Origin of the sequence: Zunongwangia pacifica (genome assembly GCF_023499215.1) — a bacterium.
Lineage (GTDB): Bacteria > Bacteroidota > Bacteroidia > Flavobacteriales > Flavobacteriaceae > Zunongwangia > Zunongwangia pacifica.
Genome location: NZ_JAKHSK010000013.1, coordinates 1 through 115,343, shown reverse-complemented (window position 1 = coordinate 115,343; position 115,343 = coordinate 1). Strand labels below are relative to the sequence as shown.

General features: G+C 37.0%; 99 protein-coding genes, 1 tRNA gene and 2 pseudogenes (1 of these 102 running past the window's edge). 53 read left to right on the top strand and 49 right to left on the bottom strand.

The annotated features are described in order from the left end of the window. A protein-coding gene (locus L1967_RS10880) for a beta-lactamase family protein (RefSeq protein WP_249601653.1) crosses the window boundary here: on the bottom strand, nucleotides 1-974 show its 5' portion. The gene continues 460 nt to the left of window position 1, outside the view; 974 of the gene's 1,434 nt are visible here — the first part of the coding sequence; it begins with the start codon at nucleotides 972-974; its stop codon lies beyond the left edge, outside the window. Nucleotides 975-1,029: 55 nt separating this feature from the next. On the opposite strand from L1967_RS10880, the gene L1967_RS10875 reads away from it, so the two are divergent. After that, nucleotides 1,030-1,512, top strand: a complete 483-nt coding sequence (locus L1967_RS10875; RefSeq protein WP_249601652.1) for a regulatory protein RecX — start codon at nucleotides 1,030-1,032, stop codon at nucleotides 1,510-1,512. Here L1967_RS10875 and L1967_RS10870 read toward each other — a convergent pair. The 15 genes from L1967_RS10870 to L1967_RS10800 all read right to left on the bottom strand — a co-directional run bounded on the left by L1967_RS10870 (nucleotide 1,496) and on the right by L1967_RS10800 (nucleotide 15,372). Next, nucleotides 1,496-1,927: an FUSC family protein gene (locus L1967_RS10870; RefSeq protein ID WP_249601651.1), complete on the bottom strand. Its 432-nt coding sequence runs from the start codon at nucleotides 1,925-1,927 to the stop codon at nucleotides 1,496-1,498. The genes L1967_RS10875 and L1967_RS10870 overlap by 17 nt on opposite strands. Nucleotides 1,928-2,101: 174 nt before the next feature. Beyond that, nucleotides 2,102-2,971 carry a cupin-like domain-containing protein gene (locus tag L1967_RS10865; protein WP_249601650.1) on the bottom strand — a complete coding sequence of 290 codons (870 nt, stop codon included), beginning with the start codon at nucleotides 2,969-2,971 and terminating at the stop codon, nucleotides 2,102-2,104. Then, nucleotides 2,968-3,840, bottom strand: coding sequence for a cupin-like domain-containing protein (locus L1967_RS10860; protein ID WP_249601649.1), 873 nt, complete (start codon nucleotides 3,838-3,840; stop codon nucleotides 2,968-2,970). Before L1967_RS10860 ends, L1967_RS10865 begins: the two co-directional genes overlap by 4 nt. A gap of 7 nt (nucleotides 3,841-3,847) precedes the next feature. Next, nucleotides 3,848-4,945 carry a biotin synthase BioB gene (gene bioB, locus L1967_RS10855; protein ID WP_249601648.1) on the bottom strand — a complete coding sequence of 366 codons (1,098 nt, stop codon included), beginning with the start codon at nucleotides 4,943-4,945 and terminating at the stop codon, nucleotides 3,848-3,850. A 158-nt stretch (nucleotides 4,946-5,103) separates the two neighbouring features. Next, entirely contained in the window at nucleotides 5,104-6,303 is a 1,200-nt protein-coding gene (locus tag L1967_RS10850) for a beta-ketoacyl synthase N-terminal-like domain-containing protein (protein ID WP_249601647.1), read from the bottom strand. Nucleotides 6,304-6,449: 146 nt separating this feature from the next. Beyond that, a complete protein-coding gene (gene bioA / locus L1967_RS10845; RefSeq protein WP_249601673.1) occupies nucleotides 6,450-7,727 on the bottom strand; it encodes an adenosylmethionine--8-amino-7-oxononanoate transaminase in 1,278 nt (425 codons plus the stop codon). Next, complete coding sequence (gene bioD, locus L1967_RS10840) at nucleotides 7,727-8,350, bottom strand: dethiobiotin synthase (protein WP_249601646.1); 624 nt, start codon at nucleotides 8,348-8,350, stop codon at nucleotides 7,727-7,729. The genes bioA and bioD overlap by 1 nt, the downstream gene beginning before the upstream one ends. Nucleotides 8,351-8,356: 6 nt before the next feature. After that, nucleotides 8,357-9,508 (bottom strand): aminotransferase class I/II-fold pyridoxal phosphate-dependent enzyme, encoded by a 1,152-nt coding sequence (locus tag L1967_RS10835; protein ID WP_249601645.1) that lies wholly within the window; start codon nucleotides 9,506-9,508, stop codon nucleotides 8,357-8,359. 111 nt (nucleotides 9,509-9,619) lie between these two features. Further along, nucleotides 9,620-10,012: a monovalent cation/H(+) antiporter subunit G gene (gene mnhG / locus L1967_RS10830; protein WP_249601644.1), complete on the bottom strand. Its 393-nt coding sequence runs from the start codon at nucleotides 10,010-10,012 to the stop codon at nucleotides 9,620-9,622. Then, entirely contained in the window at nucleotides 10,009-10,284 is a 276-nt protein-coding gene (locus L1967_RS10825; protein ID WP_249601643.1) for a cation:proton antiporter, read from the bottom strand. Before L1967_RS10825 ends, mnhG begins: the two co-directional genes overlap by 4 nt. Further along, nucleotides 10,284-10,760, bottom strand: a complete 477-nt coding sequence (locus tag L1967_RS10820) for a Na+/H+ antiporter subunit E (RefSeq protein WP_249601642.1) — start codon at nucleotides 10,758-10,760, stop codon at nucleotides 10,284-10,286. The genes L1967_RS10825 and L1967_RS10820 overlap by 1 nt, the downstream gene beginning before the upstream one ends. An 11-nt stretch (nucleotides 10,761-10,771) precedes the next feature. Continuing rightward, nucleotides 10,772-12,283, bottom strand: coding sequence for a proton-conducting transporter transmembrane domain-containing protein (locus tag L1967_RS10815; RefSeq protein WP_249601641.1), 1,512 nt, complete (start codon nucleotides 12,281-12,283; stop codon nucleotides 10,772-10,774). Then, nucleotides 12,280-12,633 carry a Na+/H+ antiporter subunit C gene (locus L1967_RS10810; RefSeq protein ID WP_084841169.1) on the bottom strand — a complete coding sequence of 118 codons (354 nt, stop codon included), beginning with the start codon at nucleotides 12,631-12,633 and terminating at the stop codon, nucleotides 12,280-12,282. Before L1967_RS10810 ends, L1967_RS10815 begins: the two co-directional genes overlap by 4 nt. Nucleotides 12,634-12,635: 2 nt before the next feature. Continuing rightward, a complete protein-coding gene (locus L1967_RS10805; protein WP_249601640.1) occupies nucleotides 12,636-13,049 on the bottom strand; it encodes a Na+/H+ antiporter subunit B in 414 nt (137 codons plus the stop codon). Between the two features lie 10 nt (nucleotides 13,050-13,059). Then, the gene (locus L1967_RS10800) at nucleotides 13,060-15,372 is read right to left on the bottom strand and encodes a putative monovalent cation/H+ antiporter subunit A (RefSeq protein WP_249601639.1); all 2,313 of its coding nucleotides are present in this window, start codon (nucleotides 15,370-15,372) and stop codon (nucleotides 13,060-13,062) included. Nucleotides 15,373-15,704: 332 nt separating this feature from the next. On the opposite strand from L1967_RS10800, the pseudogene L1967_RS10795 reads away from it, so the two are divergent. Both L1967_RS10795 and L1967_RS10790 read left to right on the top strand, forming a co-directional pair. Continuing rightward, nucleotides 15,705-15,915 (top strand): annotated as a pseudogene (locus L1967_RS10795) (helix-turn-helix domain-containing protein). Nucleotides 15,916-15,945: 30 nt separating this feature from the next. Continuing rightward, nucleotides 15,946-17,718: a M61 family metallopeptidase gene (locus tag L1967_RS10790; protein ID WP_249601638.1), complete on the top strand. Its 1,773-nt coding sequence runs from the start codon at nucleotides 15,946-15,948 to the stop codon at nucleotides 17,716-17,718. Nucleotides 17,719-18,110: 392 nt separating this feature from the next. Here the strand turns inward: L1967_RS10790 and L1967_RS10785 are convergent, their stop codons facing one another. From L1967_RS10785 to L1967_RS10765, 5 genes are all read right to left on the bottom strand, one after another. Then, nucleotides 18,111-18,395: a F0F1 ATP synthase subunit delta/epsilon gene (locus L1967_RS10785; RefSeq protein WP_249601637.1), complete on the bottom strand. Its 285-nt coding sequence runs from the start codon at nucleotides 18,393-18,395 to the stop codon at nucleotides 18,111-18,113. 74 nt (nucleotides 18,396-18,469) lie between these two features. Next, the gene (gene atpD, locus L1967_RS10780; RefSeq protein WP_249601636.1) at nucleotides 18,470-19,978 is read right to left on the bottom strand and encodes a F0F1 ATP synthase subunit beta; all 1,509 of its coding nucleotides are present in this window, start codon (nucleotides 19,976-19,978) and stop codon (nucleotides 18,470-18,472) included. Between the two features lie 228 nt (nucleotides 19,979-20,206). Further along, a complete protein-coding gene (gene glmS / locus L1967_RS10775) occupies nucleotides 20,207-22,054 on the bottom strand; it encodes a glutamine--fructose-6-phosphate transaminase (isomerizing) (protein ID WP_249601635.1) in 1,848 nt (615 codons plus the stop codon). Between the two features lie 13 nt (nucleotides 22,055-22,067). Next, nucleotides 22,068-23,648: a BamH family beta-barrel-assembly machinery protein gene (locus L1967_RS10770; protein WP_249601634.1), complete on the bottom strand. Its 1,581-nt coding sequence runs from the start codon at nucleotides 23,646-23,648 to the stop codon at nucleotides 22,068-22,070. Nucleotides 23,649-23,662: 14 nt separating this feature from the next. Continuing rightward, complete coding sequence (locus tag L1967_RS10765; protein ID WP_249601633.1) at nucleotides 23,663-24,475, bottom strand: glycogen/starch synthase; 813 nt, start codon at nucleotides 24,473-24,475, stop codon at nucleotides 23,663-23,665. Nucleotides 24,476-24,585: 110 nt separating this feature from the next. Between L1967_RS10765 and panC the strand changes: the two genes are divergently transcribed. From panC to L1967_RS10735, 6 genes are read left to right on the top strand one after another with little or no spacing between them, the layout of a single operon-like run. Further along, the gene (gene panC / locus L1967_RS10760) at nucleotides 24,586-25,437 is read left to right on the top strand and encodes a pantoate--beta-alanine ligase (protein WP_249601632.1); all 852 of its coding nucleotides are present in this window, start codon (nucleotides 24,586-24,588) and stop codon (nucleotides 25,435-25,437) included. Nucleotides 25,438-25,441: 4 nt separating this feature from the next. Further along, entirely contained in the window at nucleotides 25,442-25,792 is a 351-nt protein-coding gene (panD, locus tag L1967_RS10755) for an aspartate 1-decarboxylase (RefSeq protein WP_013073881.1), read from the top strand. Between the two features lie 11 nt (nucleotides 25,793-25,803). Beyond that, complete coding sequence (locus L1967_RS10750) at nucleotides 25,804-26,769, top strand: lysylphosphatidylglycerol synthase transmembrane domain-containing protein (protein WP_249601631.1); 966 nt, start codon at nucleotides 25,804-25,806, stop codon at nucleotides 26,767-26,769. 33 nt (nucleotides 26,770-26,802) lie between these two features. Continuing rightward, nucleotides 26,803-27,951, top strand: coding sequence for an alpha/beta hydrolase (locus L1967_RS10745; RefSeq protein ID WP_249601630.1), 1,149 nt, complete (start codon nucleotides 26,803-26,805; stop codon nucleotides 27,949-27,951). A gap of 14 nt (nucleotides 27,952-27,965) precedes the next feature. Continuing rightward, the gene (gene radA / locus L1967_RS10740; RefSeq protein ID WP_249601629.1) at nucleotides 27,966-29,330 is read left to right on the top strand and encodes a DNA repair protein RadA; all 1,365 of its coding nucleotides are present in this window, start codon (nucleotides 27,966-27,968) and stop codon (nucleotides 29,328-29,330) included. A gap of 47 nt (nucleotides 29,331-29,377) precedes the next feature. Continuing rightward, nucleotides 29,378-30,502 carry a M23 family metallopeptidase gene (locus L1967_RS10735; protein ID WP_249601628.1) on the top strand — a complete coding sequence of 375 codons (1,125 nt, stop codon included), beginning with the start codon at nucleotides 29,378-29,380 and terminating at the stop codon, nucleotides 30,500-30,502. Between the two features lie 184 nt (nucleotides 30,503-30,686). Here L1967_RS10735 and L1967_RS10730 read toward each other — a convergent pair whose 3' ends face one another. The 6 genes from L1967_RS10730 to L1967_RS10705 form a co-directional block, all read right to left on the bottom strand. Further along, complete coding sequence (locus L1967_RS10730) at nucleotides 30,687-31,724, bottom strand: NADP(H)-dependent aldo-keto reductase (RefSeq protein ID WP_249601627.1); 1,038 nt, start codon at nucleotides 31,722-31,724, stop codon at nucleotides 30,687-30,689. 141 nt (nucleotides 31,725-31,865) lie between these two features. Further along, nucleotides 31,866-32,816, bottom strand: coding sequence for an OmpA/MotB family protein (locus tag L1967_RS10725; RefSeq protein WP_249601626.1), 951 nt, complete (start codon nucleotides 32,814-32,816; stop codon nucleotides 31,866-31,868). A 14-nt stretch (nucleotides 32,817-32,830) separates the two neighbouring features. Then, nucleotides 32,831-33,595, bottom strand: a complete 765-nt coding sequence (locus L1967_RS10720; RefSeq protein ID WP_249601625.1) for an exodeoxyribonuclease III — start codon at nucleotides 33,593-33,595, stop codon at nucleotides 32,831-32,833. A gap of 33 nt (nucleotides 33,596-33,628) precedes the next feature. Next, nucleotides 33,629-34,768, bottom strand: coding sequence for a TlpA family protein disulfide reductase (locus L1967_RS10715; protein WP_249601624.1), 1,140 nt, complete (start codon nucleotides 34,766-34,768; stop codon nucleotides 33,629-33,631). A gap of 10 nt (nucleotides 34,769-34,778) precedes the next feature. Beyond that, complete coding sequence (locus L1967_RS10710; protein ID WP_249601623.1) at nucleotides 34,779-37,742, bottom strand: GEVED domain-containing protein; 2,964 nt, start codon at nucleotides 37,740-37,742, stop codon at nucleotides 34,779-34,781. Between the two features lie 150 nt (nucleotides 37,743-37,892). Further along, complete coding sequence (locus L1967_RS10705) at nucleotides 37,893-38,582, bottom strand: zinc metallopeptidase (protein WP_249601622.1); 690 nt, start codon at nucleotides 38,580-38,582, stop codon at nucleotides 37,893-37,895. Between the two features lie 185 nt (nucleotides 38,583-38,767). Between L1967_RS10705 and pyrH the strand changes: the two genes are divergently transcribed. From pyrH to L1967_RS10665, 8 genes are all read left to right on the top strand, one after another. Further along, nucleotides 38,768-39,475 carry a UMP kinase gene (pyrH, locus tag L1967_RS10700; RefSeq protein WP_249601621.1) on the top strand — a complete coding sequence of 236 codons (708 nt, stop codon included), beginning with the start codon at nucleotides 38,768-38,770 and terminating at the stop codon, nucleotides 39,473-39,475. A 30-nt stretch (nucleotides 39,476-39,505) separates the two neighbouring features. Next, nucleotides 39,506-40,060, top strand: a complete 555-nt coding sequence (gene frr / locus L1967_RS10695) for a ribosome recycling factor (RefSeq protein WP_249601620.1) — start codon at nucleotides 39,506-39,508, stop codon at nucleotides 40,058-40,060. Nucleotides 40,061-40,179: 119 nt separating this feature from the next. After that, entirely contained in the window at nucleotides 40,180-42,639 is a 2,460-nt protein-coding gene (locus L1967_RS10690; RefSeq protein WP_249601619.1) for a DUF5686 family protein, read from the top strand. A 77-nt stretch (nucleotides 42,640-42,716) separates the two neighbouring features. Continuing rightward, nucleotides 42,717-45,143, top strand: a complete 2,427-nt coding sequence (locus tag L1967_RS10685; RefSeq protein ID WP_249601618.1) for an efflux RND transporter permease subunit — start codon at nucleotides 42,717-42,719, stop codon at nucleotides 45,141-45,143. Nucleotides 45,144-45,306: 163 nt separating this feature from the next. Beyond that, entirely contained in the window at nucleotides 45,307-46,749 is a 1,443-nt protein-coding gene (gene asnS / locus L1967_RS10680; protein ID WP_249601617.1) for an asparagine--tRNA ligase, read from the top strand. A 212-nt stretch (nucleotides 46,750-46,961) separates the two neighbouring features. Beyond that, nucleotides 46,962-47,819: an RluA family pseudouridine synthase gene (locus L1967_RS10675; RefSeq protein WP_249601616.1), complete on the top strand. Its 858-nt coding sequence runs from the start codon at nucleotides 46,962-46,964 to the stop codon at nucleotides 47,817-47,819. Nucleotides 47,820-47,913: 94 nt separating this feature from the next. Continuing rightward, the gene (rpoN, locus tag L1967_RS10670; protein WP_249601615.1) at nucleotides 47,914-49,386 is read left to right on the top strand and encodes an RNA polymerase factor sigma-54; all 1,473 of its coding nucleotides are present in this window, start codon (nucleotides 47,914-47,916) and stop codon (nucleotides 49,384-49,386) included. Then, on the top strand, nucleotides 49,386-49,991 hold the full coding sequence (locus L1967_RS10665) for a hypothetical protein (RefSeq protein WP_249601614.1): 606 nt from the start codon (nucleotides 49,386-49,388) through the stop codon (nucleotides 49,989-49,991). The genes rpoN and L1967_RS10665 overlap by 1 nt, the downstream gene beginning before the upstream one ends. On the opposite strand, the gene L1967_RS10660 is transcribed toward L1967_RS10665, so the two are convergent. The 9 genes from L1967_RS10660 to L1967_RS10620 form a co-directional block, all read right to left on the bottom strand. Then, the gene (locus L1967_RS10660) at nucleotides 49,986-50,699 is read right to left on the bottom strand and encodes a porin family protein (RefSeq protein ID WP_249601613.1); all 714 of its coding nucleotides are present in this window, start codon (nucleotides 50,697-50,699) and stop codon (nucleotides 49,986-49,988) included. The two genes, L1967_RS10665 and L1967_RS10660, sit on opposite strands and share 6 nt — an antisense overlap. A 202-nt stretch (nucleotides 50,700-50,901) precedes the next feature. Then, complete coding sequence (locus tag L1967_RS10655) at nucleotides 50,902-51,381, bottom strand: ExbD/TolR family protein (protein ID WP_249601612.1); 480 nt, start codon at nucleotides 51,379-51,381, stop codon at nucleotides 50,902-50,904. Nucleotides 51,382-51,416: 35 nt separating this feature from the next. Continuing rightward, nucleotides 51,417-52,028 carry an ExbD/TolR family protein gene (locus L1967_RS10650; RefSeq protein ID WP_249601611.1) on the bottom strand — a complete coding sequence of 204 codons (612 nt, stop codon included), beginning with the start codon at nucleotides 52,026-52,028 and terminating at the stop codon, nucleotides 51,417-51,419. 6 nt (nucleotides 52,029-52,034) lie between these two features. Continuing rightward, nucleotides 52,035-52,472, bottom strand: a complete 438-nt coding sequence (locus L1967_RS10645) for an alkaline shock response membrane anchor protein AmaP (RefSeq protein WP_249601610.1) — start codon at nucleotides 52,470-52,472, stop codon at nucleotides 52,035-52,037. Nucleotides 52,473-52,493: 21 nt separating this feature from the next. Further along, nucleotides 52,494-53,297, bottom strand: coding sequence for a MotA/TolQ/ExbB proton channel family protein (locus L1967_RS10640; protein WP_249601609.1), 804 nt, complete (start codon nucleotides 53,295-53,297; stop codon nucleotides 52,494-52,496). Between the two features lie 70 nt (nucleotides 53,298-53,367). After that, nucleotides 53,368-53,455: transfer RNA gene (locus tag L1967_RS10635), tRNA-Ser, on the bottom strand. Nucleotides 53,456-53,525: 70 nt separating this feature from the next. After that, nucleotides 53,526-54,554, bottom strand: coding sequence for an asparaginase (locus tag L1967_RS10630; RefSeq protein ID WP_249601608.1), 1,029 nt, complete (start codon nucleotides 54,552-54,554; stop codon nucleotides 53,526-53,528). Next, on the bottom strand, nucleotides 54,538-55,680 hold the full coding sequence (locus L1967_RS10625) for a lysophospholipid acyltransferase family protein (RefSeq protein ID WP_249601607.1): 1,143 nt from the start codon (nucleotides 55,678-55,680) through the stop codon (nucleotides 54,538-54,540). Before L1967_RS10625 ends, L1967_RS10630 begins: the two co-directional genes overlap by 17 nt. Before the next feature lie 48 nt (nucleotides 55,681-55,728). After that, a complete protein-coding gene (locus tag L1967_RS10620; protein WP_249601606.1) occupies nucleotides 55,729-56,496 on the bottom strand; it encodes a TatD family hydrolase in 768 nt (255 codons plus the stop codon). A gap of 54 nt (nucleotides 56,497-56,550) precedes the next feature. Here L1967_RS10620 and L1967_RS10615 point away from each other — a divergent pair, with 54 nt between their 5' ends. Both L1967_RS10615 and L1967_RS10610 read left to right on the top strand, forming a co-directional pair. Further along, entirely contained in the window at nucleotides 56,551-56,988 is a 438-nt protein-coding gene (locus L1967_RS10615) for a retropepsin-like aspartic protease (RefSeq protein WP_249601605.1), read from the top strand. Between the two features lie 273 nt (nucleotides 56,989-57,261). Then, on the top strand, nucleotides 57,262-58,794 hold the full coding sequence (locus L1967_RS10610) for an IS1182 family transposase (protein ID WP_249601604.1): 1,533 nt from the start codon (nucleotides 57,262-57,264) through the stop codon (nucleotides 58,792-58,794). A 146-nt stretch (nucleotides 58,795-58,940) separates the two neighbouring features. Here the strand turns inward: L1967_RS10610 and odhB are convergent, their stop codons facing one another. The 3 genes from odhB to L1967_RS10595 form a co-directional block, all read right to left on the bottom strand. Continuing rightward, nucleotides 58,941-60,206: a 2-oxoglutarate dehydrogenase complex dihydrolipoyllysine-residue succinyltransferase gene (gene odhB, locus L1967_RS10605; protein ID WP_249601603.1), complete on the bottom strand. Its 1,266-nt coding sequence runs from the start codon at nucleotides 60,204-60,206 to the stop codon at nucleotides 58,941-58,943. Between the two features lie 55 nt (nucleotides 60,207-60,261). After that, complete coding sequence (locus L1967_RS10600) at nucleotides 60,262-63,033, bottom strand: 2-oxoglutarate dehydrogenase E1 component (RefSeq protein WP_249601602.1); 2,772 nt, start codon at nucleotides 63,031-63,033, stop codon at nucleotides 60,262-60,264. A 299-nt stretch (nucleotides 63,034-63,332) separates the two neighbouring features. Continuing rightward, nucleotides 63,333-64,307 (bottom strand): polyprenyl synthetase family protein, encoded by a 975-nt coding sequence (locus tag L1967_RS10595; RefSeq protein WP_249601601.1) that lies wholly within the window; start codon nucleotides 64,305-64,307, stop codon nucleotides 63,333-63,335. A 136-nt stretch (nucleotides 64,308-64,443) separates the two neighbouring features. On the opposite strand from L1967_RS10595, the gene L1967_RS10590 reads away from it, so the two are divergent. Genes L1967_RS10590 through L1967_RS10575 form a run of 4 tightly spaced genes read left to right on the top strand, consistent with a single transcriptional unit; the run spans nucleotide 64,444 to nucleotide 71,072 of the window. Then, nucleotides 64,444-65,058 carry a TetR/AcrR family transcriptional regulator gene (locus tag L1967_RS10590; RefSeq protein ID WP_249601600.1) on the top strand — a complete coding sequence of 205 codons (615 nt, stop codon included), beginning with the start codon at nucleotides 64,444-64,446 and terminating at the stop codon, nucleotides 65,056-65,058. A 10-nt stretch (nucleotides 65,059-65,068) separates the two neighbouring features. After that, nucleotides 65,069-66,418, top strand: a complete 1,350-nt coding sequence (locus tag L1967_RS10585) for a TolC family protein (RefSeq protein ID WP_249601599.1) — start codon at nucleotides 65,069-65,071, stop codon at nucleotides 66,416-66,418. A 13-nt stretch (nucleotides 66,419-66,431) separates the two neighbouring features. Beyond that, nucleotides 66,432-67,598 carry an efflux RND transporter periplasmic adaptor subunit gene (locus tag L1967_RS10580; protein WP_249601598.1) on the top strand — a complete coding sequence of 389 codons (1,167 nt, stop codon included), beginning with the start codon at nucleotides 66,432-66,434 and terminating at the stop codon, nucleotides 67,596-67,598. 3 nt (nucleotides 67,599-67,601) lie between these two features. Then, nucleotides 67,602-71,072 carry an efflux RND transporter permease subunit gene (locus tag L1967_RS10575; RefSeq protein ID WP_249601597.1) on the top strand — a complete coding sequence of 1,157 codons (3,471 nt, stop codon included), beginning with the start codon at nucleotides 67,602-67,604 and terminating at the stop codon, nucleotides 71,070-71,072. A gap of 108 nt (nucleotides 71,073-71,180) precedes the next feature. On the opposite strand, the gene L1967_RS10570 is transcribed toward L1967_RS10575, so the two are convergent. Continuing rightward, complete coding sequence (locus L1967_RS10570) at nucleotides 71,181-71,549, bottom strand: toxin-antitoxin system YwqK family antitoxin (protein WP_249601596.1); 369 nt, start codon at nucleotides 71,547-71,549, stop codon at nucleotides 71,181-71,183. A gap of 229 nt (nucleotides 71,550-71,778) precedes the next feature. On the opposite strand from L1967_RS10570, the gene aspS reads away from it, so the two are divergent. The 4 genes from aspS to L1967_RS10550 all read left to right on the top strand — a co-directional run bounded on the left by aspS (nucleotide 71,779) and on the right by L1967_RS10550 (nucleotide 75,942). Next, nucleotides 71,779-73,530, top strand: coding sequence for an aspartate--tRNA ligase (aspS, locus tag L1967_RS10565; protein ID WP_249601595.1), 1,752 nt, complete (start codon nucleotides 71,779-71,781; stop codon nucleotides 73,528-73,530). A 63-nt stretch (nucleotides 73,531-73,593) separates the two neighbouring features. Continuing rightward, nucleotides 73,594-75,384: a chloride channel protein gene (locus L1967_RS10560; RefSeq protein ID WP_249601594.1), complete on the top strand. Its 1,791-nt coding sequence runs from the start codon at nucleotides 73,594-73,596 to the stop codon at nucleotides 75,382-75,384. A 15-nt stretch (nucleotides 75,385-75,399) separates the two neighbouring features. After that, a complete protein-coding gene (locus tag L1967_RS10555) occupies nucleotides 75,400-75,642 on the top strand; it encodes a hypothetical protein (RefSeq protein WP_249601593.1) in 243 nt (80 codons plus the stop codon). Between the two features lie 105 nt (nucleotides 75,643-75,747). After that, entirely contained in the window at nucleotides 75,748-75,942 is a 195-nt protein-coding gene (locus L1967_RS10550; protein ID WP_013073924.1) for a cold-shock protein, read from the top strand. Nucleotides 75,943-76,030: 88 nt separating this feature from the next. Here the strand turns inward: L1967_RS10550 and L1967_RS10545 are convergent, their stop codons facing one another. Next, a complete protein-coding gene (locus tag L1967_RS10545; protein ID WP_249601592.1) occupies nucleotides 76,031-76,984 on the bottom strand; it encodes an NAD-dependent epimerase/dehydratase family protein in 954 nt (317 codons plus the stop codon). A gap of 155 nt (nucleotides 76,985-77,139) precedes the next feature. On the opposite strand from L1967_RS10545, the gene L1967_RS10540 reads away from it, so the two are divergent. The 4 genes from L1967_RS10540 (at nucleotide 77,140) to L1967_RS10525 (ending at nucleotide 80,966) form a co-directional block, all read left to right on the top strand. After that, complete coding sequence (locus L1967_RS10540; RefSeq protein ID WP_249601591.1) at nucleotides 77,140-77,718, top strand: hypothetical protein; 579 nt, start codon at nucleotides 77,140-77,142, stop codon at nucleotides 77,716-77,718. Nucleotides 77,719-77,758: 40 nt separating this feature from the next. Continuing rightward, on the top strand, nucleotides 77,759-78,283 hold the full coding sequence (locus L1967_RS10535; RefSeq protein ID WP_249601590.1) for a nuclear transport factor 2 family protein: 525 nt from the start codon (nucleotides 77,759-77,761) through the stop codon (nucleotides 78,281-78,283). An 84-nt stretch (nucleotides 78,284-78,367) separates the two neighbouring features. After that, on the top strand, nucleotides 78,368-80,434 hold the full coding sequence (locus L1967_RS10530; RefSeq protein ID WP_249601589.1) for a M13 family metallopeptidase: 2,067 nt from the start codon (nucleotides 78,368-78,370) through the stop codon (nucleotides 80,432-80,434). Between the two features lie 91 nt (nucleotides 80,435-80,525). Next, entirely contained in the window at nucleotides 80,526-80,966 is a 441-nt protein-coding gene (locus L1967_RS10525) for a hypothetical protein (RefSeq protein WP_249601588.1), read from the top strand. 6 nt (nucleotides 80,967-80,972) lie between these two features. Here L1967_RS10525 and L1967_RS10520 read toward each other — a convergent pair whose 3' ends face one another. From L1967_RS10520 to L1967_RS10510, 3 genes are read right to left on the bottom strand one after another with little or no spacing between them, the layout of a single operon-like run. Further along, nucleotides 80,973-81,497 (bottom strand): GNAT family N-acetyltransferase, encoded by a 525-nt coding sequence (locus L1967_RS10520; RefSeq protein WP_249601587.1) that lies wholly within the window; start codon nucleotides 81,495-81,497, stop codon nucleotides 80,973-80,975. Nucleotides 81,498-81,505: 8 nt separating this feature from the next. Continuing rightward, a complete protein-coding gene (locus tag L1967_RS10515) occupies nucleotides 81,506-81,865 on the bottom strand; it encodes a YraN family protein (protein ID WP_249601586.1) in 360 nt (119 codons plus the stop codon). A gap of 23 nt (nucleotides 81,866-81,888) precedes the next feature. Continuing rightward, nucleotides 81,889-82,458 carry a hypothetical protein gene (locus tag L1967_RS10510; protein ID WP_249601585.1) on the bottom strand — a complete coding sequence of 190 codons (570 nt, stop codon included), beginning with the start codon at nucleotides 82,456-82,458 and terminating at the stop codon, nucleotides 81,889-81,891. Nucleotides 82,459-82,879: 421 nt separating this feature from the next. Between L1967_RS10510 and metG the strand changes: the two genes are divergently transcribed. The 4 genes from metG (at nucleotide 82,880) to L1967_RS10490 (ending at nucleotide 89,093) form a co-directional block, all read left to right on the top strand. Beyond that, nucleotides 82,880-84,967 carry a methionine--tRNA ligase gene (gene metG / locus L1967_RS10505; RefSeq protein WP_249601584.1) on the top strand — a complete coding sequence of 696 codons (2,088 nt, stop codon included), beginning with the start codon at nucleotides 82,880-82,882 and terminating at the stop codon, nucleotides 84,965-84,967. A gap of 42 nt (nucleotides 84,968-85,009) precedes the next feature. Further along, a complete protein-coding gene (gene clcA / locus L1967_RS10500; RefSeq protein ID WP_249601583.1) occupies nucleotides 85,010-86,362 on the top strand; it encodes a H(+)/Cl(-) exchange transporter ClcA in 1,353 nt (450 codons plus the stop codon). A gap of 213 nt (nucleotides 86,363-86,575) precedes the next feature. Then, entirely contained in the window at nucleotides 86,576-88,030 is a 1,455-nt protein-coding gene (locus tag L1967_RS10495) for a hypothetical protein (protein WP_249601582.1), read from the top strand. 160 nt (nucleotides 88,031-88,190) lie between these two features. Continuing rightward, entirely contained in the window at nucleotides 88,191-89,093 is a 903-nt protein-coding gene (locus tag L1967_RS10490) for a histone deacetylase family protein (protein WP_249601581.1), read from the top strand. Here L1967_RS10490 and L1967_RS10485 read toward each other — a convergent pair. Beyond that, on the bottom strand, nucleotides 89,090-89,380 hold the full coding sequence (locus L1967_RS10485) for a DUF3861 domain-containing protein (protein ID WP_249601580.1): 291 nt from the start codon (nucleotides 89,378-89,380) through the stop codon (nucleotides 89,090-89,092). The genes L1967_RS10490 and L1967_RS10485 overlap by 4 nt on opposite strands. 213 nt (nucleotides 89,381-89,593) lie before the next feature. On the opposite strand from L1967_RS10485, the gene L1967_RS10480 reads away from it, so the two are divergent. Together L1967_RS10480 and L1967_RS10475 are read left to right on the top strand one after the other, a co-directional pair. Beyond that, a complete protein-coding gene (locus tag L1967_RS10480) occupies nucleotides 89,594-89,848 on the top strand; it encodes a DUF4212 domain-containing protein (RefSeq protein WP_249601672.1) in 255 nt (84 codons plus the stop codon). A 46-nt stretch (nucleotides 89,849-89,894) separates the two neighbouring features. After that, nucleotides 89,895-91,667 (top strand): sodium:solute symporter family protein, encoded by a 1,773-nt coding sequence (locus L1967_RS10475; RefSeq protein WP_249601579.1) that lies wholly within the window; start codon nucleotides 89,895-89,897, stop codon nucleotides 91,665-91,667. 80 nt (nucleotides 91,668-91,747) lie between these two features. On the opposite strand, the gene L1967_RS10470 is transcribed toward L1967_RS10475, so the two are convergent. Beyond that, entirely contained in the window at nucleotides 91,748-92,080 is a 333-nt protein-coding gene (locus tag L1967_RS10470; protein ID WP_249601578.1) for a single-stranded DNA-binding protein, read from the bottom strand. Nucleotides 92,081-92,408: 328 nt separating this feature from the next. On the opposite strand from L1967_RS10470, the gene L1967_RS10465 reads away from it, so the two are divergent. The 9 genes from L1967_RS10465 (at nucleotide 92,409) to L1967_RS10425 (ending at nucleotide 100,760) form a co-directional block, all read left to right on the top strand. Next, nucleotides 92,409-93,209 (top strand): hypothetical protein, encoded by an 801-nt coding sequence (locus tag L1967_RS10465; RefSeq protein WP_249601577.1) that lies wholly within the window; start codon nucleotides 92,409-92,411, stop codon nucleotides 93,207-93,209. A 53-nt stretch (nucleotides 93,210-93,262) separates the two neighbouring features. Beyond that, nucleotides 93,263-93,967: a carboxypeptidase-like regulatory domain-containing protein gene (locus tag L1967_RS10460; protein ID WP_249601576.1), complete on the top strand. Its 705-nt coding sequence runs from the start codon at nucleotides 93,263-93,265 to the stop codon at nucleotides 93,965-93,967. Nucleotides 93,968-93,985: 18 nt separating this feature from the next. Further along, a complete protein-coding gene (locus L1967_RS10455; RefSeq protein WP_249601575.1) occupies nucleotides 93,986-94,480 on the top strand; it encodes a DUF7000 family protein in 495 nt (164 codons plus the stop codon). 14 nt (nucleotides 94,481-94,494) lie between these two features. Then, a complete protein-coding gene (locus L1967_RS10450; protein WP_249601574.1) occupies nucleotides 94,495-95,172 on the top strand; it encodes a TlpA family protein disulfide reductase in 678 nt (225 codons plus the stop codon). Nucleotides 95,173-95,185: 13 nt separating this feature from the next. Continuing rightward, on the top strand, nucleotides 95,186-95,398 hold the full coding sequence (locus L1967_RS10445) for a hypothetical protein (protein WP_249601573.1): 213 nt from the start codon (nucleotides 95,186-95,188) through the stop codon (nucleotides 95,396-95,398). Between the two features lie 145 nt (nucleotides 95,399-95,543). After that, nucleotides 95,544-97,187, top strand: a complete 1,644-nt coding sequence (locus L1967_RS10440; protein WP_249601572.1) for a MutS-related protein — start codon at nucleotides 95,544-95,546, stop codon at nucleotides 97,185-97,187. A 258-nt stretch (nucleotides 97,188-97,445) separates the two neighbouring features. Beyond that, complete coding sequence (locus L1967_RS10435) at nucleotides 97,446-99,617, top strand: S9 family peptidase (protein WP_249601571.1); 2,172 nt, start codon at nucleotides 97,446-97,448, stop codon at nucleotides 99,615-99,617. A gap of 175 nt (nucleotides 99,618-99,792) precedes the next feature. Next, the gene (locus tag L1967_RS10430) at nucleotides 99,793-100,257 is read left to right on the top strand and encodes an OsmC family protein (protein ID WP_249601570.1); all 465 of its coding nucleotides are present in this window, start codon (nucleotides 99,793-99,795) and stop codon (nucleotides 100,255-100,257) included. A gap of 2 nt (nucleotides 100,258-100,259) precedes the next feature. Next, nucleotides 100,260-100,760: a hypothetical protein gene (locus tag L1967_RS10425; protein WP_249601569.1), complete on the top strand. Its 501-nt coding sequence runs from the start codon at nucleotides 100,260-100,262 to the stop codon at nucleotides 100,758-100,760. A gap of 44 nt (nucleotides 100,761-100,804) precedes the next feature. On the opposite strand, the gene L1967_RS10420 is transcribed toward L1967_RS10425, so the two are convergent. Next, complete coding sequence (locus L1967_RS10420; RefSeq protein WP_249601568.1) at nucleotides 100,805-101,746, bottom strand: C1 family peptidase; 942 nt, start codon at nucleotides 101,744-101,746, stop codon at nucleotides 100,805-100,807. Nucleotides 101,747-101,935: 189 nt separating this feature from the next. Here L1967_RS10420 and L1967_RS10415 point away from each other — a divergent pair, with 189 nt between their 5' ends. Next, entirely contained in the window at nucleotides 101,936-102,361 is a 426-nt protein-coding gene (locus L1967_RS10415; protein WP_249601567.1) for a DUF4174 domain-containing protein, read from the top strand. A gap of 742 nt (nucleotides 102,362-103,103) precedes the next feature. Next, complete coding sequence (locus L1967_RS10410) at nucleotides 103,104-103,454, top strand: hypothetical protein (protein WP_249601566.1); 351 nt, start codon at nucleotides 103,104-103,106, stop codon at nucleotides 103,452-103,454. Here the strand turns inward: L1967_RS10410 and L1967_RS10405 are convergent. Then, a complete protein-coding gene (locus L1967_RS10405) occupies nucleotides 103,451-103,918 on the bottom strand; it encodes a CBS domain-containing protein (protein ID WP_249601565.1) in 468 nt (155 codons plus the stop codon). The genes L1967_RS10410 and L1967_RS10405 overlap by 4 nt on opposite strands. 130 nt (nucleotides 103,919-104,048) lie before the next feature. Between L1967_RS10405 and L1967_RS22470 the strand changes: the two are divergent. Both L1967_RS22470 and L1967_RS10395 read left to right on the top strand, forming a co-directional pair. Further along, nucleotides 104,049-104,909 (top strand): annotated as a pseudogene (locus L1967_RS22470) (M20/M25/M40 family metallo-hydrolase); the annotation flags it as partial. Between the two features lie 1,939 nt (nucleotides 104,910-106,848). Next, nucleotides 106,849-107,649 carry an NAD(P)H-binding protein gene (locus L1967_RS10395; RefSeq protein WP_249601563.1) on the top strand — a complete coding sequence of 267 codons (801 nt, stop codon included), beginning with the start codon at nucleotides 106,849-106,851 and terminating at the stop codon, nucleotides 107,647-107,649. A gap of 182 nt (nucleotides 107,650-107,831) precedes the next feature. On the opposite strand, the gene mfd is transcribed toward L1967_RS10395, so the two are convergent. After that, nucleotides 107,832-111,212 (bottom strand): transcription-repair coupling factor, encoded by a 3,381-nt coding sequence (gene mfd, locus L1967_RS10390; protein ID WP_249601562.1) that lies wholly within the window; start codon nucleotides 111,210-111,212, stop codon nucleotides 107,832-107,834. Between the two features lie 430 nt (nucleotides 111,213-111,642). Between mfd and L1967_RS10385 the strand changes: the two genes are divergently transcribed. From L1967_RS10385 to L1967_RS10375, 3 genes are all read left to right on the top strand, one after another. Next, on the top strand, nucleotides 111,643-112,038 hold the full coding sequence (locus L1967_RS10385) for a DoxX family protein (RefSeq protein ID WP_249601561.1): 396 nt from the start codon (nucleotides 111,643-111,645) through the stop codon (nucleotides 112,036-112,038). A 226-nt stretch (nucleotides 112,039-112,264) separates the two neighbouring features. Beyond that, nucleotides 112,265-113,044, top strand: coding sequence for an SDR family NAD(P)-dependent oxidoreductase (locus tag L1967_RS10380; RefSeq protein ID WP_249601560.1), 780 nt, complete (start codon nucleotides 112,265-112,267; stop codon nucleotides 113,042-113,044). A gap of 226 nt (nucleotides 113,045-113,270) precedes the next feature. Continuing rightward, complete coding sequence (locus tag L1967_RS10375) at nucleotides 113,271-114,629, top strand: dihydrolipoyl dehydrogenase family protein (protein ID WP_249601559.1); 1,359 nt, start codon at nucleotides 113,271-113,273, stop codon at nucleotides 114,627-114,629. Nucleotides 114,630-115,343 lie beyond the last annotated feature (714 nt).

The window sequence follows — 115,343 nt, the reverse complement described above, 5'->3', positions numbered from 1 at the left end:
CCATCTGGCCCTTTGTAAACCGAAAAACCTAAGCCCCACATCGTATCAAAATCTGGATCCACCCATTGCACATTCTGCATATATTTTAAGGTAGAAGACTTTAATACTTCGTAGCCGGCATCTTCATTTAATAACCTAAATTGCCAGGAAGCAAATTTCGCAAGATCTAAAACATTTGAAGAAAAACCCGCCGCAGGAGTGATCGCATTAGCTTCAAAAAAATTGATAATATCACGATTTCCATCACGTTTTAAAGCTCCATAACCAATAGCCATTTTATTTCCGTAAAGCTCTTTAGGCAAAAAAGTTCTAGTATCCTCTAAGCCTAAAGGCACAAGAATATTTCCTTTAACATAAGCATCATAATCCTGTCCAGAAATTTCTTCAATCACTTTACCCAACAGCGCTAAACCTAAATTACTATACTGAAAATAAGTGGAAGAAGGGTATAAAGTTTCTAATTCCGCAAGACCTTCTTCAAAATCTTCAGCTTCAGGAAATTCATAATCCGGAGCACTCCAATAAGACGCATTGGCCTCTCTTGGCAAACCTGAAGAATGGGTTAAAATAGACCGAATTGTAATAGGTCCACTTCCTTCATACTTTTGTTTTAAATCGAACCAGGGTAAAATATCCTGAATTTCGGCATCCAAACTTAATTTCCCTTCCTCATACAGCTTCATTACAGCAATTGAGGTAAACAATTTTGATATTGAACAAATACTACAAATAGTAGAAGGATCCATCGAAACTTCTTTAGCTATATTAGCTTCACCAAATGCTCCTTCCCATATAACTTCCTGATCGTTTACTGCTACAGCACTTATCCCGGGGAGATAATCAAAATCTTTTTGAGCATCTAACCAAACCTCTACAATCTTTAAAGCATTTGTATAATCTTTCTTATCCTCATCTTGAGCATTTAGAGCAAAAGCAAAAAATAGCAGCGGAAATAGAGCGTAAATTTTATTCATAAGTTTAATTAATTTTGTCCCTAAAATATAGAATTTTAGCTTAGTTTGCCCTATTATGGATACCAAGAAGTCTTACACCGTCAAAGAAGCTACCATAAAACTAATGCAATTTTGTACATACCGCGACAGGACGCATAAAGAAGTTGAAGACAAGCTTAAAAGCATGAATATGATCCCTGAAGCACAGCAACAAATTATTATGCAGTTAATGCAGGAAAATTTTCTTAATGAAGAGCGCTTCGCTAAAAGCTTTGCGCGCGGAAAATTCAGGATTAAAAAATGGGGCAAAAAGAGAATTATAAACGAATTGAAATTACGCGGAATTTCCCCCCGAAATATTCAAACCGGACTCAAAGAAATTTCAGAAAACGATTATCTCTCCACTTTTCATGAGATTTCAGAAAAAAAATGGGAATCGATCAGGGAAACTTCAGTAATTAAAAAGAAAAAAAAGTTAGCTGATTATTTACAATATCGCGGCTGGGAAAGTCATTTAATCTTTGAAAAAGCCAATGATCTTGCTACGCAACACGATTAAAGAATGCCTTATAAAGTCGGTTAAAAAACATTGAAATAAATAGCGCAATTAAGCATCCCAAAAGTACACAACCGGCACGGTATAAACTTACCACCCACGCGGTATCCGCTTTATCTTCATTGATGATTACAATAATCACTGCGGCGAGTGCAGATCTTATAGTGGGCTCTATTTTTAATAAAATACCTAATAAAATTGTAAACGCCACCCCAAAACAAAACATTACTAGATGAGGAATTGGCAAAAAATAAACCGCTAAACCTACAAAACTCCCCAAAAAGTTTGCTCTAATCCTGTTTAAAGCTAATTGGCGGTCATTCTCCTGAGAAAAAACCAGCAAACAGGAAATAATACTCCAATAAAACGGATATTCTGGGTAAGAAGTGTATAACGCATAACAGGTTATAGTTCCCAAAACACATTTTATAAGATAAATAATTTCTGAGACTGAAATTCGGTGATTAAAAGGCATTTTCAAAACAGTAGTTTTCTATCTAAATTAAAAAAGCAAAGGCCTAGAATATAAATTGACTTTAAATGAATAGCCCATAAAAATTCATTCCAGAATTCCCCAATATAGACCAAAAGTCTACATATATTTTTGTGTATTCGCCATAGCCTGCTCATTCTTGTAGTCTATCCATTTTTGGCCTTTCCACTTGCGCATATAGTTATCGAAATTGCGCATAATTACAAGATTATAAACGGCCTTTGATAAATTTAAAAAAGTACGAGGTGTGGCTCTTAAACTCATAGAAAAACCAGGCGTAAGATAAGTCATTTGGTGCCAGTAACCTTCAGGCATATACAGGGTTTCCCCATGATTTAGTTCAGCTACATAACCTTTAGCTTTTGCCAAAGCAGGAAATTTTTCTAAATCTGGTTTCCTAAAATCGATATCCTCTCTGGAAATTAATGAATGCGGCACTTTATAAAGATATTTACTTTCTGAAGGCGGATAAATAATACATTGCTTTTTACCGTTAAAATGAAAATGCAAAATATTCGCAAAATCAATATCGTAATGCATAAACACTTTTGAATTCTCCCCTCCAAAAAACAACATAGGCAATTGTTTAATAATACGCAAACCAATTTTTGGGAATTTAAAATCCTTTTGTAGCGCAGGAACCTCTTTCATTAAATGATAAAGGAAAATCCTGTAATCGGTAGGCTTCGATTTCAGGAGATCGATATAATCTGCCATCTTCATTTTGGCGTGTGGCTCGTTAAACTTATATTCTGAAGTTATAGGGCGATCGTCATACAACGGCACCACTTTTTCACCAGCAATTTCTTTTATATAATCCAGGTTCCATTTCTCAAAAGCCGGCCAGTCTTCAATCAAATTCTCTATAACAACTGGCTTTTGTGGCTGCACGTAATTCTTTACAAAATCTTCTTTAGAAATTCTTTTTACCCTTGGAATTTCTGCCAACTGCAAACCTCCGTACTTCATTCTTCAATATTAGCCCATTTATGGGTATTTTTTATAGCTTTTTTATTCTTGTAATCTATCCAATCCTGCCCCTTTATTTTACGCATTAAGTTGTCATAATTACGCATAAACAAAAGATTGTTCAAAACCTCTAAAACCTTACCTGGCGATCTTGGGAACGATCTTAAGGTTAGCGACAAACTTGGCGTTTCATATTTTATAAAATGCCACCATTTACTTGGCATAAATAAACCTTCCCCATGCCCAAGTTGAGCTTCTAAACCCTTAGCTTTTGCCAAAGCAGGATACATAGCAAAATCGGGGTTATCCATATTAATTATTTCCATACTCACGATCGAGTGCGGAACTTTATAAAGATATTTGGTTTGATCTGGCGCGTAAAGGAGTACTCGCTTTTTACCGGCAAAATTAAAATGGAAGTTATTGGCCAGATCCATATCGTAATGCATCACCACACTGGATCCTTCACCGCCAACAAATAAAACCGGCAGTTTTTTAAAGAATTTCACTCCAAGATCTGGATAGTCTATATCGTTTAAAAGCTCAGGGCAATTTTGCAGAAGATTAAAAAAGAACATTCTTAAATCTGAAGGCCCTTTTTCCAGAATATCAAAATATTCTTTAATAGGTAACTTCATTGCAGCACCATGGGAATTTTGCCTCCCTTTTGCCGGAGTGCTATCGTAAAGTGGCACTACAATATCACCGGCTTTTTCCCTAAAGTAATCGAAACTCCAGTTTTGATAAGCCGGCCAGTTTTTAGCCAGATCTTCAAAAATTACCGGTCGCTGCGGAATAAAATATTCCTGTTGAAATTCCTCTTTAGAAATTCCTTTTACTCTTGGTACTTCCTGAAGATCGAGTTTCATATTAAAATTAAGCTTTTGCTTTTGCCTTTTGTTTTTCTTCGGTTACTTTATTTCTTTCGATGGTATGCCCCGGTCTGGACCATTTTGGCTTTTCTCCAAGCGAATTATATTTAGAATCTGTCGCTTCTACAGTTTCTGGTTTCGATTTTTTAGTGAATGGCTTTTGTGGGTTTAAGCCTAATGCTTTAAACATCTGCATATCTTCACTCACATCTGGGTTTGGCGTAGTTAACAGTTTATCCCCGGCAAAAATCGAATTTGCCCCGGCAAAAAAGCACATGGCCTGCCCTTCCCTACTCATTTGCGTACGTCCTGCAGATAATCGAACCTGAGTTTCTGGCATTACGATTCTGGTTGTGGCCACCATTCTTACCATTTCCCAGATAGAAACCGGTGCCTGCTCTTCCATTGGTGTCCCTTCTACAGGAACAAGTGCGTTAATTGGCACAGATTCTGGTTGCGGATTTAAAGTTGAAAGCGACACTAACATCCCGGCACGGTCTTCTTCTTTTTCCCCCATCCCAATAATACCACCACTACACACGGTGACATTGGTCTTCCGGACATTATCGATCGTTTCTAAACGATCCTCAAAACCACGGGTAGAGATGACTTCCTTATAATACTCCTCAGAGGTATCTAAATTATGATTGTAAGCGTATAAACCAGCTTCCGCTAATCGTTGCGCCTGGTTTTCGGTAAGCATTCCAAGCGTACAACAAACCTCCATATCCAGCTTATTAATCGTACGCACCATTTCTAAAACATTATCAAACTCTGGCCCGTCCTTTACATTTCTCCAGGCTGCTCCCATACAAACACGGGAACTCCCGGCAGATTTGGCACGTAAAGCCTGCGCTTTTACATGATTTACGCTCATTAGGTCGTTCCCCTCAATATCGGTATGATAACGCGCTGCCTGAGGGCAGTAGCCACAATCTTCTGGACAACCGCCCGTTTTTATAGAAAGTAAGGTAGAAACCTGTACCGTATTAGGATCATGATGTTCTCTATGAATCGTTGCTGCTTCGTAAAGCAGTTCCATTAAAGGTTTATTGTAAATCTCTAAAATTTCTTCTTTGGTCCAGTTATGTCTTGTCGCCATGAAAATAGATTTATTCAAAAATAATCAAAACTTCGCTATCAAAATAGCGAGAATCCCAAGCCCTTTCGAGCCTTTACTCTTTTAAATTTTACTCGATAATCGAAGTTAAATACTCCGAAATAAAAACAATATTATAATAAATGTCCCATGGGCTTGCCCTAAGGTAGTTTACTTATTAAAACAGAAACGGCGTTACCGCCAAAACCTACCGCATTTACAAGTATATGCTGTAATCGCGCCGGTTTTTCACTAATATCGGAAAAAGGAACCGAAATAAACTCCTGATCCCTCAGCATTAACATTGCTAATTCCAGATTCAGTATTCCCGAGGTTGCAAACGTATGCCCAATTTTCCATTTATTAGAAGTCATTGCCGGTAAATTTTCACCAAAAACGGCTTTTATCGCGTTTACTTCGCCTAAATCCCCTTTTATGGTACCCGGCGCATGCATCACCACCGCATCAACTTCAGCAGGATCTAAATCTCCTATGGCCATTTTCATTGCTTTTTGCATGCATTTTCCGTCTTCAGAAATAGAAACACTATGCTTTAATTTTTCTGCGGAATAGCCTATTCCGGTAATTTGAGCCAATGCTTTTGCTGAAGCTGAATTTTCCAGACACAACAATCCGGCACCTTCACCCAAAACCATCGAATTGCGTGTTTTATGAAGATTCAATGCCTGGCAGGGATAGGCCAGATCTTCTGAAGCATACGTTTTAAGCGCCTTCATTTGTGCGATTGTAAACGATGTTAATGCCGCTTCACTTCCTCCCGCCATAAATTTATCGGCCAAACCAGCTTGCAGCCAGGCCACGGCATTTAAAACCGAATGCAAACCAGTAGAACAGGTTACGCTATGTGAAAAATGAACGCCATTGTTTTCCAGGTCCTGCCCTACCCAGGAAGAAATATTCCCCAGTGTTGTTGCCGGTGAAGCTTGGGTAGATGCTACCCGATTTTCGATAAATTCAGCATGAAATTTTTCAAATAATCCAGTTGCTCCACGAGAGCTCCCGATATTGATTCCAATATTTTTTTCATTTTCCCAACCGGCGCGTTTTATCGCCTGTCTCGACGTATAAATCGCAAATAACACCGAAAGATCGAGCTTACGATAATGTGCAGATTCGGTCCTTAAATTATCGATTTCTGAACGTAATTTTTCCGGCAGAAAAGCCGCAAAAGCTTCTTCGCCTTCAAAATCATGCTTTTGTATAAAATGATGATTGCTTTTATAAGCCTCCCAAATTTCCTTATGATCTTCCCCTAAGGGAGAAATAGAAGCTGTGGAAGCGATATAAATTGGATTTTTTATCCCCCTAGCCCCCGAAGGGGGAACATTGTTAGTTGACATAGTTGTTAGTTAACTTAACAGTTTACGAAAAATAAAATCAAAATTGAAAAAACTTATTTTCTGAAATTCTAAAAATGACTTTCGAAATACATGGTATTAGCAAATCTTCAAACCATCACATTAGCACATTTTCAAATTATTCGATTTTAAAATCTATCAAATACTCCTTCAATAACCTCATAGATTTTCTGCATTTCTTTCTCTGAAGTGATAAAAGGCGCGGTGATATAAATAGTGTTGCCAAGCGGACGAAGATAAACGCCATTTTCCATAAAATATTGAAAAAGCTGATTTCGTAAATTCCCGTAGCGCTCCATTTTCACATTAAGATCGAATGCAAAAATGATCCCCAAATGCCTAATATTGGTCACTTTTGGATGATCTTTTATTTTATCTGAAAAAGCCTTATGAAGCTTTTCGATTCGCTTAATGTTGCTTTGCATTTCTTTAGACCTCAGCAATTCCACTCCGGCTAAAGCAGCAGCACAAGCCAAAGGATTCGCACTGTACGTATGCCCATGAAACAATCCTTTTGCAATATCCTCAGAATAAAAAGCATCATAGATTTTTTGCGTACAACTGGTTAATCCCATGGGTAACAAACCCGCCGTAAGCGCTTTAGACATGCATACAATGTCTGGTTTGGTTTCGATATAATCTGAAGCAAAATACCTTCCCGTCTTCCCAAAGCCCGTCATAACCTCGTCTGCCACACAAACGATATCATTTTCTTTACAAAGCTTCAGGATTTCATTTAATCCTTCAGCATCATGCATTTTCATCGCTGCCGCTCCCTGCACCAAAGGTTCATAAATAAATCCTGCGATATTATTTTCTTTGATAAGCTGTTTTAGCTGCTCTAAAACTTCTTTATTATTTTCTCCTTTGGGCACTGCAATGCGTTTTACTGCAATAAAATGATCCTGGAAAGCACCGTTATAAACCGATAAACCGGAAACCGACATCGCTCCAAAAGTATCACCGTGGAATCCTTCTTCAAAAGCTAACATCACCTTGCGATCATTCCCAAGGTTATGATGATATTGCAAGGCCATTTTTATACCAATCTCGGTCGCAGTAGAACCATTGTCATTAAAGAACATTTTTTGCTGCCCCTCGGGTAAAATTGTTATCAAAGCTTCAGAAAGTTCGACCGCTGGTTTATGCGTAAATCCGCTAAACACCACCTGATCCAGATTCTTCATTTGCGCAGTTACACGAGCTATGATAAAGGTATTGCAATGACCGTAAACACAGGTGTACCAGGATGAAATTCCGTCGATATATTCATTTCCGTTTTCATCAAATAACCACACTCCTTTTGCTTTGGCAATCGCTAAAGCATCACTAGCAATTTTATGTTGCGTAAGCGGATGCCAAAGGTGTTTTTTATCTCTTTCAACTAAATTTAAATTCTCTTGCATCATTTATTTATCAGGTTCTCACGAAATTTATCGGCGTATTTTTTAATAATTTCAGCCGTAAATTCTTCCTCTTCTTCTACCCGGCCAATTACCGGGACTCCACTCATTTTGGTGATAATATCTTCAGTAGTTTTAGTCTCGTTTCCGCTGTAAATAATTCCGAAGCAATTTAAACCACGACGAAACAAAGCCTCTAAACTTAACAGTGTATGATTAATACTTCCCAAATAATGTCGCGACACCAAAATCACTTTATCGGCAGGTTGCATTAAGTCGGCTATCGTCTGGGTTTCATTGATGGGCACCAGTAAACCGCCGGCACCTTCTATCACCAGATTATTTTCGGTTTGGGGACGAAGTATATTTTCAGAAGTCATTGCCACCCCATCAATTTCTGCCGCGGCATGCGGACTCATGGGTGTTTTAAGGGCAAAAGCATTAAGATGGAATTTGGTTTTTTTATTACTGATTAAATTCTGAATTTTATGGGTATCAGAATATTCTAAATCACCTGCCTGAATGGGTTTCCAGTAATCGGCTTCCAAAGCTTGAGTCACTATTGCTGAAATCATGGTTTTCCCTACTTCAGTTCCAATACCGGTAATAAAATAAGATTGTTTCATTTTAAATTAGTTTTTTAGGGCATTCATCAAAATAACAACGAGTGATGTTATTTCTTCTTCGGAATTAAAACTATGCAGGCAAAAACGTAGTCTTTCTTTTCCTTTTGGAACGGTTGGCGAAAGAATAGGCTTTACCAGATAGCCATTTTCCTGAAATTTGAAAGCTATTTTTTTTACGTTCTCATTCCCCGGAATAATCGCGCATTGAATAGCCGATTCACTTTCGATAAAATAGTGGTCGATTTTAGCTTTTTCTAATTCGCTTTTAAAATAGCGAATATTGGTTTTTAGTTCGTTAAAAGCCGAATTTCCTTGCTCTAATTCCTGAAAAACGGCCAAAACTGTAGCGACGGCATGTGGCGGTAGTCCCGTAGTGTAAATAAAACTACGAGCAAAGTTTAAAAGATAAGTGATAAGACCCCTACTTCCCAAAATTGCAGCACCATGAGCACCAATGGCCTTTCCAAAAGTGTGAATCCGGGCAAAAACCTTATCCTGAAGTCCCATTTCGCAAACCAAGCCACGCCCATGGTCTCCAAAAACGCCTGTACTATGTGCTTCGTCGACGATGAGAAAAAAATTATTTTCTTCGGAAAAATTGGCCAATTTAAGTAAAGGGGCCAGATCTCCGTCCATCGAGAAAACCGATTCGGTTACGATATACACCGAAGTATTTTCAGTAATCTGCTGTCTCGAAATTTTATGCTGTAAATCCCCAATATCGTTATGCTGAAATTTATAGGCTTTGGCATTGCTCATTAACATCCCATCACGAATACTAGCGTGAATTAATTCGTCATAAAAAATGAGATCGCCTTTTTGCGGCACTGAAGAAAAAAGACCAATATTAGCATCATAGCCAGAATTAAACATCAAAGCGGCTTCTGCCCCATGAAACTCGGCTAAAAAACCTTCCGTGACTTGATATAATTGGTGATTCCCGGAAATAAGTCGGCTACCGGTAGCTCCGTTTTGCTTCAGCTTATACGTTTCGCAAAGTTTATAGGCTTCAGCAAAAACAGCTTCAGAATGAGCAAATCCCAGATAATCATTGGAGTAAAAATCGATACCTTCCGTAACGGTTTTTAATTCTCTAAGTGAATTATCCTGCGCTCTTTTTTGGATACTTTTAGTAAGCTTGGAAGGGAATTTATTCATGTAGGCAAAATTACGAGTTTACCTGAATTTGCCCTTACAGATTGGCGAAAATTGAGTTTTAAAGAAAAGAGCTGTAACTATCTAAAAGTTACCAAACGCTATATAAAACACTTACATTTTGGTGTGATCGATATTATCCTCTGGTGTATCATCGATCTCACTTTTTAAAACATGCGAATTTCTTTGATATTTACCCCGTAGATCATCCATTTTTGATTGATCCCAAAGTTTATTACCGATAAAATAAGATGCCCGCCCAATTAAATGGGCACCCACAGGAGCCGTTAGAAATAAGAATAGCACAATTACAAAAGTTCTGGAAGTGGTACTGAGATCGTAAAAATAAAAAGCCACACCACCCAATAATAAACCAACGCCAAGCGTAGCTGCTTTGGTATTTACAGATATTCGTAAATACGTATCTGGCATTCGTATTAGACCTACTGCCGCCAATAAAACGAATAACGTTCCTAATGTAATTACTATGCCTATAAAAATGTTCATTTCTTCTTGCTTCTTCGTTCTAAATAATAACTAAGGGCTACGGTACTTAAAAATGCAATAAGTGCCAAAATCATCCCGGTATCCAATAATGTAGAGCTACCTGAAGTGATAGTGTACACACCAATAATCCCAATTCCGGTAGTAATCAAAAGATCCAGGGCGACAATCCTATCTGCAATGCTGGGCCCTTTAAAGAATCTTACTAAAATAAGAATTACTGAAAAAGCCAGGATTGGCAGGATTACGATTCTACAATATTCAGCTAAAGTCATTATTTTAAAATCTCTAAAATTCGTTTTTCAAAACCGTTTTTTATACCGGCAATGAATTTCTCTTTATCTTTTATGTACATGGCATGCACATAAAGCACCTTCTTATCATTAGAAACATCTAAACTTAACGTTCCGGGAGTTAAGGTAATTAAATTTGCTAATAGGGTTATCCCTACATCGCTTTGTACGGTTAGCGGAACTTTTACAATTCCCGGTGTCATATTAAGTTTTGGTGTCATTACTTCCCAGGCCACCTCTAAATTTGCTTTTACCAGTTCTTTTACAAAAAACAGGACAAAAAATATAAGCTTCGGGACGATGGTAAAATATTTAGCTTTTCTGGACCCCTTGGTGATGACCATTAAGATCACATAACTCAATATAAAACCAAACAAATAGTTAGCAAACTGAAAATCCCCTGTGAGCACTACCCACACAAAGGTTAGAAGAATATTAGATACAAACCTGTTTTTCATTGTTTCTCCTGTTAACTATTGTTTAAAACCGTATCAATATACTGCTGACTATTCATTAATTCGTTTGCTATTCTGGAGGATAACAATTGAATATGTTCTGCTCCAAAACCTATATATAAGGATATTAAACTTAAAAAAACTATAGGAAGGATAAATTGTGTCTTCCTTGCTTTACTAATATCACTAAAATATTCGAATTTTGGTTTCTCTGGAATCTCTTTTGGATCTTTCCAGAAAACTTCTGCCCATAATTTTGCAATAATGATCAAGGTGATAAAACTCGCAAAAATAATCGCTGCAACTGTCCAGTAGTTTTCTGTTTTAAAACCTTCACCTATTAAGGATATTTTTGGCCAGAAACCAGATAGTGGCGGGATTCCTACCAAAGAAAATAACGGGATAAAAATCAACAAACTCAGCTTAGGATAATTGGCATAAAAACCACCTAGAGCCCTCATACTGTTCGAGGATTTTATCTTAAAGATAAGTCCGCTAACCATAAATAAATTGGTCTTTACCATAATATCATGAATCAGATAAAAAATAACCCCTGTTATGGCAATTTCAGTAAACATCCCTAAACCTGCAATCATATAACCAATATGACAAATAATTAAATATGAAAATACCTTACGTACATTATTTTGCACCAGTGCTCCCACACCACCACTAAAGATGGTTAGTATCGCGAGTACCAATAAGATCTCCCCAAGAAAAACATCACCTACAAAAATCAATGTAAACACCCGTATTAATGCATAAACTCCAAGTTTGGTTAAAAGCCCACCAAATATTGCTGAAACGGCCGCGGGCGGTGTATGATACGATGCAGGTAACCAAAAATAGAGTGGGAAAATTGATGCTTTGGTACCAAAACCTATTAAAAATAGAATAGCTGCAACTTCAACTAGGCCTCTATTTTCTACCGCTGCTACCTTACCGGCAAGATCGGCCATATTTAAAGAGCCGGTTAAACCATAAAGAACTGCGATAGCGGTTAAAAAAATAGTAGAAGCTAAAATATTAAGTGTAAAATATTTTACAGCCCCTTCCAACTGGGCTTTTTCACCACCTATAGTAATTAATACGAAAGAACTGATAATAATAATTTCGAACCAAACATACAGGTTAAATAAATCTCCCGTTAAAAAAGCTCCGGTTAAACCGAGTAATAAAAAGTGGAATATTGGAAAATACCCAAATCGCAAACGATCTTTTATCACTGAAGCTGCTGAAAATATAGAAACTGCCAACCCTGAAAGTGATGTTAAAAGCACCAACGTCACCGAAAGAGTATCTGCCACAAACACAATCCCAAAAGGCGCATCCCAATTACCAGCATTTACTTTTTGCATTCCGTTTTCCCAAACATAATAAAAAACATATGCTGAAAGGATTACGGCAATAGCGCTTCCGGTAATGCTTATTACTTTTTGAGCACTTATCTTATTCCAAAAAAACATCAAAACAATGCTCAGGAATAATTGAAATAATAATGGATATATGATTAATTGTTGCATCATGAATCTTCGTCGGTTGCGTTCATTTCGTCCAGATCGTCTGTTCTCACCACCTTATGCGCTCTTTTTACAAGAATGATGGCAAAAGACTGCAATCCAAAACTAATTACAATAGCAGTTAATATTAGTGCCTGCGGAACAGGATCTGCGTAAGCTTCCAGAAAAACTTTCGAATTTTCAGGAATAATAGGCGGTAAGCCTTTAGTAATTCTTCCTAGCAGGAAAATTAAAAGGTTTGCACCGTTTCCTAATAATATAATTCCGATAATAAGTTTTACCAAACTACGTCGTAAGATCATATAGATCCCAGAAGCATAAAGTAAACCTACTAAAATAGCTAATAATATCTCCATAATTAAGGCGCTTCAGAAATTGTAAAAATGATCGTTAGCGTCACCCCTACTACAACAAGATAAACACCCATATCAAAAAACATTGCAGAGCCAATACTCCCTAATACCGGAACATGGCCGTGATACCAAAGACCGGTCATAAATGGATCGCCAGCAAAAATCATAGGTGAAAGACCACTAAAGAAAGATAAAGCCAACCCTGTAGGCATTAAAAACCCAGGGTGAAATCTTAATAGTGATTTTGTGTTTTTTAATCCGTTCGCAAAAGAATGCAATACAAAGGCAATGGCGGCTATTAAGCCTCCAACAAACCCACCTCCTGGCAGGTAATGTCCTCTTAAAAGAATAAAAATGGAGAACAGTAATAATACCGGCAAAAGGTAATTAGATGCTGTTCTTAATATGATGGTTTTCATAAATTCTTAATTACTGAACTCTATCTGTTCTTTTTAATCTTAATTTCAATAATCCAAATACCCCAATGGCCGCTATGGTTAATACTGAAATCTCTATCATCGTATCTGCGCCCCTGAAATCTACTAAAATAACATTCACTACGTTTTTCCCATGAGCCATGATATAGGAATTTTTAGCATAAAAATCACCAATTTCAGTATTTACAGGTTCAGAGAGCACTTTTAAAGCTAGCGCGGCAATCATCCCTCCAAAAAGCAAGGATAATATACCATCACGAATACGCATTTTATGATCCTGAATTTTAAGATATCGTGGTAAACGATAAAGTACCAAGACAAATAAAATTACCGTTAGGGTATCTATAGAAAACTGCGTCATTGCCAAATCTGGCGCGCTATAAAATACAAAAACAAGACAAATAGTTAATCCTACCACACCCATTGCAACTACTGCCGATAAACGACTTCCTGTAAATACAGTAAACAATATTGCAATACACATAATGATAAAAACTACCAGCTCGTAAAAGCTAACATTAGATAACTCTGAAGTATCTATATTAAATTCGGTATTGCCAAGCATGGAATATCCTACCATCCCTATCAGGAAAAAGATGATAATAAAGACATAATTCCTTAAATATCCATTCTGAAATACTCTTGTCCAAAAAGAAGAAACATAGGTAAATCCGGTGTTGAATTTTTCCATCAGGCTTTTAGGGCTTGCAAACTCTAATTTCCCTACAGCAGTTTCTAACTTCGCTGAAGGCTTTAGTACAAAATATAGGATCGTACCTATTGTAATAGTTACTAAACTTAAAATAAAAACCGTATTAAAGCCATGCCATAACGCTAAGTGTATTTCTCCCGATTCTCCCCCTAAAGTGGCAACTACCGGTTTAATTAAAGAACCTTCAATTATAAAAGGCATTATCCCAAAAACCAAACTCAAAACAGCCAATATAACCGGTGGCACCCACATCAACGGGCCAGGCATTTTAGTATCTTTTAGACTATCGGGCAAATTCCCCTGAAAAGGTTTTATACCCGCTACAAATCCTGCCCAAAGCAATAGCATTTTTGTGATCACAATCCCCACCAGTAGCACCGTTGCGATAATAGGCGCATGCATTGTGGCTTCATAAGTAAGTTCTTTCCCCAGAAAACCAACGGTAGGCGGAATTCCTGCACTGGATATCGCAGCGATAATTGCAGCGATCCCCACCGGCATCAACACTTTACGTAAACCAGAAAGCACGGTTACATCCCGGGTCCCGGTTTGATGATCTATAATTCCTGTAGTTAGGAAAAGTGTTGCTTTATACAAGGCATGAACTATAATAAATACCGCAGCTGCCGTAAAAGATTCAGTAGTGCCCATACCAATTAGGAACATCAAAATTCCTAAGGCCGATATTGTGGAATATGCGAGCACTCCCTTTAGATCGGTTCTGAACAGCGAATGGACAGCAGAATATAACATGGTTACCGCACCAACAACAATCAATGTCGTATTCCAAATTTCCTCGCCACCAAGTATTGGGGTAAAACGCATCACCAGATAAATACCTGCTTTTACCATTGTTGCAGAGTGCAAATAGGTAGAAACTGGTGTTGGTGCCTTCATGGCACCGGGTAACCAAAAATGAAATGGGAATTGTGCCGACTTTGTAAAAGCTGCACCAAACAGCATGATCACTGCAAGAGTATAATACTCATTTCCTTTTATTAATTCAGGAGACATATTTAGCATTTCGGCGATGCTAAAAGTCCCTGTAATATTTCCTAAAACGACAACTCCCGCCAATAAAAACATTCCGCCTAAACCTGTAATTCCAAGCGCGGTTAAAGCCGATTTTCTTGAAGCTTCCTGAGTGTTATTAAAACCAATTAAAAAGAACGAACTAATACTGGTAAGTTCCCAAAAGGTAAATAAGCTAATCACATTGTCAGACAATACCAAACCTAGCATTGCTGCCATAAATACGCTTAAATACCCATAAAAACGATCCAGGTATTTATGATGATGTAAATAAGCTGAGGTATAAGCAAAAACCAGGAAACCAATCCCGGTAATCATTAGGCAGAATAACAATGAAAGTCCGTCTAAAGTAAAACCAAGATTAACGCCAAAAGAAGGCACCCAGTTATAACTCTCCTTCACTACCTTCCCTTCCATAATTTCAGGAATAAACTGAAGGAAATACAAAAACAGTCCTAAAGGAATTAGTGAAGATAAAACAGCAAACTTCCCTTTAAAAAACTTTCCTGCGAAAACTAAAAGTAAAGCAAATAAAAATCCTAAAAGTATTGCTGATATCATAATTAATTAAAATCCTGTTCCTCGCAAATATAATAGTTATTATTTAAGTTTTATGCGAATTATAAGCGTTAAATATAAGGAGTTCTGCCGACTTTGCAATTTCTTAATCTTTCGAAATAAAGAATAATCACCTATAGGATTTTTTGATAATAAATAGAAAATCATAAACAACTTCAATTTCCGAAATTTGATTTCATATTGGTTTAGGAATGGAATTTTCTTTTAGCTGATTTTGGATCATTCTGGCCTTCGGTATTTTCCACATCTTCCTAAGTAAAGTTTTTCAAAAAGCAAGGCAGTTTCAACAAGATAACAAACTTACGATCTAGACAATGGCCATAATCATAAATTTAGATAAGATTCTGGAGCGTGAAGGCATGAAGAGCAACGAACTCTCCGAAAAAAAATGGTATTACCACCGCCAATCTTTCCATTTTAAAAACCGGAAAAGCAAAAACCATAAGATTCTCTACTTTAGAAGCGATTTGCAAAATTTTGAATTGCCAGCCAGGCGATATTCTTGAATATCGAAGTGAAAAATAAATAATTAACTTTAGCACTAAAATATACCTCATGCGATTACTCCTCATTTTTCTTTTCGTTAGCACGATAAGTATTGCTCAGCAAAATAAATACAGAGTTTCATTCGAAAATGCTATTCATCACGAAGCTAAGATCAACATTGAATTTCCAGAAATAACAACCGATACGTTTACCGTAAGAATGAGTAGATCTTCACCCGGTCGCTATGCAATTCACGAATTTGCTAAAAATATATATGGTTTTAAAGCTACCGATAGTAACGGTAAAAAACTGAAAGTTACCCGCACCAATCCGTACTCCTGGGCAATTACGGGTCACGACGGAACTATAAATATTGAATACATTTTATTTGCGAATCGTGGGGACGGAACGTATTCTCAGGTAGATCCTACCCATGCCCATTTAAATATGCCCGCTACTTTTATGTTTGCTGAAGATCTACAAGATAGACCAATAGCGATCACTTACCATACTAAAGCTCAACCCGAATGGAAAGTAGCTACGCAGTTAAAGCATATGGAAGGGAATACCTTTACCGCTCCAAACCTTCAATATTTTATGGATAGCCCAACCGAGATTAGTGATTTTAGAATGAAAAGTTTTGAAATTAATGGTAAGAATATACGTTTTGTTTTACACGATCCCAGTAAACAGGAATTATTTGACGAGTATTTTGAGAACGTAAAAAAGATCGTAGCTCAGGAAAGGAAAGTGTATGGTGAATTACCCGATTTTGATTATGGCGAGTACACTTTTATAGCCTGCTACCTGCCAAATGTTTCAGGTGATGGCATGGAACATCGCAACAGCACCATTCTTACCGATGTCGAAACACTGGCTAATGGCGGAATGAAAGGCAATATTGGAACTGTTTCCCATGAATTTTTTCATGCCTGGAATGTAGAACGCATTAGACCACAATCTTTAGAACCTTTCGATTTTACAGAAGCAAATATGAGTGGTGCTCTTTGGTTTGCTGAGGGGTTTACAAGTTATTATACGAATTTAATTTTATGCCGAGCCGGAATCATCTCTGAAGAAGAATATATCAATGGTTTAAATGGCAGCTTCAACTATGTATGGACCTCTCCGGCGCTTCAATATTTTAATCCGGTTGAAATGAGTTACCAGGCCCCATTCGTAGATGCCGCGACTTCACTGGATCCCGTAAATCGCGAAAACACGTTTATTTCTTATTATTCCTACGGAAGTGTTTTAGGATTGGCGCTAGACCTGTCATTACGTGATAACGACCTTAGTTTGGATGATTTCATGAAACTGGTTTGGAAAACGTATGGAAAAACTGAAAAACCCTACAAAGTTGAAGATCTCGAAAACTTATTAAAACAATATGCCGGGGCAGCATTTGGAGAAAACTTCTTCAACAATTATATCTACAATAGCAAAATGCCAGATTACGAGCCGCTTTTTGCCAAAATGGGAGTACATATTTCAAGGAAAACGAACCAGGCATTTTTGGATATTTCAGTAGAAGATTCTAAAAAAGGATTGGTGATGACCAATAATCCTAAAATAGGCACTTCAGCATATAAAGCTGGTCTGGATAAAGGTGCCTACATCATTTCAATTAATGATACACCAGTGAAAAGTGTAGAAGAATTCGATACCATCACTTCAGCATTAAAACCTGAGGAAAAAATCAGTCTAAAATTCAGTAATTATGGTGAAGAAAAAACCGCAGAAGTAGCTGTAGGGAAAAATCCTTCTTACGAAATAAAAATCGATCCTAAAGCGAAGAAAAAAGCTCTTAAAAATCGCGAAAACTGGCTTTCAGGTAAGTAAAATTTAAGATTGACAGCATGTAGCTATTAGCTTTCAGCCGTCTAATTTTTAAAAATGAAGTAATAATTTTAAATTTTCTACTCGCCAGTATACTTGATCCAGAATTTAAGTAAATTAAAAAAGCACTTTTCTATCAATTTAATCTCTAAAATGATTAGTTGTAGGTATTAAATGATGAAAAATAAACATAATGTGTCGTCCTACTGAATCTACCTCGCCCGCTGGCGGGCTTGATTTTAGCTGTAGTCCTTAGTTTTTTTATCAGGACAGTATGAGATTCCAAATCAGGTCTGGAGTAACCGATAAGACATTTTATAACTAAGTTGAAAGAACCCAAAAAGAAAAGCCTGTTGCAAAAACAACAGGCTTTTTTATATAATTTCAGAATTATGTTAGTCGGCTAAAATGATCGCTTTATTATCTTTCATTTCAAGCACACCTCCCTTAATGGGGTAAAACAATTCTTTTCCTTCTTGTCTAAAATCTGAAGATAACTGTGACGTTACCTCTGAACTTGAAGCAGCAAGATTAATCTTTACCGTACCATCTGTTAACGTAGACACGATTGGTGCGTGATTGTTAAGCATCTGAAACTCACCTTCGATCCCAGGAACCTTTACCGCTTCAATCTCGGCTTGAAAAACAACTGCTTCTGGAGTTACAATTTCTAAATACATAGTTCTTAGTATTGAGTATTGAGTAGTTAGTAGTTAGCTTTAAATCACTAACCGCTAAATAGCTCTATACTATTTTATGATTCAGCTAGCATTTTCTCTCCAGCTTCGATAGCTTCTTCTATAGTTCCTTTAAGGTTAAAAGCTGCTTCTGGAAGATGATCTAACTCACCATCCATAATCATATTAAATCCTTTAATAGTATCTTTAATATCTACTAACACCCCTTTAAGACCGGTAAACTGCTCTGCTACGTGGAATGGCTGAGACAAGAAACGTTGCACACGTCTTGCACGTGATACCGCAAGTTTATCATCTTCAGAAAGTTCTTCCATACCAAGGATGGCAATAATATCCTGTAGTTCTTTGTAACGTTGTAAAAGCTCTTTTACTCGTTGTGCACAATTGTAATGATCTTTTCCTAAGATCTCTGGAGTAAGAATTCTTGAAGTAGAATCCAGAGGATCTACCGCAGGATAAATACCAAGCTCAGCAATCTTACGTGAAAGTACGGTTGTTGCATCTAAGTGAGCGAAAGTTGTCGCTGGCGCAGGGTCGGTAAGGTCATCTGCAGGTACATAAACCGCCTGTACAGAGGTAATCGAACCATTTTTGGTTGAAGTAATTCTTTCCTGCATCGCACCCATCTCTGTTGCTAAAGTTGGCTGATAACCTACCGCTGATGGCATACGACCAAGAAGTGCAGACACCTCTGAACCAGCCTGAGTAAAACGGAAAATGTTATCTACGAAGAAAAGAACGTCTTTACCTTGTCCTTCTCCTGCTCCATCACGGAAGTATTCTGCAATGGTAAGTCCAGATAATGCCACACGAGCACGTGCTCCTGGTGGTTCGTTCATCTGTCCAAATACGAAAGTAGCTTTAGATTCTCTCATTACATCTTTATCTACTTTTTGAAGATCCCATCCACCATCTTCCATAGAGTGCATAAAATCGTCACCGTATTTGATAATACCAGATTCAAGCATCTCTCTAAGAAGGTCGTTACCTTCACGAGTACGCTCACCTACACCAGCAAATACAGAAAGACCACCGTGGCCTTTTGCAATATTGTTAATTAATTCCTGAATAAGTACTGTTTTACCTACACCAGCACCACCAAATAATCCAATCTTACCACCTTTTGCGTAAGGCTCGATAAGGTCGATTACTTTAATACCAGTAAATAAAACTTCAGTAGAAACAGATAAGTCCTCAAATTTTGGAGCTTCACGGTGAATTGGCAATCCTGCTTCACCAGCTTTTGGTAGATTTCCTAATCCATCGATAGCATCTCCAACTACGTTGAATAAACGCCCGTAAATATCACTTCCAATTGGCATCTGGATAGGAGCTCCGGTAGCTATAACTTCTACTCCACGGCTTAAACCATCTGTAGAATCCATAGAAATAGCTCTAACAGTATCTTCACCAATATGTGTTTGCACCTCTAAAACTAAAATAGAACCATCTTGTCTGGTGATTTCCAAAGAATCGTAAATCTTTGGTAATTCATTTTCCGAATCGAAGGAAACATCGACTACAGGGCCAATAACCTGGGCAACCTTACCTGTTACTTTAGACATTATTAATTTCTTTAATGTTTTTTATTTAAATCTACCCGCAACCTACCTAGCTGATTTATAAATCTATAAATAAAAATAGGCCACAAATTTGGCTGCAAAGATAGTTTTTTCTTTATAATTTCATACTTCCAAAGAAATAACTTTTTTTATAGCCTAAAAAGTTAGCTCTTAAAGCCTAAGATTATTAAAAAAATACCATATTATTATCCTGCACTTACCTTTTCTACCTTATTCTACCGTTACCGATTTTGCCAGGTTTCTTGGCTGATCTACATTTTTTCCTAGCATCACTGCGATATGATAAGAAAGCAACTGCAAAGGTATTGTGGTTAATAAAGGTGTAAGAGACTCGATCGTTTCGGGAATTTCGATGACGTGATCAGCCAGTTCCTTTACCTCAACATCTCCTTCGGTTACCAAACTAATGATCTTTCCTTTTCTGGATTTTATCTCCTGAATATTGCTTACTACTTTTTCGTAATGTCCTTTTCGAACAGCAATGACCACAACCGGCATTTCTTCGTCAATCAATGCAATTGGACCATGCTTCATTTCTGCAGCAGGATAACCTTCAGCATGGATATATGAAATTTCTTTCAGTTTTAATGCCCCTTCTAAAGCTACCGGGAAGTTGTAACCTCTTCCTAAATAAATACAATTTCTGGTATCTTTATAGGTAGCTGCGATCTCTTTAATCACTTTATCTGATTGCAATAATTTTTCTACTTTCTGCGGAATGGCTTCCAGAGCCTGTAAAAGCAACCTGAAGTCTGAACCTGAAATTGTTCCTTTGTACTTACCAAGCTTCAATGCCATTAAGGTTAGTACCGTAATTTGGGTAGTAAAAGCTTTGGTGGAGGCCACACCAATCTCTGGACCGGCATGGGTATAAGCACCCGCCATGGTTTCGCGGGAAATTGAAGATCCCACCACATTACAAACCCCAAAAACAAAAGCACCTTTTTCTTTAGCCAATTTAATAGCCGCCATGGTATCTGCCGTTTCCCCACTTTGAGAAATAGCAATCACCACATCATTTTCTGTAATTACGGGATTTCGATATCTAAACTCTGAAGCGTACTCTACCTCTACAGGGATACGCGCCATATCTTCAAAAATATATTCTGCTACCAAACCGGCATGCCAGGAAGTACCACAACCAACGATAAGAATACGTTTGGCTTTAGCGATTCTTTCTATATTATCATCTACGCCTGCCATTTTCACGATTCCCTCGTCTGCCAACAGTCGCCCACGATAAGTATCACGAATGGCGTTTGGCTGTTCGTAAATTTCCTTAAGCATAAAGTGGTCGTAACCACCTTTCTCTATCTGCTCTAAATTGAGTTGTAATTCATGAACGTAAGCATCTACTTCAGAATCATTGTGTATTTTGCGAACTTTCACCTCCTTGCCCTGTCGTACTACAGCCATTTCACCATCTTCAAGATAAATGGCATTATTAGTATATGCAATAAACGGAGAAGCATCTGAGGCAATAAAATATTCATTATCACCAATACCTATAGCAAGGGGACTACCTAATCTGGCTACCACAATTTCATCTGGCTTTCTCTTATCAAAAACAGCAATAGCATACGCTCCTACCGTTTGATTTAAAGCAATCTGAACAGCCTTCCCAAGTTTAACGCCCTCGTTTTTAATTACATCTTCTATAAGATTCACCAAAACCTCGGTATCGGTATCACTTTGGAAAGTATAGCCTCGTTTTTTTAATTCCTTTCGAAGGGCATCGTAATTTTCGATGATTCCATTATGAATGATCGCCAGATTACCAGAATTTGATAAATGAGGGTGTGAATTTGTATCATTTGGCTGCCCGTGCGTTGCCCAACGGGTATGCCCAATTCCTATAGAACCATTAGAGGTTATGGATTGTTGCACTTTCTTTTCCAGGTCAACAACCTTTCCTTTGGTTTTACACACTTTTAAAGTTTCTCCGTCATAAAGCGCAATCCCTGCACTATCATAACCTCGATATTCCAACCGCTTTAAACCATTAATAACGACATCATAAGCATCTCTATGCCCAATGTATCCTACTATTCCGCACATATTAAGATTTGGGTTACAGGTCTGTCGATGTATAATACACTCTTAGCTTAAGCCGCGTATCCTCATTTGAAGCATTAGTTCCATAAAACACTGCACCTTCAGGAGTAATAATAGCACTGGCAGGAACCATTTCTAACTTATCATCTCCAGGAATTTCAGGTGTACTCTCTCCTACCCCTACATTAGCAATCTGCTCTATGTTTGAAGTTACTGCAACACCTAACCTAACATTAGTAGCATCACTATTTTCTATAAGATTAATAACATGCTGCGTTAACCTTAAAGTGTATTTAGTTTCTCCCGTCTCCTCATTCGTCACAGGTAAAGAAGAAAATATAGTTCTGGAATTAAAAGGATTATTTTGGTTTCTACTAAGATCTGTACTATAATCAATCAAGACCGAATTATTATTAAGATCATAAAGATAAAGACGTTTTGGAGCATTAGCGCCATTCATCAAATCATTATTTACATATAATTCGAGATTCGCTTCATTAATAATTAGATTTTCAGATTTTAAACCTTCTAAATCATCATCATTAAAAATTTCAATAACTCCAATGGTGCCTTCACCGCCTTCAAGATAAAGATTTTCTGAAGCACCTGCAATATTTTCTCTTAATTGATCAGGATATTCTCCTTCAAAAGTATTCACAATATTAGCCCCAAAACGTAATCCCAGGCTATCAATCACTTTTTTATTTACCGTCTCACCCTCATCATTCTTTGTTTCTTTATCATAAGAGTAATAAAGGTTAATCCCTGAACTGGTATTGGCAAAATCGAATAATATCATACTCCCCTCGTTCGATAAAGGTTCAGCTTTAAATAACAAGCCCCTAAAATAATCGGTAAAATTACTTGCACTGGAAAGTTCTGCGCTTCCTTCTTTATCCACTATTTTTTGCTGAAAATAGTCTTTATTTAAATTCACTCTCAAGGCAGGCGCAGTATAAGTAGTATCTGCCTCGCCTTCATCATTCTTACCAATAAAGCGAATTCTATCTGCTGAAGGAACAAAATTTTCATTCACATAGATGTTATCATCAGTTAGAAACTGTTCGAAAAGTGGCTGCTGATCTGAATAATATTTTTGAGGTTTCTCAAAATCTTCTGAAGGATCCAGATCATTTAAAAAATATCTTGATTCTCTAATGCTCAATTTAAAGCCCCCTTCCCCGTAAATAGAATCTAATTGATATTTGGATTCTTCATCATCAAATGTTTTTGTGCTAAAGTAAGGCAAATTCAATACCACACTATCTAAAACCGCTCCTTCCGGAAACTCTGGTGAGGTTTTCCCTAAACGCACCTGTGATAAAACACTTGCTGTTTTCTCTCCAAAAACCGGATGGTTATAAACCCCCAAAAGTTTTGTGTTTTGAATTCTTTGTCCGGCACTAAAACTTATATTGGTTTGCACAGATTTTAAATCTACTGTATATGCATTCACATCGTATTCCCGTAATTGCACACCGGCAGGATTCTCTATGATCTCTCCTCCAATATTACTAAAATCATCATCACAAGATGCTAAAAGAAAAATAACAACAAAAACTGTTGTTATTTTTAAAATCCCTTTGTATAAATTCATGTAAATAAGAATTACTATTCCGCTAATATTTTTGTAGTATAAAAATCCTGATAAGCCTGTGAGAATTCTTCTCTTGTTTTATACGGAAGTAATGGTTTATTAATTTTCTTTAAATAATCCAGCAGGTTTTCTGGCAGATCGTCACTACCAATAATCACAGCATCCGAATTATCTGCGGCCGTTTTGGCCAAATTCACAAAACTAGGCTCCTTAAGGTGTTTAAGATCCCTTTTCTCCATTCCGTCAAACAAGATTTTATCCCTCATCTCTTCATTTAACGTACCATCAAAGTTTTCATTGTAAATAGAAGTCACAATTTTTGCATCTTTGAATAATGGCTCATTCCCATAATAATTCCTTAAGTACAATGGTAACATATACGCTAGCCAGCCATGTACGTGAATTATATCTGGAGACCAGTTTAATTTCTTTACTGTTTCGATAACACCTTTCGCAAAAAAGATGGCGCGCTCGTCATTATCATCAAAAAGGTTACCATCCTCATCAGATAAAGTTGCCTTTCTTTTAAAGTAATCCTCATTATCAATAAAATAAACCTGCATTCTTTCTTTTGGGATCGAAGCTACTTTTATGATTAATGGCATATCTAAATCATTAATCACCATATTCATCCCAGAAAGCCTAATAACCTCATGTAGTTGGTGGCGTCGTTCGTTAATATTACCAAATCTTGGCATAAAAATTCGAATTTGCCCTCCAATGTTATTCACCATTCTTGCGGCTTCAAAAGATGTGGATGATATTTCGGTTTCAGGTAAGTAAGGTATAACTTCAGACGAGACGTACAATATCCTCTTATCTTTCATATATTTTTTCTTTAAAGTGCGGTTGCGAACAAAAAACACGCAAAATTACAAAATTTTATGCAGATTGCCAGAGATATATTAAGTTTGCACGCTATTAATTTTAAATTACAATGCAGGTTTTTAAAGAAAAAGAACTTTTAAAGCAAAGCTTGGCTACAAAAAAGCGCGCTGGTAAAACTATTGGTTTAGTACCAACCATGGGGGCTTTGCACGAAGGGCATCTATACCTCGTAAAAGAAGCACTTAAATCCTGCGATCAGGTTGTAGTAAGCATATTTGTAAACCCCACACAATTTGATAATCCCGACGATCTGGAAAAATACCCCAGAAATCTGGAAAAAGATATTAATTTACTTCAAGAAATTTCTGAAGAAATTTTTGTCTTTACCCCAAATGCCAATGAATTATATGGCGATTTAGTCATTTCTGAGCATTTTGACTTTGACGGACTGGATATTGTAATGGAAGGAAAACACAGAACCGGACATTTTGACGGAGTAGGAACCGTGGTAAAATTGCTTTTTAAAACCGTAGAACCCGATAAGGCTTTCTTTGGGGAAAAAGATTACCAGCAATTACAAATTATTAGAAAACTTACCGAAATAGAAGCGATTCCCGTAGAAATCGTTGGCTGCCCCATCCTAAGAGAAGAATCTGGCCTTGCAAGGAGTAGCCGTAATGAACGACTAAATGATTTGCAACGCGAAAAAGCAGCCTTTATCTTTGAAACCCTAAAAGAAACGAAAACGCTTTTTGGCACAAAAAGTGCAAATTATATAAATGAATGGGTAGAGCAACAGTTTAGAAATTATCCGTTTTTAGAACTGGAATATTTCGAAATTTCTGATGCCAAAACTTTAAAAAAATTAACTGAAAAAAGAGAGGGAGAAACCTATCGTGCCTTTATTGCTGCTTACGCAGGCGATATTAGGCTAATCGACAACCTAGCTCTTAACAATTAAAATCATGCAAGTTCACGTAGTAAAATCTAAAATTCATCGTGTAAAAGTAACTGGTGCCGATCTAAATTATATTGGCAGCATCACCATCGACGAAGATTTGATGGACGCAGCCAATATTATTGAAGGTGAAAAAGTACAAATCGTTAACAATAACAATGGTGAGCGCTTAGAAACTTACGCCATACCAGGCCCAAGAAATTCTGGAGAGATCACTTTAAACGGGGCAGCTGCCAGGAAGGTGGCCAAAGGCGATGTACTTATCCTTATTTGTTACGCCATTATGGATTTTGAAGAAGCTAAGAGTTTTAAACCTGCGATTGTTTTCCCTAACGAAGAAAATAATCTGCTTAACTAAAATTTGACTGGTTGAACGCTAAGCTTAAAAAAATACTTAAAACTATTATTCCCCTTTTATTGGGGATTTTTTTAATATGGTATAGTTACAACAGCTCAACACCTGCCGAGAGGGCAGAACTTATTAAAAATATTAAAAAGGCCGATCCTTTTTGGGTAGGTCTTTCTTTGGTTTTAGGGACTCTTTCTCATCTTTCACGCGCCTATAGATGGAAGTTTATGCTAGAACCCTTAGGTTACAAACCTAGATTTCGAAATAGTTTTATGGCGGTGATGGCCGGATATCTGGCTAATTTAGGAATTCCGCGATCTGGGGAATTTCTTAGGGCCGCAACCTTAAAAACCTACGAAGATATTCCCGTTGAAAAAGGGTTTGGTACCATAATTTCAGAGCGCCTTGCCGATTTAGTGATCCTATTAAGTATTATCTCGTTTGCAGTAATTCTTCAAACCGATAATGTACTCACCTATTTTGCTAAAAATAATATCAATCCCATTTTTACTATAGGAGCATTTGTCGTCCTTGTAATTATGGGAACCCTTAGCTTAATCCTTATCAAAAAATCAAAACTTCCGTTACTTCGTAAAATTAAAAACTTTGCAAAAGGCTTGCTTGAAGGGATGCGAAGCATTTTAAAAATGCGACAAAAATGGGCTTTTATCTTTCACACCCTGTTTATCTGGACTATGTATGTGATGATGTTTTATGTGGTCACTTTTGCAATTCCCGAAACGAGCGATGCCGGTTTTGGGGCGATTTTAGCCGCATTCGTAGTAGGCTCTTTTGCCATATCTGTAACCAACGGTGGTATTGGTGTTTATCCTATCGCAATTGGTAGTATTTTAACACTTTTTAGTATTTACAGGCAGGGCGGCGAAGCTTTTGGCTGGGTCGTTTGGGCTTCACAAACGCTGTTAAACCTTGTGCTTGGCGGACTTTCATTTATTTTTCTTCCAATCCTTAACAGAAGGAAATAATTATTTATATTGATCGTCGCTAAATAAACACCTATGATTAAAAAACTACTTTTAATGGTGGTAATTATCTGCCCATGGATAATTTCTGCCCAAACCTCCTATGAGACGATCTCTTCAGAAAAGCTTGGCACTAAAAGGGAAATTAAAATTCAGCTTCCAAGAAATTATGAAGAAAACAAGGAAAAACTATATCCTGTAATGCTGGTATTAGATGGAGATTATCTTTTTGAACCCGTTGCAGGAATGGTAGATTATTACTCCTATTGGGAAGATGCTCCAGAAATGATCGTGGTTGGCGTAAACCAGGGTCGTAGCCGTGAAGCCGACTCGTACTATGATGAAAGCCGTTATTTGCCCAGCGAAGAAGGTGCTGCTTTTTTTGAATTCTTGGGCATGGAGTTAATGCAGCATATCGCCAGCAAGTATCGCGTGGCGCCTTTCCACGTCATCGTGGGCCATGATCTCACCGCCAACTTTATGAATTTTTATCTTTTAAAAGACCACCCCATTTTTGATGCTTACATCAACCTAAGTCCAGATTACGCACCAAAAATGAATGTAAGACTGGGCGAAATTTTTGAAAAAACCGATAAAAAAATATGGTATTACCTGGCAACAGGATCAGATGACATTCCTCAACTTCAGGAATCAATAAACGCTTTCGACAGTCAGCTTAAAGATATAAACAACACACTTTTAAACTATAAGTTTGATAATTTTGATGGGGCTACTCATTACTCTCTGGTAGGAAAAGCAATCCCCTCAGCTATCGATAATATTTTTGAGATTTATCGCCCAATTTCACAAAAAGAGTATCAAACAACGTTACTTCAAACCAGTATAAGCCTTTCAGAATATTTACAGGACAAATACAATACCATTAACGAGCTATTTGGTCTTCAAAAACAAATTCGATTAAATGATTTTCTGGCCATCAATCAGGCAATTGAAAAAACAAAACGCTGGGAAGATTTTAAAGAACTTAGTAAAATGGCGGCAGAACATTATCCAAATACCATGCTGGCCACCTATTTTGAAGCCCGATGGGAAGAAGAAACCGGTAATCCGCAACGTGCCATCAAAACCTATCAAAAAGCCTATAGCCAAGAACCCATCTCTTTCTTAACAACCGATTTTATGTTGGAAAGAGCTAATGAAATTAAAAAAGCCAATGGCTATTAATTATCTTTGCTGTTATGGCGAAGGTAAAAACAGCATATTATTGCCAAAATTGTGGCGCACAGTATTCTAAATGGCAAGGCCGTTGTAATGCTTGTGGAGAGTGGAATACGATAGTTGAAGAAATTGTTGAAAAACCAGCTAAAAAAGACTGGACGTCTTCAGCAAAAACCGAAACTAAAAGAGCGGCAAAACCTTTACGACTTAATGAAATTGAAACCGCACCACAATATCGCTGGAAGACAGGAAATAACGAATTAGATCGTGTTTTGGGGGGCGGACTTGTACCCGGCTCCCTAACACTTCTTGGTGGTGAACCGGGAATAGGGAAAAGTACGCTTTTACTTCAAATTTCGTTAAGCTTCCCTTATAAAGTTTTATACGTTTCGGGAGAGGAAAGTCAGCAACAAATAAAAATGCGTGCTGAGCGCATCGATCCAAATTCGACAAACTGTTATATTCTCACTGAAACAAAAACACAAAATATCTTTAGGCAAATTGAAGAGGTTTCTCCTGAAGTAGTCATTATAGATTCAATCCAAACACTGCATAGCGATTATATTGAAAGTGCTCCCGGAAGCATCTCCCAAATTCGCGAAACAACTTCTGAATTAATAAAGTTCGCTAAAGAAAGTAATGTGCCTGTTATTTTAATTGGTCATATCACCAAAGAAGGAAGCATAGCAGGGCCAAAAGTTTTAGAACACATGGTCGATACCGTGCTTCAGTTTGAAGGGGATCGCAATCATGTATACCGAATTCTGCGTTCCCACAAAAACCGATTTGGAAGCACTCATGAACTGGGAATTTATGAAATGCAGGGTAGCGGTTTGCGAGAAGTAAACAATCCTTCAGAAATATTAATCAGCAAAAACGATGAAGATTTAAGCGGCACCGCCATTGCCAGCACTTTAGAAGGAATGCGACCGCTAATGATCGAAATTCAGGCTCTGGTAAGTACCGCCGTATATGGGACTCCACAGCGATCTACTACCGGTTATAATGCCAAGCGATTAAATATGCTTTTGGCCGTTTTAGAGAAAAGAGCGGGCTTTAAATTGGGCGCAAAAGACGTTTTTCTAAATATCACTGGAGGAATTAGCGTAGACGACCCTGCGATCGATCTTGCCGTTGTGGCCGCTATTTTATCCTCTAACGAAGATATTTCGATAGAAAAAGATAGTTGCTTTGCGGCTGAAGTGGGTCTGGCTGGAGAGATTAGACCGGTTACCCGCGTAGACCAGCGAATTTTAGAAGCCGAAAAACTGGGTTTTGCAAAGATCATGATCTCTAAACAAAGTAAATTACCCAAAACTTCATATACTATCGAAGTCATTAAAGTCTCAAAAATCGAAGATGTTGTAAGTCAGCTTTTCGCATAATTATGGCATAATTACTGCGTCTATTCAACTGAAAAAAATTGAAAGACTTGAAGCAGTGCTTATTTTATATATTTCTTGCCCTAATTTTTGGATCCTGTTCCCGTTTAAATAAAGCGACCGATTTTATTACAAATCCAACGGCAAAAGAGGTTTATAAGCGGGATTATAATATTTCAGACCAATTATTTTCGCTTTGGGAGCAACAGCATAACATTGGTTTACAGGATAGTTTAAAAATTGAATTGCCTTATGCTGAAAATGGGCAATTTACACCCAGATCTTTCCCTATTTATTCGTATGAAATGAATTTAAATACCGGTGAGGTTTTTAATTTTGAAATCTTCACCGATTCTATAAACGATCTTGTTTTTATTGATTTTTACCGAATTACCAAAGATAGCATTCAACGTTTTGAAAACATTGAAAGTACCGAAATTGATCAGAAAATATTTAAATATGAAATTAAGGAATCTGGTAGGTATAAAATTGTGATTCAGCCTGCGATAGAAACACAGTCTGACTTTGTGCTGAAATTCGATAAAAAACCAGCTTATATTTTTCCGGTTGCAGAAGGTGAAAATAGTAACATCCAGAGCTATTGGGGAGCTGATCGGGATGGTGGCGCTCGCCGTCATGAGGGCATCGATATTTTTGCTAAACGAGGCACTCCTGTGCTCGCGGCAACAAATGGCCGCATTGGATTTACCGGAGAAAAAGGTCTTGGCGGAAAGCAGGTTTGGTTACGAGATACCAAAAGAGGCCAGTCTTTATATTACGCGCATTTAGATAGTATTGTCAAAATTTCTGGAAGTGTAAAAAAAGGCGACACTTTAGGTTTTGTGGGAAATACCGGAAATGCCAGGACTACTCCGCCTCATCTGCATTTCGGGATTTATAAATACGGCGCTATAAATCCGCTTCACTTTGTACAACAGTCAGAAGATTTTAAACCAGAAATCTCCAAATTCGATAAAAATTCAACCAATTTAATCACCAAAAGTAGTATGGCCAACCTTCGGGATAGCCCTACCACTTCAAACTCCCGAATTTTAGGACAGGCAAAAAAACAAGATACGCTTCAGCTCTTAGGAAAAACCGGTGATTGGTACCATGTTCGACCTAAAAACAAAAGCGCATCGTTTATTCATGAGAGTTTAGTGGCCCCGTTGTGATTGAGCTTGCAGCTCTTAGCTATCAGAATTCAGCATATAAATTGTTCATAAACTAAAAACCCATCATTTCGAGAGGGACAAGATTCGAGAAATATCTTTTAAAAAATAGTTTAGAACTATCGAATTTTAGTGACTATTTCGTCTTGATTCTTGTTTCCTGAAGCGAAGCGATCTTATATCTAATTTAAGGAGCCGGATTTGGGTATTTTTCATGTACTTTTTCGATATCCGCTAAAACCTCATCTGAAAGTTCTAGATCGATACTTGCGATATTTTCTTTAAGCTGCTCTAACTTTGTAGCTCCGATAATATTACTGGTCACAAATGGCTGCTGATTCACAAAAGCCAATGCCATTTGCGTCATAGAAAGTCCGTGCTTTACCGCAACTTCCTTATAGGCTTTGGTGGCTTCAACAGCTACTTCACCGGAATATCTTTTATACTGCGGAAATAAACTTAAGCGCGTATTTTCTACAATACCGTTTAAGTGCTTTCCTGAAAGGGTTCCCATTCCCAATGGAGAATATGGCAATAATCCTACATTTTGACGATGAAGCACCTCAGTTAGGCCTATTTCATCCTTTCTGTTTAACAAACTATAGGGATTTTGGACGGTAATCATTTTCGGTAAATCATGAAGCCGGCTTTCTTCTAAAAACCGACTTAACCCATAAGCGGTTTCATTTGACACACCTATATGGCGAATTTTACCTGCTTTTACCAATTGCTGAAGATTTTCCAGCACTTCCTTAAAATTATCCTCCCATTCTTCATCTTCCCGATGCTTATAACCAAGTTTTCCGAAAAAATTAGTATTTCGCTCTGGCCAGTGCAACTGATATAGATCCAAATAATCGGTATGCAATCGCTTAAGACTTTTATCAATTGCATCGTTAATCGCTTCTTTACTAAACCCCATATTTTCCCGAATATGAGAAACCATATCGGCAGGGCCGGCAATTTTAGATGCCAACACGATCTCCTGCCTGCGTCCTGTTTTCTTTAGCCAGCTACCAATTATTTTTTCGGTACTTCCCTGCGTTTCTGGTTTTGCAGGCACCGAATACATTTCAGCAGTATCTAAAAAGTTTATCCCCTTATCGAGCGCATACTCAATTTGTTCGTGGCCTTCGGCTTCAGTATTCTGTTCTCCCCAGGTCATGGTACCCAGACAGATTTTACTCACTTTAATATCGGTATTTGGTAACGTAGTGTATTTCATAGCTTTTATTTCAGAAAAAATGATCGCCAAAAACGACGAATTTCGAACAAAGATTAAAAAAGAAATGCCCTTCTGAAAACTTCAAAAGGACATTTCAATATTATTAACTTTCTACGGAAGATTCATTTCCGCCAGGAAGGATTAATCTACTTCGTTTAAAAGCTTGGTAACCTCATCTAATTTTGGTGTTAAGATCACCTCGATTCTTCGGTTTTTGGCTTTGCCTTCCGCAGTATCATTAGTCGCTACGGGAGCATATTCACCACGGCCGGCAGCCGTTAGGTTTTGTGGATCGATATTACTATTTTCTCTTAAAATTTGTACGATAGCCGTTGCCCTTTTTGTAGAAAGATCCCAGTTATCTTTTAACGGACCGTTACCACCATAAGGCACATTATCGGTATGCCCTTCAATTAATACGCTAATATCAGGATTTTGGGCCAATACATTCCCTAACTGGTTTACCGCCTGGCGACCATCGGCATTTACAGCCCAGCTACCTGAATTGAAAAGTAATTTATTTTCCATAGAAACATATACTTTCCCATCGCGTTGCTCTACGGTAAGTCCTTTTCCTTCAAAATCGGTTAAAGCTTTAGAAATGGCATCTTTTAAGGCATTCATTTTAGCATCTTTAGCCGCGATTAAGCCTTCCAGCTCGTCGATACGCTGTGAACGCGCCGCTAAATCTTTCTGTAATTTTTCTAATCTGGCCTGCTCGGCTGCCAGTGTTTTCTCTTTTTCTTCAAGCTGTGCCAATAACTCGCGATTTTGGCGAGAATTTTCTGCAATTGCTGCGGAAGAATTTTTCTCTAATGCATCATAAGAACTTTTTAAATTCTCGTAATTAGATTGCAAACTGGTCAGCTCATTTTTAAGTTTATCCCTTTCAGCCGTTAAGCTTTCATGCTCCGCTTTTAGTTCCGCAAGCTCTTCATCTACACCTTTTAGTCGATCTAATTCGCTTTTTAGTTCGCGGTTATCCCGTTTTAGATCGGCATGACGACTTTCCAGATCTTTATACACTTTTGAAGAAACACAGGAAGTAAGCATTAAAACACTTCCTGAAATGGCCAAAATGGTCTTTTTCATTATTTCGTATTTTTTTATGATTCCAGCTCTACCAAAATAGGACAATGGTCACTATGATGAGCTTCTGGTAATATAACGGCACGTTTTAATTTTTCTTGTAAAGGTGATGCTACTAAATTATAATCAATTCTCCAACCTTTATTATTGGCCCGTGCATTGGCTCGATAACTCCACCAGGAATAGTGATCGGGTTCATCATTAAAATACCTAAAACTGTCTATAAACCCACTTTTCATAAAATTATCGATCCATTCTCGCTCTACCGGTAAAAATCCTGAAACGTTTTTAAGCCGAACGGGATCGTGAATATCGATTGCCTCGTGACAGATATTATAATCCCCGCAAATAACCAGGTTAGGGAGTTGTTGTTTTAAATGATCGATATACTGCTGAAAATCGTCCATATATTGAAGCTTATGCTCCAAACGATTGATATTAGTTCCCGAAGGCAGATACAAACTCATTACCGATAAACCACCAAAATCGGCTCTTATATTTCGACCTTCATCATCCATATAATCGATTCCCGTACCATATTCTACGTGATTAGGTTCGGTTTTACTTAAAATCGCTACGCCGCTATATCCTTTCTTTTTTGCAGGATACCAATATTGATAAGGATAACCGGCATCGGTAAAATCTTCTAAATTTAATTGTTCTGGCTGGGCTTTTATTTCCTGCAGGCACACTACATCTGGATTCGCCTGCTGTATCCAATCTAAAAAGCCTTTTCGTATTGCTGCTCGTATTCCGTTTACGTTATAGGAAATTATTCTCATTTTATCGATTTTGGGCAAAAATAAGGCCTTTAATTAGTTTTTAAGAATATCATAAACTATCATTTTTCCGGAAGCTTGTTCCATTTCGATACCATAGGTTATTTTTAATTCTGAAATTAAGGCTTCCCAATTATGTATGGGTAAAGTAAAATTGTAGCGTGTATTATCTTCAGTTTTCAACTCTACTAATTTGTTATAATAATTTTCGATAAAATTCTTTATATCATTTAATTTTGCTCCTCTTGCTTTCCAATACTCATTACGGTAAATTCCTTCCCCAAAAAATTTATCGTCAGATTTCACCAATTTTGAATTATCTAAGATTATTAAATTGTAATAATTATCTTCTACATCCCGCCCCTGCAAATGAATATCTAATTCTTTTAAAAGGTTGTATTTTAAAAGCGTTAAACTATTCTTACCATCGACCTCAGGCTTGCTCATATTTAATTTAACATCATACGCCTGTTCTATATTTAAATCACTAGAATGGATTCTTGCGGAAGTTATCCCAAAATACCTAAATAAAATATCCTTTAGGTTTTTATTCAATAAAATTGCTTCGGTACCTGTTAAATTAGTAGATGATGAAGCGCCCATACCAATATCATGAGGTTTTAAAGAAAAACTATAAGATTCTTGATTAGATTGCCTTAAGATGTTATTAGTTTGATCTTGAAATTCTTTTGGAATTAACTTATTTTGATTTTTTAAAATTTTTTCTAATTTTTTCTGAATACCTACTGGGTATCCTTCCCAGACTATCCTTCCTTCTTCGTTAATGATGAAGGTTGTTGGATAGCCATGAACCCCAAATGCTGAGATAATTTTTCTTTCTGAATCTATTCCCACCGGGTAGGTTAAAGCTACTTTTTTGGAGAATTCTTCAACTTTTTCTTTATCATCAAATGTGATAGAAATAACTTTTATAAAAGGATATTTAGCCTTTATTTGATTAAAATCTGGAATCGTTGCCACACAAGGGGCACAATGCGTAAACCAGAAATCTACTATGGTTAAGGTTGGTTTTGAAATATTTTCAAAGTAATCTTCAGTATAAAACCACTCTTCGGGGTTAATCTCTGGAGCTTTATCACCAAACTTCAAATCTTGCCCAAAAGAAAAGAAAAAGGTAGAAGTAAATACGAGTAAAAGGAACCATTTTTTAAACATAAGCGTATATTTATTTCACGATAAACCGTTTCACTTTTCCTACTTTCCGGGTGCCTACTCTTACCAGATAAACGCCACGTGCAGCATAAGACATATCTAAATCGTAAACATAGCCATCACCAGTGTTTTCAACTTTATTTTCCAGCATCTTCTGCCCTAGCACATTATGAACTGTAATACGTAACGGCTCTGCAAAACTGGTTTCCAAAACAACGCGATAATGCCCGTTATATTCATCTAACACCATAAGTTCGGCATCGTTTAGGATAAAATCTTTGATATCTAAATTACTATCTGTAATATTTACTGAATAATCATGAGTAGTTCCATACGTCATCACATCACAGGGACTATTTAAATCGCCATCATATCTGGTATCACCTGCTCTAATCCTTAATAAATGTTGGCCCAAAGGTGCATTATCCGGAAGACTAAAATCGAAAGCAAAAGATGTATTTGGCTGGGTTAAGGCTTTTGAAGTAATTAAGCGCTCGTCATCATCAAATTCGCCATTATCATCTAAATCTATCCACATAGAAAATTTTTCTTCATCGGCTTCTGCCTGAAAATAAGTTTCTAAGGTTACTGTAAAAGTCTGCAGAGAACGGTCTAAATTGGTTGAAGAACTTACAAAATCACCATAACCATTATTACAGGGAATTCTTTCATTTAGAATATCGCCCAACTGAAAATAAGAAATCCCATCACCAAAATCACAATCTGATCCCTCTGGAATACAATTAAGGTTAGCTATTGAAGCTTCTTCTACATCATTTGAAGGATCAAAATCCTCCTGAAGGTTGGTTCCTGAACTTAACCTGTAACGACCATTTACAGAAAGATCTGCGGTTTGCTGAAAATTATAGACCTCGTTTTCGCCAACATTAATAGTCCCCGGGAAGGTTTCCTCTACCCTATTATTATTTCCTATTTGATACCAAACAGGAATATTGCTTTGTGTTTCGCCCCCAAAATTTTCGATGATTATGGATACTTCTTCATTTGTGCCCAGATTTTCTGAAGTGATAGGAGCATTAATAGCAGTTACCCCAACATCGCGAGGCGGAAGGTTTCTAACTACCCTTGAAATTGTATCGTTCACTGTATTTTGATCTCCATCCAAATTTGTTTGTACTTCAATTTCATAAGATCGTCCTACTTCAGAAAGGTCTGCGGTTTTGGAAAAAGTAAAATCTACAGAAGAAGAACCTTCAATACTTTCTGGATAAACTTCTGTGACGGTCTGGCCATTCAAACGGTAACTTACAGGAATCTCAGATTGTGCTCTTACTCCAAAGTTCCTTATCTTCACTGTTATCTTTTCATTTGCTCCCAATGTCGCATCGTTAGGTGATACAATTTCAGTAACTCCCACATCTCTTATTAATTCTGAAGCCAATCTAAAAACACCAATATGGTTAATCCTGTCTTGTCCCTTAAAATATTCAGCATTATGCCAAAAAGTAATTCCATCTGCTGGGTCTACCGTTAAGTGCGCATAATCACCATACCTAGAACTAGGATTAGGACTTTGGCCTTCTACCAAACTTTGTTCTTCTAGCGTCATTACGCCCAATTCGTCATTGGCATATCTACCCGTATATCTTATAGAAGGATAAATAGGATTGCCGGGACTATCATCCAAAACAGTAAAACCTAAACCTATATTTCCCTGATCGTCCATACCGATGCTTCCGCTAAAGCGGTCACTCTTATCGGGTGCATAAGTCCCCTCCTGATAAACACTCCATTTACCGCCATCACTATTTTGGCGCAACTCGTACCAGCGAATCCCGGCATGCTCGGCCAAAGTAGGATCTACATCTACCACAAAATTCATGACTACCGAATTGTGATCTGCAAATCTTCGATATTGCGTCATATACATCATCGTAGCTTGTAAAGCATCAATCTCTGGGGTATCTCCCGGTTGCGATAGATTGCTAAAAGCACCACCATCAAAAGTTGCGGTAAAAGGGGAAACTCCGCTCGCCGAACCTAATTCCTGAGACTCCTCTATAGTTGAATTCTCTAAATTTTCCCAGTCTACATTTACCAGCCATATCTTTAAATGATCTTCTGGAACTCCGGCCCAGGCATCGTCCTGAAGATAAATAATTGGGGCATTTCCTCTGGGCGGCATCGTACTGCCCATGGCATTAAAACCAGCCGGACTGTAAAAACCATTGGTTTCTATTCCCGGTAACGGAAAAGAAACAAACTGAGCGGTTTCGCCCTGTAGCATCCGGTCACGCTCCATCACGTAAATTACCTGACTTTCATCTGCCGTATTCGAATTCTTATTTGTAGTAATATAATACCCATCACTCCACACCGAAATTTTAGGATAATCTGGCAATACATTATTTGTAGAAAAACGATACGTGTACCAACCATCGTTCACCGGATCTGGCCCACGCGAAACGGCAATTAAAAAACTCTCCGGCGTATCGCTAAACTGGCTTACTAAATAGCGATCTGCAAATTGATCGTAAACCACAATAGGATCTCCTAAAGTTTCATTTTCAAACTCCCCGCCAATACTCGCTAGTGAAACGGGAGGCATTAATAAATTCCCCTCTTTATCGTAAATTGAAAACGCCGAATTCCAGGCATTTAAATAATGGTTTAAACCAGCGACTCCCGTAGGGTCTGAAGGTGTAGAACGGGTAGTTACCGCATCGAAATTTAAAATTGGTGCCCTGGATGGTATCTCTCCTTTTTTGCTTTGCAAAGCGGCATCAACGCCCTTAGGATATCCTTTTCCTGGTACCACTTTATTTATTCCACGATTTCTGGGATTATATATTTTATGTTCATCTTTTGGAGGAACCAATCGACTTTCGGTAATAGGCCCCGAAAAAAAGGCTTGAGCTGAATCTCGAAAAACAGGTCTAGCAATATCCTTTTGGGCGTAAAAGTTCAGTTTAAAAAAACAAAATAGCAGCAGTAAAAAAAACAGTTTATTGTTCATTAGAGCATTTTAGATCATCGCACATTATTCAAAATTAAATAATAATGAAGTATAACACCTAAAATAATTCAGCAATTACCATTGATTATAAAAATAAAAAGCAGACGAGGTCTTCGTCTGCTTTCTAAATTCCACTATTTAAAAAAAGATCTAATCGCGAGATCCCATAAATATTCCAATAAAATATAATAAGGTTGCTAAAGACCCTAAAGCTGCAACTACATAAGTCCTGGCTGCCCATTTAAGCGAGTCTTTCGCGGCATCATGTTCCTGTCTTGTAAGCATATTTTCGGTTTCCAACCAGGCCAAAGCTCGATTACTCGCATCGTACTCTACCGGTAATGTAATAAAACTAAACAAGGTCCCTAATCCAAAAAGCACAATCCCTATAAAGAAAATCGTTTGGCCTAAAGTACTGGTATAAAGCAATACCAAACCGGCTAATATTACCCATTGTGATAAATTAGAAGCTACACTTACCACAGGCACCAGCGCGCTTCGCATTTTTAACCAACCGTAAGATTTTGCATGTTGCACGGCATGACCGCATTCGTGAGCAGCAACCGCAGCTGCCGCAGCATTTCTTTGAGAATACACCCCTTCACTTAAATTCACTGTTTTTTTACTGGGGTTATAGTGATCTGAAAGCATTCCGGGAGTAGAAATTACTTTTACATCATAAATACCGTTATCCCGTAACATTTTCTCGGCAATCTCTTTACCGCTCATTCCGTTTTGCAAGTGCATTTTGGAATAACTCTTAAACTTACTCTTAAGTTTATTGCTTACGTACAGGCTCACGATAAACATGATCCCTGCTATCAAATAATATCCGATCATTTTTTATTTCTTTTTCAATTTTTATAAAACTGAAAATAACAAAAATCCAGCCATTTTAAATACTTAAGACACTTTGACAAGCTTTTTAAATACTAAAATATTCTTAAGATTTAGAATTTTAATTGATAAGATTTTTCAAATTAAGATATTAGCTATATTTGCAGCACTCATCTTTAAAACTAGCCATGCAATACAAAAGAGTTCTTTTAAAATTATCTGGAGAAGCACTAATGGGAAACCGCCAATACGGTATTGATCCCGAGAGACTGGCAGAATATGCCGAGGAAGTTAAATCTGTAACCGAGCAGGGAGTAGAAGTAGCGATTGTAATTGGTGGTGGTAACATTTTTAGAGGAGTTGCCGGTGCTAGTCGCGGTATGGATCGTGTACAAGGTGACCACATGGGAATGCTTGCCACGGTAATTAACGGTCTGGCATTACAAAGTGCACTAGAAGACGCCGGTATCCAGACAAGATTACAATCTGCGATTAAGATTAATGAAGTCGCAGAACCTTTTATACGAAGAAAAGCCATTAGGCATTTAGAAAAAGGACGCGTTGTAATTTTTGGAGGGGGAACAGGAAATCCCTATTTTACAACAGATTCTGCTGCTGTACTTAGAGCGATTGAAATAAAAGCCGACGTGATTTTAAAAGGAACACGTGTGGACGGCATTTACACCGCAGATCCTGAGAAAGACAAAAAGGCAACAAAATTTGATTTTATATCGTTTGACGATGTGATTAGAAAAGGCCTTAAGGTAATGGACACAACCGCCTTTACACTTAGCCAGGAAAACGAATTGCCAATCATTGTTTTCGACATGAATACCCCGGGAAACCTAATGAAGGTAGTTACCGGAGAGAATGTAGGAACAAAAGTAAATTTATAAAACCAGAAGATACAGTTTAAATAACACACCATGGACGAGGAAATTGAATTAATTATAGATTCTGCTGAAGAAGGAATGCAAAAAGCAATCTCTCACCTTAACAAGCAATTACTAAATATTAGAGCCGGTAAAGCCAGCCCAAGTATGCTAGGAAGTGTAATGGTAGAATACTACGGTTCTTTAACCCCTTTAAATCAGGTTGCCAACGTAAATGCTCCAGATGCCAGAACAATTTCTGTTCAGCCTTTTGAGAAAGGAAGTATTCCCAATATCGAAAAAGGGATTTTACAGGCCAACCTGGGTTTTAACCCAATGAACAACGGTGAAAGCGTAATTATTAGCGTACCACCGTTAACAGAAGAGCGTCGTAAACAACTGGTAAAACAAGCTAAATCTGAAGCTGAAGATGCCAAAGTTGGTGTAAGAAACGATCGTAAAACCGCCAATAACGAATTAAAGAAAACCGATGTTTCTGAAGATCTTCAAAAAAATGCAGAAGCAGATATTCAGGAGCTTACTGATAAATATATCGCTAAAATAGACAGCATTTTAGAAGCTAAAGAAAAGGAAATTATGACCATATAACTATGGAAGTAATTTTATTATATACAGTCAAATTGGGGTTGCTTTTTACTGTTTGTAAGCAAGCCTAATTTGGCTTTTTTTGTGCATACTTGTTACAAACCCATCACCAGGAATAATATATGCGATTAGTTTTTACCTTTCTTTTTATTATTGCCGGTTTTCTTGCCAATGCACAACAAATCCCGGGAAAAGTAATTAGTGCCATTACCGGCGAACCTCTGGGATATGCTAAAATAACCCTGCCACAAAACACTCCAATTTTATCGAAAATTGATGGTAGCTTTCAGCTTAATCTTAATGGCAAGGAATCCTTAAAAATTTCGGTTTCCTATTTAGGCTTTTATACCCGTGAATTTACCATTTCTGAAGAAAATAAAACCGTCCTGCTTCAACTCTACCCAGATTATGAAAAATTAAACACCGTTTATATTTCTTCTCCCCGAAATCCTGCAAACAGACTTGTCGAAAAAGCTATTAAAAACCGCGAAATAAATGATCCACGAAAGGCTTTAGGCGGATTTGAATACTACTCCTACTCTAAATTTCTTATCGACAACGACAAAAACCCGGTTAAGCTTGCTACTGATAGTACAAACAGTGAAATCGCAACCATTGTAAACGTTGCCAGGGCATATCTCTCAGAAAAAGTCACAAAACATAACTACAGCCAAAAACAAGGTGGTAAAGACGAAGTGATAGGTTTAAAAACTGCCGGCTTTAAAAAGCCTATTTACGATGTACTAAGCCTGGATATTTATCCCACCTCGTTTTATGAAGATGAGTATTCTATTTTCCAAACGGAATACGCCGGCCCTCTTGCAAAAAATGCTTTCAGAAATTACGAATATCGCATTTTAGACACTATAAATACAAAGCGACCTTCCTATCTGGTATACTTTAAGCCGAAACGCGAAAAAGTTGTTGCCGGTCTCGAAGGGGTCATTTATTTAGACACCTTAAATTACGGTATCCAAAAAACCGAAGCCCGATTAATTGGGGAAATCGATCTTGAAATCCATGAAGATTACGAGTTTAATACTTCAGAAAAAGTTTGGCTACTTCAAAAAAGAGATATCAAAATAAGACCCGGAAGCGGCGGAAAAGACATTTCGGTATTTGGCGGCAATATTTCTTTAGGCACTATTCAGCGTAGATTATCTATTTCAAGTATCTTCAATAAAGATCCCATCGATACCAATCTTTATCTTGATGCCACTACGGCAAACTATGATTATCAACTGAACACCAGACCACAAAGAGAAGAAACTTCAGCAAAAATAGTAGTCGATCAAAAGGCCAATGATCGAGATCCTTCCTTTTGGAACTCCAACCGAAAAGAGCCTTACACGAGTAAAGATGAAGCCACTGCCATTTATGTAGATAGCATTATCAAAACCCGTAATATTGAACGTAAGATCGAGGTTAAAAAAGCAATGGCCAATGGTTATTATCCCATCGCTTTTTGGGATCTACAGCTCAGCAAAATTTTTAAGTATAATAATTTTGAAGGGATCCGACTGGGTATTGGAGGAAAAACCAATGATCATCTTTCTAATAAATTTAATATTGGTGGTTATTTTGTATACGGTTTTGGAGACCAGAAAATCAAATATAACATTAACACCAGCATTTATTTAAATAAGCTAACAGGCACAAATCTAAAATTTGGCTATACCAAAGATATCAAAGAAGTAGCTAGTTTTGACTATTTAAAAGCGCCACCAAAGTTTTATTTAATTGAGCCCAGATTTGTAAATATTAATTTCTTTTACAATTTTAAACAATATTATGCTGGATTAGAACATCGCATAACCCCACAATTATCATCTGAAATCCGTTTTAGCCAAACCAAGGTTTTTGATGCCAGGGACTATGAATTTTTATATAATGGTGAACTTTACCAAGAATATACCATAAGTACCGCAGGAATCTCTTTTAGCTGGGAGCCATTTAGTGAATATCTAAAAACACCAGAGAGTTCTATTTTGATCGAGCGTCGTTTCCCAAGGATCACGGCACAAATCGATAAAGGCTTTGCCGATGTTGCCGATGGCGATTTTAATTTTCTAAGAACAGGATTAAAATTAGAATACACGATTAAAAGATTAGACCTTTCCAGAACCGAATTTATTTTAGAAGGAAATTATGCCACCGGCACTTTGCCACTTACCCATACGTTTTACGCCTATCCAAACTCGTCGAGACAGGAAGCGATTTTAAAACGATTTTCGGTAGCAGGAAAAACCAGTTTCGAAACCATGTATTATAATGAATTTTATAGTGATCGTCTTGCCATGCTGCACATGAGGCATCAATTAAGACCTATAAAATTCTCCAATTTCTTTCAACCAGAAATTGTATTAATAAGTCGCCATGCCATTGGTGATATTGGGCACATGGATCGTCACCAAAACATCGATTTTAAAAGCCTGGATCAGGCCTACTCTGAAGTTGGATTGGAAATCAACAAAATCATCTCTGGTTTTGGGCTTTCTACCGCTTATCGTTATGGTGCTTATCATCTTCCCGGTTTTAGCCAAAATTTAGCTTTTAAATTCACCTTAAACATCAAGTTTTAAATTAGCCGAGTTTAATTTCCAAAAACCTGATTTTTAGGTTGTCTTTTGTTACCTTTGCGCGCGCTTAAAAGTTACGCATGTCTAAGATTTTTACGTTCGGCTTTTGGAATTCTGTTGCCCGCCTTATTTTACGTAACAGGATTGTCATTATTTTACTCATTTTGGCCACTACTGCATTTTTTGCCTCGCAGTGGAAATATATGAGGTTTTCCTTTACAGAAGCCAACTTACTACCCGACGATCACGAAGTAAATCAGGAATATAACGCCTTTTTAGAAAAATTTGGCGAAGAAGGAAACCTGATCGTGATGGGAATAAAAGATTCTTCCCTTTTTACTGAAAAAAATTATCGTGCCTGGAAAGCCCTAAACGATAGTCTTCAAAAATTCCCAGAAGTAGATTATGCTATTTCAATAGGAAACTTAAAAAAGCTCGAAAAGTTTGAAAATCCCAAGCGATTCGAGATGGTGCCATTTATTAATGAGGCCAATCCAGACAGCCTCCAACTGGCAACCTACGAAGACGAACTTTTCACCAAGCTTCCGTTTTATGAAAACCTGGTATATAGTGCACATTCCAATACCATTCAGTCAGCTCTATATCTTAATAAAGAGATTGTAAATTCTAAAGCAAGAAAAGATTTTGTGATCGATAACCTTGATCCTATGATCAAAAACTTTGAATCGCAAACCGGTATCGACGTTCGTGTTTCTGGAATGCCTTACATTCGTACACTGAATTCCCAAAACATCATTGACGAAATTGGGTTATTTATCGTTGCTGCCTTGGGGGTGACCTCCCTTATCTTTTTCTTCTTTTTTAGATCGATAAGAGCCACAGTAATATCGATGGTTACCGTGTGTATTGGGGTTATGTGGGCGTTTGGAACCATTGGTTTACTACATTACGAAATCACCGTTCTAACCGCACTTATCCCTCCACTAATTATTGTTATTGGTATTCCTAACTGTATTTTCCTAATTAATAAATACCAACAGGAAATACAAAAACATGGCAACCAGGCAAAATCTTTACAGCGCGTTATTGCTAAAGTGGGTAATGCCACGTTAATGACAAATATCACCACAGCTTCAGGATTTGCAACTTTTATTTTAACCGAAAGTAAGTTACTTAAAGAATTTGGTATTGTTGCGTCGATAAATATTGTGGCCATCTTTATCCTTTCGTTGTTAATCATTCCAGTGATTTACAGCTATATGAAAGTTCCCAAGTCGAAACACCTAAAACACCTTAACAGACAGTGGATAGGCAGTTTTGTTGGATGGATGGAAAAAACGGTACGAAATCATCGAATAGCGGTATATTTTACCGCTGTTGGTCTTTTAGCTATTAGCATTATTGGGATTTATAATATTCGGATTTCAGGAAGCCTTTTGGAAGATATGCCCCAGCAGGCCGATTTCTTTAAAGATGTAAAGTTCTTTGAAGAGGAATTCGACGGAATTATGCCTTTAGAGATTGTAGTAGACACCAAAAGGCCACGTGGCGTATTAAAATCTTCTACCTTAAAAAGACTAGAAGAACTTGAAGGTCTAATTGCCGAAGAACCTGAATTATCAAAGCCACTTTCCATTACCCGACTGGTAAAATACAGCAAACAGGCTTATTATAACGGTAATCCAAAATATTACCAATTACCGTCTTCGCAAGAACAGAACTTCATTTTACCGTATACCAAAAACATGAAAGGTAACGATGATCTGGTAAATACCTATGTTGATTCTACCGGACAGTTTGCCAGGATCACGACGTTTATGAAAGATATTGGTACCGATAAAATGGAAAAAATCGAAGATAACCTTTGGCCAAAAATCCATAAGATTTTTCCAGAAGACCGATACGAGGTAAGCATGACAGGTAAGGCACTGGTTTTCCAAAAAGGAACCACTTATTTAGTACACAATCTTGTGCTTTCCCTATCGTTAGCCATTGTACTTATTGCTTTATTGATGGCCTGGATGTTTAGATCGTTTAGGATGATTTTAATTTCTTTAGTGCCTAACCTCCTTCCATTACTAATTACGGCAGGACTTATGGGATTCTTAGGCGTGCCTATTAAACCCTCTACTATTTTGGTATTTAGCATCGCTTTTGGAATATCTGTAGATGACACTATTCACTTTTTAGCCAAATACCGGCAAGAACTTAAAGCAAACGACTGGAAAATTAAACGCTCGGTTTATGCAGCACTTCGGGAAACCGGGGTAAGTATGTTTTATACATCGATCGTTTTATTCTTTGGATTTTCAGTATTTATGATTAGTAGCTTTGGAGGAACCGTAGCCCTGGGAGGTCTGGTTTCAGCAACCTTGCTTTTTGCTATGCTTTCTAACTTACTGTTACTACCTTCTTTATTGCTTTCGCTAGAAAGGAGCATCGCCAATAAAGAGACCCTAAAGGAACCGGCAATGCGAATTATCGCTACTCCAGAGGATGAAGAAGAAATCTCTAAAGACGACGAAGAGCATAATAAAAAGCACTAAATAAAAGGCAAATTACCCAGAAGCATAACCGCAAGGTATTTTAAAGAAAAAAATGTAATGATTTTAAGGTAAGACTCGGAATATTTAAGTCTCGATTATCGAGTAAAGCTTAGCGGCTTAAAGGGAAATTTTTATCTTTGCTTCTTTTCTAAATCTAAAATAAATGATACAGGCTAAAGTTGCTGAAATATTAGAAAGCGACCAGTTTTTACAGGAATTTAAAGTTAGCGGATGGGTACGTTCGTTTAGAAGTAATCGCTTTGTTGCGTTAAATGACGGATCGACCATTAATAACATTCAGTGTGTTATAGATTTTGAAAAATTTAATCCTGAAACCTTAAAAAGAATTACCGTTGGTGCAGCCATTAGCGTAAAAGGTATTCTTAAGGAAAGTGAAGGAAAGCAACAACGCGTAGAGATTGATGCTAAAGAAGTAACTATTCTTGGAGATGCAAATCCTGAAGAGGTGAAACTTACCATTCTTTCCCCAAAGCGTCATAGTCTGGAAAAACTGCGTGAGCAGGCACATCTAAGAGTACGCACCAATACTTTTGGCGCGATTATGCGAGTACGTTCTAAACTGTCTTTTGCGGTACATAGCTATTTTCAGCAAAATAATTTCTACTACGTTAATACCCCAATTATTACGGGGAGTGATGCTGAAGGTGCTGGCGAAATGTTTAAAGTAACCAACTTTGACCTTAAAAATCCGCCTAAAAACGAGGACGGAAGCATTGATTATAAAAAAGATTTCTTCGGAAAAGAGACCAATCTTACGGTTTCCGGGCAGTTAGAAGGAGAAACTTACGCACTTGGTTTAGGCCAGATCTATACATTTGGCCCTACTTTTAGAGCTGAAAATTCAAATACTTCTCGCCACCTTGCAGAGTTTTGGATGATCGAGCCAGAGATTGCTTTTTGTGATCTTGATGGCAACATGGATCTTGCTGAAGACTTTATAAAGTATGTGGTTAAATATGTACTTGAAAATTGCAAAGACGATCTTGAATTTTTAGAGCAACGTCTTGCTAACGAAGACAAAGCAAAACCGGCTGCAGAACGCAGTGAAATGGGGCTTATCGAGAAACTGAAGTTTGTTTTAGAAAACAACTTTAAACGTGTAAGCTATACTGAAGCTATCGATATTCTTAAAGATTCTAAACCAAATAAAAAGAAGAAATTCAAATATATTATTGAAGAATGGGGTGCAGATCTGCAAAGTGAGCACGAGCGTTATTTGGTAGAGAAGCATTTTAAATGCCCGGTGATCTTATTCGATTATCCTGCTAAAATCAAGGCATTTTATATGCGTTTAAATGAAGATGGCAAAACCGTTAGAGCGATGGATATCCTATTCCCTGGAATTGGAGAAATCGTAGGTGGTTCTCAAAGAGAAGAGCGTTTAGACGTTCTTAAAGAAAAGATGGCTGAACTTGGTATCGAAGAAAAAGAGCTTTGGTGGTATTTAGATACCCGAAGATTTGGAACCTGTGTACATAGTGGTTTTGGACTTGGTTTTGAACGCTTGGTACAATTCGTTACCGGAATGGGCAATATCAGAGATGTAATCCCTTTCCCAAGAACACCACAAAGCGCCGAATTTTAAAAAGTTTGCTTTTCATAAAATTTCAAACCTCACAGGTCTTAGAGACCTGTGAGGTTTTTTGTTTAAATTCTATTTTAAAAACATTATAAAATCTAAATCGTTCTTCAAAAGATGAAAAAGGGTTTAATTTTATACAAATATTAGGTTTGGCAACACCAGTATCTGTATTGATATTTTGGAATGAACAGACAAATCTATTGCACCCAAATTGAATGAAAATTAAAGAAACCCATATTGTTCCAAAGCTTTCTGAGGAAATTAGATTGCAGGAATATGCTGCGACAATTTTCGAATCGATCACTACCCGAAGTGCAGTGAAAAAAGCTATTAAAAAACAACAAATTTTAATTGATGGCGAAATTGGGCAAACTGGGAATTGGATTTTAGAAGGTCAAAAAATTGAATTGCTCAAAACCGAAAATCAGCAAAAAGTCTTCAAATTAAAACTTGAAGTTCTTTACGAAGACGATCATATTGCTGTTATCGATAAACCTGCGGGATATCCCACCAGTGGCAATTACTTTAAAACCATAAAGAATGCGTTACCATTCAATTTAAAGACTTCAACAGCGATAGATAAATTAGCAGCCCCTCAACCGGCACACCGATTGGACAATCCTACAAGCGGAATTCTGCTCTGCGCAAAAACAAATAAAGCTTTAATCGAATTAAACAGGCAATTTCAGGAGAAAGAAATTCAGAAAACGTATACAGTTATTGTAGAGGGATGCTTTCCGGATAAACATGAAACCTTTAACGATGAGATTGAAGAAAAATCGGCCACAACTTCAGTCAACCTTTTAAAAAAGCTGACGTATAAAAACACAAATCTTAGCCTTTTAGAAGCTGTTCCTTTAACCGGAAGAACACATCAAATAAGGATTCATCTGGCTAAAAATGGATTTCCAATTTTAGGAGAAAAACTTTATGGCTCACCGATCTGCAATTTTGGGAAAGGCTTATTTCTAGCTTCAACTGCCGTTCGTTTTAAGCATCCGACAGAGGCGACAGAAAAGTATTTTGAGATTGATTTTCCGAAGAAATTCAAGAAAATTACAGAAAATCTTTAGTATCCTTAACAAAATTTTACCACAATCATCTACTGTGCCAAACTGCAATGAGCGAACATTTCCGTATTTTTGTGAGTAGAAGAAATCATTTTATATGCTAAAACAGCAATTAAATTTTAAATTATCACAAAAGCTATCACCACAACAAATCCAGTTGATGAAGCTTATTCAATTACCTACACAGGCATTTGAACAGCGCATTAAACAGGAAATTGAGGAAAATCCAGCATTGGAAACCGGGAAAGATGAGCAGCGCGATGAATACGACTATGAGGATGAATATGATAACAGAGATTCTGAAGCCGAATTTGATGATAGTAACGAGATCGATGCTGAAGATATTAATGTTGACGAATATTTAAGTGACGACGAAATCCCAAGTTATCGCCTCCAAGCCAATAATTATAGCGCAGATGACGAGGAGAAACATGTTCCTTATGCTGCCGGAACATCGTTTACTCAGCACCTTAGAAATCAATTAAACACTTTTAGGTTTACGGACACCGAGTTTGAGATTGCTGAATTTTTGGTAGGAAGTATTGATGAAAGTGGGTATATACGAAGAAACATTCAGGATATTGTAGATGATCTTGCCTTCACGCAAAACGTTTATACCGACGAAGAAACTGTGGAGAAAGTTCTTAAAAAGGTACAGGAATTAGATCCCGCAGGGGTTGGAGCACGTTCACTTAAAGAATGTTTATTCATTCAGTTAAAAAGAAAAGACGCCACCAGAGCTGTGACCTTGGCTTCAGAGATCATAGAAGATTCTTTCGATCAATTCAGCAAAAAACATTATACCAAATTACTTTCGAAGCACGATATTTCTGAAGATGAACTTAGGGATGCTATAGAAGTGATAAGCCACTTAAACCCAAAACCGGGCGGAGCCTATTCTGGCAACACCAGAATGGTAGAGCATGTAATTCCAGATTTCACCATCAAAATTGTGGATGGCGATCTGGAACTTAGCTTAAACGGAAGAAACGCTCCAGAGATGCATGTTTCCCGTGATTATAGTAACATGCTTAAAGGCTATAAGGAAAGCAAGAAAAAAACCAAGGAGCAGAAAGATGCGGTAATGTTTATTAAACAAAAACTAGATGCCGCAAAATGGTTTATTGAGGCTATAAAACAACGCCAGCAAACCCTGATGGTTACCATGAGTGCCATTATGCATTATCAAAAAGAATATTTCTTAACGGGTGACGAGCGTAATTTAAGGCCAATGATCCTAAAAGATATTGCTGATGAGATTGAAATGGATGTTTCGACAGTATCGAGGGTAGCTAATAGTAAGTATGTTGATACGCCATACGGAACAAAATTGATAAAAGAATTCTTCTCTGAATCGATGAAAAACGATCAGGGCGAAGATGTCTCTACCAGGGAAATAAAGAAAATCCTCGAAATGTCGATTGAGGAGGAAGACAAGAGAAGGCCATTAACCGATGAAAAACTCGCCAAAGTATTAAAAGACAAAGGTTATCCTATCGCAAGAAGGACAGTGGCAAAATATAGAGAGCAATTAGATATTCCTGTAGCACGTTTACGTAAAGAAATTTAATGAAAGGAATTCTAAAGCTTGCCTCCTACCTCTTTCACCCCATTTGGATGCCATTTGCCGGGAGTTTGTTGTATTTTAAACTTACTCCACGTTTTTTCCCTGAAGAGGTCATAAAGGCTAAATTATTAGCGATTTCAATCATTACCGTCTTTATACCAATTGTTTTCTTTTTTTTACTAAAAAATCTGGGAAAAGTTACCAGTATGAACCTTAGTGAAGTGAAGGAACGAAAATGGCCGCTTTTCTTTTTTGCGATACTCACACTAATGGTGCTGAATCAAATCTTAGATCGCTACAATTATCCTGAAATTTACTTCTATTTTCTTGGCATCCTGGGATCTACCGTAATCGCATATATACTCACGCTATTTAGGATAAAAATAAGTTTACACATGATGGGACTGGCTGGTTTTACGATGTTTTTAATCGCATTTAGCCGATATTTTCATATGAATTTAATCCCAGCCACTTCAGGACTGTTAATTGCCTTAGGATTAACCGCAAGTTCACGACTATATTTTAAGGCTCACACCAATATAGAGTTGATCTCGGGCATTTTAGCAGGCATTTTACCGCAATTGCTATTTTTCTATTACTGGCTATAGAATATAAAACATTAATCCAACGCGAAGTGTAGAAACGCCGAAAGTTTCATCCTCTACAGAAGCATTATCAAAAAATGGATTTAAGCTATAATAAATCTGGAAATTAAAGGTACTATATCCAAAAGTAAAACTGGTGCCTAACCTAAAGCGCTCCAGCTCTGGCACATCACTTTGCTTAACAACATTTCCTTCCTGCTTAAAAACCGATCTAAAATGATAAATGTAGCCTAATCTAAGCCCTGCGTAGATCCGCCAAAATTTGTAAGAAGAAAAAGTGGAGGTTCTCCACCGAAACTCAATGGGAGCTTCTACCAAAAAAGTATTAAAACGGTTGGTATCATAATCGATATTATCTTTATTAAGATTCCTGAAAATAGTTTTACCACTCTCATCCTCTCCAATAAAAAGATTCTGTCCAAAACTATCGAAAGCTAATCCCAGCCCAACACCTATACCTACATTTCTATTTTTGTTAAAAGGAATATCACGAATAAATCCACCGCTTAACCCCGCAGAAAAACCATTTTGATCCATAAATGACGGTCGATCTGTAATGAAATTAAAGGTTAACCCAAAATAAAACTGGTCTTCTCGATAAGTACTATCGATAACGGTAGGAATACTATCTGCAAAAGCAGGATTGGTTTCTTGTGCTATGGCATTACCGCCAAAAACAGCTATCAAAACTATAAGATCCCAATATTTCATGATAAGGATAATTTCATGTAAAAATAAACGGCCTCCAGGCAAGCCCATGAAGCATTTGTTCGAAAATCATTTTTATTCAGATAAATCCCAATCCCGATAAGACTGGAGCATCTAATCTCGATTATTGAGTAAATATAAAAAAACATCCCATCCTAATTTAAGGATGGGATGTTTTTAAATAATAATTAAACTATACTACTACTTATTTATTTGCAGTAGGATCACCTTGCACGGTGGTATAGTTTATTTTAAGTGCTTCAGCTTTTCTTAGTTCCTGTTTAATATCAGAAACAAGCCCCATATTGGTCTCTTTATCCACCTTCAAAGCTGTTGTCAAATATGGAATAAGCTCTTCTCTTTTGCTATCTCTTTCAGCATAAATAAAAGATTGCACTTCACTAACATCAGCAAACTTATCATTTAACTGAATTCTAGCTTCTGTACCATATTTTTGTTGATATCTCTGGCTTGGTTTACCTGCATATATATACATTACCAAATCTTTCTTATCAAGTTTTTCAACCTGATCTGCTGTAGGCAATGAATTTTGAACCATTAACGTTGTTTCACGCATCGTTGTCGCTACCATAAAGAAAAACAGTAACATAAATACAATATCAGGTAACGACGCCGTACTAATGGCAGGCAAATCTCCAGACTTTTTCTTTGTAAATTTAGACATAATAAATGTTCTATTAATTTAGTTTAAAAAGGCTGTTAGCCTTTAGGCTCGGCTTCAGAAAGCTTTTGAGGAATCATATCTTTAATTGCTTCGATTTTTTCCTTTAAAGATTCCTTTCTACCTTCACCTGTTTTAGGATCGTTATACTCAGTCTCAAGTTCAACAAAAGTCGAACCATACAGACGTTTAGCTTCACGGTTTCTCAATTCATTATAAGCAGCCACCAATTCATTTTGCACTGCAATATAAGTACCATATTCTGTACCACGGTTATTCACCAAAGAAATCACCGCTTTCTGAGGATTTACAGATAAATTTGGATCTGCAGAACCCTGACAGAAGCTACAAGCCTCGCTTCCGCTTCCTCCTCCATTATCAAGGAAGTCGAATGCAGCCTTTCTTAGATCCTTCAGTTCCATTTCTTCTCCTTCCACCAACAAATCGTTGTTAGCATTAACAACTACTTCAAACACATTCCGCATTTTAAGCGTAGGTGGGTCCACATCTTCAGGCTGCCATGGCGGAAGCTTTCTACTAATCCCCTTATCTGTCTCGATGGTAGTGGTTACCAGGAAGAAGATAAGAAGCAAGAAAGCGATGTCTGCCATAGATCCCGCATTTACTTCTGGTGATGCTCTTCTAGCCATAGGTTCTTAACTTATTAATTTTTTAACTCCGGAAAATACCATTGCTAATATTGCCAATGCCGCAAGAATATAGAAACAAACTAAACCAGCTCCTACCCAATGTACAGCACTTGCAGATAAAATATCTCCGTCGTTTGTAGTTATCTGTGTACCACTAGTCAACAAATATGATACCAAAACAACTACTGCAAAGGATACTATACCAATTATTGTATTTTTAATGTTACCACGGAACAATCCTGCAATAACAAAGATCGCGACAAGAGCAATAACAACTGCCAGTACCAGATATGAGATCCACATCATAGGTTCCAGTACGCTGTTTTGCACATCTGCCGATGCCTCAATCGCATCGTCACCAGCAGCAAGAACTCTTCCTAAGAAGATAAGTCCTAGCACACCTATAACTAATGCAACATATTTTAAAATTTTATGTAAAGTCATAACTTTATTAGTCAGGTCTTATTATACTCTTTTTTTGTTTTTGTAATCTACAAGCATATCAATTAATAAGATAGAAGCATCTTCCATATCATTTACGATACTATCGATCTTAGCGATAATGTAGTTGTAGAAAATCTGAAGGATAATTGCAACAATAAGTCCAAATACCGTAGTAAGAAGTGCTACTTTAATACCTCCAGCAACAAGAGATGGTTGCATATCACCAGCAGCCTCGATTTTATCGAAAGCTTCGATCATACCAATTACCGTCCCCATGAAACCAAGCATAGGAGCAAGCGCGATAAATAAAGACACCCAAGAAACATTCTTTTCTAATTGTCCCATTTGAACACCACCATAAGCAACCACAGCTTTCTCTGCAGATTCAATGCTTTCGTCAGCTCGATCAAGACCTTGGTAATAAATAGAAGCTACAGGTCCTCTTGTATTTCTACACACTTCTTTAGCAGCTTCAATACCTCCGCTGTTTAAAGCTTCTTCTACATTACGCGCTAATTTTTTTGTGTTTGTAGTGGCAAGGTTTAAATAGATAATTCTCTCTATGGCAATTGCCAAACCAAGAATAAGACATAAAAGTACAATACCCATGAATCCGGCACCACCTTCAATAAAACGTTTTTTTAATTGCTGATGAAAGCTAACTTTTTCGTCTGCATCAGCCGTTGCCGTAGTAGCATCTTCATCTTCCTGAACGAAAGTTGCTATCGTACCTGGCAATGTGTTAACCATGTTTGCCGCCTTAAGATTACCGGCACCTAACACCATAATCGCAGCGATTACCAAAATAGAAAATAATCTTTTCATTACTGTTTGTCTTAATTTAATTAGTTAAAGGGTTAAAGATATAAAAATAATTTTTTAATAAAAACACAAGCAGAGAGGAAGGGATTCGAACCCTCGATACGCTTTTGGCGTATACACACTTTCCAGGCGTGCGCCTTCGACCACTCGGCCACCTCTCTAGTTTAATGTTTAAAACGGTGCGCCAAATAACAAAAAAAAATGATCTCGGTCAAGTATGATTCGTTAATTTTACGACATTTCCCCTCTTAACGAGGTTTCATATATAGTTTTAAAGACTTTATGTGTTAATTTTTTATCTAATAAATACATTAATTTAGCTATCGCCGCTTCAGTAGTGATGTCTTTTCCCGAGACTACTCCTATCTTTTTCAGGGCGACACTAGTTTCATAATTTCCCATAGCCACACTTCCGCCAGCACATTGGGTAACATTTACCACCCTAAGTCCGGCATTTATTTTTTCTTCCAACAATGCTAAAAACCAAGGCTGTGTTGGCGCATTCCCACTTCCGTAGGTTTCTAAAACTACCCCTTTTAAATCTTTAAGACTTAAAATATGAGTCACCACCTCTTTTGTTATCCCCGGAAACATTTTTAAGATCACAACATCTGTATTAAAACGAGGATGTAGTTTTAACTGCTGTTTTCTGCTTTGTTTCCAAAGACTTTTAGAACTTACAGACAAATGTACGCCAGATTCTGCTAACGGCGGATAATTAAGCGAGGCAAATGCCTGAAAATGTTCTGCATTTATTTTAGTGGTTCTATTAGCGCGGTATAACTTATACTCAAAATACAAACCTACCTCGGCAATAACAGGTTTTCCGTTTTTCTGTAAACCTGCAATTTGTATGCTGGTTATCAAATTTTCCTTGGCATCTGTCCTAAGATCTCCTATAGGTAGCTGGGAACCTGTAAAAATAACCGGCTTACTTAAGTTCTCGAACATAAAACTTAGTGCAGATGCCGTATAGGACATGGTATCACTTCCATGCAACACTACAAAACCATCATAGGTTTCATAACGTTCATAAATAATCGAAGCAATTTTTCGCCACTCTTCAGGGTTCATATCTGAAGAATCTATAGGATGCTCAAAACTCAGCGTTTCGATCTCATGTTCCAGAATATTTAATTCTGGAATATTTTGCAGAAGATCGTCAAAATTAAAGGGCTTTAAAGCTCCTGTTTCATAATCTTTTATCATACCAATGGTACCACCAGTATATAATAAAAGAATCTTAGTTTTCTTCGCCATACAATCCTTCTCTATTAATTACAGGATTTGCATACATCAAAAGGTAACTATTTAACTCGAGAGAATTTTTAAAATCCACACGGCGTTTAAGTCGCCTTTCGAAACGTCTTTTCTCTTTAAAAGTGTATTTAGACGAATAATGATCTGTATTATTTAGTAAATCATGCGCGATATAATTTGATGGCCAGAGTTTATAATTTTTATGAATCTCGCTATCTACCTTACTGGCAATCTCTTTAAGCTGCTCGTTAACCGATCCAAAATCATGACCAATTTCTGAAAATAAACTGGTATCCATTAAATCTCCGGCACTCACATGAATCCTCCCTTTAATACCTAAAATCCCCTGAATAATCGATTTAAAATCCTCATCGGGAGCTTTTACGTATTTTTCTTTCATTCTTTTTGAAAGAATTTCTGGCATTTTCAAAACATCGGTAGGATCAAATTCATACGATATCGAAATAGGAACAATCTTAAGTTTTCCAAAATATTCGGTAAGACTAAGATCTCCTTTTCCCATACCTATCATTTTTAAAACACCCTGCTGGGTGTAATCGCTTCCATCCTTCGTTCTTCCTTCGCGCTGCGCCATCCAAACCGATCGTTTATCTTCAAGAAGCATCTTTCTTATAAAAGTAGACAACTCTATTGAACTCTTCAGCATTTCACGCGGACTCAGCTTTCTACGTACCAGGAAATTTCTATTCAGCTTCGATAAAGCCATCAGAAAAGTCTTCTGCACCAGGTTATCACCAATAGCTGAAGCCGTCATTACCAAATTATGATTGTACAAGGTATAATTTAGCAAAGAAGTATCCAGAATAATATCACGGTGTGTAGATAAAAAGAAATAGGATTCACCGGGCTTCAGTTTTTCAAATCCGCTATCCGTCACTCCGTCGGTACTTTTTTCTATAATTTTCCCTACAGAATGGTAGATGATTTTGGTTTGAAAATCACGAATACTTTTACAGCTAAGCACGATATCCTTTATTTCTCCTGAAGTTTTCTCCGGAAATGTAAAATGAAGGAGTGCCTTCATCATCGGATGCTTAATGTAATGCTCAAGAGATTCTTGAACCTCCTTTTCGTTATAAAATCTTATCTCTTCAAAGTCTTGCACGTGTCTGGCTTATTATAGCAAATGAACAAAAAATTAACTAATTTCAGTTTAAATACCGAATATATCTTTTGAATTCTGCGTTGTGATTTTAGCAATTTCCTTTATAGGCTCGTCATAAATTTCCGCTAATTTTTCAGCAACATTAACAATATAAGAAGATTCATTTCTCTTTCCTCTAAACGGCGTTGGTGCAAGATAAGGTGCATCGGTCTCTAAAACGATATGTTTTAAAGGGATATCTCCTAAAAACTGATCGATCTTGCCATTTTTAAATGTCACAACGCCACCAATCCCCAGTTTTAGATTATAAGAAATCGCTCTTTTGGCATCTTTTAAAGTACCGGTAAAGCAGTGAAAAATACCGAAGAGATCTTCTCCCTTTTCCTCTTCCAAAATCTCAAAAACCTCTTCAAAAGCTTCGCGGCAATGAATTACAATAGGTAATCTATATTTTTTAGCCAGCTTAATTTGATATCTAAAAGCTTCTTGCTGCATTTGAAGTGTACTCTTATCCCAATATAAATCGATACCAATTTCTCCTACGGCAATAAAATCTCTTTGCTGAAATTGATTTTCGACAAATTGAAGCTCTTCTTTATAATTCTCCTTTACATGTGTAGGATGCAATCCCATCATTAAATGCACGTGATCTGGAAATGACTTTTCGAGATTGTACATTCTTTCGGCATAAGTAGAATCGATTGCAGGGATGAAAAATCGTTCCACCTTAGCCTGTATCGCTCTTTGTATCATCTCATCACGATCTTCATCAAAAGATTCGCTGTATAAATGTGTATGTGTATCTGTTATTACCATATCTGCAAAAATAATTTATTTTGAAAACCTATCTTTGCTCTAAAACGGAAAAGAATGGCGAGTTTCAAGAAAATCCTAAAAGAAAAAGGATATAAAAGCATCAAATTTAAGTTTACCAAAACCAATCATCTAGAAGTTAAGGCAAAAATCAACAATATTGAAGGCAATTTTATTTTAGATACTGGGGCTTCCAGCACCTGTGTAGGAATAGATAGCATAGAACATTTTGATCTTTTACCAGAAGATAGCGATGTAAAAGCTGCGGGGGCAGGCGCCTCTAATATGCTTACCCAGATTTCGCAAAAAAACAAAATGGAAATTAGCGGCTGGAAAAAGAAAAAAACAGATCTGGTTCTATTTGATCTTCGCCACGTTAACGAGGCTCTTTTGCAGCACGATGCAGAGAAAGTTCACGGTATTATTGGTGCAGATATCCTAAAAAAAGGAAAAGCAATTATAGATTATAAATCTAAAAATTTATTCCTTAAATAGGGGGTTTCTCCCCTTTTGCATCTATGTATTTAAACCTACATTTGGGACAAACAATGTTAGATTTATGTTTTTCCAAAAGAAGGATCAATTAAAACCTCACCCTGCATCGTATATTCTTATAGTTGCTGTTGTAGGCATCATATTTTTAAACATCCTAAATTTGGTTTATTCTTAACTTAATTTTTTTATCCAACCAACCAAAACTTAAAAGAGGCTGTCTGAAAAGGCAGCTTTTTTGTTGGATTATTTTAAGTTCTTTATTATTTTGATGTAGTGAAAGCTAAAGTTGTATTTAAGACCTATGACCAGTCGCAGTTAATTCTTTTACCTCCCAGTTATGATGATTTGGTTCCTTTAAATCATCCTGTTAGAACCGTTAATACGATTATTGATCAAATCGACATCGCCGAGCTTGAGCGAAGTTACAAAGGAGGAGGTACTTCCAGTTACCATCCCCGTATGCTGCTCAAGGTGACCATCTATGCTTACCTGCGCAATATGTATTCCTCGCGTAGAATAGAACAGGCCCTTTTGGAGAACGTTCATTTTATGTGGCTCAGTGGTCAAAGCAAGCCCGATCATAATACCATTAATGATTTTAGGGGCAAACGTTTAAAAGGGAAGTTCAAAAATATTTTCAACCAAGTGGTGCTTTTATTAGCTGATCAGGGCATATTATCCTTAAAAGAACTATTTGTGGACGGTACCAAGATCGAGGCCAATGCCAACCGCTACACCTTCGTGTGGGGCAAATCCATCAAGGCCGGTAAGGAGCGAATCAAAAAACAGCTCAAGGAACTCTGGTCTTACGTGGAGAAGGTTTATGCTGAAGAGCAAATGCTTCCCAACCAGCCCTATTTTGGAGAGATTGATCCAGAAAAAGTAGCCCAGACCATCGATACCATCAATGAAGCATTGAAAGACAAGAAGATTGATAAGAAGGTTAAACAAAAGCTGGATTATGCCAAAAAGAACTGGCCAAAGAACCTACAGAAGTACAATGAGCAGGAAGCTATTCTGGGCAAACGTAACAGCTATAGCAAGACTGACCCCGATGCCACATTTATGCGGATGAAAGATGATGCTATGCAAAACGGGCAGCTAAAACCCGGGTATAACCTTCAGGCTTCTACAAACAATCAATTTATCACCAACTACACCCTGGCTCAAACTACTGCTGATACTACCACTTTAAAAGACCACCTTAAGGATCACATTGAATCCTATGATCAAACTCCTCAAACCCTTACAGCTGATGCCGGATATGGCAGCGAAGAAAATTACACAGATTTAGAAGAGAAGAATATTACTGCTTTTGTAAAATATAACTACTTCCATAAAGAACAACGCGATAAAAAACACCGGGAAAACCCATTCCACCCGGACAATCTGTTTTATAATAAGGAGACCGATACGTATTATTGCCCCATGGGCCAGGCGATGAAGAAAGTAGGAAGTTATCACAGTGAAACCACTACTGGCTTTAAGCAGCAGATCCATCGTTACCAGGCCACCAACTGCAAGGGATGCCCTTTGCGGGGCAGCTGTCATAAAGCCAAAGGGAACAGGGCCATCGAACGTAATCACCATCTGGTTCGCCTCAAGGAAAAAGCCAGGACCCTACTACTAAGTGAAGAGGGAATAGCACATCGCAAAAGAAGATGCTGGGATGTAGAAGCCGTCTTTGGGAACATCAAGCAGAACATGGGCTTTAAACGGTTTATGTTACGGGGAATGGATAAAGTAACTACTGAAATAGGATTAATAGCTATGGCGCACAACTTAAGAAAATTTAGTATTGTATAAGAAGGGGCTCTTTGCCTTTTTTCATCAGAAAGAAGATTTACAAAAAGAAGAAGCGATTCCTTCTCACAAAACATCTATAATTAAAAAAAGACCATCTAAATACTTTTTAGACAGCCTCTTTTTATTTGAACATGGAAGAGAGATCTTTAAAGCTCTAAAGCTCTCTTAACATCGTTATCCATAAGTAATTCTTCTGGGTTCTCTATAGCTTCTTTTACAGCTACCAAGAAACCAACAGACTCCCTACCATCAACAATCCTGTGATCGTAAGAAAGCGCAACATACATCATTGGTCTAATTTCAACATGACCATCGATCGCTACAGGACGATCTACGATATTGTGCATTCCTAAAATACCACTTTGCGGAGGATTAATAATTGGCGTAGACATCATCGATCCAAAAACACCACCATTGGTAATCGTAAACGTACCACCAGTCATTTCATCTACCGTAATTTTACCATCACGAGCTTTAAGCGCCAGGCGTTTTACTTCTTCCTCTACCCCTCTAAAGCTTAAGTTTTCAGCATTTCTAACCACTGGCACCATTAAACCTTTTGGTCCGGAAACCGCAATACTAATATCTTTATAATCGTATTTTACCTGAAAATCTCCATCAATCATAGAGTTCACATCAGGATACATCTCTAAAGCTCTAACCACAGCCAGTGTAAAGAAGGACATAAATCCTAAACTCACCCCGTGCTTATCTTTAAACTCTTCTTTGTATTTTTTTCTTAATGCATAAATCGCAGACATGTCTACTTCGTTAAAAGTAGTAAGCATAGCGGTCTCGCTTTTTGCGGCAACTAAACGCTCTGCAACTTTGCGTCGAAGCATCGACATTTTCTTACGAGATTCTCCACGTTTTCCTGGTCCCGGAGTTCCCATAGACGCTTTTGCCTGAACTGCATCTTCTTTTGTTATTCTTCCATCCTTACCACTACCGCTTACAGATTTAGGATCGATTCCTTTTTCGTCCAAAATCTTTTTAGCCGCTGGGGAAGGACTTCCTGTTGCATAAGTACCATCATCCTGCTTTTGTGAAGGTGTTGAAGATTTTGAAGGCTCTTCAGTTTTTGCAGGTGCTTTGTCGCTATCTTCCTTAGATTCTTTCTTTTCCTGTTGTTCCTTCACCTCTTCTTCGGCAGATTCACCACCTCCAGGTTTTTCTGCTTCAGTATCGATTAGGCATACTACTTCCCCTACTGCAACGGTATCACCCTCTTCTGCTTTAAGCGTGATAATTCCGCTTGCTTCAGCAGGTAATTCTAAGGTAGCTTTATCACTATCGACTTCGGCAATTGCCTGATCTTTTTCAACGTAGTCCCCATCTTCTACCAACCATTCTGCGATTTCTACTTCGGTTATAGATTCACCGGGGGATGGAACTTTCATTTCTAAGGCCATGTTCTTCTTTTTTATTTTGTATTCTGGTTATCCCAGAAAATTTATTCAAATTTAATTATTCTTCAGTTAATGATTTATCAAAAACACTATCGATCACTCGTTGATGTCTTTTCTTGAAACGTACCGAGCTACCGGCGGCAGGAGATCCGTAGAATTTACGGCTACAACATCTAAACTGCTTTGCCTCGTGGATATGCATTAGCATATGCCCGTACGCCCCCATATTTTTAGGTTCTTCCTGAGCCCATACCACATCATCTGCGTTTTTATATTTGCTCATGATCTCTTTCATCTTCTCTACCGGAAGCGGGAATAATTGTTCCACTCTTACCAAGGCCACATCTTCACGATCATTTTCCTCTTTATACTCTAAAAGATCGTAATAGAACTTACCAGTACAGAACACTAAAGTCTTAACTTTATCTACATTAGCTTCTGGATCATCAATTACCATTTGGAAGGATCCTTCTGCTAAGTCTTCTTTAGTAGAAATCACTTTAGCATGTCTCAATAAACTCTTGGGAGTAAATATAATAAGTGGTTTCCTGAAACCAAACTTCATTTGTCTTCTTAGCAAATGAAACATGTTGGCCGGAGTCGTAACATCGGCAACGAACATATTATCCTTAGCACAAAGCTGAAGGAAACGCTCCATTCTTGCTGAAGAATGCTCTGCTCCCTGCCCTTCGTAACCATGCGGAAGGAACATTACCAGCCCGTTTTGTAATTTCCACTTATCTTCTGCTGCCGAGATATATTGATCGATCATAATCTGTGCGCCATTCACAAAATCCCCAAATTGCGCTTCCCAGATGGTTAACGTATTTGGGCTTGCCATCGCATAACCATAATCAAATCCTACAACCCCATATTCAGATAATGGAGAATTATATACAAAGAAATCTCCTTCCCTTCCTTCAATATTATTATGAAGAATAATTTCTTCTTCGCTATCTTCAACTTTTAATACGGCGTGACGGTGTGAGAATGTTCCCCTTTCGCTATCCTGACCGCTAATTCTTATATTATAACCTTCGGCCATAAGAGTTCCATAAGCTAAATGCTCTCCCATAGACCAATCTAGCTTATTATCTTCAAAGTACATTTGCTCCCGTAAGTTGATTATTTTTTCAATCTTACGTAAAAACTTCTTGCCTTCTGGTAACTTAGAAATGGCCTTTGCCACACGGTCTAGCTCTTCAATTTTCACAGTAGTATCAACAGCTTCCATCATGCGATCTTCCTGAACATTTTCGTAGCCACCCCATTCATCTTCCATAAAAGGAGTGATTCGGGTTGTATCCTCTTTTCGGGAGTCTTCTAAATCTTCTTCAAGCTTTTTCTTATAATCATCTTCAAGCTTTTCGATATAAGATTCTTCAATCACCCCGGCTTTTATCAATTTTTCAGCATAAATATCTCTGGCATTTTTATGCTTTGCTATTGCTTTATAAAGCTTAGGCTGCGTAAATCTTGGCTCATCACCCTCGTTGTGACCGTATTTTCTATAGCCTAATAGGTCTATAAATACATCTCGTTTAAATTCCATTCTAAAATCTAAAGCAAAAAGCACAGCATGCACAACAGCTTCTGCATCATCTGCATTTACATGAAGTACCGGCGATAACGTGACTTTAGCCACATCTGTACAATAGGTAGACGATCTGGCATCTAAATAATTAGTAGTAAAACCTATCTGGTTATTTACTACAATATGAATAGTACCAGCGTTTTCGTAACCATCTAGCTTAGCCATTTGCACCACCTCGTAAACTACGCCTTGCGCAGCAACGGCAGCATCACCATGCACCAGGATTGGCAACACTTTAGATGGATCTCCGCTATATCTTCGATCTCTTTTGGCCCTGGCAATACCTTCTACAACCGGCCCTACCGTTTCTAAATGTGAAGGGTTTGGTGCAATATTGATATTAATTTCCTTACCGCTTTGTGTATGGCGGCAAGACGTCCAACCTAAATGATATTTTACATCACCATCAAAAATATCCTGCTCATAGTCTTTACCATCAAATTCGCTAAAGATATCTTTGGCAGATTTACCAAAGATATTTGTAAGTGTATTTAAACGACCACGGTGAGCCATTCCCATTACAAAATCTTTAACTCCTTTTTCTGCGGCTCCTTCAATCAAAGCATCTAATGCAGGGATTAAAGTTTCTCCTCCTTCTAAAGAGAATCGCTTTTGCCCAACATATTTTCTATGTAAAAATCCTTCAAAAGAAACAGCTTCGTTAAGCTTTCTAAGAATTTGCTTTTTCCTATCTGAATCAAAATCAGGATGATTTTCGTTGACATTCAGCTTTTTCTGAATCCAATCGATTTCTTCAGGTTTACGAATAAACATATACTCTACCCCAATGGCATCACAGTATATATTTTCCAGGTGCTGAATAATCTCTTTTAGCTTTTTAGGACCAATGCCTAAAATATCCCCCGCACCAAAAGTGGTGTCTAAATCGTCCTTACTTAAACCAAAACTCTCTATATTAAGCGTTGGTTCGTAATGTCTTCTTTCCCTAACCGGGTTTGTTTTTGTGAATAAATGCCCGCGAGTACGGTATCCATCAATAAGCCTTACAACCTGAAACTCTTTGTACACATGCTCGGGCATTTCGCCCTCCTCAATCGATACAGGAGCTTCTCTTAAAGTTTCTGATGAAACACCATTTTGCTCCATCCCAAAATCAAAACCCTGAAAAAAAGCCCTCCAACTGGGCTCTACGCTATCTGGGTATTGTAAATATTGATCGTATAATTCGGCAAAATATGCAGTATGCGCGGCATTTAGAAATGAAAATCTGTCCATAAGTGGAAACTAATGTTTCTATAAAGTGTAAAACATTGCAAAACTACGATTTTTACAAAAAACTGCTTGTAGCATTCAATAGTTTTATTTTATACATTAAAAAAATTTTAACATAGCGACAAAGCATCTTGCGTACCAAATCGCACTATCTATTACGAATATGATAATTTAAATTGAAAAGAAAATTAGAAAGAGATTAAAATTTAAATAAAACCGGATAATATAAGATGGTTTTAACTTTACAGGCTTTTTATTTTTAAATTCCTCTAAAAACCTGAAAACTAAAAATTTTCTAAAACTTAAACCGTACGGTTCATGAGCATATTTCCGAAATCACGCAATGGTTTTTTCTTTTCTTCAGCAATAGAAGTATTTTCTAAAACTTCAAAAGCCATGATCGTATATTTTTCGATCTCCTCTTTCGTTAATTGTGCAGCACCGCTTTTTTGAAAAATAGATTTCACGGTCTCAATTTTCGCAGAATTATCCCCGGGACTTATAGAATATAGGTATTCTAATTGCTTTGCGTCATCTTCAGTAGCAACTTCCAGTGATTTTAGATATAAAAATGTCTTCTTATTTTCTATAATATCGCCTCCTACCTGCTTACCAAACGTTTTTGGATCGCCAAAGGCATCCAAATAATCATCCTGTAGCTGAAAAGCAATCCCTAAAAGTCTTCCAAATTGATAAATAGCTTTTTTACAATCTTCATCTACCCCCGCTACAATAGCTCCCATTTGTAAAGAGGCTCCTACCAGCACAGCGGTTTTATATTCGATCATCTTAAGATAATCTTCTATACTTACATCGTCCCTGGTTTCAAAGTCGATATCATATTGCTGTCCTTCACAAACTTCTATCGCTGTTTTGGTAAAAAGTTGCGCCAATTCTTTAAAAGTATTGCCTTCGTAATTTTCAAAAAGCTGGTAAGCATTTATAAGCATGGCATCACCAGAAAGAATCCCGGTATTAACATCCCATTTTTCGTGAACGGTTTGCTTCCCTCTTCGCAAAGGAGCATCGTCCATGATATCATCGTGAACCAAGGAAAAATTATGGAAAATTTCGATCGCCAGGGAAGCATCTAAAGCCTCTCTATAATCTTTATCAAAAATTTCTGTAGCCATTAACACCAATACAGGTCGCAACCTTTTCCCTCCTAAACCAAGGATATAAACCATTGGTTCATAAAGATTAGCAGGTTCTTTAATTGTTATTTTTTCTTCAAGATATTTTAAAAAAACCTCCCTATACTCTGTAATAGCTAACATTAAAATAATTTTTCCGCTAAAATACCATAATTGGAATAATTTCAAATTTAATGCGATTATTAAATAATCATAAACTAAGGAAACTTTATTTGTTTTAAAAGTTTCCTTAGCATACTTTTGTCGAAATTTTTTAAGCTTGAAAGAGACTATTTTAAATATGGCGACCGAGATGTTTTTGGAGTATGGCTTTAAAAGTGTCACCATGGACGATATTGCTGAAAAACTAGGTATTTCTAAAAAAACCATTTATGCTAACTACGCTACAAAAACACTTTTAGTGCAGGATGTGGCATTTAATATTTTAGAAACCATTCAAAAAAATATTGTCAAAATCAAGGAAAAGCAGCTTAATGCTATCGAAGAATTATTTGAGGCAAAAAAACAGATAAGTCTCTTTTTAAAAGATGAAAAAACATCGCCACAGTTTCAGCTAGAGAAATATTACCCCAAAATTTTTGCTAACGTAACGCGTAAAAAATCAGATCTCGTTGCCTGTAGTATAGAAGAAAATGTAACAAGAGGGATAAATGAAGGACTATTCCGAAAGGAAATTGATGTGAAATTTATTTCTACACTCTACCACGAAGGCAGCAACGTAATTAGGAACAGTCGTATTTTCCCGGCAGAGCATTATAGTAAATCAAATTTATTTCAGTTATACATCGAATATCACGTAAGAGGAATTGCCACTAAAAAAGGATTAAAAATTTTAGAAGACCTATTAAATACCAATGAAAAACCTACCAATTAAAAGTTTACTTATGCTTATAGGCTTTATAAGCCTTTCATCGTACGCACAAGAGACTAATGAAACCCCAAAATCGTATTCTTTCTCCTTAGAAGAAGCTATTCGATACGGGTTAGCACATAACGTCGAAGCTTTAAATGCGCAAAGAGACATTACCATTTCCTTAAAACAAAAATGGGAAATCATCGCGCAGGGACTTCCGCAGGTAAGCGGTGCCGTAGATTACCAAAATTACATTAAACAGCCGGTACAATTATTACCTGCTGAAATTACCGGAGGTGAACCCGGAACATTTATCCCGGTAACTTTTGGTACGCAGCAGAGTATGAATGCTACAGCTACGTGGAACCAGATTATCTTTGATGGTTCTTATCTGGTGGGTATACAATCGGCAAAAACGCTACTTCAAATTACCGAAAATGCAAAAACAAAAACCGATCTGGAAGTAAAAAAAGGAATTATCAATGCCTACGGAAATGTGCTTTTAGCCGAAGAAAACGCTGCCATACTTAAAAAGAATGTGGAAAACGTACAGCAAACTTATGACGAAACAAAACTGACTTTTGAAAATGGCCTTGCAGAAGAAGAAGATGTAGAACAATTAGAAATCACGCTGCTAACCCTAAAAAACAACCTAAACCGAAGTGAACGCATGTCCCGTATCGCTTACGAAATGCTAAACATTACTTTAGGGCTTCCGGTTGAAACAGACCTTACACTAACTGAAGAGCTTGAAGAACTGGCTATACAATATTTCGATCTTTCGATCTTACAAGAAAACATTCCTGTAGAGGAGAATATCGATTTTAGAATTGCCAAAAACACGGCAGAATCTGCAGAAATTGAGGTGAAACTGGAAAAAGCTAAAGCGCTACCTTCTCTTACCGGATTTGTAAACTACGGATATCAGGGATATAGTGAAGAGTTTACTTTTTTAAATGACAACCAAGATTATTTCGATCAGTCTATTTTAGGGATCAGCTTAAAAATCCCCATTTTTAGTAGCGGCATGCGTACCGCAAGAACTCAACAAAAGAAAATCGCCTTAGAACAGGCTCTTGCAGATTTAGAATACACCAAAAACGAGGTAAAACAACAAATAAATTCCGCTAAAACAGAATATGAATATAGCCTGGACAATTATGAAGTTCAGAAAAAAAATCTTGCTTTAGCTGAACGTATTGAAAATAAAAACAAAATAAAGTTTGAAGAAGGGATTGCCAGCAGTTTCGAATTAAATGAAGCACAAAGGCAGTTATACACCGCACAACAGGATTACCTGCAATCGATGCTTAACGTGATTACCAAAAAAGTTGAGCTAGAGAATTTATTAGACACCACTAAATATAAAGAAAAAGAATAATTACCACCGTCGTATGAAAAAATTAGCAGCAATTTTAAGCATCTCTCTTTTATTAGGCGCCTGCGGAAACGAAAATAAAAAATCTGTAGACGACCTTATCGAAGAAGGTAACCTTACCGAAATAAGAGCTAGAAAATCTGAATTAAGTAAAGAGCAAAGCGCAATAACTTCAGATATCAACAAACTCGATGAAGCAATTAACAAACTGGATAAAAACAAAAACCTCAATCTTGTCACTGTACAAACTTTAAAAGACAGCACATTTAAACATTTTGCTGAAGTACAGGGAGATGTCGCTACCGATGAGAATATTATTATTTATCCAGAATACTCCGGCATTCTTAAAAAGGTATATGTTAGTGAAGGAGACCGTGTAAATAAAGGGCAAATTTTGGCCAAAATTGATGATGGTGGATTGTCCAGCCAGGTAGCACAGACGCAGGCACAGGCAACTTTAGCAAAAACAACCTATGAGCGCCAGAAAAGACTATGGGAACAGAATATAGGATCTGAAATTCAGTTTTTAGAAGCTAAAACCAATTTTGAGGCTACCCAAAAAGCAGCCGAGCAATTAAACGCTCAACTTGCTAAAACTACGGTTACCGCTCCTTTTAGCGGTGTTATCGATAATGTAATTAGCAATCAGGGAGAAGTGGTAAGCCCGGGACAAAGTCAGCTTTTCAGAATTGTAAACCTTAACAACATGTATGTTGAGGCCGCAGTTCCTGAAAATTACCTCCCAAAAATTGAAAAAGGAACTTTTGTAAAGGTGATGATTAGCTCGGTAAACAAAGAATATGACGGTAAGGTTACTGATGTTGGTAGCAACATTAACGCAAATAACAGGACTTTTAGGGTAAGAATAGCCATCCCAAACCCCGATAAACTTATACGTCCTAACCAGATTGCCACCATCCTTCTTAACGACTATACCGCAGCATCTGCAATCACCATTCCCGAGAGCACCATCCAGAAAAATGCAATGGGCGAAAGTGTGGTATACACCTTAGAAACCAAAACAGATAGTACTGGTATCGCTAAGAAAAATGTTATCGAAACCGGATACATTTACGATAATATGATAGAAGTAACTAAAGGTTTAGCACAAGGTGAAACTCTTATTGTTGAAGGAAGCAAAAGCTTAAGAGACGGACAGGAAGTAAAAATTAGCAAAAAGTAACACATGATCAATTTAGATAAAGAATTTAAACTCTCCTCCTGGGCGATCGATAACAAAATGACGGTTTACGTCATTATTGTGATCATTATGCTGGGTGGTTTGCTTTCTTACTACGGGATGCCCCGGGAAGCATTTCCTGAAATTATAGAAACTAAAATCTACGTAAGTTCTGTAAACCCGGGAAACTCGGCTGAAGATGTCGAGAAATTTATCACTGAACCTTTAGAAGAAGAGTTTAATGATATTGCAGGAGTTAAAGAAATCACCTCAACTACTCTTCAGGATTACTCGATTGTTATTGTAGAGTTTGAAGAAGACGTTAGTGTAGACGCCGCCAAAACAAAAGTAAAAGATAAGGTAGATTTGGTAAAAGCTGAAACTACCTGGCCAACTTTAGATAATGGGGCAAAAGTAGAACCTAATGTTTTTGATCTTAATATTTCAGAAGAACAACCCATCCTGAATATTAACCTAACCGGTGACTACCCGGTTCAGGAATTAAAAACCTATGCTGAATATCTTCAGGAGAAAATCGAATTACTTCCGCAGATAAAAGAAGCCAGTATTCGTGGTGCCGAAGATATGGAGGTTGAAATTGCCGTAGATGTTTACAAGATGTCTGCCTCGCAGGTAAGCTTCGACAACATCATAAATGCGGTAAGCATGGAAAACAAAACTATTTCTGCCGGAAATATCATTACCAGTGGCATTGAAAAGAACATTAGGATAGTAGGAGAAATCCAGGACCCCAAAGAATTAGAAAACGTCATTGTAAAACGTGAAGGAGGAAATATTTTCCTTAAAGATATCGCTAAAATAAATTTTAGAGAAAAAGATCCCACCACATTTGCAAGAGAATATGGAGAGCCTGTAGTTATGTTGGATATCAAGAAACGTGGGGGAAAAAACATGATCCAGGCGGTAGAAGATATTAAAGGGATTATCGCCGCAGAACAGGAAGATTACCTACCAGAAAACCTTCATATTACATACTCTAACGATCAGTCCACTCAAACGCAAACGCAGGTAGACGACCTTGTAAATAACATCATCTTTGGGGTGATATTGGTAGTTTTAGTACTCATGTTTTTCTTAGGTTTTAGAAATGCACTTTTTGTTGGTTTGGCCATCCCACTTTCAATGTTCTTATCTTACATCGTACTTTCAAGCCTTGGCTACACCCTAAATACAATGGTTCTTTTTGCCCTGGTTATGGGGCTGGGAATGTTGGTAGATAACGGTATCGTGGTTGTAGAAAACGTATACACTTTAATGGACGAAGGGATGCCCCGAAAACAAGCGGCCAAACAAGGGCTTGGAGAAATTGCATGGCCTATTATTGCCTCTACGGCAACCACTTTAGCGGCATTTTTCCCATTAGGCCTATGGCCAGGCACCATTGGTAAATTTATGGTGATCTTCCCCATTACCTTATCGATAGTCCTAGGCTCTTCCCTGTTTGTAGCATTGATCATCAACTCCATGCTTACCTCTGAATTTATGAAGACCGAAGAGGAAGAGATGACCAAAAAGAAACTTATTAGATTATCCATAATATTTGGTGCTTTAGGGATCGTTCTTTTATTAGGTGGATTTTTATTGGATTCAGGTGCTTTTAGAGGAATTGGAAATATTTTACTGCTTTTAGTTATTCTATTATGGGTTTATAAATATGTATTAACAAAAGCTATTTCTTATTTTCAGTTTAATGCTCTAAAAAAATTAGAAAACAGTTATGAAAGCACATTAAAATATGCCTTAAGTGGTAAAAGAGCCTATGCATTTTTCTTCGGAACCGTGATTATGCTTATCCTTTCATTTATCCTTATTGGTGCAATACAGCCTAATGTATTGTTTTTCCCGGAAAATGAACCAAACCAGATTATCACCTATATCGAGTATCCCGAAGGAACCGATATCGAGAAAACCGACCAGTTAACGAAACAAGTTGAAAAAAGAATCTACGATGCCATTGAAAAATATAATGACAACGGCTATAATTATATGGTCGAGTCGGCTGTTTCTCAGGTAGGTGAAGGTGCGGGAAATCCCCAGACCGATGGCGGGCAGCAAAATGAAATGCCGCATAAGGGAAAAATCACCTTATCCATGCGAAAATTTAATGAGCGTAGAGGAGTAAAAAGTAGCGATGTGATGGAAGAAATCCGTGAAGCCGTTCATGGCTTCCCCGGTGTATCCATTATCGTTGAAAAAGATGCCGCAGGCCCTCCTTCGGGTTACCCAATTAATATTGAAATTAAAGGTGAGGACTACGAAGAAATGTTAGCTGAAGCCGAAAATATGCGTTCTTATATTCAGGCCTTGAGTATAGAAGGAATAGAGGAATTAAAAATAGATGTAAACAAATCTAAATCTGAACTTGAAGTAACTGTAGACCGAAGAAAAGCAGGGCAACTAGGTGTTTCTACCGTTGCTGTTGGGCAAACTTTGCGTAGGGCAATTTATGGAGAAGAAGTTTCTACTTATAAAGAAGGTGATGACGATTATGAAGTAAATGTTCGCTTTAACGATAAATTTAGATATGATGAAAATGTTTTATTCAATCAGCCCATTACCTTTAGAGATCAAAATAATGGGCAGTTGGTTCAGGTTCCAATTTCAGCACTAGTACATACTAAAGTTGAATCATCTTTCAGCTCGATTAAAAGAAAAGACCTTAAACGGGTTATTACCATTTACTCTAACGTATTGGGCGATTATAATGCCAATGAAATTGTTCAGCAATTGAAAACCGAGCTTCAGAATTACGAATTACCAGATGAAATGAATTTTGCCTTTACCGGTGAGCAGGAAGAACAGGCAGATAATATGGCTTTCTTATTAAAAGCCTTACTAATTGCCATTGGCGGAATTCTATTGATTTTGGTAGCCCAATTTAATTCGATCTCTAAACCATTGATTATTATTAGTGCGGTAGTACTAAGTTTAGTGGGGGTATTCTTCGGATTAATTATTTTCCAGATGGATTTTGTGATTATTATGACAATGATGGGAATTATATCGCTGGCTGGTATTGTGGTGAATAATGCTATTGTACTTATCGACTATACTCAAATACTCATAGATCGCAAGAAAAATGAACTTGATTTAGAGGAAGATGACCTGCTTACCAGAGCACAATATTTTGATTGTATTGTACGAGGCGGTAAATCCAGGTTAAGACCTGTATTACTAACCGCTATTACCACTGTACTTGGATTGATCCCATTAGCGGTAGGCCTTAATATTGATTTCTTTGGGTTAATGATCGATTACGATCCTGGTATTTATATTGGAGGGGATAATGTTATATTCTGGGGTCCGTTAGCCTGGACGGTAATTTTTGGATTGGTTTTCGCCACCTTCTTAACATTGATTGTGGTCCCTGTAATGTTTTACCTGGTGAATCGCGCAAAGGTTAAAACCAGAGATAAAAAAATAGCCAGAAAACAACGAAAACTGGCAAACAACTAAATAAATAATATCCCGGGAAAGTGCTGGGATATTATCTAGACTTAAACATAAAAAATCCCCGAACTTGAGTAAGTTCGGGGATTTTTTTCTTTAAACTAAAATCAATCTCTATTCTTCGTTTATTGCTAAAGAAGATTTAGATGACATATTATCTACAGATACAATCTGATTCGATTTATATTCTACCTGCTTAACCTTATCACCTTCCCAAAAAAGCCATCTACCAGTTTTCTCACCATTGGTATATTCTGCGGATGCTGTCTTTTCACCATTCTCGTCGTAAGAAATCCATTTTCCGTGGAGTTCCCCGTTCTTGTACGTACCTTCCTGCCTAATACTTCCGTCTTCATAATAATATGTTCCTTTTATTAAATCTCCCTGTTTTTCGAACACAGGTTTTTTAATTCTGTTCTGTGCGATAGCTGCTCCTCCTATCATCATCAGCGCAGCCATCATTGTTATTTTTATCGTCTTCATAATGCTATCTATTAATCTTGTGCTAACAAATATAACACAAAGTTTACATTAAAACAATATTTACGTAACATTAAATTAACATTAAACACTTAATTACCTGATTTTAAGCAATATAAATATTTAAATTTCATAACATTAAGTTTACATGGTGATTAATTTTAGTCTGTTTATTTACTCAAACCACATTTACTTATTACTTTTGCCCCACTAAAATTTTACGAAAACAATTATGTACAGAAGTCATACTTGCGGTGAGCTTAATTCTTCCAATATCGGGAACGACGTAACGCTTTCAGGATGGGTGCAAAAAATTAGGAATAAAGGTTTTATGATCTGGGTAGATCTTCGTGATCGCTACGGAATTACTCAGCTTATTTTTGATGAAGAAAGATCTTCTGAAGATCTGATGAAGAAAGCTGCAACCTTGGGCCGCGAGTTTGTAATTCAGGTAAAAGGTGAAGTGATAGAAAGGGAATCCAAAAACCCCAATATCGCCACCGGTGAGATTGAAGTTTTAGTAAAAGAGTTTGCTATTTTAAACGCTTCTTTAACGCCACCTTTTACTATCGAAGATGAAACCGATGGCGGTGAAGATTTAAGAATGAAGTACCGCTATCTTGATATTCGAAGAAATCCAGTTAAAAATAAACTGATTTTTAGACATAAAGTGGGGATGCAGGTTAGAAACTATTTATCTAATCAGGGATTTATTGAAGTAGAAACCCCATATCTTATTAAATCCACTCCAGAAGGGGCCCGTGATTTTGTGGTACCAAGTAGAATGAACGAAGGGCAGTTTTATGCATTGCCACAATCGCCACAAACTTTTAAGCAATTGCTTATGGTTGGTGGTATGGATAAGTATTTCCAGATCGTAAAATGTTTTAGAGATGAAGATTTAAGAGCCGATCGCCAGCCAGAATTTACCCAGATCGACTGCGAAATGGCTTTTGTAGAACAGGAGGAGATTCTAAATATTTTTGAAGGCTTAACACGCCATCTTCTTAAGGAGATCAACAATGTAAAAGTTGATACGTTCCCAAGAATGACTTATGATGAAGCGATGCGTAAATACGGCAACGATAAACCTGATATTCGTTTTGGGATGGAGTTTGCCGAGTTAGATGATATTGCCAAAAATAAAGGTTTTAATGTTTTCGATCAGCAAGAATTAGTTGTTGGTATTGCCGTTCCTGGCGCAGCTTCTTATACCCGAAAGCAAATTGATGCCTTGATTAACTGGGTAAAACGCCCGCAAATTGGTGCAAACGGGCTTGTTTGGGCTAAATATAATGAAGACGGAAGTTTAAAATCTTCTGTAGATAAATTCTATACTGAAGAAGACCTTAAAGAATGGGCACAGGAAACAGGTGCAAAACCGGGTGATCTGATTTTGGTGATGGCTGGTGAGGCCAACAAAACGAGATCACAATTAAGTGCATTACGTATGCATCTTGGCAACGAAATTGGCCTGAGAAAATCGAATGAATTTGCGCCACTTTGGGTAATCGACTTCCCATTATTAGAATGGGATGAAGAAACAGAACGCTATCATGCCATGCACCACCCCTTCACGTCTCCTAAAATTGAAGATATTCCTCTCTTAGCGACAGATCCGGGTAAAGTAAGAGCCAATGCTTATGACCTCGTATTAAACGGGAACGAAATTGGCGGAGGTTCTATAAGAATTCATGATAAAGAAACACAATCTAAAATGTTCTCTCATTTAGGCTTTACTGAAGATGAAGCCAAAGAACAATTTGGGTTTTTAATGAATGCTTTTCAATACGGTGCGCCACCACATGGCGGGATCGCTTTTGGTTTTGATAGATTAACAGCCATTCTTGGTGGCCAGGAAACTATTCGGGACTTTATCGCTTTTCCAAAAAACAATGCTGGTCGCGATGTAATGATCGATGCTCCATCAAAATTAGATGAAGAGCAACTAAAAGAATTAAGCTTAAAACTGAATATTGAATAAAAAACAAAATCCTGCTTTAGAGCAGGATTTTTTCGTCATATCCTAAAATTGGAGGTTTAGCAGATGTTTTTAAAAGCAATCCCTGGATTACAAAAGTTTTTGCTGTGGAAGACAAAGCATCTTTCGCAGCAACAGTTTATTTTAATTCTTAGTGCCATTATTGGTTTTGCAGCAGGTTTTGGCGCGGTTATAATTAAAAATATAACCCATTTTATTCAAGACCTATTAGAGGGAAATTTAATAGCCAATTATCACCATGCTTTCTATTTTATTTTTCCAATTATTGGGTTAGCCTTAACGGTTTTCATTATAAAAAAAGTATTACGAAAACCGGTAGGACATGGGATACCCTCAACGCTTTATGCGATCTCAAAAAGAAAAGGACTTATGCGCTCCTTCCAGATGTATGGTTCGATCCTAACAGCACCGTTAACTGTTGGTTTTGGTGGATCTGTAGGATTAGAAGGGCCTACCGTTGCAACAGGGGCTTCTTTAGGTTCTAACATCTCTCGTTTATTTAGAATGAACCAGAGTGCACGTACACTCCTTATAGGTTGTGCGGCTGCCGGAGCGATGTCTTCGATCTTTAAAGCACCTATTGCTGCCATTATTTTTGCTATAGAAGTTTTTAGTTTAGACCTTACCCTGGTAAGCATGTTACCTTTACTCACTGCTTCGGTTTCAGCGATTCTAACTTCTTATTTTTTCTTCGGCTCAGATACTATTCTTCCTTTTGAGCTTATGGACGATTTTACCATTTCAGAAGTGCCGTTTTATATGATTTTGGGGTGTATTTGTGCATTAGGCTCCATGTATTTTACCATTATATACTTTAAAATACATACGATCTTCGGCAAAATCGATAATAAATTTGTCAGGCTATTATTAGCGGGAAGCGGCCTGGGAATCATTATTTATTTTATCCCTCCGCTATATGGTGAAGGTTATGGTGTTATCAACAATCTTTTAGCTGAAAATTATATTCAGGCCCTGGGGACTAACTTTTTAAATGATTTCCTAGATAACATCTGGGTGGTCATTTTATTACTTGCAGGATTGGTGGTCTTCAAAATTGTTGCAACCTCGCTTACTTTTGCTGCAGGTGGTGTAGGCGGAATTTTTGCACCGGTACTTTTTATGGGAAGCGCTTTAGGACATTGTTTCGCTTTAGTGGTTAACCATTTAGGCATTACCGATAAACCTATTTCTACCAGTAGTTTCACAATGGTAGGTATGGCAGGCCTAATGGCCGGGGTTTTACATGCGCCCTTAACCGCTATTTTCCTTATTGCCGAATTAACCGGAGGCTACGAGCTTTTTGTCCCGCTAATGATCACTGCCCTAATCTCGTATATGATCACCAATACCGTGCAACCACATTCAGTTTACACCTTAGAATTGGCTCAACGTGGCGAACTTTTAACGCACGACAAAGATCAGACGGTATTAACCCTGCTGAATATTAATCAAATTATCGAGAAAAATTTTATTCCTTTAAATGTGAATATGAATTTAGGCGATGTGATCCATGAAGGCGTAATTAAGTCTTCCCGAAACATTTTCCCGGTAATCGACAAAGATGAAAATTTTATGGGCATCATTCTTTTAGATGATATACGACCAATAATGTTTAAGCAACATCTTTACAGCGAAATTATGGTAAGTGATATAATGCAAAGGGCACCAGACATTATCGACGTGCAAAACGACAGTATGAAAACGATCATGAATAAATTTCAGCATAGCGCCGCATGGAATCTCCCTGTAGTTAAAGACGACAAGTATGTTGGGTTTATTTCGAAATCAAAAATGCTCACTGCATATCGCCAGAAATTAATCGAAGTTACCGTTTAATGAAAAGATGAAATTATGAAGATTGTGATGAAAATTTTAGGTATAGCGATTTTAATTGCCATAGCGGTAGGATTCTATTTTAGAATTGCAGAAGAAGATATTGTAACAGGCGATAGGATTATAGGTATTGCCGTACTCACCTCATCATTCGTATTAATGCCTATATTTTTGGCGGTTCGTTGGAGAGGCAAAAAGCTTGAAGACTACACCTTAAGTCCTAAGAATATGAAAAAAATGCGAGATAAGGGTATTGACTAATAACCCCCAAAACCTTGAAAAAAATTCAGAATCTTTACATATTATTCAAGCATTGTCTATAATATTATATTATGTTTGTACTTTATTAATTATTATTTTATTACAATGGAAGGTACAGTTAAATTTTTTAATGAATCCAAAGGTTACGGATTCATAACCAACGACGACACAGGAAGAGACATCTTCGTTCACGTAACAGGGATTGACGGTGAAACTCTAAATGAAGGAGACAAAGTGGAGTATGTTGAGAAAGAAGGACGAAAAGGTCTTAATGCAGATCAGGTTCGTGTTATTGGATAGTGCATATAGATTAGATTATATATAGTATTCAAATGTCAAAGCCGCTCAGTGAGCGGCTTTTTTATATTCATATTATTCTGAATTAACCTTATTTAACCAATTGCGATTGTACCCCGCTTAGCATAGCTTCAGTTAAAGCTGAAATATCAAAATCATGTGACCATCCCCAATCTTCCCGGGCGGCACTATCATCAATTTTAGAAGGCCAGCTATCGGCAATATCCTGTCTAAAATCTGGATCATAAGAAATTTGAAAAGCTGGAATATGCTTTTTAATTTCTTCAGCTAAAATTGCCGGAGTAAAGCTCATCGCTGCTAAATTATAAGATGACCTTACTTTAATAGCTTCAAAAGGAGCTTTCATAATCTCCACCGTTGCTTTTATGGCATCCTCCATAAACATCATAGGTAAAGATGTTGAAGCATTAAGAAATGAAGTATATTTCCCTTCTTTAACCGCCTCATGAAAAATCTCGACGGCATAATCTGTTGTTCCGCCTCCTGGTAAAGTCTTATAACTAATTATACCAGGATAACGAATACTACGCACATCTACGCCATATTTTTTATGGTAATAATTACACCAACGCTCCCCGGTTTGTTTACTTATACCATAAACGGTAGTGGGTTCCATAATCGTAGTTTGTGGTGTATTCTCTTTTGGAGTCGAAGGACCAAATACGGCAATACTGGAAGGCCAAAATACTTTTTTGATCTTTTTGTCTTTGGCAAGATTGAGTACATGAAACAATGAATCCATATTTAAAGCCCAGGCTTTCATTGGTGCTTTCTCTCCTGTTGCACTTAACATGGCCGCCATTAAATATACCTCTTCGATCTGATGTTTTTCTATCAAACCGGCAATTTGCCCGTAATCCATCGCATTAGCAATCTCAAACGGTCCGCTAGCCATAAGCTCTTCGCTCCCCTCCCTGATATCACTGGCAATAATGTTATTATTTCCATGAATTTCACGGAGTTTTAAGGTAAGTTCAGTTCCTATCTGGCCACTGGCACCAATAATTAAGGTTTTTGCAGGCATACGCTTAAAAATTTTGTGCAAATATATTTATTTATTGCGAATATATTTTGCTAAAACGTTTAACTCAATTGAATAATTATGCTATTTTTAAGAATGAAGAAAATATATGGCTTTAGTATTTTAATCGTTTACATTTGTACAATCAAAATTTGATAATGAAGCGAGCAATTTTCGGAATACTATTGATGATTTTGGCGTCCTGCGTTCAGGATTCGGAAAAAGAAAAACCTGAAATTAAGCCAAGGGAAACAGAAGCTTTCACCAAAGAATTTGCTATTGAAACCGCTATTTTGCCCTTAGAAACCCCGGCAAAAAAGTATGCCTCAAAGTGGGCCGCCTATATTGTATTAAATGAGGAAGTGAAGCAGCTTAAGAATACATCGGTAAATTATTTAATCGATAATTCTTCAGCACTGGCTCAGCTTATGGAAACTTTGCAGGCTACCCTACCCGATTCTTTAGACTCTAAACCAGTAAAATCCAGGTTAAGAGTCCTTACTACAAAAGCAAAAATCCTGGAACAAAAATCCCATTTGCAAATCATAAACCCAGAAGAAGTAAAAGAAATAGGGATAGAAATCCCTATGGATTTTAATAATCTTAATATTCAGCTAAACGAACTTTTTATAGAAAGTATTGAAGATTTTGAAGCCGAATTGGATCGGTTAGTGGAAGAAAACCGCCTAAGACAGCAACAACAAAAAGATAGTCTGGAAACTGCAACCCAAAATTAAATAATAGAGATTTATCGTATATTCAGCGAAAATAAATCTCATGAAAAAACAGCTCATCGCTCTTATCTTATGCCTTATTGGCTTCACCGGTTTTTCGCAAACAATGCCCTACCAATCGAATGCTAAACAAGCAAAGTCTGAAATTTCTGCCGTCATCGATAACTGGCACAAAGCTGCCGCGGAAGCGAATTTTGAAAATTACTTCAATTATATGACTAAAGATGCCGTTTTTATTGGCACCGATGCTACAGAAAACTGGCAATTAGACGAATTTAAAGCCTATTCTAAACCTCATTTCGACAAAGGCAGGGCTTGGGATTTCACTTCAGTAGAAAGAAATATTTACCTGGCCGATAAAAAAGGAATTGCCTGGTTTGACGAATTATTGGATACCCACATGGGAATTTGCCGAGGTTCTGGCGTAATGCAATATATCAATGGTGACTGGAAGATTGCCCACTATGTCCTTTCTATCGAAATACCAAATGATGACATTACGCAAATCACCAACATCAAAAAAGATTTTGATACCAAAATGTTGCAGACTTTAAAATCTAAGAACTAAACCCTTCTCATTTTGTAACAAAAAATAAAAGAATGCGACTGTTTTATTACATTAGCAACGATTTTACAAACTCACAAACATTAAATGAAAAAAATAACTAATGCAGTATGCTTGTCACTATTAGGTGCAGCCATAATTGGTTGTAAAGACGGTGAAAAGACTACAGAAAAGGAAACAGAGGAAATTCATGGTATCAATGTAGCCTATATGGATACTACAACAACACCTAAAAATAATTTCTTCCGTTATGTGAATGGTACATGGCTGGATACTACAGAAATTCCCAGTGATCAGACCACCTGGGGAAGTTTTATGGAACTTCGTGAAAATACAGATAATGATGCACTGGCATTATTAAATGAGGCTTCTACAGATGAAAACCTGGATGCCAATAGCGATCAGGCCAAAGCAGTAAACCTTTATAAAACCATAATGGATACCGTTGCCCGTAACGAGCAGGGTGTCACTCCTGTATTACCTTATTTAGAAAAAGTAGATAAAATTTCTAACAAAGAAGATTTACAAGCTTACTTAACTGAAATATCTAAGTATGGCGGTGGCGGTTTCTTCTCTTTTGGTGTTAGCGCAGATGCTAAGAACAGTAACCAGAATGCAGCTTACCTTTATCCTGGCAGCCTGGGATTACCAGATCGTGATTATTATGTAGCAGAAGATTCAGATTCTAAAGAGAAAAAAGCAAAATACGAAGAGCATATCGCGCGTATGATGCAATTTTTAGATTACTCTGAAGAAGATGCGAAGGAATTTGCTAAAACTGTAGTGGAATTCGAAACAAAACTTGCAGAGCCCAGATTGGATAAAGTAGAACGCCGTGATGCCCGTAAAACTTACAATCCAATGAGCGTTGCAGAACTTCAAAAAATGGTACCGGCAATAGACTGGAATAGGTATTTCGAAGAAATTGGCGCAGGTAAATTAGATACCATCATCGTTTCTCAGCCAAAATATATGAAGGCCATGCAGGACCTTCTAGCAAAAAAAGACGTTGATACCTGGAAAAAATATCTAAAATGGACCGCATTTGATGCCGCAGCAGGAATGCTTTCTACAGATATCGAAACAGCAAACTGGGATTTTTATAGCAAAACCTTAAGAGGTGCTAAAGAGCAACGTCCAAGAGACGAAAGAGCTTTAAGTACTGTGAACAGTATGGTTGGAGAAGCTTTAGGAAAATTATACGTTGAAAAACACTTCCCGCCAGAAGCAAAAGAAAAAGCGCAGGAAATGATCGCCAACGTTATTAAAGCATACGAAAAGCGTATTAACAACCTTAGCTGGATGAGCGAAGACACCAAGAAAAAAGCGATTGAAAAACTAAGCACTACCACTATTAAAGTTGGATATCCAGACGAATGGGAAGATTATGGTGATTTAGAAATCGAAGGTTCTAAAGATGGTTCTTATTTTCAAAACGTAATGAACGCCCGTAAATGGAGTACTGCTAAAAACATTGCAAAACTAGGCGAACCTGTAGATAAATCTGAATGGTTTATGTCTCCGCAAACCGTTAACGCATACTACAATCCAAGCTACAACGAGATTGTATTCCCTGCGGCTATATTACAACCACCTTTCTACGACTACAAAGCCGATGCTGCTGTAAATTATGGCGGAATTGGTGCCGTAATTGGCCATGAAATTTCTCACGGATTTGATGATAGCGGGGCTCGTTTTGATGCTGAAGGAAATCTTAACAACTGGTGGACAGATGAAGATCTTTCGCAATTTGAAGGTCTTGGAAAAGATCTTGCCGACCAGTACAGTGCTATTGAAGTTTTAGACAGTACTTTTATTAATGGAGAGTTTACATTAGGTGAAAACATTGGTGATCTTGGGGGTGTTAACGCCGCTTACGATGGTTTACAAATGCACCTAGCAGAACATGGTGATCCGGGAAAGATTGACGGATTTACTCCAGAGCAACGTTTCTTCCTTTCTTGGGCAACTGTTTGGCGTACTAAAATGCGAGAGGAAGCTTTAAAAAGCAGAATTAAAACAGACCCTCACTCTCCTGGAATGTACAGAGCGTACGTGCCTTTACAAAATATCGATGCGTTTTACGAAGCTTTCGATATTAAAGAAGGAGATTCGATGTATGTTGCACCAGAAGATCGTGTAAAAATCTGGTAATGACTTTATAATTTATATTCAAAAGCCTGGAGATATCTTCAGGCTTTTTCTATTTAAATTTTTAATTTCACAATCTAATATATAAAACCCTATGAAACGTTTCTTTTTAGTTATTTGTAGTCTGCTATTTTTATTTTCCTGTACTAAAGATGAAGAAGATTTTGATTGGCTTGTAGGTGAATGGAAACGCGTAAATGCCGAAAAGGAATTCGAAACCTTCGAAATATGGCAGAAAGACAAAAAATACTATTCAGGATTAGGCTATACCATGTTAGAAGGCGATACTATTTTTAAAGAAGACCTAAAACTCTTTAAAGAAAATGATGAATGGACGCTACAAGTAACCGGAGTTAACGAAGCACCAACCCCCTTTGTCCTTTCAGAATTAAAACCTGAATATTTTATTGCTGAAAATGACACAAATGAATTTCCGAAGAAAATCATTTACAAACTCGAAAATGATACTTTAAAAGCCAATGTTTCTACCTCCGAATTTGATGTGGATTTTGAATTTGTAAAAATTCAGGATTAACGAATTCTAATGATTTATATCTGTAGAAAGGATCGCATATTCAAAACTATCAGACCAGCCATCTTTAAGAGGTAAAATTTGTCTTTTTCTTCCTTCTCTTTTCATCCCTGCTTTTTCCAATACTCGAATACTACCAAAATTATTAACGGCACAGCCCGCTTCAATTCGGTGGAATCCTAATTCTTTAAAGCCATAATTCAATATGGCTTCCAAAGCTTCTGTGCCGTAACCCTTATTCCAAAAATCAGGAGATAATTTATACCACACTTCCGCTTTTTTAAATTTTGGATTTCCTGGTTTTAATGCGATAAGGCCAACAAAAGATTTGTCCTTTTTTAATTCAATTTTAAAAACAAGATCATTACTTTTTAACCAAATTGCTAACGTCTCTTCTGTTTCTACAAGGCTTTCTGGTATTCCAAGGGTATTAAATCTATCCACTTGCGGCAGGGAATGTAATTTATGAATATCCTGAAGGTCAATATCTGATATTGATCTAAGTACTAATCTTTCAGAAGTTATTGTTTTCATCTTCAAATTCAGAAATAATAAAAAGCGTCCTCGATAAGCTCGATCCTGGTGCCTGAAGCATTTTTGATAATTGCTACGATATCAAATCGAATTTCAGCATCCAGATCCTTAACCTCGGCATAATGATTCATGGCTAATACCAATCGCTGAATTTGCCCAGTTTTCACGAAATCCTGAGGATTTCCAAAATGTGCCGTGCTTCTGGTTTTTACCTCAACCCCTATTAGAATTTCATCTTTAAACGCAATAATATCAACTTCAGCTTTCTGAAATCTATAATTTTTCTCCAGGATTTTGTAACCGTTCTCTTTTAAAAAAGCAATAGCCAGCCCTTCCCCCTTTTTCCCAAGTTCGTTATGACCAGCCATAGTTTTTTATTTTAAAATGTTACCTAATCGCGGTACATAATGGTAGAAACTTTTAGATTTAAGGCTTCGATTTCTTCAGGAGTGGCATTAATAATTCGGTCTCCATAAAACTTATCCGCTATTTCTCCTTCCGGGTTTAAAAACACGCGGATATTCGAATCTTCCAGTTTTCCGCCATTCCAATCTACGGCACCGCTATAATCCCAGCCGAATCCGTAGAATTTCACCTCTTTTCCGTTAATTTTAGTCAGCTCATCATACGTTGTCCCAATTTTAATTCCTGTCGCCGAGCTCCATTTTCCATCTTCAGAATAATTAATATCAAAAATCGATGTTTTCGGGGCATCTTTCCAGGTAATTAAAATTTCGTTCTTGCTACCAGGATATAAAACAGTGTAAGGTCGCTCTTTAGTCCCTTCCTCCATAACTCCGGTACCATTTTCAGGGTTGGAGTCGCTATACATGCTTATTACCTGCTGATAATTTTTATCCTGTAGAGATTCTATGGTAAATTTATCACTTTTTACCGCTTTTTTACTTCCGCCACAAGCCGCAAGGCTAATGATTACAAATAATAAAAGTAGTTTTTTCATTTTTGGTTAGTTTTTACTGAAATTTGTAGTCTCAAAAGAGATGATTAAAATTTTATTTATCGATTTATGGTCATTATAAAAAACACTCCTATTTTTTTACAATATCATGCTACTAAATTAGAAACAAATTGAAAGGCGACACGGTGTTTTGCAAGAATTTAACGCGTATTATAACGCAGTTGCTTACCTTTACGCCCTTAAATCGTTCCTTGCAAAAAGGAAGATGAATTTTAAAAATAAATCCCCGATATATCGGGAAAATGAATCGAATCCCGGGAAACCGGTAAACTACCTCAGGGCAAGCCCATGAGGCATTTATTAGAAAATTATTTTTTATTTCGGGGCATCCCAATCCCGACGGCTATTGGGAGTAGACCGGAATATTTAATCTCGATTATCGAGTAAAAGTTAAAACAGAAAAATGAGTAACACGCCAAAAAGATATACAATTACGGCAGCTTTGCCTTATACTAATGGACCTATACATATTGGGCATCTATCGGGAGTTTATGTTCCGGCAGATATCTATTCTCGATTTTTAAGAATGCAGGGGCACGATGTAGCTTTTGTTTGCGGAAGCGACGAGCATGGGGTACCTATTACCATTAAGGCTAAAAAAGAAGGAGTTACTCCACAGGATATTGTAGATAAATACGACGGAATTATTAAAGATTCGTTTAATAACTTCGGAATTTCTTTTGATAATTATTCGAGAACTTCTGCTGAAATTCATCATAAAACGGCTTCAGCATTTTTTAAAAAACTATATGAAGACGGAAAGTTTATTGAAGAAACTACAGAGCAACTTTATGATGCCGAAGCAAAACAATTTCTTGCCGATCGTTTTGTAACCGGTACCTGCCCAAAATGTGGTAACGAAGAAGCCTATGGCGACCAGTGCGAAAGCTGCGGAACATCGCTAAACGCTACAGATCTTATCAATCCAAAATCGGCCATTACCGGTGCCACACCAACTTTAAAGGAAACGAAACACTGGTTTTTACCTTTAGATCAATATGAGGACTGGCTAAAAGAATGGATTCTTGATGGCCATAAATCTGACTGGAAACCGAATGTATACGGACAGGTAAAATCCTGGATCGATGATGGTTTACGTGCCAGAGCGGTAACCCGTGACTTAGACTGGGGAATCCCGGTACCGGTTGAAGGTGCCGAAGGTAAAGTACTCTACGTTTGGTTTGACGCTCCTATTGGCTACATTTCTTCTACTAAAGAATGGGCCGAGCGTGAAGGAAAAGACTGGGAGCCCTACTGGAAAGATAAAGACACCAAATTGGTTCATTTTATAGGGAAAGATAATATCGTTTTTCACTGTATTATTTTTCCGGTGATGCTTAAAGCGCATGGCGATTATATTTTACCAGAAAATGTACCGGCTAATGAGTTTTTAAATTTAGAAGGTAAAAAATTATCGACTTCTAAAAACTGGGCGGTTTGGTTACACGAATATCTTAACGATTTCCCCGGCCAGCAGGATGTATTGCGCTATGCATTAACCGCTAATGCGCCAGAAACAAAAGACAACGATTTTACCTGGAAAGATTTTCAGGCTAGAAATAACAACGAACTGGTAGCCATTTTCGGGAATTTTATTAACCGCGTGGTGGTATTAACCAATAAATATTACAATGGCGAAGTTCCTACCCCAAGAGAATATTCGCAGGTAGACGAAGAGACTATTGCGGCCTTGAAAGCCTATCCGGCAGTAATTGCAAGTTCTATCGAAAAATATCGATTTAGAGAAGCCCAGGCCGAACTAATGAACCTTGCCCGTTTGGGGAATAAATATCTGGCAGATGCCGAGCCATGGAAACTGGTAAAAACCGACGAAGAACGCACCAAAACCATTATGTATGTGGCGTTACAAATCGCATCGGCACTGGCTACAATTAGTGAACCTTTTTTACCGTTTACTTCAAATAAATTAAAAGAGATTTTGAAATTTAGTGCCGAAGAAAGAAATCTTAATGAAGATGAACTTTCACAATGGGATAAAATTGCCACTCGCGAAGCACTTTTACCTGCCGGGCATATTATTGGTAAAGCCGAATTACTTTTCGCTAAAATTGAAGATGAAAAGATCGAAGTTCAGCTACAAAAATTAGAAGCTTCTAAAGCAGCAAATGCTAAGGCCGACGAAAGTGTAGAGCCACAAAAAGACACTGCTACTTTTGAAGATTTCACCAAAATGGATCTTCGTGTAGGAACCATTATTGAAGCCAATAAAATGGCAAAAACCAAAAAACTAATGGTGTTAAAAGTAGATACCGGATTAGATAAACGAACTATCGTTTCTGGTATCGCAGAGCATTTTAAAGCCGAAGAGTTAATTGGAAAAAAGGTAACGGTTTTAGCGAATCTTGCCCCAAGAAAATTACGAGGCGTAGAAAGCGAAGGCATGATCTTACTTACCGAAAATAACGAAGGTAAACTGGTTTTTGTAAACCCAGATGAAGATGGGGTTTTTAATGGTGCGACAATAAATTAAAGATGTCACTAACTATAGTACCTAACCGGTAACGCAAAGGATATGGGAAAAACTGCTTATTTTTATAAAGTTGCCCAGCGTAATATTAAAGCAGATGCTAAAAATATAAACGTTTTATTGTATTCTTTGATTGTAGGTATTATAGCAGGCCTATTATCTTCTGCTTTTAGAATATGCATTTCTAAAATTGAGATCCTTAGAGAAAAATTGTATGGAAATTTCGATTTTTCCCTATCACCGATCTTAGAAGGTATAGGACTAATATTATTAATCATCGGGGCTATTCTTATAGCCCTTTTTTTAGTTAAAAAATTTGCTCCCGAAGCTGGTGGAAGTGGAATCCAAGAAATTGAAGGCGCTTTAGATGAAGTTCGACCAACCCGCTGGAAACGGGTGTTACCTGTAAAATTTATAGCCTCTATTTTTTCTTTGGGAAGCGGAATGCTTTTGGGAAGAGAAGGCCCCACGGTACAAATTGGGGCCAATGTAGGCAAAATGGTCAAGGAGCTCTTTAAGCAGCAAGATGAGCAAAACAACCCTCTCTTATCTGCAGGAGCAGCAGCAGGACTGGCAGGTGCTTTTAATGCGCCACTTTCGGGGATTGTTTTTGTTATTGAAGAAATGCACGGGCATTTTAAATTCAACTTTTACTCGGTTGCCGCTATTATGATTGGATCGGGAACTTCAGATCTTATTGTTCGTTACTTAATTGGTGAGGATCCCGCACTTTCTATTAAAATATTTACATCGCCAGACATTAGCGAGATTTGGCTTTTTGGGTTATTAGGACTCTTGTTTAGTTTTATAGGCTACCTTTTTAATAACATTTTACTAAAATCGCTGGATATTTTCGATCAGCTTAAAAACCCTATTCTATTTTTTAGCATTGGTTTGGGAATTATAATTGCTGTACTTAGTATTTATTTCCCGGATATGACGGGTGCAGGCTACAATACGATTAAGGATGTATTAGGGCATTCTTTTACGATATGGGTGCTCATCATTATGTTTGCAGTTCGGTTTATCCTTTCTATTTTAAGTTACAGCTCTGGTGTTCCCGGCGGTATTTTTGCCCCTTTATTAAGTTTAGGAGCTATTTTTGGGATGGTTTTCGGGTACACCATTCAGCATTTTAACCCTCATTTAATTAACGAAACCGGGGTCTATGCGGTTGCCGGAATGGCAGCAATATTTGCATCTACCGTTAGGGCGCCACTTACCGGGATTATGCTGGCCATAGAAATCACGTCTAATTACGAGCTTACGCTTCCGTTGATAATTACCACAGTTACAGCTTCTGTATTTACCGCATTTTTAGGAAACAAACCCATTTATACTTCTTTGTTAGAACGAACAATACGTCATTCTAAACCATCTAAAACTCAATTAGAATAACAGGTATCTTTCGTGATTTTTAAGACGAATTTTATTTAGAAAAATGCTACAATATTTACTTATAATGAGAATGTTTTTCTATAAAAGCACGCTCTCGTGCAAAACCGATTTACTATTAAGAATCCAGCAAAATCAAACTTTCGCGATCGTTTTTAATTGAAATTTTAAGTTGAAAGAATATATTTGCACCTCATAATTTTAACATCTCTAAACGTGAAAAAATTTTACACTCTCCTTTCAATTTTAATTTATTTTAGCTTTAATCTCCAAGCTCAAAACAGATATTTCGACCTTCCAAACGATCTAAAAGACAGTAACCGTTCCATAAAAGAGGTTTTTACCATAACAAATGATGAAAATGGGAACTTAACCCTTTTTATAGATGATAACAAAACGTTTAATGCCTACATCTACAATAAAGAAGTAAAACAGGTAAATCAACTTAAATCCGATGGTTTACCGAATAAATATGACAACATAATAGGTTACGTTCAGAACGGAGAGGCAACCACATTGTTTCTACAGCATAGAAACAAAAGAAAATTTGGAGCCATACAGTTTGATTTTTCAACCAAACAAACTAAAGAAATTGAGTTCGATTTCAAACTCAAAAAAGAAGCCTATATAGAAGCTTTAAGTAAAAACAATAAGCTCTATTTATTAACCATTGAAAAAAATTCATCGAACCTAAATATTTACACTTTTAATGGCCTAAAACAATCAAAGAATAAAATAAATCTGGATTTTGAATATAGGATCAAGGATATTCACTCAAAAGATCTTCATGAGATGCTACTGAGTCACAATGGAATGAGTTCAAGTATAGAGGTTGAAAAAATTGATAATCAAGTCCCTATTAGTATAGAACTGGCCAGTGCTACTAATAAACTGTATAAAACGTTAAATGGTTTCGATCTTACCTTAGATAAAAGCATTTTTGAAACTTTTCTTATCTCGGTAAATCTAAAAAATTATACTGCCAAAATTAAGCAATTTGAGAAGCCCAAATTTAGTGCGTTGAACGAATATCACAGTAATTCTTTTCTACTGAATAATCATATTTATCAGGTAGTTGCGAATTCTAATGAGTTATATTTTGAAGTAAAAAACAGAAACTCAAATGAAATTCTTAAAAAGATATTTCTAACGAAGGATGAAGAAATTAATTTTAAAAACACTCCGATTATTCAGGATAAGGAAGGGGATTGGTTTGCTCCTCACCGCGAGCTGGAAAAAACTTCCAAATTTCTAAGAAAAATTGATAATGAAAATATAGGTATTTCAGTTTTTAAAAATGATGATAAAAATATTATCACCATAGGAAGCCATTTGGAAATAGCAGCAGGAGGTGCTCCTATGATGATGGGAATGCCAGGAGTAGGTGGTATGCCCGGGATGCCATTGTATGTTTCAGGTAATTTTAGTTTATACGGTGGTGCTTACTTTTCATATACCAGAGGGAAATCGGTACGTATTAAATGCTTATTTGACCAAAATTTTGAACATATCGACGGACCGATCAAGGACAATGTTTTCGATAGAATCAAGAAATTCACAAAAGAACTTAAAAATAACGATACCGCAGAGAATGTGTTTAAATGGAATGATCATGTTTACTATGGGTATTATTATAAAAAGAATGATTCTTATAGAATAAGACAATTCTAAAATATCAAACCTAGAGACTGTCTAAAAACTCAATTTTAGTCAACCTGAACTTGTTTCAGATCCCCCTAACTATTTTTAAATCAATTAGATGAGATTCTAAAACAAGTTCAGAATGACATTTTTGGGATATTTTTAGACAGCCTCTTTTTTTATATTACTTATGCTCAAAATTGCCTTCCACCCTATTTACAAACATCCTTTACCAGAAGGACATCGTTTTCCCATGGAGAAATACGATTTGCTGCCTAAACAACTTTTACATGAGGGCACGTGTGAAAAGCAACATTTTTTTGAGCCAAAACCAGCAGATCTGGCAGATATTCTTGCGGTACATACCAGAGAATATTTCGAAAATTTAACGAATCTTACGCTGGATCGAAGAGCGATTAGAAAAACAGGATTTCCACTTTCTCAGGAACTGGTGGATCGTGAAATCATTATTGCGGGCGGCACTATTGAAGGTTGTCATTATTCTTTAGAACATGGAATTTCAATGAATATTGCCGGTGGCACGCATCACGCTTACAGCGAGCATGGCGAAGCCTTTTGCCTGTTGCACGATCAGGCAATTGCGGCAAGATATCTTCAGAAGAAAAAATTAGCTGAAAAAATACTGATTATCGATCTGGATGTTCATCAGGGAAATGGTACGGCTGAAATTTTTAAAAATGATGATTCAGTCTTTACATTTTCGATGCATGGCAAAGGAAACTATCCTTTTAGAAAAGAGATTTCAGACCTAGATATCGAAGTTCCCGATGGCTCCAAAGATGAGTATTACCTAACAACATTAAAAGAAACGCTACCCGATCTTATTGAAAAAGTACAACCAGATTTTATTTTTTATCTGTGCGGAGTAGATATTCTGGAAACCGATAAACTTGGCCGACTTTCTTGTAGCATTGATGGATGCAAAGAACGTGACCGATTTGTATTGCAAACCTGTCACGACCTAAGAATCCCGGTACAATGTAGTATGGGTGGCGGTTATTCTCCAGAAATTAAAGTAATTATCGAAGCACACGCCAACACCTATCGCTTAGCGCAACATATTTATTTTTAGCTGGCTTTCAATTTTTTCATGAATTTGACGAATTCTGGCTGAAATTCTTCAAATAAAGGGTGCTTTTTATTTTTCAGCATTACTCCGCTAAACAATTTTAATCCCAGCGCAAATTCGGTTGCTTCGGCTTCGCTTTCAAAAAGTTCTTTAGATTTTACAGCATCTATAATTCCGAAGATCTCATCATGATTTCCAAATTCAAATTCGATATTTTGATGCTTAACATCTTCTTTTAGGGTAGATATCGTCTCTAACTTAAGGCGGTAAACATTAGCTTTCTTTGCCATTTTCTTTTTTATGCAAATTACCATATCCAAAAGCTAAGGCGGGATTTTTTTAAAATAGATTCACTAACATTTTTGATAGCATCTCCCTATTCTATCCCAAAGAATATAGATTACCCTACAGTACAGGATACATAAATCGTATTTAAACAATATTTTGTTTGAAATATTTAAACTTTATTTATTAAATTTTGAATATATTTTTAATACAATGACATTTTGAAAAACAAAGCAAAAAAATATTGGCGCGAAAACCTCAAATATCTGTTTATACTTTTAAGCGTATGGTTTATTGTTTCCTTTGGTACAGGAATTTTATTTAAGGATTTTCTAAATCAGTTTAAAATTGGAGGTTTTAAGCTCGGATTTTGGTTTGCACAGCAAGGCTCTATTTATGTTTTTGTGATCCTTATTTTCATTTACATACGCTTAATGAATAAACTGGATAAAAAATATGGTTATTCCGAATAATCAAACTTTAAAATATTAAAACTCACCTCAACTTAACATCACAAATATGGATGTACAATTATGGACCTGGATCTTAGTCGGCATTAGTTTTACGCTGTATTTTGGTATAGCCATCTGGGCCAGGGCTTCTTCTACTAAAGATTTTTATATCGCCGGTGGTGGCGTTTCTCCTTTGGCGAATGGTATGGCCACAGCAGCCGATTGGATGAGCGCTGCTTCCTTTATCTCCATGGCCGGACTTATATCTTTTAGCGGTTACGATGGCTCGGTTTATTTAATGGGGTGGACAGGCGGTTACGTTCTCCTTGCTCTTTTACTGGCGCCATACTTAAGGAAATTCGGAAAATTTACGGTTCCCGATTTTATCGGCGACCGTTATTACTCTAATTCTGCCCGAACCATTGCCATTATCTGCGCTTTAATTGTTTCGTTTACGTATGTTGCAGGACAGATGCGCGGCGTAGGAATTGTATTCTCTCAGTTTTTACAGGTAGATATTACCAAGGGTGTGCTTATTGGTATGGCGGTCGTTTTAGTGTTTGCTTTTTTAGGCGGAATGAAAGGGATCACGTACACACAGGTGGCCCAATATTGTGTACTTATTTTTGCTTTTATGGTACCTGCTATTTTTATTTCCATTCAAATGACGGGCAATCCTTTTCCACAAATTGGGATGGGCGCTAAGGTAGAAGACGGCACTTTTCTTCTGGATAAATTAGATCAATTACATACCCAGTTAGGATTTAAAGAATATACCAGCGGCACAAAATCTACCTGGGATATATTTGCCATTACCCTGGCTTTGATGGCAGGAACTTCTGGTTTACCTCATGTTATAGTTCGCTTTTTTACGGTACCGAAGGTAAAAGATGCCAGAAAATCTGCCGGATATGCTTTACTGCTTATTGCCATTTTATACACTACAGCACCCGCAGTTGCGGTTTTTGCCAGAACCAATCTCATCACAACGGTCAATGAAACAGCCTATAAAGAATTACCCGAATGGTTTAAAAATTGGGAAAATACCGGGTTAATTTCATGGACCGATAAAAACAACGACGGAAAGATCCAATATCGAAATTCTGAAGCGGTGAACGGGAAGCCACTTTTTACCGATAAAAGAGGAGCAAATGGTGAACGTATTATTAGCAATCCCAGTGCAGCTGAAAATGAATTATATGTAGATAAGGATATCATGGTTTTGGCCAATCCAGAGATTGCGCAATTGCCTAATTGGGTAATAGGTTTGGTCGCCGCCGGTGGACTTGCTGCTGCTTTATCTACCGCTGCGGGATTATTATTGGTGATTTCTACTTCTGTTTCTCACGATCTGGTAAAAAAGCAATTGAAACCAAATATTTCAGATAAAGGAGAACTTTTAATTGCAAGAATTAGCATTTTGGTAGCGATAGTTGTTGCCGGTTTCTTCGGGATTTATCCGCCTGGTTTTGTTGCAGCTGTCGTCGCATTAGCATTTGGGCTGGCCGCAGCCTCTTTCTTCCCGGCTATAGTATTGGGAATCTTTGATAAACGAATGAATCGTCAGGGAGCTGTAACTGGAATGATCGCTGGAATTAGTTTAATGCTATTTTATATGATCAGGTTTAAAACAGGATTGATAGGGATTATGGATCCGCTTCCAGAAAGTGAATGGTGGTTTGGCACATCTCCAGAAGGTTTTGGCGTTATTGCCATGCTGGTTAATTTTATCTTGGCTATCGTTATTTCTAGACTTACGCCTGCCCCACCAGAAAATGTACAGCAAATTGTTGAGGACATCAGGATTCCAAGCGGTGCCGGCGAGGCACAAATGCATTAAAAATCTAAAAATAAAACTCCGTTTTCTATGATTAAAAAAACGGAGTTTTTGATTTACACTAAGATCAATCCCAATTCGATCTACTTTCCTAACAGCAGGATTTCGTTGCATATAATTTCGGTAATATATCTTTTATTGCCTGTTTTATCTTCATAACTCCTACTGGTAAGTTTACCATCTATTGCGATTTCTTTTCCTTTAGGCACATAATTTTCGACCAAATCTGCCGTTTTCCCCCAAGCTACAAGATTATGCCATTGGGTTTCAGAAACCCTCTCTCCTTTGGCATTTTTATAATACTCGTTGGTTGCAATAGAAAATTTCGCCAGTTTTTTACCTGAATCTAAATTTACAATTTCGGGCTCTGTGCCTACGTGGCCAATCAATTTAACGCTGTTTCGTAAAGTGCTCATAACTATAGAATTTAATTGTAATTGAAAATCATTCGTTCATTTCAACACTGCAAACATAGATGAGCATTAAAACTATATCCGTCTGTAAACTAATTGTTTTCGTATAGATACGTTTGTAAACGATTGAAGTCGTTTGCAAACGACAAAATTTATTGAATATCTCGCTAGTAAACAATAGCTTAAGAATAAAGGCGTTTTATTTTTATCACTATTAAATTATCCATTGAAATCAAACCTTACTAAAAAGATACTTGGCGTTTTTAAGTATCTGGCCATTTATTATCTATCTATTAAAATGATCTGTTTTGGAGTTCCCAAATTGCTGTTTATGCAATTTAGGATCTTGCATTACGAGTCATTTTTACCGCTAGTCGAAATATCTAAATATCAACACATGTGGTCTTTCTTTGGAAGGTCATATAATTACAATATCTTTATTGGTTTAGCTGAGCTATTGATAGGAATTTTAATCGTTTTTAGAAGAACAAGATTAATTGCTTTATTACTCTCCATTGGGATTTGCCTAAACATTCTAATACTAAATATAGAATTTGAAATTTACTTTGCAATTTCACATATCATCTTGGATCTTGTCCTAACTATCTTATTGTTATTTGAATATAGAAAAGATCTTTATAAATTTTTTATCCTTAATAGCGGTAAGTTTAAGACATCATTGCTTCCGAAGAAAAAAGGATTCGTACATAAGCTTCCTTTTCTATATGTTTTAATCCTGCCTATTGGTTACGGCATATTTTCGTATAATATGAAATCTAAAGTAGACGACACGATTACTGGAAGTTATACGATTGAGGAGTTTAAGATTAACCATTCAGACATCAATATTAAAAAAGGGAAATTAGGATCTGATCCCATGTTATTTTTAGAATATAATCAACAGGCGGTAATCTCTATTAATGATTCTATTTACTATGGCGCATATTCGATCTTTAAAAGAGAAATTAGAATGTATTTTGACCCTCCGGTAGATCAAATCAATTCGATCACAGGGCGCCTGGATAAAGAAAATTTCACCATAAATGGAGTGATGAATGACTCGATACCTGTTATGATAAATCTTGAAAGATTAACAGAAAAGAAAGACTATTTAAACAGCTTATATAATTAGTACTAAATTTTAGTCCTATACTATGCTAATGTGGTATTCACAAATTGAAAACTATGAAAATCTCTATTGAAATTCCTAAAGCCTGTGGTGAAAATTGGGAACACATGATGGTTTCTCAGCAAGGAAAATTCTGCCAGGTTTGTAAAAAGGAAGTGATCGATTTCACCAAAACTGCCGAGGTTGAGTTATTTGAGAAAATAAAAAAAGGACAAAAAATTTGTGGCAGATTTAAACAATCTCAGCTTTCTCATGATTTAAAATCTAACAACTCTAAAAGCAACTGGAAACAACTAGCTGTAGCGGCAGGATTTACTTCAGTTCTGGCAATCGCTGCGCCGGCAAATGCTCAAAAAACTTCAACTAAAACCGAACAACTAGAGAAATCTTCAGAAAAAAATTCCGAAGAAAAACATTCAATTTCAGCTAAAGATAGTATTATAATTTCTGGCACCGTGATCGATGAAGACGATCTTCCTATTCCTGGCGTACACATTAAGCTCATAGATTCTAAAATTGTAACGCAAACCGATTTTGATGGAAATTTTAAAATTATCCTAGCTGAAAAAACTACCGCAAATAATCTCAAATTAGAGTTTACGTCTATTGGTTATGAAAACAAGATTATAAATGTCGATGCGAAATCTACAAGTTTAAACATCGAGCTAAAAATGGAAACTTTACTAATGGGAGAAGTCGTGATTGTAAAGAAAATGAATGTTTTTAGAAGAGTTGGTCTTTTCGTCAAAAGATTATTTTAGCAGGACAATTTCCTTTTTATGAAAAATCTAAACGATTATATCGCCAGTTACCAGGCTCAGCTTCAAAAAGGCGATATTCTTATTGCTTACAAAGAACTGGTTTCATTCGTTATGAAACTTAGGACTGATCTTAAGCGAGATTCTTCTTTTGATTATTCGGTTACCGGAATTTTGCATGGCTATCTGGATTATACGTATTTCTATTTTTCTAATGATTTTCTGAAAAGCAAAAAACTAAAATTCGGATTGGTCTTAAACCACCTCGAAATGCGATTTGAACTTTGGCTTTTGGGTAATACTGCTGAAATTCAGAAAAAATACTGGACATTCTTGAAGGAAACAAAATGGAATAAAAATCGCATGGAAATGCCAGATTATTCAGTTTTAGAAGTGGTTTTAATCGAAACGCCCAACTTTGACGATCTCCCACTTTTACAAGAAAACATTGAAATCGAATTGAATAAAAATCTATTGGAAATCTCAACATTCTTGTATAAAAACACTAACTTTTAGACATAAAATGAAACATGTCATTCAAAAATCATCATTACCTCATCCCCTTTATTATTATTCTTTGTGCTTCCTGCAAAAATTCGGATAAAAATTTAGCTGAAAGCGCTTCTTTAGAAGAAGAGCCTATTCCTACCCTACAATACAAAACAATTGATACAACTAGCGCTAAAGCCATTTTAATTGGTAAAACAGATGCTCCCTATAACTTTAAATATTTTAATCTTTTAGTTCATACCGGTCTCTTTAACGAAGTATCAAACCTAAAAAAAGAAAATCATGGAGATTCGATAAAACTGAAGGATATTTTTAAGAATGATCCTTCAAAATTTAAATTAATAGATCATTGGGCTAGTTGGTGCGGCCCTTGTATTGCTGAAATTCAAAAGTCTGATGAGTATAACCCGATGCTAAAGGAAAATGATATTTCTACCGTGTATATCTCTGTCGACGAGGATCTGGAAAAATGGGAAGAAACGGTAAATCAGCTTGAAGATTACACGAATAAAGAACAACATTATCGTTTTGCCGACTTTAAAAAATCAAATTTAGCCCGTGTTTTTCTGCAATTAGGTAAAACCAAAAATAGATATTCTATCCCTAAGTACACTGTTATTAAGAACGATAGTATTATTCTTTCCACTAACTCTCCGCGACCATCTAAACAGGAAGAATTTTTGAGCATATTAAATTAGCCAATTCTATTAAATGAATCTAGAAGAAGAAAATAAAAGAAAACGCGCAAAAGCAAACTTAAGCAATAGTGAATGTCTACGGTTTTTCATTTTGCCTTTTACTACTCCAAGAGCACGATATAAGTCTACAGATGATTTTAGCCAATCAGAGTTAGAACGTTTTAAAAAATATGGCTACGGTACTAAAGTGGACGACCTATTGGCAAGTTTACAAGACATTTGTTAGAAAATCATCTTTATTTTGAGGCAAACCTCGGAGCGTTTAATCTCGATTATCGAGTAAAACAAGCCAATGAACTAATCATTTACGGCATTATTTTTTGGATAGGATTAGCTTCAATTATTGGCTATCTTGTCAATAAATTTTCTTAATGCAGCTGTATTATTTCCTTGCCATATTCGGGATTGCCCTTTTCTTACTGGTTCGGTTCTTAAAGAAAAGATCTGAAAGAAATCATATAAAAAACCTTAAAGAAAACTGGGCAAAAGCCAAAAACGAAAAATTTAATTTCGATCAGATTAAAAGTTATTGTAACGCCCAGCTTCATATTGGCGATTTTCATCAAATTAACGATCAAACGGCAAAAGATCTGGATCTCGAAGCGCTTTTCACGCTTTTAGATCGAACCACTTCCAAACCCGGACAACAATATTTTTATAATCACCTTCGGAATATTAACAGTCAAGCGCAATTAAAGCGATTTTCGACATTTTCAGATACATTTTTAGAAGATGAAAATGATCGCTTAAAAATCCAGTCGCAATTATCGAAAATGAACCATTACAATGCATACGATTTTGTTAGGTTAATTACAGATGAACCCATGTACCGTCCCAAATGGATCGTTTGGGTATTTATTCTTAGTGCTTTAGCCATTTTTAGCTTGGTTGGCGGTTTCTTTTATCCCATATTATTCCTGCTTATCCTTCCGGTTTTTATGGCCAATATGGTATTGCATTATCGCAACAAAAACAACCTCAACTATTATCTAAATGCGGTCCATCAGCTTAGCATTGCTATAAAATCAGGAAACAAAATATCGAATTTCGATAATATTAAAAGCTATTTTAAGGATCTGTCTTATCTACGGTCTGTTCAAAAAATTCAGTTTAAAACCTCGCTAATTAGTTTCGAAAATAAGATCAATGATGAATTTGCCTTTTTGGGGTGGTTTTTATTTGAAGTATTAAAAATCACTTTTAATATCGAAATCTTGTTATTTTTCAGCTTTCTAGAGGACATTCAGCATAAAAGAAACGATATAGAAAAACTTTTTCGGTATTTAGGCGAGATCGATTCGGCAATTGCAGTGGCATCTATCAAAACTGAATATCAAGATTACACATGCCAGCCTAACTTCAGCAATAAAAAAGAGATCAGATTCAATGAAATTCGGCATCCATTAATCAACGATTGTGTTCCTAACGACTTACAGCTTTCAGAAAAAAGCATGCTACTTACCGGCAGCAATATGTCTGGAAAAAGCACTTTTATAAGAACAGTCGCCATAAATACCTTGTTGGCCCAGACGCTCAATAGATGTTTTGCTGAACATTTTACGGCTCCGTTTCTAAAATTATATTCTTCAATAAGAATTACCGATAATCTAAGTGAAAACACCAGCTACTATCTGGAAGAGGTCTTGCAAATTAAAAAGCTCCTAGATGCATCTAAAGAAGACATCCCTAAGTTGTTTGTGTTAGACGAGATTTTTAAAGGAACGAATACCGAAGAACGTATCGCAGCCGGAAAATCTATTTTATCCTATTTAAATACCTCACAAAATATAGTGATGGTTTCTACCCATGATATTGAACTTACCGAAATGCTGACGAAAAACGATTTTGAGCGCTATCATTTTAGTGAAAGTATTCAAAACCAGGAATTAATTTTTGATCACAAGCTAAAAGAAGGGCCGCTTAAAACTAAAAATGCGATAAAGATCTTGGCGCTCTACAACTTCCCAAAACAGATAATTAACGAAGCTGAAATGTTAAAAAACAAATCACGTTAAACCATTTAGTTTTTCCCTAGTCTAAATTATCAGATTAACTTCCTGGCATTTCACTTTTTTGTCCTGAATGTAAAATTTCTATTTCTACCCCTAACTATACGCCAGGAAGTTAAATCGTTTTATGTGCTTATTACAAACTAAACTGTTTGATATTTACAATTTCTGGTGAACTAATAATCTTAACCTACTTACAGAAATAATTCTACAGGACGTATTGAAAAATTCTTTTTAAATTGAACCCTAAAGCAAGTATTCATAATGAGAAAAATAGTTACCCTTCTTTGTGCACTTAGCATTTCTGTTTCGGGAATGGCACAACAGTCCCCAAAAAAATTAACCACCCAAGATTACGAACAGGCCACAAAATTTCTTGGCTTTAATACCTACCCCTTGGTTGATAAAAGCAACGTAAGCCCTAACTGGTTAAAAAATGGTAGTTTCTGGTATGATATTCGGGTTAATGGAGACCGCCAATATGTGCTTGTAGATCCAAAGAAAAAATCAAAGCAAACGTCCAATTCTCTGGAAGAATTAATTGGAAATCCATCAGAAAATCAGCAAAGAGGATCATGGACAGAGGTTGCTTCTCCAGATGGTTCTAAAGTAGTGTACATTAAAGACTGGAATCTTTGGATGCGAGACAACAAAACGGGTGAAGAAACACAACTTACCAAAGATGGCGAGAAAAATTATGGTTATGCTACCGATAATGCAGGGTGGAAACATAGTGACAAACCTATTGTGCTTTGGAGTCCAGATTCTAAAAAGATTGCCACTTTTAAACAAGATCAGCGTCATGTTAGCGATATGTACTTGGTAGAGACTAAAGTTGGAGAACCAAAACTTGAAGAATGGAAATATCCAATTCCGCAGGATTCCGCCATCATTAAAATTGAACGTGTAATTATCGATACAGAAGATAACGAGATCACTAAACTAAACATTCCGGCAGATGCAAGACGTGGAACTCTTTGCGACGACATTGCCTGCGATGGCAGCTTTGGTGATAACGAATGGGCACCAGACTCAGAGACCTTAGCTTTTGCTTCGGTTTCCAGAGATCACAAGAAAGTAACCCTTCGAGTAGCTGATGCTGAAACCGGAGAAGTGAGAGATATTTTAACGGAAGAAGTAGCCACCCAATTCGAATCGGGACAAGGCACTATTAACTGGCATTACTTACCAGAATCTGATGAAATTATCTGGTATTCTGAACGTGATGATTGGGGGCATTTATATCTTTATGATCTGGAAAGCGGAGAGCTAAGAAACCAAATCACAAAAGGGGATTTTGTAGTGACCAGTTTAGTTGAAGTAGACCAAGACAAAAGAAAACTCTACTTTTATGCACAGGGAAAAGAAGAAGGTCACGATCCTTACTTTAGTTATTTTTATAGCATAAACTTTAATGGTAAAGGATTAAAACTTTTAACTCCGGAAAACGGCACACATAGCGTTTCCCTATCCCCTGACAACAACTACTTTGTTGATAATTATTCACAGCCTAACGTTCCCAATGTTGCAGTACTTAGGGATAGTAAAGGCCGAAAAATAATGGATCTTGAAAAAGCAGATATTTCCCGCTTAGAAGCCATAGGCTGGCAGGCTCCTAAACCAATAAAAGTGAAGTCTGCCGATGAACAATGGGATTTATACGGACTCATGTTTACGCCCACAAATCTGGATGAATCTAAAAAATATCCCGTAATAAACTACATTTATCCCGGCCCGCAAGGTGGTGGTGTTGGCCCTCGTGCCTTCTACCCTTCCCGTGGTGACCACCAGTCGTTGGCAGAACTTGGTTTTATCGTGGTAATCATCGATGGTAGCTGTAATCCTGGTCGATCTAAATCGTTCCACGATGCATGCTACGGAAATATGGGAGACAATACGTTGGAAGACCAGATAAGCGGACTAAAACAGTTAGCTAAAAAATACCCTTATATGGATTTAGACCGTGTGGGGGTTTGGGGACATTCTGGTGGTGGATTTGCCACTGCAGATGCCATGTTTTCTTATCCTGAATTTTATAAAGTAGGGATATCTGAATCTGGAAACCACGATAACAGAAACTACGAGGACGACTGGGGCGAGCGTTATATCGGACTTATAGAAGAGACCGAAAACGGAAAAACAAATTATGAGCTACAGGCCAACCAGTACAATGCTGCGAACCTTCAGGGAGATTTGTTAATCGCTCATGGTAATTTAGATGACAATGTTCCCCCTTATAATTCGTATTTAGTGATCGATGCTTTAATTAAAGCGAATAAAGATTTTGATTTAATCATTTTCCCAAATGCACGTCATGGTTATGGGACCGATAGTTATTATATGACGCGAAGAAGATGGGATTATTTTGTTGAAAATCTTATGGGCGCCGAGCATCCAAAAGAATTTAAAATAGAAATGCCGGAAAGAAGAAGATAATTTCTCCTGAATTCAAAAAATAGAAAAGCCAGTAGATCTAAGATTTACCGGCTTTTTGTATTTTAGACTTTAATATCGTCATTCCGTGCTTGACACGGAATCTCATCTAGCATGTAATTTTCAGAATTTAAACATAAAAAGTTTGATTGTGCAAAAGTTTAAATAATTACCATACGTGAAAACCCATAACTACACTATCAACCTCAACTGGACCGGTAATAAAGGCATCGGGACCAAGAGCTACAAAGATTACGACAGGGATTACACTTTTCATGCAAAAGGAAAAACACCGATACAAGGCTCTTCAGATCCTGCATTTTTAGGCAATCCAGAACTATATAATCCAGAAGAACTTTTACTGGCGTCCATCGCTTCCTGCCACATGCTTTGGTATCTTCACCTTTGTGCCAGCAACAAAATTATAGTATTAGGGTACGAAGATCGACCGGAAGGTAAGATGATCGAAAATAAAGATGGCAGTGGTAAATTTACCGAAGTAACACTGTATCCGGAAATTACCTTAGCTGATAAAACCATGCTAGAAAAAGCTGAAAAACTGCATCATGAAGCGAATAAATACTGTTTTATAGCAAATTCTTGTAACTTCCCAATTCATCACCAGGCAAATTATCATTTTTGAATATGGAAATAAAAGTCATCAATCAACGTAAATTTCAGTTTCTCGAAAATCACAAAATTATTTTAGAGCTTTACTATCCAAGATGGTGGTCCAATAATGCTGAAATTCGATATCTGGGAAAACAATTTAAAATTAAAGCGAAAGGCTTTTGGCAAAATACCTTTATCATTTTAAAAAACGGACTTGAAATTGGAAGCATTAAACTGAACTGGAAACAAGATTCGGTCATAAGCCTTAAAGCTAAAAGTAAAACTGAAAAGAATTATCATCTTTACCAAGAAAGCTTTTGGCATACTAAGTTTGTCGTAAAAGCTAACGAAAGTTCAGTGCTTAGAATTCATGCAAAGAGAAATTGGAAAAAATTTTATCCTGATTTTCTCTTGAGTACCGAAGATGATCAGGAACATGAAGATTTTAACCTGATAATCGCCATCAGTGTTTATTTAATTAACAACCGTTTAAAATCTGCAGCCGCGGGAGCTTCAATTGCGGCCGTTTCATAATAAAACCTGAATACAAGATTATAGTTATATACACCTAAGCGTAGTTAAACCTGTGGTTCGGCTACCAAATCGTAAGCGATATAAGCATTGTTAATCACTCTGAAATTAGCACTCACGTCAGTTACATTTTCAAAAGCGGCATAATCGATCCACACAAAACCATCTGATCCCCAATTTTCTCCCCAGGAGTTTACCACTTTAAAAGCATCATATTCATCTGAATATCCCACCACCAGCATTGCATGACAATCACCATTTTCATAATCGACCGCATGTTCACGATAGGCAGTAAGCCCCAAACGATCTATTTTACCAAATTCTGAAGATAAGTAAGCTCCAATTACAATAGGCTGTTGTTGTAAAAGCAATGTTTTCATTTCAGCAATCATGTTTTCTCCACTTAAACTTCTAAATTCTGAAATCCTCGCCCTAGCTGCCTGCGCTATTTGTGTTTCGTTTGGTTGTTCTGAGCACCCACTATCGTCGTAAGGGAAAAGTTCTAAAGAGCAAACACCAACTTCCTGTACAAGATCTAAAGTTTCTGCAATGCTGGTACCACCACAGGCTCCCATAGTTAATTGATTGTAGGTGAAGGATGGGCTAAATATTGTCGCTAAAGAATAGGGTGCACCACTTTCTATATGCTCCTGTAAAGACTTTAAATAATAGCTTACTGCCCAGGAAGAACAAGATCCCAACTGTCCCTGATCGCCAATCGGTGGTAAAAATTCAGAAAGATCATACTCGATGGGTAAATCTTCAGGGATATCTAGATCTTCTAAAATAAAATGCCCTCCTGTAGAATAAGCGCCAGTACCCGTACATTCCAATCCTGTAGCAAAAACTTCTCCTTCTTTAGTAATAAATTGGTTATCGTCTATAGGGTCTGGTGTATTTTCCTGTCTTTGTAGACGATCATCCATATCCTTATAACAAGAGCTGAATAATATGGGCAATACAAAGACTAATAATTTTACATATTTCATGATATTCAATTTAAGGACTAGAATAAAATTTAAAAATCACCACTTATTTTAATGAACTTCGATAACGGCTTCGCCTGCTTCGTTAAATAAAATCAAATTTGCTGAAAATCATTTCTAAAATTAGTTAAATAACATACTCTTTAACAACTAATTAAAACTAGTCTATAATAATCATTTCTACTTTTAGCCATGAAATTTTTATCAATCACAATTTTAAGTATTATGGCTTTAGGAAATATGAACGCACAGGATAACGATTCTTACCTTTGGGAGAACCGCTTGGTCTTAATGCTTACCAATTCTATCGAAAATAGCGATTTTAAGCAGCAGCTGGGAGAATTTAGGGATAAAGAAGAAGAGTTAGAAGATCGCAAAATTGTGGTCTATCAGGTAACTCCAAAAAAATATGCTACTGGGATTAGCGATGCTCCAGATTGGAATAAAGGAGATAATTTCTATGAAAAGTTCAAAAAATCGAATACGGGCTTCGAACTTATATTAATTGGTCTGGACGGGGGTACGAAAATGCGAAAGAAAGAATTTATACCTGCCGATGAACTTTTCGAAAAAATCGACAGCATGCCTATTAGAAAAGCTGAAATTAATAAATTGTAAGTTTCTTTTAAGTTGTAAAACAATATTTTATGTAAATTTAAGCTAGCCAAAAAATTAGCTAGCTCGATAATGAGCGTAAATTAAATTGTATGAGCTTTTAATAATCGTTGAAATAAATAATAGTCTCGCGATATCCTAGAAGGAAATACAAAATGAATTTGCCAGTTTATCATTGATATAAATTTTATGGTATTAAGCATCTGTAAGCGTTGCTACTTGGATTATAACGAGATATCATAGTATTGTTGGTAAGACTAGACTTATAGATAAAAAGAATTAAACTTATTTATAGAAGTCTAAAAAAGGCAAAAGGAAATTTTATAGCCTTTATAGTAACCCAAATAATATGTAAAGTATAATTGGTGATAGCGAAAATATTGTTATCAACCAATACCAAAAGTAGAAAGTACTATTCCCCAAATCTACTTTTAAAAAATATAGTAAATCATTTTTTATTTCGAGGCATCCCCAAATCTCGATGGTTATCGCGACGAGACCGGAGCATTTAATCTCGATTCTCGAATAAAATATTCTAGGTGATCATTATGTGACCTTAAAACTAAGGTAATAAATTGATTAATATTAAGATTCGGTAAACTGTAGACAGAATTCAAAATGCTACCCCACAAACTACAGTATGATCTTTTAGGAGAAGGTTGAAATTATATGCTTTATTTTTCAACAAGATAACGAAGCATTTGACTTTTAGTTGATTAAATTTTATGTAGATATATAAAGAAAGATGGATAAATACTGTTTAGAATGTGGAGAAAAGCTTATTGGTAGAGTTGATAAAAAATTCTGTAGTGATTATTGCAGGAATTCTTATCATAATAAACTTAATAAAGATACCAAAAACCTAATGCGTAATATCAATAATATCTTGCGCAAAAATTATAGAATCCTAGAGAAACTTAACCCGGAAGAAAAAACAAAAACCAGCAAAACAAAATTGCTGGCCGAGGGTTTCAATTTTCAATATTTCACCAGTATATATACCACTCAGGCGGGGAAAACGTATTATTTTATTTACAATCAGGGGTATTTACCTTTAGACAACGAGGAGTTTTATGCACTGGTGAAAAGAAACTAGCAATGCCAATTTTGAGCCCTTAATTTTAACGCTGCACAAAGAATATCTTTTCTGCTTATCATCCCAATTAGTTTTCCGTACTCTACAACCGGAAAACGTCTATAACTATTATTATAGAACAATTGTGCACAATCAAAAATACTTAGATTCTTATCGATCACAGCCACATCGGTACTCATATAATTTTCTATTTTCATATCGCCAATAGGCATATTAAAATACCGACTTTCTGAAATTTGTTTCATACAATCTGCATCAGAGATTATACCCACCAGCTCGTAACGATCATTTACCACTGGCGCTCCAGAAATTTTGTTTTTAAGCAATGCTTCCATTACCTCTGCAACATATTGATCTTTTTTAAAAGTAATTAATGAGCTTGTCATATAATCACTCACCATAATTGGTGCGCTCTCTATTTTTTCAGGAGCCGCACGCCTGCCTTGAAAACTTTTAATTCCCATAATTGTAAGATTTTGATTACTAATTATTTAAATATAAACAATTTTAATATCTTTTTAAAGAAATCTATTTTTTCAGGTTAGTTTTTATAACTATAGTATCTTTATTTCTTAGAAAACTAAATGTGTATTAATGTCTAAAAATCTCCAAGCTTTAATTGCTTTACTACTTATAAGCTTTAGTTGCTGGTTAAGTTATCATAGCCTTAAACCTTCAGAAATTCCTGAAGAGGTTCCTGAAAATGAATTCTCTGTTAGCAAAGCTTTTCAGCATGTAGAAAAAATAGGAGAAGCTGCACATTACCTGGGGAGTGCAGCACATAGTACGGTAAGAAATTATATCGTTAACGACCTGCAAAATCTAGGTTTAGAAGTACAAACGCAGGAAAATTTTGTGTTAAACGACGAGGCTCTACTTAGCCGGCCACAAAATATCTTAACCCGAATTAAAGGAAGCGGTGACGGTGATGCGCTGGTTTTAATGACGCATTACGATAGCCAGCCACATTCTTCTCATGGTGCAAGTGATGCAGGAAGCGGAGTTGCTACCATTCTGGAAGGTGTACGTGCTTTTATCGCTGAAGGGAATACACCTAAAAACGACATTATCATTTTATTTACCGATGCTGAAGAAATTGGGTTAATGGGGGCCGACTTATTTGTGAAAGAACATCCCTGGGCAAAAGATGTAAAACTTGCCCTAAATTTCGAAGCCCGTGGCAGCGGTGGTAGTTCTTTTATGCTATTAGAAACCAATGCCGGAAACACCAAACTTATAAAAGCTTTTAAAGAAGCCCAGGTTCCTTTCCCTACCACAAATTCTTTAGCATACAGTGTTTATAAACTTTTACCAAACGATACAGATCTTACCGTTCTAAGGGAATTTGGAAACATTAACGGATTTAATTTTGCGTTTATTGATGATCATTTCGATTATCATACCGCGAATGACGTTCCTAAAAATCTGGATTTAGAAACCTTAGCCCATCAGGGAGATTACCTCATGCCCCTACTCCATTATTTTCAGGATGCAGATCTCAATCAGTTACATTCAGATAGCGATCTTTTATATTTCAATCTCCCCTTTGGTCAATTTATTACTTATCCGTTTGCCTGGATTACGCCTATGAATATCTTGGCATTTATTTTATTTTTAGGAATAGTAGGATACGGTATTTTCAAAAAGAAACTTCAAGTAAAATCCATTTTCAAAGGTTTCATCCCTTATTTTTTAAGTCTGATTATTGGGGGACTTTTGGTATTTGGACTTTGGAAATTTTGCCTTTACATTTATCCTGAATATTCAGAAATGTTGCAAGGCTTTACGTATAACGGCTACAGCTACATCACCGCGGCAGTATTGCTAAGTTTAACCGTTGCTTTTTTTGTATATCATAAGTTTTATACTGAAGAAGATACGGCTTCCCAATTTGTTGCGCCCTTATTTTTCTGGATACTAATTTGCGCGCTACTGGCTGTTGGTTTAAAAGGCGCGTCTTATTTTATAATTCCGGCGTATTTTGGATGTATGCAGTTGCTGTTAATGATCCACCAGAAAAAACCGAACTTAATTATAAATACCATTTTAAGTTTACCCGCTGTATTCATTTTGTTTCCCTTTATCCCAATGTTTCCGGTGGCACTAGGATTAAAAATGTTATTTGTTGCGGGCATTCTTAGTATTTTATTGTTTAGCCTTTTTTTACCGGTTTTTGGCTATTTCAGCAAAAAAGACCTACTCGCAGTATTATTGTTTTTAGGCTTTAATGCCTTTATGTTTTATGCTCATTTTACATCAGAATTTACTGCGGAAAGACCCAAACCCAACAGTTTGGTGTATTTGTATGATGCCGATGAAGACAAAGCCAACTGGTATTCTTATGATACCATGCCCGATGAATGGACCTCAAAATATTTTGGAAAAGAACCGGTAACGCTAACGAATGCCGAAACAAAATTCAGCAGTAAATATCATTCTGGCTTTACCTGGAGAAGTGACGCTCCAAAAATCGATATTGAAAAACCTGCTATCATTCTTCAAAAAATTGATAGCACTAATAACGAATTTCAATATTCGTTAAAAATCGCACCAAATAGAGATGCCAAACGATTAGAAATTTATACTGAAAATATTACCGATTTTAGCGAATTTGAAGTCAACGAACTACAACCCGAAAACGTAAAACTTGGGCAGGAATCCTTTAATATGTTTACGCGCAGATGGAAAAATCGTTTGCTAAGCTATTACATTTCCAGCAAAGATACACTGCGAATGAATTTTAGTTTAGATAAGAACAAGTCGGCCGAATTCATTTTATATGAATCCAGCTACGATCTTTTGGAAAACGAGCAGCTTAATGTACCAAAACGTTCTGAAGCCATGATCCCAAAACCATTTGTGTTAAACGATGCGGTGATTTATAAAAAACGAATTAAGTTGAACCAATAACAGGGAGCAGTCGCAGTTGCCAGATTCAGTAAGCAGTCTCAAACAGGAGACAAGAGACAGGAGACAGGAGACAGGATAAATTGAATTAAAAATGTTGAATGGTGAATTTGATAAAACCGGTATCTTGATAGTTCCAATAGCTATCGCAAAAGATCTATAGATGTAGCCATACAAATTAAAAAAGAGAAAAATAATTTTAAAAATAGGCCAGTTTGAAGATTGGGTATACAAACAAGAAGCATAAAATTTTCAATTTCAATTGGTACATCAAATAGAGATATCCAATTGAAAAAATGGCCTATCAAAAATTGGTGTAAAAATTTGAAGTGAAAAATCCGTAATAATTTCAGGCTGTCTGAGACGTAGTCGAGTTCCTGAAATTTAGGATTCGAACGATAAATTTCAGACAATTTTTGTAAGCCTAGCTTTTTTGTTTCTTTTTCAGCAATGGAAAAAGAAAAAACAAACAAAATCTAAAAAAAATATGCAAATTTCAATATTAGGATGTGGTTGGTTAGGTTTTCCGTTGGCAAAAAAACTAATGGAAGATGGTTATGCCATTAAAGGATCCACCACCACGGTTGCTAAAATGCAAGAACTTTCTTCAGCAGGCATCACCCCTTATCATCTCGAACTTTACGATAACGGGATTCAGGGTGATATGAGTTCCTTTTTGTCGAATTCTGAAATTCTGATTATCGACATTCCGCCGGGATTACGAAAAAATCCAGAAACAGATTTTACCGGAAAAATCACCAATATCATTTCTTACATTGAAAAATCGGGCATCCAAAAAGTGATCTTTGTAAGCTCAACAAGTGTTTTTGAAGATGAGGAAAATTTTCCTGAATATACTGAAGAAAATAAACCGAATGGAAATTCACAAGCTGCAAAGCAACTAATTGCCTGTGAAAATATATTAGGCGATAACCCCAACTTTGAAACTACCGTGATAAGGTTTGGCGGCTTAATTAGTAAAGATCGGCATCCGGTAACGATGCTTTCTAATAAAAGCGGACTCAAAAATGCCGATGCACCGGCAAATTTAATTCAGCGTGAAGATTGTATTGAATTATTGTCCAAAATCATCGAAAATGATGAATTCGGAACTGTTTTTAATGCCGCTTATCCCGAGCATCCTAAAAAACATGAATACTATACCAAAGAAGCAAAATCCAGAAATATAAAAGCCCCCGAATATGACCAAAATCGACCTTCAAAAGGAAAAATAATTTCTTCGGTAAACTTGGATAAAATTGGGTTTGAGTTTAAATATGAGATATGATGGTTTAGATGTTATTAATCTTAAGCACATTGTATATCCGCTATATCATAATATGTGAATTTTCGTCACCCTGAACTTGATTCAGGGGCTCATCCTAAGCAGCATGAGATGCTGAATCAAGTTCAGCATGACATTTTTAAAGTGAAAAGATTAAGTTGACAAAAAGCGAATACTATAAAAATCTAAGCTTCTTCCACTTCCTCCTTTTTCTTTCTAAAATCTAAAGGCTGCAATACTTTTAAAGCTTTTTCAATTGAATTGATTTTTTCAAACGTCAATAGTAAACGTAAACCGTTTCGGGTTTTCTTTTCTTTCATTTTGCAGGCCTGCGGGTGGGATTGCACGTATTGCAGGACTTTGGTGAAATTGGCTGTTTGATAGAATCGTGATTGCTGATCTGAAATAAAATATCCAATCAGTTTATTTTGTTTCATTATAATTTTTTCGAGTCCGATTTTTGAAGCGATCCATTTGATTCTCACACTGTTCAGCAAATCTACTGCCGGTACCGGTAATTCACCAAAACGATCCACCAATTCGGCTTCAAATTTCTCTAATTCTTCTTCGGTTTTTAGTTCATTCAGCTTGGTGTATAAATTCAGTCGTTCCGCGATATTGTTGATATAATCGTCTGGGAACAGAATCTCAAAATCGGTGTCGATTTGCGTTTCTTTTACAAAATCTTTATATTCAATATCTTCTTCGTTATACAGTTCTTTAAATTCGTTTTCTTTCAGTTCCTCAATAGCTTCCGATAAAATTTTCTGATAGGTATCAAAACCAATTTCGTTGATAAATCCGCTTTGCTCACCACCTAGTAAATCTCCGGCACCCCGGATTTCCAAATCTTTCATCGCAATGTTGAAGCCGCTTCCCAGGTCTGAAAATTGCTCTAAAGCCGTCATTCGTTTACGCGCTTCTTCGGTCATCGCAGAATAAGGCGGCGTGATAAAATAACAGAAAGCTTTTTTGTTGCTTCGCCCTACCCGACCCCGCATTTGGTGCAGATCTGAAAGTCCGAAGTTATTGGCATTATTAATAAAAATGGTGTTCGCGTTGGTGACATCCAATCCGCTTTCGATAATGGTGGTCGAAACCAGCACGTCGAATTCCCCGTTGATAAAACTCAACATCAACTTCTCCAGCTTCTTCCCTTCCATTTGTCCGTGACCAATGCCTACTTTCGCATCGGGAACCAAGCGCTGAATCATTCCGGCAACTTCCTTGATATTTTCGATTCGGTTATGAATAAAAAATACCTGTCCACCACGCTGAATTTCATACAACACTGCATCCCGAATGGTTTCTTCGGAAAAACGGATCACGTTCGACTCAATCGGATAACGGTTAGGCGGAGGCGTGGTAATGGTCGATAAATCCCGCGCTGCCATTAAACTAAACTGAAGCGTACGCGGAATTGGCGTTGCCGTTAACGTTAGCGTATCAACGTTTTCTTTGATGGTTTTCAACTTATCTTTTACCGCAACACCAAACTTTTGCTCTTCATCAACAATCAGCAGCCCCAAATCTTTAAATTTAACGGACTTGTTGACTAACTGATGCGTTCCGATAATAATATCTACGCGACCGCTTTCCAGATCGGCCAACGTTTCGCGGCGCTCTTTGGCGGTTCTAAATCTGTTTAAATAATCCACCGTTACCGGCAAATCTTTTAAACGCTCAGAAAATGTTTGATGGTGCTGAAAGGCCAAAATCGTCGTGGGCACCAACACCGCTACCTGTTTCCCATTATCTACGGCTTTAAAGGCGGCGCGAATGGCAACTTCGGTCTTTCCAAAACCAACATCCCCACAAACCAATCGGTCCATTGGGCGCTCGTTTTCCATATCTTTTTTCACCGCTTCAGTCGCAGTACTTTGATCGGGCGTATCTTCATAAATAAACGACGCTTCCAGCTCGTGTTGCAAATACGAATCGGGACCGTAAGCAAAACCTTTCTGCAAGCGGCGTTTGGCGTATAATTCAATTAAATTATAGGCGATATGTTTAACGCGGGCTTTGGTCTTTTTCTTCAGGTTTTTCCAGGCATTGCTACCTAACTTGAAGATTTTAGGTTCTTTCCCGTCTTTACCGTTGTATTTTGAAATTTTATGTAGGGAATGAATGCTTAAATACAGGATATCGCGCTCGCCATAAATCAGTTTAATGGCTTCCTGTTTCTTGCCTTCTACATCAATTTTTTGAAGTCCGCCAAACTTCCCTATGCCGTGATCAATATGGGTAACATAATCGCCTACGGTAAGATTGGTGAGCTCTTTCAGCGTTATCGCCTGCTTTTTGGCATAGCCATTTTTTAAGCTGAATTTATGGTAACGTTCAAAAATCTGATGATCGGTATAGCAAACATTTTTCGCCTGTTCGTCAATAAATCCCTGAAACAAGGAAAGTACCACCGTTTGGTATTTTACTTTCTTTTCCTGATCGTCGAAAATATCGTGAAAGCGCTTCGCCTGCTGCTCGCTCCCGCAGAAAATATAATTGGTATAGCCTTTTTCCTGATTTTCAATAAGATTTTCAATCAATAAATCGAATTGTTTATTGAAGGAGGGTTGCGGAGTCACAAAATAAACAATCTCTTTTTTCGGTTTTAAAAAGGCCTGATTGCTCAATTCGGCCACCGAAAATTCCACTAATTGCTTATTGATTAATGCTGAATTACAAAAAAGGGCAGCGGGCTCACTTTGCTTGATTTCTCCTGAAATCTTTTGAAAAGCTTCTTCGGCTTTCTCAAAAAGTTTATCGAGTTGTGCTGAAAAAAGGTCGATATTTTTAACGAATATCAATGTATTTGCGGCGACATATTTTAAGAAACTCTCCCGAACCTCATCGAGTTTTTTGTTCTCGACATTCGGCATTATGGAGATTTTCTTCACCTTATCGGTAGAAAGTTGCGTCTCTACATCGAAACTCCGAATGCTATCCACTTCATCCCCAAAAAATTCGATCCGGTAGGGCTCATCATTACTGAAAGAGAATACATCAATAATCCCACCGCGTACTGAAAACTCTCCCGGTTCGGTAACAAAATCTACACGTTTGAATTTGTATTCAAACAAAACTTCATTGACAAAATCGATGGAAAGTTCGTCGTTTACGTGAATCTTCAGCGTGCTTTTATCGAGTTCTTTTCGGGTTACCACTTTTTCGAACAGCGCATCGGGATAAGTCACAATCACCGCCGGTTTCTTGCGTGAGTTGATTCGGTTTAATACCTCGGCACGCAACAGAACATTCGCGTTGTCGGTTTCTTCAATTTGATAGGGCCTGCGGTAACTGCCGGGATAGAACAACACATCGTCTTCACCAATTAATTGTTCTAGATCGTTTAGGTAATAGGCGGCTTCTTCTTTATCGTTTAAAATCATTAAAAAAGGACGCTTGGCTTCTTTAAACGCGTTGGCCACCACAAACGAAAGTGACGAGCCTACAAGGCCTTTTAGATGAATTTTATCGGTATTTTTTTCAGAAACGGCAATAGCGTCCCGCAATTCCTGCTGTTGCGGGGATTGTGCAAAACTTTGGGCGATGGTAGATGTACTCATTGCTGCAAAGATAATTGCAAAAGAAAAGCTTCACAACTGACTATGATATTTTTAACGTATAGAATTAGCTCTAAGCTATCAGCAATTAGCGCTCAGCTTATTGGAATGGAAAAGTGAAAGATTTGAATTCCAATTTAAATAAATATAAAAAGGAGCAATAGAAAATAGAGGAGAGATATTGAAACAGGAAATAAGAATCAGGAATCAAGACAATATTTAGAACAGCAGTTGACTGTTTCTAAATTTGGAAATAAAAAGTAAGTATTTCGTTCATTTTCAAATAGCACATTAACACATCATCTATATTCTAACAGCGCAGCGGTCGAACTTCTAATTCCGGACAACAAATCATCTTACCGCTATTTGAATATTTTACAATTTCCATAACAGGGATTCCGTCTCAAAGAATGTAATTTCAAAAAAAATTGCAATGTCCAACCACCAGCTCGCTTTTTTATTGGCCAGGATAACACTGGGAATCAACTTTTTCCTGCACGGATTTGTTCGGATTCCCAAACTGGAAGCCTTTACTAACGGACTCACACAAGGCTTTGAAGGTACAATGCTGCCATTACCCTTAATAGAAATGGTGGCTTATGCCATTCCTTTTATCGAAGTGGTGCTGGGGATTTTCGTCTTTTTAGGCATTTTCAGTAAAAAAACACTAGCCGCCGCAGCTATTTTTATAATGCTGCTCATTACCGGATGTGCCTTTAAAGAAGATTGGAGCGCGATCGGAACACAAATGCTTTACGCGTTATTTATCTTTTTTCTCATAAAAAACCTGGAATATGAAGTTTGGGCCGTGAAGAAGAGTAAGGAATAGTAATTAGAATTGAGTAATGAGACGTGAGATAAGAGACAAGAGAATATTGAAACAGGAAGTAAGAATCAGGAACCAAGACAATGTTTAAAACGGCAGTTGACTGTTTCTAAATTTGGAAATAAAAAGTAAGCATTTCGTTCATTTTCAAATTAGCACATTATCAAATCATCTATATTCTAACAGCGCAGCGGTCTAACATCTAATTCCTAAATTAAAAAAAGACAAAATGGATTATCAGTTAAAAGACAAAAAAGTATTTATTTCAGGATCAACCAAAGGGATTGGTTATGCCACAGCGAAAACCCTGGCAAAAGAAGGTGCCGAAGTGATTATTAACGGGCGATCGCAAGAAAGCATAGACAAAGCCATTTTAAGTATAAACAGCGAAATCAAAAACACTAAAATCTCTGGAATTGCCTGCGATTTTTCGAAAAAAGATGAGGTCGATCTCCTAATCGAAAAAATTGGTAAAGTCGATATTCTTATCAATAATGTCGGCATTTTTAATCCGAAAGACTTTTTTGAAATTCCAGATGAAGAATGGAAAGATTTCTATGAAGTAAATGTGCTCAGCGGCGTTCGGCTTACCAAAGCTTTACTGCCTAAAATGCTCGATCAGGATTGGGGACGGGTGATTTTCATTTCAAGTGAAAGCGGGTTGAATATTCCGGTAGAAATGATTCATTACGGAATGACGAAAACCGCACAACTTTCTATTTCAAGAGGAATTGCCGAAATCACCAAAGGTACCAATGTTACCGTAAACAGCGTATTACCGGGCCCCACCTATTCTGAAGGTGTAAAAGATATGGTAGATGCCGACAATAATGACAAAAAGGAAATAGAAAATGAGTTTTTTGAAACTCAGCGCCCCAGTTCGTTAATCCAGCGATTTGCCGATCCGCAGGAAGTCGCCAATATGATTGCTTATGTTGCGAGTCCACTTTCCTCGGCTACCAATGGAGCAAGTTTACGGGTTGATGGCGGAGTAGTGAAGTATATTTAAATAGTAGCGAGTAGTTATAATTGAGTAATGAGACGTGAGATAAGAGAAAATAGACCATAGAATATCTCGAAACAGGAAATAAGAATCAGGAATCAAGACAATGTTTAAAACGGCAGTTGACTGTCTCTAAATTTGAAAATAAAGATTTCATTCATTTTCAAATTAGCACATTATCAAATTGTCTAAATTCTAACAGCGCAGCGATATAATATCTAAAATAAAAAAAATGGGAATAGAAGAATTTGATGTTTTTGTAATCGGTACCGGAACTGCCGGGAAAGGTGTAGCCAAAGATTGTGCTGAAGCGGGATGGAAAGTCGCCATTGCCGATAATCGGGAGTACGGCGGCACCTGCCCCAATCGCGGTTGCGACCCCAAAAAAGTTTTGGTAGGAATTACCGAAATTATCGAGCGTTCCCAAAATATGCTGGGATTGGGAATTTCTAAAATGCCGGAAGTAAGCTGGGAAGATTTACAGAAATTCAAATACAAATTTACCGGCGCTATTCCCGCAGCGACCGAAAAAGATTTGGCGGCTCTCGATATCAAAATGTATCACCAATCACCTAAATTTTTAGATGAAAACACGCTTTCGGTAGAGGGTAAAACTGTAAAGGCCAAGAAAATCGTGATCGCCACGGGAAATAAAACAATGCCACTAAAAATTCCGGGAACCGAATTAATGCTAGATAGCGACGATTTCCTGGAATTGGAAAAGCTCTCCGAATCGATGATTTTTATCGGAGCCGGTTACATTGGGATGGAATTTGCCCATATCGCCGCCCGACTTGGCGTAGAAGTTACCGTGATTGATACGGAGCCGAGACCACTTTCCAATTTTGATGAAGATATGGTCGCGCATCTTACCGAAGCTTCCGAAGCTATTGGCATCAAATTTATGTTTAATGCGAAAGCTTCAAAAGTAGAAAAGCTTAGAAAATACCTTCGGGTAACTGCGGAAACGAAAGATGGAAAAGAAGTTTCAGCAAAAGCGGAACTGGTTTTTAATACCGCCGGTCGCGTTCCTTCGATTGACGAATTGGAATTGGAAAAAGGGAATGTCGCCTTCAGCAATAAAGGAATTACGGTGAATGAGCATCTGCAAAGTACTACCAACCCAAGTGTTTATGCATGCGGAGATGTTTCAGATAGTGAAGGTTTACCGCTTACGCCGCTCTCTTCTCAAGAATCACGGGTGGTTTCCACTAACCTTTTAGGAAAATATAATAAAACCGAAGCGCATTATCCGCCGCAACCTTCGGTAGTGTTTACACTGCCCAATGTGGCTTCCGTAGGACTTTCAGAACAGCAAGCGAAAGAAAGAGGTTTTGATTATGTGGTAAAACACAAATCGGTACCCAGTTGGTTTAATTCCAAGCGTATTGCCAATCAGCACTACGCGTTTAAAGTGATTAAAGATAAAAAAACCGAAAAAGTTCTTGGCGCTCACCTGGTGGGTCCAGATGCCGGCGAAATGATTAATATGTTTGTAATGGCAATGTGTGGCGGTCTTTCCTGCCAAGACCTAAAAGCAATGATTTTCGCCTACCCTACCTGGAGCAACGATATTAAGGGAATGACGTAGTCCAGTAGGCAGTAAACAGTCGCAGTAAGCAGTTTAAATAGAATTTATACCGCTTCGCTGCTAGATTTTTTGAAATCCGTCATCCCGGACTTGATCCGGGATCTCATCACTCTTATGAGATTCTGAAACAAGTTCAGAATGACGACAGATAATACTTTCCAAAAAGTGATAGCCAATCTAAAAACCAGAAAAATTTACAGTAATAAACCATTAGCCTTTGGCTAAAATGCATTCAAAATCCAGCATTTTCAATCCTGATTCCTAGCTCTTTTGTCTTGGTTCTATTTTACACTAACTTCTATCAGATTAAGGTCTCGATACAATTTTGCTTCGCTTCACTGCACAAAACCACTCGACCTGACATTCCAGCGAATATTTTCAAATTGTCGATTTCTTAAAAATCAACAAGATAGTTCAGTTTCGTAATGAACCATATTGAAGTGTCACTTCGAGTAATTTCGAGTCCCGATAACAATCGGGAAGAGAAATTGTATCGAGAAGTAAATAGAAAACTATGTCATTTCGACTAAAGCGTAACGGAACGGAGAAATCTTAATGTTCAAAAATACTGTACACAAGAGATCTCTCCACTTCGGTCGAGATGAACTGTGTTTATATACAAGATAAATTTAAGTTATTTTCGGTGTAATAGGTTTTTTGTGTAGCAATAGCAAAGGCCTGCTTTAAAAGTTTGTTGACCACCGCTATCAAAGC

Excerpts from the sequence above, each read along its gene's own strand:
- L1967_RS10875 (WP_249601652.1), top strand. The coding sequence starts at position 1,030 with ATGGATACCAAGAAGTCTTACACCGTCAAAGAAGCTACCATAAAACTA.
- frr (WP_249601620.1), top strand. The coding sequence starts at position 39,506 with ATGGACGAGGAAATTGAATTAATTATAGATTCTGCTGAAGAAGGAATG.
- L1967_RS10470 (WP_249601578.1), bottom strand. The coding sequence starts at position 92,080 with ATGAGCACTTTACGAAACAGCGTTAAATTGATTGGCCACGTAGGCACA.
- L1967_RS10615 (WP_249601605.1), top strand. The coding sequence starts at position 56,551 with ATGGCGAGTTTCAAGAAAATCCTAAAAGAAAAAGGATATAAAAGCATC.
- radA (WP_249601629.1), top strand. The coding sequence starts at position 27,966 with ATGGCGAAGGTAAAAACAGCATATTATTGCCAAAATTGTGGCGCACAG.
- L1967_RS10640 (WP_249601609.1), bottom strand. The coding sequence starts at position 53,297 with ATGAAAAGATTATTTTCTATTTTGGTAATCGCTGCGATTATGGTGTTA.
- L1967_RS10560 (WP_249601594.1), top strand. The coding sequence starts at position 73,594 with ATGTTTTTAAAAGCAATCCCTGGATTACAAAAGTTTTTGCTGTGGAAG.
- L1967_RS10465 (WP_249601577.1), top strand. The coding sequence starts at position 92,409 with ATGCAATTTAGGATCTTGCATTACGAGTCATTTTTACCGCTAGTCGAA.
- L1967_RS10860 (WP_249601649.1), bottom strand. The coding sequence starts at position 3,840 with ATGAAACTCGATCTTCAGGAAGTACCAAGAGTAAAAGGAATTTCTAAA.
- L1967_RS10525 (WP_249601588.1), top strand. The coding sequence starts at position 80,526 with ATGAAACGTTTCTTTTTAGTTATTTGTAGTCTGCTATTTTTATTTTCC.
- L1967_RS10805 (WP_249601640.1), bottom strand. The coding sequence starts at position 13,049 with ATGAAAACCATCATATTAAGAACAGCATCTAATTACCTTTTGCCGGTA.
- L1967_RS10705 (WP_249601622.1), bottom strand. The coding sequence starts at position 38,582 with ATGATCGGATATTATTTGATAGCAGGGATCATGTTTATCGTGAGCCTG.
- L1967_RS10445 (WP_249601573.1), top strand. The coding sequence starts at position 95,186 with ATGAATCTAGAAGAAGAAAATAAAAGAAAACGCGCAAAAGCAAACTTA.
- L1967_RS10600 (WP_249601602.1), bottom strand. The coding sequence starts at position 63,033 with ATGGACAGATTTTCATTTCTAAATGCCGCGCATACTGCATATTTTGCC.
- L1967_RS10485 (WP_249601580.1), bottom strand. The coding sequence starts at position 89,380 with ATGGCAAAGAAAGCTAATGTTTACCGCCTTAAGTTAGAGACGATATCT.
- L1967_RS10375 (WP_249601559.1), top strand. The coding sequence starts at position 113,271 with ATGGGAATAGAAGAATTTGATGTTTTTGTAATCGGTACCGGAACTGCC.
- L1967_RS10655 (WP_249601612.1), bottom strand. The coding sequence starts at position 51,381 with ATGTCTAAATTTACAAAGAAAAAGTCTGGAGATTTGCCTGCCATTAGT.
- atpD (WP_249601636.1), bottom strand. The coding sequence starts at position 19,978 with ATGTCTAAAGTAACAGGTAAGGTTGCCCAGGTTATTGGCCCTGTAGTC.
- L1967_RS10520 (WP_249601587.1), bottom strand. The coding sequence starts at position 81,497 with ATGAAAACAATAACTTCTGAAAGATTAGTACTTAGATCAATATCAGAT.
- pyrH (WP_249601621.1), top strand. The coding sequence starts at position 38,768 with ATGCAATACAAAAGAGTTCTTTTAAAATTATCTGGAGAAGCACTAATG.
- mnhG (WP_249601644.1), bottom strand. The coding sequence starts at position 10,012 with ATGAACATTTTTATAGGCATAGTAATTACATTAGGAACGTTATTCGTT.
- mfd (WP_249601562.1), bottom strand. The coding sequence starts at position 111,212 with ATGAGTACATCTACCATCGCCCAAAGTTTTGCACAATCCCCGCAACAG.
- L1967_RS10395 (WP_249601563.1), top strand. The coding sequence starts at position 106,849 with ATGCAAATTTCAATATTAGGATGTGGTTGGTTAGGTTTTCCGTTGGCA.
- L1967_RS10595 (WP_249601601.1), bottom strand. The coding sequence starts at position 64,307 with ATGTTAGCTATTACAGAGTATAGGGAGGTTTTTTTAAAATATCTTGAA.
- L1967_RS10405 (WP_249601565.1), bottom strand. The coding sequence starts at position 103,918 with ATGGGAATTAAAAGTTTTCAAGGCAGGCGTGCGGCTCCTGAAAAAATA.
- L1967_RS10440 (WP_249601572.1), top strand. The coding sequence starts at position 95,544 with ATGCAGCTGTATTATTTCCTTGCCATATTCGGGATTGCCCTTTTCTTA.
- asnS (WP_249601617.1), top strand. The coding sequence starts at position 45,307 with ATGATACAGGCTAAAGTTGCTGAAATATTAGAAAGCGACCAGTTTTTA.
- L1967_RS10835 (WP_249601645.1), bottom strand. The coding sequence starts at position 9,508 with ATGAATAAATTCCCTTCCAAGCTTACTAAAAGTATCCAAAAAAGAGCG.
- L1967_RS10455 (WP_249601575.1), top strand. The coding sequence starts at position 93,986 with ATGAAAAATCTAAACGATTATATCGCCAGTTACCAGGCTCAGCTTCAA.
- L1967_RS10850 (WP_249601647.1), bottom strand. The coding sequence starts at position 6,303 with ATGTCAACTAACAATGTTCCCCCTTCGGGGGCTAGGGGGATAAAAAAT.
- panC (WP_249601632.1), top strand. The coding sequence starts at position 24,586 with ATGCAGGTTTTTAAAGAAAAAGAACTTTTAAAGCAAAGCTTGGCTACA.
- L1967_RS10710 (WP_249601623.1), bottom strand. The coding sequence starts at position 37,742 with ATGAACAATAAACTGTTTTTTTTACTGCTGCTATTTTGTTTTTTTAAA.
- odhB (WP_249601603.1), bottom strand. The coding sequence starts at position 60,206 with ATGGCCTTAGAAATGAAAGTTCCATCCCCCGGTGAATCTATAACCGAA.
- L1967_RS10450 (WP_249601574.1), top strand. The coding sequence starts at position 94,495 with ATGTCATTCAAAAATCATCATTACCTCATCCCCTTTATTATTATTCTT.
- L1967_RS10715 (WP_249601624.1), bottom strand. The coding sequence starts at position 34,768 with ATGTTTAAAAAATGGTTCCTTTTACTCGTATTTACTTCTACCTTTTTC.
- L1967_RS10690 (WP_249601619.1), top strand. The coding sequence starts at position 40,180 with ATGCGATTAGTTTTTACCTTTCTTTTTATTATTGCCGGTTTTCTTGCC.
- L1967_RS10745 (WP_249601630.1), top strand. The coding sequence starts at position 26,803 with ATGATTAAAAAACTACTTTTAATGGTGGTAATTATCTGCCCATGGATA.
- L1967_RS10810 (WP_084841169.1), bottom strand. The coding sequence starts at position 12,633 with ATGGAGATATTATTAGCTATTTTAGTAGGTTTACTTTATGCTTCTGGG.
- L1967_RS10580 (WP_249601598.1), top strand. The coding sequence starts at position 66,432 with ATGAAAAAATTAGCAGCAATTTTAAGCATCTCTCTTTTATTAGGCGCC.
- L1967_RS10490 (WP_249601581.1), top strand. The coding sequence starts at position 88,191 with ATGCTCAAAATTGCCTTCCACCCTATTTACAAACATCCTTTACCAGAA.
- bioA (WP_249601673.1), bottom strand. The coding sequence starts at position 7,727 with ATGCAAGAGAATTTAAATTTAGTTGAAAGAGATAAAAAACACCTTTGG.
- L1967_RS10410 (WP_249601566.1), top strand. The coding sequence starts at position 103,104 with ATGGATAAATACTGTTTAGAATGTGGAGAAAAGCTTATTGGTAGAGTT.
- aspS (WP_249601595.1), top strand. The coding sequence starts at position 71,779 with ATGTACAGAAGTCATACTTGCGGTGAGCTTAATTCTTCCAATATCGGG.
- L1967_RS10570 (WP_249601596.1), bottom strand. The coding sequence starts at position 71,549 with ATGAAGACGATAAAAATAACAATGATGGCTGCGCTGATGATGATAGGA.
- bioB (WP_249601648.1), bottom strand. The coding sequence starts at position 4,945 with ATGGCGACAAGACATAACTGGACCAAAGAAGAAATTTTAGAGATTTAC.
- L1967_RS10630 (WP_249601608.1), bottom strand. The coding sequence starts at position 54,554 with ATGGCGAAGAAAACTAAGATTCTTTTATTATATACTGGTGGTACCATT.
- L1967_RS10650 (WP_249601611.1), bottom strand. The coding sequence starts at position 52,028 with ATGGCTAGAAGAGCATCACCAGAAGTAAATGCGGGATCTATGGCAGAC.
- clcA (WP_249601583.1), top strand. The coding sequence starts at position 85,010 with ATGGGAAAAACTGCTTATTTTTATAAAGTTGCCCAGCGTAATATTAAA.
- rpoN (WP_249601615.1), top strand. The coding sequence starts at position 47,914 with ATGCTAAAACAGCAATTAAATTTTAAATTATCACAAAAGCTATCACCA.
- L1967_RS10475 (WP_249601579.1), top strand. The coding sequence starts at position 89,895 with ATGGATGTACAATTATGGACCTGGATCTTAGTCGGCATTAGTTTTACG.
- metG (WP_249601584.1), top strand. The coding sequence starts at position 82,880 with ATGAGTAACACGCCAAAAAGATATACAATTACGGCAGCTTTGCCTTAT.
- L1967_RS10515 (WP_249601586.1), bottom strand. The coding sequence starts at position 81,865 with ATGGCTGGTCATAACGAACTTGGGAAAAAGGGGGAAGGGCTGGCTATT.
- L1967_RS10720 (WP_249601625.1), bottom strand. The coding sequence starts at position 33,595 with ATGAGAATAATTTCCTATAACGTAAACGGAATACGAGCAGCAATACGA.
- L1967_RS10425 (WP_249601569.1), top strand. The coding sequence starts at position 100,260 with ATGGAAATAAAAGTCATCAATCAACGTAAATTTCAGTTTCTCGAAAAT.
- L1967_RS10785 (WP_249601637.1), bottom strand. The coding sequence starts at position 18,395 with ATGTATTTAGAAATTGTAACTCCAGAAGCAGTTGTTTTTCAAGCCGAG.
- L1967_RS10535 (WP_249601590.1), top strand. The coding sequence starts at position 77,759 with ATGAAAAAACAGCTCATCGCTCTTATCTTATGCCTTATTGGCTTCACC.
- L1967_RS10460 (WP_249601576.1), top strand. The coding sequence starts at position 93,263 with ATGAAAATCTCTATTGAAATTCCTAAAGCCTGTGGTGAAAATTGGGAA.
- L1967_RS10660 (WP_249601613.1), bottom strand. The coding sequence starts at position 50,699 with ATGAAATATTGGGATCTTATAGTTTTGATAGCTGTTTTTGGCGGTAAT.
- L1967_RS10575 (WP_249601597.1), top strand. The coding sequence starts at position 67,602 with ATGATCAATTTAGATAAAGAATTTAAACTCTCCTCCTGGGCGATCGAT.
- L1967_RS10620 (WP_249601606.1), bottom strand. The coding sequence starts at position 56,496 with ATGGTAATAACAGATACACATACACATTTATACAGCGAATCTTTTGAT.
- glmS (WP_249601635.1), bottom strand. The coding sequence starts at position 22,054 with ATGTGCGGAATAGTAGGATACATTGGGCATAGAGATGCTTATGATGTC.
- L1967_RS10815 (WP_249601641.1), bottom strand. The coding sequence starts at position 12,283 with ATGATGCAACAATTAATCATATATCCATTATTATTTCAATTATTCCTG.
- L1967_RS10420 (WP_249601568.1), bottom strand. The coding sequence starts at position 101,746 with ATGAAATATGTAAAATTATTAGTCTTTGTATTGCCCATATTATTCAGC.
- L1967_RS10380 (WP_249601560.1), top strand. The coding sequence starts at position 112,265 with ATGGATTATCAGTTAAAAGACAAAAAAGTATTTATTTCAGGATCAACC.
- L1967_RS10415 (WP_249601567.1), top strand. The coding sequence starts at position 101,936 with ATGAAATTTTTATCAATCACAATTTTAAGTATTATGGCTTTAGGAAAT.
- L1967_RS10765 (WP_249601633.1), bottom strand. The coding sequence starts at position 24,475 with ATGAAAGATAAGAGGATATTGTACGTCTCGTCTGAAGTTATACCTTAC.
- L1967_RS10585 (WP_249601599.1), top strand. The coding sequence starts at position 65,069 with ATGCTTATAGGCTTTATAAGCCTTTCATCGTACGCACAAGAGACTAAT.
- L1967_RS10435 (WP_249601571.1), top strand. The coding sequence starts at position 97,446 with ATGAGAAAAATAGTTACCCTTCTTTGTGCACTTAGCATTTCTGTTTCG.
- L1967_RS10550 (WP_013073924.1), top strand. The coding sequence starts at position 75,748 with ATGGAAGGTACAGTTAAATTTTTTAATGAATCCAAAGGTTACGGATTC.
- L1967_RS10800 (WP_249601639.1), bottom strand. The coding sequence starts at position 15,372 with ATGATATCAGCAATACTTTTAGGATTTTTATTTGCTTTACTTTTAGTT.
- bioD (WP_249601646.1), bottom strand. The coding sequence starts at position 8,350 with ATGAAACAATCTTATTTTATTACCGGTATTGGAACTGAAGTAGGGAAA.
- L1967_RS10545 (WP_249601592.1), bottom strand. The coding sequence starts at position 76,984 with ATGCCTGCAAAAACCTTAATTATTGGTGCCAGTGGCCAGATAGGAACT.
- L1967_RS10725 (WP_249601626.1), bottom strand. The coding sequence starts at position 32,816 with ATGAAAAAGACCATTTTGGCCATTTCAGGAAGTGTTTTAATGCTTACT.
- L1967_RS10510 (WP_249601585.1), bottom strand. The coding sequence starts at position 82,458 with ATGAAAAAACTACTTTTATTATTTGTAATCATTAGCCTTGCGGCTTGT.
- L1967_RS10825 (WP_249601643.1), bottom strand. The coding sequence starts at position 10,284 with ATGACTTTAGCTGAATATTGTAGAATCGTAATCCTGCCAATCCTGGCT.
- L1967_RS10540 (WP_249601591.1), top strand. The coding sequence starts at position 77,140 with ATGAAGCGAGCAATTTTCGGAATACTATTGATGATTTTGGCGTCCTGC.
- L1967_RS10865 (WP_249601650.1), bottom strand. The coding sequence starts at position 2,971 with ATGAAGTACGGAGGTTTGCAGTTGGCAGAAATTCCAAGGGTAAAAAGA.
- L1967_RS10530 (WP_249601589.1), top strand. The coding sequence starts at position 78,368 with ATGAAAAAAATAACTAATGCAGTATGCTTGTCACTATTAGGTGCAGCC.
- panD (WP_013073881.1), top strand. The coding sequence starts at position 25,442 with ATGCAAGTTCACGTAGTAAAATCTAAAATTCATCGTGTAAAAGTAACT.
- L1967_RS10730 (WP_249601627.1), bottom strand. The coding sequence starts at position 31,724 with ATGAAATACACTACGTTACCAAATACCGATATTAAAGTGAGTAAAATC.
- L1967_RS10790 (WP_249601638.1), top strand. The coding sequence starts at position 15,946 with ATGCGATTACTCCTCATTTTTCTTTTCGTTAGCACGATAAGTATTGCT.
- L1967_RS10665 (WP_249601614.1), top strand. The coding sequence starts at position 49,386 with ATGAAAGGAATTCTAAAGCTTGCCTCCTACCTCTTTCACCCCATTTGG.
- L1967_RS10820 (WP_249601642.1), bottom strand. The coding sequence starts at position 10,760 with ATGAAAAACAGGTTTGTATCTAATATTCTTCTAACCTTTGTGTGGGTA.
- L1967_RS10385 (WP_249601561.1), top strand. The coding sequence starts at position 111,643 with ATGTCCAACCACCAGCTCGCTTTTTTATTGGCCAGGATAACACTGGGA.
- L1967_RS10645 (WP_249601610.1), bottom strand. The coding sequence starts at position 52,472 with ATGACTTTACATAAAATTTTAAAATATGTTGCATTAGTTATAGGTGTG.
- L1967_RS10555 (WP_249601593.1), top strand. The coding sequence starts at position 75,400 with ATGAAGATTGTGATGAAAATTTTAGGTATAGCGATTTTAATTGCCATA.
- L1967_RS10770 (WP_249601634.1), bottom strand. The coding sequence starts at position 23,648 with ATGAATTTATACAAAGGGATTTTAAAAATAACAACAGTTTTTGTTGTT.
- L1967_RS10685 (WP_249601618.1), top strand. The coding sequence starts at position 42,717 with ATGTCTAAGATTTTTACGTTCGGCTTTTGGAATTCTGTTGCCCGCCTT.
- L1967_RS10675 (WP_249601616.1), top strand. The coding sequence starts at position 46,962 with ATGAAAATTAAAGAAACCCATATTGTTCCAAAGCTTTCTGAGGAAATT.